The sequence below is a fragment of the Bacillus sp. EA-CB0995 genome (genome assembly GCF_055814245.1).
On record NZ_CP169269.1, the window covers coordinates 4,290,172 to 4,405,514 of the forward strand.

Here is a 115,343-nt window from a genome sequence, read left to right on the forward strand (position 1 = left end):
CCTTTTGCTTCGTCACGATTGCTTTATGGGCAATCGTCCCTTCCTTTATAGGGTCCCCGACGCTAATTTTTAAATCAATTCGTTTACTTGGCCGATAGTATATATATTCTTTTGTATTAGAAACAGCAATTGAAATTTCATCTGAAAATACTTCACCAATAACATCTAGTAGTAAGCCTAAGGTTATATCTTCCATACTATTAACACCTCATTCACTATTATACTACTATTATTAACACCAAACTGTACTGATTCTGATGGAAAGAATAATAAAGTCCCTATATCAGGTGTTTTGGTAGATTGCTTTTTCCTCATAGTTATTTTTTTATTTTAACCATTGTTAGCAACAATTGATTAAAATAACAATTTCTTTTATTGATAAAGTGAAACTTTAATCAGTTGGGGTTTTCTTCATCCCCCACTGATTATTAGTTGAACCAATCGGGCTTTTACGGGCAGTTGATCTCCCATCTAACTTCTTTGCTTTCGCTGAATTTTGAGGTGGGAGTCTTACTGCCCGTTAATGCGGGATAAGTCCCTAATCAAAAAAGAAGTTCAACAGTGGTGACACTTGCAAACAGTACAAAAAATATAGAAGTTATGTGTTCAAATATTTTTTTCATGTAAAGTTCGTTCCTACGGTCAATGTAATATGGATAAATATCCTGGAGGATTGGTTTCTGCAATGAGATCGTATGAAAAAGAAGGGGTGCATGATTAACATGCCCCCTTCTTTTGATATTTACACCTCACCCCATTACATAATGCTGCTTCACTGTAATAGGGATCAGGTATTTATTTTTAAACCCCATTTACCTATGATACGCTTCACCGCGATGGATCTAAATGAAGATTTATTGTATAAGTTAATACAACCATAGATTTTTCATCCACACCGATTGATGGGTGGTGAGAGCACTAATTTTCTTATGAATGCTTATACACTCAAAAGGGTACCTATGCAAAAGGCACCCTTTAATTTGCTTAAAAAGCATTTTTTAAAGTTCTTTCTTGCAATACCAGTGGTTTTAGAAACTCAACTAAATATACATTCCCTATTTATCTTAATTAGAATAAGAAAAAACTATGGACGAGTGAGCTTTCTACCGCTCCTATGCCGCGGCAGACTCATCCTTACGATCTTTTTTGCTAATCGTCAGGTAGCCGACAAGAACAACAATAATAATCGTTAAGACAAGACTGACCGTACCCTCGCCCAGCCCAAGACCACCGCGGTTGTGAGACGCCGAGATCCAGTCCGAAAACGAGGCACCTACTGGACGAGTCATGATGTAGGCGAACCAGAAGGCAAATATCTCATTTAGACCAAACAACCAATATCCTAGAGCTGGAATGGCAAGCAAGACAGCAAACAGCACCCCCGAGGAAAAGTAACCTAAGTGCATTGTTGACGCGGTCATGTCACCTGCAGAAGTACCGAGGGCGAACGTACTCAGTACGGTGCACCAGTAAAAAATCTCGCGGCGAGTAGTGTAAATACTGTGGATAGACAGAGTCTTCTCGAACGCGTTCCAGATGACGAAGATAACTGCCAGTGTCGCTGCAAAAAACACGGTTGATACAAGGTATGGGACTCCCAACACAACATGCACAGCATCAGCAGCCATCGTACCAAAAATACTGACCATCACAATAACGAGCCAGTAGATCCATGGCACATATCTTCGTACCAAGAATTGAAGTACCAATGAGGTCGCTAAACCAAATCCCCCAAGAGCAACTGCAATGATTGGATTCATATGATTGACTAGGTAATCAGAAAACACCTCTCCCATTCCAGTAGTCAGCACCTTGGTGATCCAAAAATAGACTGTAACTTCCGGAACTTTCGACAAGATCGGCTTTGCGCGATGCATAACGGCCGATAAGGACTTATTCATATGCTCGTTTTTCCCTCCAATGATTCTTTCCTTCACAAAAAAACAATCTGGATGCAAAAGAAATTATTTTTAAAGTCTATTATTTTTTCTGAATTGGGCTTTTTGTATAATCCGGTCTGTTAGCCGTTCAACAAACGGATTTGTGGAAATAATCATTTGTACAGCCACCACTGTATCAGAACATAAAAATATGTTACAAGGAAACACCCTTCACTGCATGAAAGGAGAATGAGAATTATATTAAAAATTCATTAAATAAAGTTCATTTACTCAAAAAAATATAATTTACTGTTACTTGTGGCATGGTTCATGCGTAACGCATCTAAATGAGGTTTAACCTTTTTTTGCTAGAATGAATTTACTAGAAATTCAATAAAGAACAATACTGATAAAAATGCTATTACCCTTTCGAAATATTCCCAACATTCATAACCCCTTATCTTTTCAGGGTTTGCAAAAATAAGTGGTAACCAGCAACTGGCCAAGCTCAAAATTATTTGGGTTTTAACTGGCACTGCTTATCGGCAGTATAGGAATAATCTCTCTTGTAAACCTTCTAAGACTTCTTCTGGCACTTCCCTGACCTTGATATCCCCACCTAGGAAAAGTAGCCAATTTGTTATTTCGGTCAATTCTTCTGAATTATTAACATTGATAAAAGTCTTTAGAATGGCTGTGGTTTGGTAAGGATTCGTATAGGAAATTGAAACTTTTAAAGGATGGTATTTTTTGAACTGGGCAATCGCCTTTGGACCAAGTTCAACGACAAGGTTGATTACTTCTTCCTGCTTACTTAGTTTTTCTAAAATCTTTTTCTTACTTAATCTTTTTTTCGTAGGGTATGGTTTGACATTGGTGAGATTGTCGACAGGAAAAATCTGTCTCTTTTCTTCCTTTAAGTCAAAGCCTTCAATCAGCCAAAGGCTTTTTTCACGATAAAGGTGCAAGAGATAAATTGGATAAGACTTTATTACCTTCTCTTCTTTGATGGTAATCAATAAATAGCTATCCAAAAGAAGGATTTGGATAAGCTTTTCTAACATAGGATGGGGGAGGTCTGACAGATCAAGCAGGTCGGGATTATTGGGGTTGGTCCCTTCAAAAAGCAAGATTTGATTTAAAAGAACAAGGTCCTCTTGCTGGTTTTCTGAGATGAGGCCTAGTAATTTTTCAGCTAAAGAATGACGACTCTTTAGATAGGGGAGTTGTTGATTTCTTGTAGCCATAAAGGCAATAAAAAGAGCTTTGATCTCATTATCGGTAAAGCGAACAGTGGGCAGGACAGAGTTGTTCATGACAAAATACCCCCCATCCCTTCCAACTTCAGCGACAAGTGGCATCCCCATGGCTTCAATTTCTCTGATATCTCTAATAGCTGTCGAACGAGAGATGTTAAATTCTCGCATGATTTCAGAAATTGTAAAGTGGGCGCGGTTGTTAATATACCGCATGATGATATTAATCCGCTCAACTTTTTTCATCGGGGCCTCCTAAACAGTATCATTTTTTGACATGATTTAAGGCTATTATAAACTTATCAAGTGAAAAGACAAATCATTTGATTAATTTTAAAAAAGGAAGGTTTTGAACATGGCAGATTATACACTAGAAGAAAAAGACAGCTTTACTGTTTTAGGTATTGGAACTGAGCTTAAGAGCGATTACACAGACTTTGCTGGCATAAACAAGGAAAAGTTAGACTTTTGGCGGGCTGTCAAACAAGATGGAAGGCTTGACACTTTAAAAGCTATAGCCACAAATGACTACATTTTTGCCGTGAACGAAGCGGTGAATAACAAGATGATGTATTATGCTGGCGTCATGACAGAGGCATTGGTACCAGAAGAATCAAGAGTTATCCAATTTCCTAAAGGGGCATACCTAGTTGTTAAAGGGGAAGGGGAAACGGCCGATGAGTTGAGTAATAAGCTTACTGGCATTGCCTTTGGTCAAGTCTTGCCAGAAGCAAAGAATATTGCCTATGTTGGCGGACCAAATGCAACGGTTGAGATGGGGCAGCGAAACGGCTTAGTATTTGGTGAAATGTGGATTCCTGTTGTTAGGAAATAAAGAGATCAAAGGAGAGATGGAAATGTCCTATATCGTTGATTTTAAAAATGTGTCTACGGTTGGTTTAGAGTCTTCACCTGTAGCAGAAGCGCTTGCTGGTTTACGTGCTCATGAAGCCCGTTACTTTATGAACAAATACAAGCATGAATTTACGGTTGTACCAGCTAGCGAAAGCCAGGAGACCCTTGATTATGTGAACCGAATTTTGAAAGAAGAACGTGATATTGAGTTTGCGGCCAAACCTTTAGAAACGTCGCGCTTTCAAGTGGAAAATATCAAATTTGCCTACGTCTTTTATGAGGATGGTCTTGGGGTCAACGTCATGTATACGGTTGATGACCCTAAGAAGCGTGCCGTTGGTTTTAAACTTTCTGAGGGGATGGAGGTACCAAAGGAGTTAGAAGCGAAGTTTAAGTTTGCTAGGCAGAAGTCTAAACTAGCTGGAACAATTCGAGGTTCGTTTTTTGTAATTAAAGGAGAATATTAAAGTAAGCAAAAGCGCAAGTGGAGGAATTCAGCCATTTTTGGTAGTTGGTCATTCTTTTTCTTCATTTGGATAAGAAAATCCGGATTGAGCAAAAAAATTAAATTCATCGCAAGAGCAAAAACAACCATTCATGCAACAAATGTTCATCTAGGCATTCAAAATAACAAAACAGCACCTCTCCATCAAATTAGAGGGTGCTGTTACTTTTTTCGCAAAAACATCATTTATTTATGATACGGCTCAGCGTGATTAATCTAAGTGAGGCTCATTAAATTAAGGTTTTTATCGGAGTAAACGTCTGTTCTTCTATTTTGGTATACCACTATTTATGAATCGCAGTTAGTTATTTATTCCTCAACATCTCAGCAAGTTCATATAGTAGGTTGTGCTGCTGAATGCGATAGTGACGTCCTTCCTTTTGCAAATACCCTTTGTCGCAAAATTGTGCAAGCACATGTAATAAATGTCGATAGGAGACGCCTAAAAAATCACAAACAGTTACGTGTTTCTCCTTATAGACCTCTTCATCCGAGGTTTGCAAAATAAAATCCGCAAGCCGGTTTTCAAGCGGGAAGGCGAGACTATACGAATACTTTGCAGCCATTTGTGTTGCTTTTACACTTAAAAATTTGGTTAGTTCACGTAGAAATTTTGCATCTTCTAACATTTGTGTGCGACAGCGATGAAAAGGAAGCGCAAAGCAAATGGTCTTAGTGGAGGTTTGGATCCCTTTTGTATAGTACACCTCATTTAATAATTCCATTTCCCCAATATAATCATTCGCATTGATAAAATTAATTAAGGAAACTTTCCCATTTTGATGCGTTACATAAATTTTTGCTTTTCCTTCAATGACATAAAATAAAAAATCCGGTCGCATGCCTTCTTGAATAATCCATTCATCGCGTTTATATTCATGCACTTCTATAAACTCTTCAATCGGAAAAGAAAATAAATGCGCAATGGAGTACTCATTCAAATATCTTTTCCTTTTCTCATTTTTATAAATTTCCATAATCCACCTCAAAAATGTGAGATATCTCATATTATTGTACGTATCTCCATGTTATCATGCAAACAATGAGGGGGATACAGAATGGACACACAGCGCTGGATGAGTAGACAGTTTTTTAGTTTTTATATGACATGGGGCATTTTTCTACCCTATTGGACAGGATGGATGATTCATACAAAAGGGCTTACGCTTTCACAAACTAGTTTGATTATGAGCTTAGGTTTGGTTGCAAGAGGCCTTTCTACATTAATTGCGTTTCCTTATTTATCGAGGAAATTTAGTAGTAAAATCTTATTGAATGGGATGGCAATCGGCACACTAATTGCTATTCTGTGTTGTATTCCAGCGAGTTCCTTGGTTAGCTTACTTGTGGTAACGTTACTTTTGAATTTTGTTTACCCAGCGCTGATGCCTGCTTTAGATAGCGCAGCTGGCGTACTTGCGCAAAGTAATCAATTAAGACATTATGGGAAGAGCCGCTCGTGGGGATCCATTGGGTTTGTCGTGGCAGGTATGATCTTAACCATCTTTACAGGGGCGTTTGGGGATGAAGTGATTTTATGGGCACTGTTACTCGGCACATTGGTATTCGTGTGTCTTAGTTTTATGCGTGCACCCGTTGTTTTATCTAAAAAACCGCAAGCGGATCAAACAAAAAAAGGCGGTATGCTGGAATTATTTCGCATCAAACACTTTGGTTTGGTGCTCGTCATTGTGATTTTACTGCAAGCGGCACACGCTTCTTATTACAGCTATGGCTATATTTTTTTACAAGATATTCACGCACCCAAATATTTAATTGGGGTAATTATTAACATTGCCGTGATCGCAGAAATCATTTTCTTCTCAATCGCAGATCAGAGCTTTCATAAATTTTCAGTAGGCTCCTTACTGACACTAGCGGCACTTGGTTCATCCGTACGTTGGATATTGGTATTTGCCTTTCCAAATGTTATTGTTTTCTGTATCGCGCAAACATTGCATGCATGCTCATTTGCAATGGGGCATTATGCCTTTATGAAATATTTAATCAAAAATATTCCACATGCGCAGATTCCAAAAGCACAAGGCATGTATTCAGCACTGGCACTTAGCTGGAGTACTGCGGTGTTCACGATGTTCGGCGGCTATTTATACGAAATCGAGCCAAGATACGCCTTTATCGGGATGATTGTTTGTACCATACCGTCGATGCTGCTTGCACTTGTTTATCGAAACTTGGAACATAAAAAGAAAGCAGCAGTTTTTATTTAGTTTGTTTATTTAAGACCATACGAAGCTAAATCGATCTTATATGCCGCACAAATCTTCGGATATTCAAGCAGCGGCATATTTTCGTTTTTCCTAATGCTTAAGATCGTCGTAGAGCATTAGGTAATACTGAGTTATTATAAAGCAGGCTTGTCCATTTTGGACAAGCCTATTAATTTATCCTCAATTTTATCCCGCATTAACGGGCAGTAAGCCCCTCACCTCAAGATGCAGAATAGAGCTCGTTCCGGGGTTTATAAGGGGAGGTTTTCCGATTATGCAAAGCAAAATTACCCATTTTCATATTTTTCGAGTCAATAGGCGGAATCTCTCCGTCTATTTATCAGATCGGGTGCTTAACCTGTTCCCCAAACCGATAAGAGATATAAAAAGTCCCTCCAATAAATTTCTTAATGGAGGGATTCATCTAAGATAGTTAATTTCACCGGTGGTTAGCTCAACTTAATGACTACGGGATCTGTCCCCACTTAGTGATGAAACCCATTATCACATTTCGTATCATGTGGCATAGGCCCGTCCAGGGAATCCAGAAAGGCAACGGCCTGTTTGAGGTTCCTCAAAAATAAATGCGCGAGATCCATGGAAAATCCATTTCGAACCACAACGCGCATAATCGTCACCGCTTCCATATCTGGAGGCAATGGATAGGCGGGTACTTGCCAGCCGAACACACGCAATTGTCGAGATAAATCATAAAGATTCCAGTTTAATGTGTAACCATCTTTCAGTCGCCAAGCGAAAACCGGAATATCCGAACCATCGGACAAAAGTTCGAACGGTTCCATCTTCTGAATCGCCTTGCTAAGAAAAAGAGCGACTTTCTGAGAAGCCCTTTGGACATCATAGTACCCACTTTTTCCCAAACGCAGGTAATTGTAATATTGCAGGAGCACTTGTGCGCCAGGACGAGAGAAATTCAGGGCAAAAGTCGGCATGTTCCCACCCAAATAGGAGACGTGGAAGATTAGATCCTCAGGGAGATCTTCAGCTTCCCGCCAAATTATCCAACCCAACCCAGGGTAGACTAATCCATATTTATGTCCGGATACATTGATGGACTTCACCCTCGGTAATTGAAAATCCCAGACTAAATCTGGTTGAAGAAACGGTGCTATAAATCCCCCGAAGCCGCATCCACATGCATGGGAATGTCGAGGCCCGTCCTCTCCTGTAAATCGTCCAACGCTCTCGCAATGGCGGCAACCGGTTCGTAAAGCCCGGTATAAGTCTCACCGAGAATCGGTACCACACCAATCGTATTTTCATCCACGGCAGCGAGGACCCCCTGAGGATCCAATCGGGGATGCTCTGGGCTAACCTTCACATAGCGTGGTTCAACCTCCCAATAGTTCGCGAATTTTTCCCAAACGACTTGAACAGCAGAACTAAACACAATATTGGGCCGATCCACCGGCTTCCCTTCGCTTTTGCGTGCGTTTTGCCAGCGTCTCTTTAACGCAAGCCCCCCGAGCATACATGCTTCCGACGATCCAGTTGTTGAAACGCCCATAGTCGTAAGGGGGTGGGCGAATGCCAGAGGTTGGCTAAAATGCGGACACACCGCTCCTCAATTTCGGCTGTCTGTGGATATTCATCCTTGTCAATCATGTTCTTGTCAAATGATTTGGCATATAAGTGCTCTGCGGCAGGCTCCATCCATGTGCTAACGAATGTTGCAAGATTCAAGCGGGCATTGCCATCAAGAGCAATTTCATCATGGACGATTTGATACGCTGTTTCTGGTAACATGCCTTCATCAGGCATGTGAAAGCGCGGAACGACTAATTCTCCTTCGCGGGCAAACAGAGGATTTACAGAAAATTCGTGAGGCAGCTCCATTTGCACGTGACGCGGTAGATATTGTGGATTATCTGGCATGATCTCTTTTCCTTCGTATGCATCGTTTTGAACTTCTGCTTTTCGATCCTGTGGCATACAAGTCCCCCTTAATTAATTGTTTAACAAACATATTATTTACAAAAAAGCATTTGTTAAATCAAGGGGACAATTCTAATAAAAGGTGCTGCCACCATTCGAATTAAAGGAGTATATTAACGTAAGCCATTCAAATAACAAAACAGCACCTCTCCAGCAAATTAGAGGGTGCTGTTGTTTCTTCGCTAAAACCTCATTTACTTATGATAAGGTTCAGCGTAATCAATCCTAAATAAAAATCAGGCCTTATCGATTTTTCGATAAGACCTATTGCTCACTGCCACACCTTTAATTTTCTTTTCTAACAAGCCTTACAACATTCTCCACATGCGCTGTATGCGGGAACATGTCAACTGGCTGTACATACTCCACGTCATAACTCTTCATTAATGTTTTAACATCACGTGCCAACGATGAAGGGTTACAAGAAACATACACAACTTTTTTAGGGCTTACTTTTAAAATTGTTTCAAGTAATTTATCGTCACAACCTGTACGCGGAGGATCAACAACAATTACATCTGGACGCCATCCTTCTTTCACCCATTTTGGTAACCATTGTTCCGCTTTTCCAGCTTCGTACTTTGTATTTGTAAAACCGTGACGCTTCGCATTTTTCTTCGCATCTTCAATCGCTTCTGGAATGACATCCATTCCGCGTACTTCTGCTGCATCGTTTGCAAGCCAAAGCCCAATTGTACCAACGCCGCAATAGGCATCTACGATTTTTTCTTTTCCTGTTAAAGCAGCCGCTTTTTTCGCTTCGTTATATAAAACAACTGTTTGCTCAGGATTCAACTGGAAGAATGCGCGTGCCGATAATTCAAATGATAAATCACCAAGCGTTTCTTGAATGATTTCTTTTCCAGCTAAGCGGAATGTTTTATCACCAAAAATAACAGATGTTTTACGCCAGTTCACATTTTGCATAATCGATTTTACAGTTGGCATCTGTTTTTGTACTTCTGCGATAAATTGATCTTTATTTGGTAATTCTTCTTTTGTTGTAATTAATGTGACTTGTACTTCCCCTGTTTGAACCGCAGCACGTGTCACAATTGTACGTACAAGACCTTTTTGTTTTTTCTCATTGTAAATAGAAATGTTCAGTTTTTCTAATATACGTCTTACAACTTTTGTTGCTTCGTTTGTTGCTTTATGCTGAATCATACAATGAGAAATATCAATTAATTGATGTGAGTTTTGTTTGTATAAGCCTGTAATGACTTTTTCGTCTTTACGCCCTACTTGCAATTGACTTTTATTGCGATAATGCCACGGATCTCCCATACCAAGTGTCGGACGAATGATAGCTTCCATACTTCCGTTCATATACTTTTCAAATGCTTGTACAACAATATCACGCTTTTGATTCAACTGCTCTTGATAATCTAAATGTTGCAGCTGACAACCGCCACATTCATCGTATACAGGACATGGCGGCTTCACACGATGCGGTGAAGCTTTACGAATTTTTTCACTTTTGCTTCTGCAAAACCACGTTGAATTTTCGTTGCTTCTGCAACAACTTCCTCTCCAGGTAATGCTCCCGGAATGAAGACAACTTGTCTCTTAAAATAACCTACGCCCTCTCCGTTAATTCCGAGACGTTTAATTGTCACAGGAAACGTTTGACCAACTTCCAACTTACTCTCATGTTGTTTTTGTATCATTGTTACACCTCTACTCTATACTTTTCCATAAATATAATGATGCATAACTGCAATATGGTTCACATTCTTGTTTCATTCGTTCTAAAAATACGTCACCTGGCTTTTGCTCTAACTGAAACAACTGTTGAAGCGCGCGTTGAATTCCGATATCTGCTTTTGGAAACATATTTGGGCGTCCAAGCCCGAACAGTAAGAAATTTTGTACGGTCCATGCTCCAATACCTCGAAGCGGCAATAGTTGTTCTCTAACCTCTTCGTCAGTTTTTCCCTCTAACTCTTCTAAGTTTAACTTACCGTCCATAATATGTTTCGCAAGTCCAATGATATATTCTGCCTTCCGCTGACTAAATTTTTGATTTCTCAATTCTTCTACTGTAATATTTGCTACTTGTTCAGGTTTTGGAAAAAAGAAAACACCGTGTTTCTCTGTTCCGTATGTTTTTACAAATTGTTCTGTAAGCTTTGTAGCAAATTTCAAATGAACTTGTTGATGAATAATGCAGCGAAGAAGACAAGAAAAATAATCAAACTCTAAAATAATGGGTGTATATGCAAACGTTTCAAAAAGTGGACGTAATGACGTGTTTGTAAAATGATTTTGAATCTCATGGAAAGGTTGATTCCATTGGAAAATAGAAGAAATACGCTTCATAACTTTATCTCGTTTATCTGTTTGACTAGAGATCCAAAAATGTGGCTGTTCCATTGTTCCCTTTCCTTGTATACGTACAACAAGTTGCTCTCCATCTATGCTAAGCGGAACATGAATTGTTTTATCTTCTAGATTAACGACATTTAATGGATCAAAAGATAATCGCTTTAACACTTCTTCAAAACGATACGGGTATTCTAACGTAACTTGTTCGCTCCACATACGTTCCCCATCCTTTTTACACATCATTATAGCATGAGAAAACCGCAAGCATACATGCTTACGGTTGATTGCCTTTTACTAAATCATCTAAGCTTTTAAAATGATACCCCTTCTCGCGTAAATCATCAATGATTTTCGCCAATGCTTCTGTATTATCTTTGGAAACAGAGTGCAATAAAATAATAGCTCCAGGGTGAATCATATTCATAACATTATTATGAGCATATTGCCATCCTCTTTGCTGATCTACTTTCCAATCCAGAAAAGCAAGTGACCAAAATACATTATAATAGCCCTGTTCTTTTGCAAGTGCTAATGTACGCTCACTAAAAATCCCGCGTGGCGGTCTTACATATAGTACTTCTTTTTGGCCAGTTACCTTCTTAATTTCATCTTTTACAATTTGCAGTTCTTCACGAAGCTTCGTGTCATTTACTGTTGTAAAATCCGGATGACTTTGTGAGTGGTTTCCAATAATATGTCCTTCATCTGCCATTCTTTTCAATAAATCTGGTTGGCTCTTTATATAATGTCCTGTTACAAAGAACGTTGCTGGTACCTTCTTTTCTTTTAACACATCAAGAATCTTTCCTGTAAAGCCATTTTCATACCCATTATCAAACGTTAAGTAAATATCTTTTTTCTTTGTATCCCCTAAATAAAATCCTCCATTTTTCTGCAGCAGCTCTGTAAATTTCTGACCAGCATCCGGAGGAGTTTCATTCTTCGCACGTGGAATCCCCCAATGATTTGGTGTATTCACATAAGCAAACACAGAAGCTGGAACAAGTACCATCATAATTGAAAAGATAATACTGATGTATAACCAATTACGCTTCATTTATAAGCTCCTTTTCATATATAATCGTACTTGTAGTTTCTGTGTCTCTAATTTGTTTCATGCTGAACACGTTTTTCCATTTATACCAATACAAAGAAAGAGCATCTCCACTATTGGAAATGCTCTTTCTCCTCATTCATCTTATTTAAATACTGGTTCTTTAAACGTTGCTAATTTCTCTAAAGATGTTTTATCAACATCAGCATGTAAGCTATTACCGTGAGAATCCATCGTTACAACTGCTTTGAATCCTTCTATACGTAAATGCCACATTGCTTCTGGAATACCAAATTGTAAGAAATCAACATTTTCTACTTCTTTAATACACTCTGCGTAGTACTGTGCTGCACCGCCAATTGCATTTAAATATACGCCGCCATGCTCATTTAATGCCGCCAATGTTTTCGCACCCATACCACCTTTACCAATAACAGCACGAATACCAAACTTCTTCATAATATCGCCTTGGTAAGGTTCTTCACGAATACTTGTTGTTGGTCCTGCCGCTTTAATTTTCCAATTGTCGTTTTCATCTTTTATAACAACTGGTCCGCAGTGATAAATAACTTGTCCATTTAAATCAACTGGGCAATCGTTATCCATTAAATGTTTATGAATCGCATCACGACCTGTGTACATCATACCGTTAATCGTTACAACATCACCGACGCGAAGTTCACGAATTTGCTCTTCTGTAATTGGAGCTTGCAGGACGATTTCACGTTGCGTATTTGCATCTTCCTTCGCTTCCTCGTGCTTTAACGTATCTTCACCTTCTTGATATAACCAGTCAATGATTTCACCTGATTCTGGATGAATCATTACACCTAAGCGGCGATATGCCCAGCAGTTATACGCAACAGAAACATAAAAACTAGCTGGAAGACGGTTGTATACGCCAACCTTGCAACCAAGCAATGTCGTTTCGCCGCCAAAGCCCATTGTTCCAATGCCAAGCTTATTCGCATTTTCAATAATATATTCTTCAAGCTGCTTCAATTCTGGGATTGGATTTTCATCATCTAATGTACGGAATAATTGGTTTTTCGCAAGCTCATAACCAGACGTACGATCTCCTCCGATACCAACACCAATTACACCAGCACTACATCCTTGCCCTTGTGCTTGGTATACCGCATGAAGAAGACATTTACGAATTCCTTCTAAATCACGACCAGCTCGTCCTAATCCTTCTAGTTCACAAGGTAAACTATATTGAATATTTTTATTTTCACAGCCGCCGCCTTTTAAAATAAGACGCGCATCAATATAATCTTTTTCCCATTGCTCAAACTTAATAACAGGTGTTCCTGGTCCTAAGTTATTTCCGCTATTATCGCCAAACAGAGAATCAACAGAGTTTGGACGAAGCTTCCCGTCTTTTGTTGCCTGTTCAATTGCTTGGTAGATCGCTTCTTTAATGTGTAATTGATTTACACCAACTGGTGTATAAACTTTAAAAGTTGGCATCCCTGTGTCTTGGCAAATTGGCGAAATATTGTCATCTGCCATTTTAATGTTATTTGTAATTGTTCCAAGCGCCATCGCTGAACGAGTCCCTGCATTTTCTCGTTCTTTCGCTCGTTGAATTGCACGGCGAACATCTTTCGGTAAATTCGTCGACGTTTCAACAATTAGTTGATACATGCTTTCTTGAAGCTTTTTCATTATTACTTCCCCCTCAATTGTGAACGCTACCAAAACGCTTTAAAAAATTTCACATTTTGATTATACCTCTTTTTTTGTGTTGCTTCTAACAAAAAAGAATCAGCAATTTGCTGATTCTTACTCACCTTTTTTAAATTGCTCGCATTTAAATTCAATATCATCTAACATTTCAAGAAGACGGTCCACATCTTCTAGTTCTACATCTTCTGGTTCAATTGTATCAATAACTTCTAAAAACATATTTAGACGTTCTTTCAAATATACTAATTGTGAATCTTTATCATAAGTAGCATTTCCCATAGGTGCTCTCTCCTTTTTATTCGAGTTATCCTAATTAACTCTTACTAGACATAAATGTTCAAAATAACACACTTATACAACTCGATTGTTTCGACTCATACTCATTTTACTTGTTGAATCTTTATTTTATTATACAGCAAAAATGATTATCACGGTCATAAAATTTTTTCGTCAATTTGATTAAAATAGTTTATCCTGCTATTCGCGAACAGTAATCCTCATCCCTCAAAATTCAGCATAAAGCACAGAAATTAGGTATGGAAAAACTGCTGGCATATGCCCGATTGGTGAGAGCTTTCCATCAATGGGGATGAAAAAACTCCCCACTGATGGAAGTTTCACTTTATTAAAAAGCAATCTTCTTCTATCATAGAGAATGGACAAATTGTTATTTCAATAGTCAAAGGAGTATTTCATAATGAATACATCACAAAAAATGAAGCCGATTACTCCTTCTTATGATCCATGGGAAGCGTATATGGACCTTGAAGAGTATGGCAAATTATTATTAACAAACGTTGAGTTTACAACTACAACGTTATGCAATATGCGCTGTGAACATTGTGCTGTTGGTTATACATTACAGCCAAAAGATCCGAATCCACTTCCGCTTGATTTGTTATTACAACGATTAGATGAAGTTCCCCATCTACGTTCTTTAAGTATTACAGGCGGCGAACCAATGCTTTCAAAAAAATCCGTTGATAACTATGTAACACCGCTCTTAAAATATGCTCACGAACGAGGCGTTCGTACACAGATTAACTCTAACCTAACTATAGATTTAGCTCGTTATGAACAAATTATTCCTTACTTAGATGTTCTTCATATTTCCCATAACTGGGGAACTATTGATGATTTTGTTGAGGGCGGATTTGCCATGATGGAACGCAAACCATCATATGAACAACGTGCCAAACTATTTGAACGTATGATTTCAAATAGTAAAGCATTATCAGAAGCGGGTGTTCTTGTTTCTGCTGAAACAATGCTAAATAAACGTACCCTTCCACACATTGAACATATTCACCGTCAAATTGTTGAAGAGATGGGCTGCAAACGTCATGAGGTACATCCGATGTATCCAAGTGATTTTGCGAGCAATCTTGAAATTTTAACGAAAGATGAAATTCGCAGTGCAATTTCACATCTTCTTGATATTCGTGATGAAAATGTATGGATGTTATTTGGAACATTGCCCTTCTATGCATGTAGCAATGACGAACGTGATTTAGAAGTATTCAAAAAGCTACATACAAGTAAAAACGTCACAGTACGCAATGACCCAGACGGTCGTTCTCGCTTAAATGTAAATATTTTTGACGGTAATATTATCGTTACAGATTTCGGTGACATTCCATTGCTTGGAAACGTCCAAACGAACACATTGCAAGAAGCTTATGACAAGTGGAGCTCTTCACAAACAGCAAAAGAATTAAGCTGTCATTGTCCAGCTGTAAAATGCCTTGGACCAAATATTCTTGTGAAAAATAGTTATTATTCAACAGAAGACTTCTTAACAAAACAAGCAAATCTCTCTATATAAGTGAAAAAAAGCCAGCGCAATATGCACTGGCTTTTTTTCCTTTATTCACCGGCAGTAAGACCCCACCTCAAGATTCAGAGAGAAACAAAGAAGATAGGTGGGGAATAACTGCCCGTAAAAGCCCGATTGGTGAGAGCTTTCCATCAGTGAAAGATGAAGAACCCCCACTGATGGAAGTTTCACTTTATTTTGGGGTAGGAGACGAAATAAACTTAAATGAAATATGATCTTGAATTGGTATGGAAGCTCCAATTCCTTGTGATGTTATATTTTTTATCATAAGTTTTCGCTGATTTCCTTTTAAGACAAGATATACTTCTCCAAATGTTACTTTTCCTTTTTCATTAACTGCTGGCGTATATGCATATAAGTATCCAAGTTGTTTCGGACTAATATTGTATACTCGTTCATGCTCGGTTCCATAGCCAATAATTGTTTTAAACGAAAGAGGTAAGCGTACTTTTTCCATTGCTTTTAGTAGCATCATCTTCTTTACATCTTCCGCATCTTTAATGTAAGAAGTGAGTCCACCTTCCACAATTTTTTGTGCTTCTTGCTTATAACGAAGTGAATAAAACCCCTGTCCACCACGATTATCATGGAAATTCCGATTCACTTGTCGATATTCCCAATTCATCGTTGTTTCAGTTGATTCATAATTTAAAGGCCATTGTCCTAAATAAATTTTAGCCCGGTATCCAACTGCAAGCGGCGCATTAGAAATAGACGTTTCATTAAACATTCGAATTAGGTCCGGATTTTCAATTACTATTGGCGATGTTTCAAGCAATGTTTTTGCTAGTTCGCTCGGTTGTAAGCGCGGCAAATCTTGTGTTGGATTTGGATACGTATTTTCTTTTGAAATGTTTAAAACAGACGGTGGAATTTTCACATTCAGTTCTGTCTTTGCAAAGCTACTACAAGGAAATAAAAAGATAAACGAGAACATGATGATGAGACAAATACTGGACACTCGTTTCATCCGTAAAGCTCCTTCCTAATGGGACTATACGGTTATATTCTTTTCCGCACTCCTCGTTGTTATCCAAACTTTTTATCAAAAAATAGGAAAAAAAACCCACTTCAAGATCTAAAAGTGATAAGTGATAGAAGTTTTTATAATAAATAAAAACCGATACCCATAATGAGATACGCTGCAAGTAATGTTAAACCTTCAAACCAATTCGTATCGCCATCATTTGATATAGCAATTGTCAAAAATACAGCTGTAATCATTGCCACTAATTCCGGGAAAGTGAATATAAGAGGCATTTCCACTGCAAAAAACATAGAACTAATGACAAGTACAGGCGCAACAAACATTGCAATTTGTAATGTTGATCCAACTGCAATTTCAACTGCAATATTAACCTTATTTTTGTAGGCCATGAGAATAGCCGATGCATGCTCTGCTGCATTTCCAACAATGGCCACAATAATAACCCCAATAAATAATTCACTCCAGCCAAATGCTTTTGCAACTGTTTCAAACGTATGTACAAGCGCCTCTGATACATAGCCAACCGCTACTGTTGCAAGTGCTAAAATAAGCAACGCTCTTCCTTTTGACCATTCTGGCTCTTCGTCATGTTGTTCTATTATTTCTTCTTTAGGCTGATATACTCCTCGATGCGTGACAAGTTTAAAATACAATGCAGCTAAATATAAAATAATCATAATGATTGAAACGCCAATACTAAGTTGGAATGTTTTTCCCATGTTCATTTTCATTGAAAATATTTCTGGAATAACAAATGCAACAACAACCGCAAAAATTAATAGGGCTGAATTATGTCTTGCATCATATACATTAAAGCTTTGACGTTTATACTTTAGACCACCTACAAAAAATGAAAGGCCGCCCACTAGCAATAGGTTACCGAGAACAGAACCTGTTAACGAAGCGAGCACTACTTCTATTAACCCAGCCTGCAATGCAAAAATAGAAATAATAAGCTCAACTGCATTACCAAATGTTGCATTTAACAAGCCACCGATACGCGGTCCTGACAAAATCGCCAAACTTTCTGTCGCTCTCCCCATAAAACCAGCAAGCCCAATAATCGTAATACAATATACGGCAAACATAATTGTTTGTGGCCAGTGCATGACGTTACCAAGAATGGAAAACGGCACACCAATAACTACAACGAATAAAAAGATTTTATTAAACATCCTTTTCATCCTTCCAATTTTCATCAATTACCCTTTGTTTTATCATTATTCTTCTAACTTACCCAACTTTCATGAAAATTACGTTTAAAAAAGGTCATTGAAGAAAAAGTAAGAGCAAGCAAAGAATTTTTCATCACGTAAAAACCTGTTAATTCAACTAATAATAAGTGCGAGACAATAGAAAGGGGCATAAACAAATGCATATAAAAGAAAAAATAGCAAATATCATTCAAAATCAAAAAACAGGTGTACTGGCAACACTTCGTGACAACAAACCACATAGCTGCTTTATGATATTTTTTCATGAAGATTTCGTATTGTACGCTGCAACGGATCGTCATTCAAAAAAGATAACAGATATAGAACAAAATCCAAACGTTCATATCTTACTTGGGAAAGAAGGAAAGAACTGGGATGAAGAGTATATTGAGGTAGAAGGAATCGCTTCTATTGAAGAAGACAATACATTAAAAAATAAATTCTGGACAAACAGCTTGAAACGTTGGTTACTTGGTCCTGAAGATCCAAATTACGTTTTAATAAAAATTAATCCTGAAACAATTTATTACATTGATAGTGTTGGTACAACGCAACCAGAATTTTTACGCCTATAGCAAAAAGAAACGAGATCTCACGAAATATGAGGTCTCGTTTTGTCGAAAAGTTCTTTTCCAAAAAAATTGAAAAAGCTGGAACTTTCTAAAGATTCTGTTATATAATAGCATTAACTTAAATAAACTGTATTAAAACAGATTGAAAGGGGAAATAAAACATGATGAAAAGAGAAGAACGGAAAAACATGATTGAATTTATTGAAAAGAAAAAAGGGATTGAACGCGAAGAACTTATGTATATGACAGATGACGAGGTAGAACATATTTATAACGTGACGTACTTCTTATATGAGGAGATTGCAGAATAATAAAAAAGACCATTCCCTAACAGGAATGGTCTTTTTTTATGTAAAATAATAGATGATCGGAGGAATTCATATGAGCTCATGGTTATTATTCGCATTACTATCAGCAATCACGGCAGCACTTGTATCTATCTTTGGAAAAATAGGACTAGAAGGAATTGATTCGAACGTTGCAACGACAATCCGTTCAATCATTATGGCCTTATTTATGATCGGCGTTATTATCATCCAAGGAAAATTCCAAAATATCGGAGAAGTATTAGTAAATAAGAAAGCATTATTATTTATCACACTTAGCGGTGTAGCAGGGGCTTCTTCTTGGCTCTTTTACTTTCTCGCCTTAAAAACAGGAAAGGTTTCACAAGTAGCGCCTGTTGATAAATTAAGCGTGGTCTTTTCGATTATCCTCGCTATGATTATTCTTGGTGAAAAATTAAATTTCATGACTGGTATCGGTGTTCTCTTTATTACAACAGGCGTTCTTTTTATTGCTTTTAGTTAATGAAGTGAAACTTCCATCAGTGACGCTTTTCTCACTGATGGTGAGTTGAACCAATCGGGCGCATGCCAGCAGTTATCCCCCACCTTTCTTCTTCGCTTTTCTCTGCATCTTGAGGTGGGGGTCTTACTGCCCGCGAATAGCGGGATAAAAAAACCGCTATATACATTAGCGGTTTTTCTTAGCTTTTGTATTCTTATATATGTATAAACAATCAAGGCGATGACAATTGAAATAATAAAAATCCAAAATCCATATCGATGTAAATTGTACTCTACCTCTCTCCACTTTTCTCCTAATTTCCATCCAAGCCCAATAAATACACTCACCCAAATCAAAGCACCGCCATACGCATATAAGCAAAACTTACCCCATTTTAAGTTGGACATTCCTGCAAAATATGCAGTTAGATGTCTGACACCAGGTAAAAAATAGCCAATCATTAGTAAAAAAGGACCATACTTCCCAAATAAAATATGAGTCCTCTCAATTTGTGCTTCTTTAATTCCCACTTTAGAACCATATTTTTTTAGTACAGGAAGTCCTAGCTTTAAACCGAGCATATAACTTAATGTAATCCCAAGTATAGACCCAGCCATACTGCTCATGAAAGCCTCTGTACCTGACATATATCCCCTTGAAATATTATATCCGACAAATGTAAGTAAAAATTCATCTGGTATCGGTAATCCAACGATTCCTCCAGCAAGTGCAATAATAATTCCATAATAACCATAGTGTGCGATTAATTCACCAATATGTTGTTCCATTCGCACGACACATCCAATACGTTATCGTTATTCCACATTGTACCCTCTCTATCAATGAAGCAAACATGGCATACATATTCACTATACATTGTTTTTATAACGAACTCTACATGTAATGTTACAACTTAATGTAGAATATTATATTCGCATTAAGTTATTAGGAACATCTAATGTTGTTTCACAACTGAAAGGAAATTGAAAAAGAACTGAAACTTTTCGCATTAAAATTCAATCATACTTAAAAAATGAAAGGAAAATGAAATTTTCCAAAAGAAAATCTTTGTTAAAATAAAAAGTATAAATACAAAAAAATGTTGACACATAGAGGAAAATGTATTTTTTCAAGATATAGTGGGGGAAAAAAATGAGACTAGAAAAACAATTAATAAAAAAGATATATTATGAAACATTCCTAATGGAGAATGAAACACATCCACCTCTTCAAGTACTTGGAGAAGCTTATTTAAACGAACAAAAAAATGAATTTTCCGATGGATCTTATATTCGTTTTGCACAAGGTGAATTTTATTATCACTATCAAGATTTTGAATCAGCTATTTTTAAATGGGAGAAAGTCAATAATGAATTAGCACCATGGGCACAAAAAAATATTGCGGATGCTTACTTCGAACTTAACCAATTATCAGTTGCTGAAAATGTTTATACCTCCATTACTACTGATAACAAAATACTTATGACTGAAATTGCACTGCAATTACTTTCTCTTTACATCGAGCAAAATAAACTTGATTCAGCTTTCGCTGTTATTAAAGAAGCGGTTTCTTTAAATCCCGATTATCCAAACGTCACAACAATTGCACGTACCTTTTATGAAGAACAGCAAGATTTTGGCAGTGCAGTAGAGCTTGCTGTGAATGAGTTAATTCGAACAGAATCTTTTCCATGGTTTGAAGTTCTAAAAGAATATATTGATAAAGGGCTTACTAAAGCCATTTCACCAGATTATTTTTATGAAGTATTAGTTACATTAAATAATGTAGACCAAGTACAATTTACGCAAATTGTTTCATCGCTTTGGCACAGCTATAAAAATGAACAAACTTATTTATTATGGCTTAAAACAATAAATGAATTTTTCTTACATATCGAAATACATTCGTCCGATATATGGGACAAAATTTCTTCTCTTTACGAAGAAACGTACTTTGAATTAATTCAAGGTCAATATATGCTGAGACACTTACACGATATCATTCCGAATCTTTTAACAAATTGGTTAAAGGTAGCCAATCCGTCTCAGTCTGTATTTCCATCTTCAGCAGTATTGGCATGGGATGAGATTTTCCCTTCCCAAATAGATTCAGCAGATGTAAAACATGCAGAAAATACCCTATCATATTCTACCAATTACACAGATGGATTAGAGTATAGCTTACATCTTTTTGAATCTATTACACAGTGGGCACAAAGAAATGATTTAGAAATAGGCCATCGATTTAGATGGTTAGTTGGCGAGCTTACAGATTTAAAAACAAATCGCCTTTTAATCACAGGAACTTCAGGAAACGGAAAATCTTCATTTATTAACTCTATACTGGGAGAAAATATATTAGAAGACTCCAGCTCAAATGTAATTGTCTTTAAAAATGATGCTCATACAGAAATTAACGCCGTAACAGATTCAGCAATTACAACGACTGAGAATTTCTCTGATTTCCATAACATGTTGTCTATGCACCGCCAAACATATAGAGATAGAGCATGTGTTGAATTTAAATTACCATGCAGATTTTTAAGTAAAAATAAACTTACATTCGTTGTTACACCTAGCTTTAGCAGGAACAACGATAGCAGAAATGAAACACTTGAATATTTACATTCAGTAGACGAATTATTATTCGTATTGAATGCGGATTCACCTTTTACTGACAAAGAACGTGACATTCTATTAGGTATTCAAGAACATGCACCAAATCTACAAATTCATTTCTTATTAAATAAAATTGATAATATTTACAGTGAAGCAGAAGCAAAAAGAGTTATACATGATACGCAAGCGAGAATAAACACATATTTCCCGTATGCGAGAGTTTTCCCTTATTCTTCGTTATATACAAATAGTCAACAAGTGAACGATTTAACTGAGTTTATTCATTTTAACTTTAACCATAAAAATATCGATGCAGAACGTACTGAAAAGCTATTATTTTTCATTCGAAAAACAATTACACATCTTTTGGATAAACGAATCGAGATGGAAAACAACCTAGTGGATTCTATTAGTTGGAATGAAGATATTTTAGTTAGACTAAATGGTTTTATTAATAACCTTACTGCTTTTGAGAAGGAAAAAATTCAGTTTATTACAGAATCATATCGTAAAATGAAAAACGAAATTACTCATGATCTTACAGAACATATTCCGAAACTATTGCAAAGTTGTTCTGATTTAATTAGCGAAGAGAGTGATTTTGGACACATTGATATTGAACTAAATACAGCGATGAACGAAAGGGTTCAAAAATATCTAGAACAAACTGTATTACCTAATCTTGCTCTCTCTATGAAAAATTGGATTGAAGCTTCTAATAACGAGTTCCTTCAAAGTCAAACGTACTTAGAAGAAATCAGTGAAGGACTTAATTCTTTATGTGGAGAAAATCGAATACAGTTAGAATGTGACTTTAAGGTGCTCGATGATTGGCGCAGAGATACTGATAGAATGACAACTAGAATACAAATGGAAGAAGTGAATATCTTACGCCGCTTTACACCAGCACAATTTTTACTGAAAAGTGCCGGTAAATTATTTGGAGTTCTTCCTAAAAACAGAGCAATGCTATATAACAAATACACACAGTATATAGAAAATGAAGATTATACCGATGTAACAGCTTCTATTATGAAGAAATTTTTCTTGCAGTTTGAGCTATTTGAAAACGCACTAGAGCGAGATATTACTATGTTCTTTAGAAATCCATTTGGTGCGTTGAAACAAGCTGTAGAAAGCACTCATTTAGAAATACAAGAAAAACAAAATACACTGCATAAAATGAAATCGAATCCTGAAGTTTATCATGATCCTATAACGCTCTTTGAATTGAGATTATGTCAGTATGAAATAATCTTAAATATAGGTGAGGATAATTCCTATCCAGATTCAACTTTAGAAACAGAAATAGATGAACTATCCACCTTTTAACTTTCTCATATTGTAGTAAATAAGAACCAAAAAAGCAGCCAATATTGGCTGCTTTTTATACTAAACTTTATGTGAATATAAAAAAGGATTAATCTTCTTTAATCCTTTTTTACATCCCAAATCACATCATCAACCTTTGCTTCCACACGAATTTGCTGAATAAATTGTTGTCTTTCGTTTTCGTTACGAATCAGTTTATGTATATACCGCCGCTCACTCAACAAATTCCGATAATGCTCTTCTGTATAAATTACATCTCGGCATTTTACATCTTCATATATGACTTTGAACCAATCATGCCCTTTTAACTTTTCAATATGACGAGCAAATCTTCTTTGCTTTCGCTTCTCTCGTCCTTCTATGCTTTCTAACGCTTGTTCTACAATTTCCTCTGCTATACCTTCTCCTACAACTTTTACAATTCCAACTGTTCCGCGAGCGATAACCTTTGTAGCATCTGCTGCCGCCTCTCCTAGTGCAATTGCTCCTCGTACAACCCCAGCGAGAATGTGACCAATAATATCTTCCATATCCATTCTCCTTCTAATCTACTATGTGCATCCGTTCAAAAGGATAATATATTGCAACCAAACTTCCTAATACATCATCTTTATCAATAAGTCCTAGCCCGTTACGACTATCTCGGCTCACTAATCGATTATCCCCCATCACAAAGATTTTATTTTTTGGAATTATCATCGGACCAAAATCCTCAGTTAAATTTATCATAAGTTGTTTTGCTTGCTTCTTATTTTTTTCCAAATATGATTCCTTTTGCAATTGACTATTTATATACAACTGATCATTTTTCATTTCAATTGTATCTCCAGGTAAACCGATAATACGCTTCACATAAAAATTATCTGTTTTTATCACAATTACATCACCATGGTTATAGCTATCAACTTTCCTTGCTAACTTATTTATAATGACTTTATCTCCTTCATAAAGTGTAGGCTGCATTGAAGCTCCTTGCACCGTCGTCGGAAAAAATACAAATACTTTCATAAAAAAAGCAATCATGCATGCAATCGCAAATACTTCAATCCATTCCCGAAAGCGGCTTTTCTGTCTCATGCTTATCTCCTTTATCCCTCTATGTACATATATTATAAAATATTTTTGTAAATATATTCTATATTATCAGTAAATTATCCACGCCATTTATAGAATGGAATCTAACATTCTATATATAAAAAATGAAAGAAGAACTGCTCAAGAGCAGTTCTTCCTTCATTTTCTATACATGTGGCAATTATTCCTACGTCAACTTCGTAATAATCTCCTTATGCTGATGATATTTTCTTAAACGTTCATCGTTAGCACCTGATTAGTTCAACAATTACATTCCAACATAAATAATACACATTTGCGCTCCAACATATGTTGCCCAAACCCAAAGAGGATCATATTTTATATTTCTTCCCCCGATATCAGTAATTCCAATAATAAAGTCGGAAATGACAAACAGCAAACCACCAAGCGCTGGAATCCACCATATTCCACCGTAAGAATATGCAAGTCCAAATGCAAAGCACGCCATTCCACCAACCCAAAGCCCGTATACAAGTGCTCCTATTGTAAATAGCTTATCTCGCTTATTATTTCTAATAAAAAAGAACCAACCGATAATTAAAAATAACCCATATCCTACTAAGCCAAACCATAATCCTGTCCATGCAATACCTGTTTCTAAAAAAGCTGTAACATACAAGCAATGTGCAATAGCAAATGTGACCATCCCACCAATTAAACGGTTACCAAATGGAATTAAGCCTGCCATAAATAAATCGCCAATTGTTGACAAAATCATACCTATTGCAACCCATTGCCGATAAGGTGTCGCAGGGTCTTGCACCCACATCCATATTGCAGCTCCAGTTAATGAAAAGCTTAGGAGTAAACGTACAAATAAAGGTAATGGTTCGTTTTTCTTTGTTTGTTTTGATTGCCTTATTGCATAAATTGTACCGAATAGAAACAAAGTTACTTGCCCAATCAGCAGTACGTACATTTCATTCATATTTTTCTCCTTGATGAATTAATATTTCTATGTTATTCGATATAAAAATGTCATTTTCCTTCCTTCTGTCTACAAGTTTCAACAAAAAATAAGTGTTTTTCTGTTACTCCATCACTTTTTGAAAAAGATCCATTTCATATTTCCTGGCCTTACATATAGAAAAGAGGCTCTTAATGAGCCTCTTCACGCTGATTTTGTATTTGCTCCGTTTTTTCACTATAGGTGTACGATTCACCACAATGATTCCCGTTGCTACACATGCCAATCCAAACAATACGAAAGAATGAATCGCTTCACCTAAAATTAAGCTTGATAATATTACACCAAACACTGGAATGAAGAACATGTACATCGATACTTTTCCAACTTTGTTGTATTTCATCACTGTATTCCAAATACAAAATCCCGCTGCTGATAAGAAAGATAAGTATAGTAGCATAAGCAACGTTTGCATATGGAATGTAAATGGTGTGAACCCAACTTGTAAAATCCCAATGAATAATAAACCTAAAGAACCAATAATCATTTGATATGCAGTCATATAGCCTACATCCATGGTTTTACTGCCTTCTTTCGCCAATATGTTACCGTATGAGTACAGCATTGCTGCACCTAATAATAACAATTCACCAATACCAAAGTGAAAATCCATATTTCCTTTTGGAATATTTACAAGGATTACACCGCAAAACCCGATTGATACCCCAACGATTTTTCTCATATTTAATGAATCATCTTTATATAGAAAATGTGCTAATAAAATTTGAAAGAATGAAGATGTTCCAGAGATAACTGCTCCTTCAATCCCAGTGCTATAACTCAAGCCAATATAAAAACAAATATATTGTAAAAACGTTTGAAACAAACCAATCTGAACAAGTTGCTTCGCTGTACCTTTTTGGAAAGATACATTTTTTCCTAATACTTTTAAAAAGAATAAGAGCATTACTCCCGCTAAGAGAAATCGGTAACCTGCAAATAAAATTTGTTCACCTACTTCATGAGGTTGAATGTCTAACTGTACATAACTTAATTTAATAAATGGAAACGCACTGCCCCATAGAAAAGTTGCACTTAATGCCGCTACAAATACGCCGAGCGGATGTGTAAAAATTTTTTCTGTCTTCACGTGATGTCCTCCTTTCCGTACTTTTTACGAACAATATTCATATATAACAAAGCGAACTCAAAAACACAAGTATTTTCACTTCTAATCAGTGAATAAAAAATCTTTCTCTATGTGGAAACATATGTTACAATTTAGAATAATAATAAAGTGAATAACTACACAGAATGTGTTTTCTAAGAAATGCTGCTATCCGTATGGATGGCAGCTTTCGTCGTTTTATAAGGGTTTCGATGATGATTATTTTTCTCAATAGAAAGGAGTAAAAAGCTATGAATTCACAAGTAAAAGTATTATCAAAACAAACAACAACGCCAACTTCTCCATCCTGGTTGGAAACATTCCAAAAACATTATGAACTCATTTTTGCGATTACATCTGGAATTTTTATTTTGGCAGGTTGGTTACTAACAAAGAATGATATTACAACAGCTGCAACCATATTTTACGTATTAGCTTATGTAATTGGAGGTTATGCCAAAGCAAAAGAAGGGATTGAAGACACAATTGCAGAAAAAGAGCTGAACGTCGAAATGCTCATGATTTTTGCGGCTATCGGCTCAGCCATTATCGGCTACTGGACAGAAGGTGCCATATTAATTTTTATCTTCGCTTTAAGCGGAGCTATGGAAGCTTACACGCTGGATAAAAGTCAAAAAGAAATTTCAGCACTGCTCGACTTACAACCTGAAGAAGCACTGCGCATCTCTCGCGGAGTAGAAGAACGTATTTCAGTCCAGCAGCTGCATGATTGGTGACATCATTTTAATTAAGCCAGGTGAACGTATTCCTGCTGACGGTGTAATTCACACTGGCGAAACAAATATTGATGAAGCTGCCATTTCAGGTGAACCAATTCCAAATGAAAAGAGACCAGGCGACGAAGTATTCGCGGGAACGGTTAACTTGCGCGGTGCCATTGAAGTGGAAATCACAAAACATAGCGATCAAACATTGTTCCAAAAAATTATTCGTCTCGTGCAAAATGCACAAAGTGAAAAATCTCCTTCACAACTTTTTATTGAAAAATTTGAAGGAACATATGTGAAAGGAGTACTTCTTGTTGTAGGGCTCATGATGTTTGTTCCTCACTATGCTCTTGACTGGAGCTGGAATGAAACATTTTACCGTGCAATGATTCTACTCGTTGTTGCTTCTCCCTGTGCGCTCGTTGCAGCCATTACACCAGCTACGTTATCGGCGATTTCAAACGGTGCAAGGCATGGCATCTTATTTAAAGGCGGTGTTCATTTAGAAAGACTCGCTTCATTAAAAGCCATTGCCTTCGATAAAACAGGTACATTAACACAAGGAAAACCAACAGTAACAGATGTATATACGCGTGATGGAGTATCTGAAAAAGAGTTATTGTACATTACAGCATCTATTGAAAGTCATTCTACACATCCTCTAGCAGAATCAATTGTTAAATATGCAAAACACGCATATGATATTACATTAACAAAACCAGAAAACGTAGAAGATGTAACCGGATTTGGCTTGAAAGGAATACTGCAAAACAAAGCTTATAAAATCGGGAAAGCTGATTTTATCGATGCAGAAGCAACATTATTCCATAACGGCGTTTCAACACATTTAGAACAAGAAGGAAAAACTGTTGTATATATAGGCGATGAGAAAGGTATTCTTGGTATTATCGCCTTGAAAGATACATTGCGCCAAGAAACAATTGCAGCAATTCACGAGCTTCAAAGCCTTGGTATCGAAGCGATTATGATTACAGGCGATAATGAACAAACGGCAAAAACCATCGCTGCTGAAAGTAATATTAAAGAGTATTATGCATCTTGCTTACCAGAAACAAAAGTGGAAGCAATAAAAGAATTGAAAAAGAAATATGGTACAGTGGCAATGGTCGGTGATGGCATTAATGATGCTCCTGCATTAGCCACAGCAAGTATTGGAGTTGCGATGGGAGAAGGAACTGATGTTGCTTTAGAAACTGCAGATGTTGTCTTGATGAAAAATGAACTTTCTCGCTTAGCACAAGCAATTCGCTTATCAAAACGAATGAATCGTATTGTAAAGCAAAACGTTACCTTTTCGTTGACAGTAATTATGCTGCTCATCTGTTCAAACTTCCTACAATTTTTAGCACTCCCATTAGGTGTCATCGGTCATGAAGGAAGTACCATTCTTGTTATTTTAAATGGGTTACGATTATTAAAAGCAAATAATTAAAAGGGTTCCGATATGGAACCCCTTTTTTAATGATAACCGTTATGTCCGTTTGCACTGCTGCTCGTTTTATGTTTTGGCTGTGAGCTGCTGTGTTGTTTACGTTGGTTTTTATCGTTTTTGCTATTGCCAGTTTTATTTTGACCCATGAATAATCCCCCTATTCCCTTTTAGTATGGAACAGAAGGTTACTTTTGATTACGGGAATTATTGTCACTCGTTCGATAATAATTCAAAAGTGCGTTAATTTCTCCACCAAGCAAAATCACCCAGCCAGTTAAATAAAACCATAATATTAAAATAATAATAGCACCGAGGCTACCGTATGTATTAGAATAATTTCCAAAGTTATCAACATAGAATGCAAATGAATACGATGCCACAATCCATCCGATTGTAGCAAATAATGCTCCTGTTATCACTTCTCTTCTTTTTACATGACGATTTGGGGCAAATTTATACAAAAAGCAAAATAAACCAAATAATACGAGAAAACTTAATAGTAATCGAACAATACTCCAAACAAACGAAAATTCATGAGATAAGCCTAGAACTTTAAAAATCGCTGATCCAATTAATTGTCCAAATACAGGTAAAATTAAAGCAAAAACAATCATAAAAATCATTGCTAATGTTAATACAACTGACAATGCTCTTGTTGTTATATATGAACGTGTTTCATTAATATCATAGGCACGGTTAAATGCCTTCATCACAGCATTTACACCATTCGAAGCAAAATATAACATTGCAAGTAAACCAAACGATAATAACCCACCATTTTGTTCACTTACTATTGTATCTACATTTGTTTCAATTAAACTCAGTACATCTTCAGGAGCATAATTCTGTAAAAAGGCTAATACATCTTCCGTCTGAATTGGAATATATCCAAGAAGCGTTATTAAAAAAACAAGTGCTGGAAAAATAGAAAGCAAGAAGAAATAGGCAAGCTGTGCTGATAAGCCTGCCACATCATCTCGCATTGTTCGATCATATAAGTCTTTCCCAAATGTGAAAACATGATGAGTTCTTGCTTTTTGTAAAAATGTTTTCATCTTTTTTAAACACTTTTCTTTTCTTCTTGATTTTGTTCTAGTTCAATAAACGCTTCTGACTTCTTCTCTTCTACAATAGATTCCTTCGTACCGCTATCTTCTGCTACAATCAGTTCTTCTTCCGTCTTTAACTCTTCTGTTGGTACAACCGCTTGAATTTCAATTGTTTCTGGTTTCTCTTTCGCATTATTCTTCTTCTTGTTAAAAATATCTTTCGTCTCTTTTAATGTTTCAACAACAGCTGGCGTTAATTTTTTAATTTCTGCCACTTTTGCTTTTACAACATTAAAGTCAGCAATTTCGCGCCCTTTATCTGTAACTGTTTGCATCTTTTCTTTTAGCTTTGCATTTTCACCAATTTCAATCATTTTTGTTTTCGCTTTTCCTGCCGTATACTTCACTTTCTCACGATTTTCTTTCTTTAACATAGAAACCGCCACACCTGCTGCCACACCGATTGCAATGTTTCTTACAAGATTTCCCTTCTTTTCCATATTCCTTCACCCTTTCATCTATTTTGTTAGAAAGTTATCTCACTCTAACGGACAATGAATCCTAAAGGTGATAGCCTTGAGGTACCTCCCCATAAGAGCTCGATTGGTTTAACTAACCATAAGTAGCGATGCTCACCAATGGAAGTTTCACATTATACTTTCTGAACTAACATCCTTATATTCCTTGCTCATTTCGAATGAACGCTAACAATTTTGCACATCCTTCTGTTACAAGGTCATATACTTCTTGAAAGTTCCCTGTAAAATATGGATCCGGAACATCTGTCCAGCCACCGTCTGGAACAAAATCGGATAGTCTGCCAATATAGCCGCCTGCTTTTCCTAAAGCCTTTAAGTCGTCTAAGTTTTTATTGTCCATTGCAATTATGTAATCAAACTTTGTTAAGTCTTCTTTTTCTACTTGACGTGCTTTAATTCCTTCAAAGGACACTTCATTTTCTGTTAAAATTTTTTGTGTTCCATGGTGAGGCGGGTGACCGATATGCCAATCTCCAGTTCCAGCCGAATCAACAGTAATCGTTTGTTCTAATCTTTCTTTTTTTACAAGTTCACGAAAAATTGCTTCTGCCATCGGCGAACGACAAATATTTCCTAAACAAACAAATAAAACTCGAACCATATTTGTTTCTTCCCTTCATGATGCATTTGTTATATTTAGTATAAACAATCAACAATTACTTATAAAGGAAATAGGTACTAATTTAATACGAGTTCAAACTTCCGTTAACGAAAATGATAAAAAATGTTAAGATAAGTCTATGTTACTTTAAAAGGGGGCACTTTCGTGGATTTATCTGTAAAAACACAAGAAAACGTTGAATATATGGTAGAAGCAATTAAAGAAAAATTACGCATGGTAAACGCCGGAGCAATGAGAGCTTCAAATTTCAATGAAGATATGTATGAAGATTTACGTGACATTTATGAACACGTTATGAAACGCGAAACATTTAGCATCAGTGAGATGCAAGCTATTACAGAAGAATTAGGCTCATTAATTAAAAAATAAAATAAAAAGGCAATGAGGAGCATCCTCATTGCCTTTTTTATCCCGCATTAACGGGCAGTAAGACCCCCACCTCAAGATTTAGAGAGAAGCGAGGAAGATAGGTGGGGGACAACTGTCCGTAAAAGCCCGATTGGTTCAACTAACCATCAGTGGGGGGATGAAAAAACCCCACTGATGGAAGTTTCACTTTATCTCGCTATTCGCGGGCAGTAGGCCTCCCACTTATGGAAGTTTCACTTCATATCAGTCATTATCCTTGCATTTCCTTTTTAATTCTATCCGTTAAGTCTGCCATACGCTTACGGCTTTCTTCACGCTCACGTTTGTTTTGCTCTTCAATTTGTTTTGTTTCTTGAACACCTTTAGAGATAATGTTCCAAGTCTCTTCAAGAGTTTCCATCTTAATACTTGAAGAACCCGCCAATTTTGCTACTTCTACACTTTGCGTCGCGATATTTTGTGCATTTCTCTTCAATAGCTCGTTTGTGCGGCGGTCAAGTTCTGCCATTGAATCAGCAACAAGCTTTTGACGTTTTGCATTTACGGCTTGAATAATACCATTTTTAAAAATAGGAATTGTCGTAATAAACGCTGTATTAATTTTCCCTATTAACTTGTTGTTACCACGTTGAATCATACGAATTTGCGGTGCTGTTAATAGTGCAACCATACGCGCTTTTTCTAAATCGTCAATGCGTTGCTCTAAAATCTCTACAGAGTTTTTTAATGATTCCAGCTCGATTCCTGCAAGTTGATCATTGTTACGAACGCGCTCTTCATACATTGGAACTAATTCTGTTTGCAGACGCTCAAGTAGCATTTCACCCGCAACAACGTATTTCTCTAAATCTAAATAGTATTTTAAGTTTTGATCATACAAACCATCTAACGTACCGATTGAGCGCTTCATTTCATCTTGATATTTCGTGATTTCCACGTATACTTTATCCATTTCGCGTCCCATCGTTTGATACTTATTAAAGATTTGTTCAATCATTTGATTTCCTTTTTTAAATAAGCGAGAGAAAAAACCGCCTTTTTCTTCAACGAAATCCTTACTGTCAAACTTGTCCATAATTTTCCCAAGCTGTTTTAATAGCTCACCGGAATCTTCTACCTTAGATAATGTCATCGTCTGTAAAATTTGATCAGCAAATCGAGAAATTTCTACAGATGGCTCTTTTCCTAGCTCAATTAATTCCAATTGATCTTTTATATCCACCGCATTATAGATGCGCTGTACTTCAGGATCTTGTCTTAACTGCAGGCGAATATCTTGTGATGTTTGCTCGTTTAATTCTGTTGTTTTTGAATCTAATACAATCGGATTCATATATGGATCTTCCTTCCTTTATAAAAATGGACGAAATAGCCCTTTTAAAGTATTTGATAAATTTTTATAGGCCGATGGGCCGTGAAACTCTACATCAAAACTCACTTCTTCTAACCAATGTGAGTCAAAAGCTCCCGCTTCAATGTACTGCTCAATATCATTACGTCCTGTCGGATTAAAATGTAAAACATCTACACCAATGTGATTTAAAAAGAGCATTAATACCGCATCGGAACGCGTAAGCTCTCCACTTTTTTCATTGTTAAATATGACTATTTTTGGTACTTCTTGCGAATAGTCAAATTTCTCAAGCTGTTCAAGTATGTTCGGCGGAATTTGTGAAAGCTGCGCAAACACATATAAAGCAGCATCTTGCTCTGTCTCTGTTCCCATTCTCTTGTAAAGCTTACTTTCACATGTATGAATAATCGCTTCAGCAATGCCGTATTGTAATCCTTCTGGCAAGCGTTTATGCGGCCACCAATGACTTTGAATGATTTTCTGTGCATTAAGCTTTCCAGAACGATCTAATGCGTCGCGATAATGAAATTGAAAATTGGCTTTCTGTTCTTTCGTAAACGGAAATTGATTTATTAATATACTGTTTTCATACGATGTTAACATTTTCAATCTTTGAAAATATTCTTTCTCATTTTTAGAAACACCGGACACTTTTGCGAATAACGATGGAATATAAATATGTTGATTTTCTACAAAGAATGTTGGTCTTATAAATGCCTTCTCTTTCGTAAGGATAAACAGTTCATCATATGTTGTCTTTAATGTACGCGCAACTGGCGTATATGCTCGAAATTGCCACGGTTTATATAAGAGTGAATTATCATGATGAAGCACTTGCTCAATTTCTTTCGACGCTTGATATGCAACTGTTGCAACGCGCTCCCGCTTTTTATCTGGAAATGGTTCAAGTGAAATCCGGCTCGGATGCGAAATTACAAATGTTCGACTTTCTTCATCGACCTGTTCAAATCCATCTTTTCCTTCTGGATGATAATACAATACATCACATCCGAGCATAATAAGAAAGTATAAAAAGTAAATTTGACTTTCTGACGCATCACCATACCATATAATTTGGGGCATTTGTACTTTGTAATCCTTTTGTGAAAACCATTTTGAAACGTAATTTTCACTTAGCTTAATCATATCAATTAAGAAACGGCGGAAACCTTCTGTTTTTAATGATTGATTGTGCTGTTTTTCGTACAGCTTTAAAATTGAAATAAAAGTTGTATGTATGTAGTGTTGTATATCTGGATGGTCAACTTCAGGCAACAAACGTTTTCCCGATAAATGGGCAACGAGACGATTTACAGTTAAACCGTTTGGTGCTTGTTGATGTAATGAAAAAACTTCTTGAATATCACGAAGCTTCTCTGAAGGAATGACTTTATTTAAATTTTGTTCATGAAGCACAGTGATATTCTCATTTTGACTATAATCAAATAACTGGTTATAGTATCCATCCACATCATTCGGTACACCAAGAATGCGGCATCCGACATAGCTAAAATGTATATCATTCTCTGTCAATTCATAATGTGGGCGCTTTGCTAAACCCATTTCAAATTGTTTAAATGCTTCTTCCCCGTCCAATAGCTGTGGGTGAAATATAAAACGTGAAAACACACTCGTTCACCTCCAAACGAAACGTTTATAAAAAATGGGCGCCCATGTAAAGAGCAAGCCCATTTAGTCTATTAACCTATTAATCTTCTTTCTTAGAAGCCGCCACCTCTTCACGAGTTTGGCGAGATGTTTTCATATTATGCACAATAAATGTAGCACCAAATGCAACAACTAAAATCGTAAAGAACATCCAATGCGGCATTTCAATATGAAATACAGAAAGGAACATTTTTACAGCAATAATTGCAATTAATATATATGCTGTCGTTTCAAGCTCTGGAATACGTTCTAGTAATCTTAAAAATACACCTGCAATACCGCGCATCATTAAAATACCAAGCATTCCGCCAAGAAGCAGAATCCATACTTCATTTGAAACACCAAATGCCGCAAGAACGCTATCTACAGAGAACGCGATATCCATTAGTTCGACCATTACAACTGTTCCCCAGAACATGCCAAACATTCTAAATAGAATGCTATCTTGCTTCATACCATGAGCTTCTTCGTCTTCTTCATTTCCTTTAGATTTATCAATGAAGTGTTTCAAAGAAAGCCATGCAAGGTAAAGAGCTCCAAGTACTTTTACCCATGCTAATTTAATTAAGTACATACCAATTCCGATGGCAAGAAAACGAAATACATACGCACCAATAAGTCCGTAAAATAAAGCTTTTTTACGCTTTTCTGCTGGAAGGTGTTTTACCATAACCGCTAATACAAGTGCGTTATCAGCAGATAACAATCCTTCCAAAACAACAAGCGTACCAATTAATCCCCAAGATACTGGATCTGTTAATACTTTTACCCACATATCCCAATCAAAGAACTGTGCATACGTATTAAGGATTCCATGTAAAATCTCCATATCGTTGTTGACTCCTATTCTCTTTATAAATTTCTAAAAAGCGGAAAAGAAGGAAACGAAAGTCGCTTCCTTCTTACGCATCCAAGCCGTACGCTCTTACAAGCGCACCTAGTCCACCTTGGAAGCCGCTTCCGACAGCATTAAACTTCCACTGTCCATTATGACGGTATAATTCACAAAAGACAACTGCTGTTTCAATGGAGAAATCTTCCCCTAAATCATAGCGAATCACTTCTTCATTTGTTTCTTCGTTGGCTAAACGAACAAAAGCATTGGCAACTTGTCCAAAGTTTTGACGGCGCCCCTCCGCATCATAAATCGTTACTGTAATGGCAATACGATGTACATCAGCCGGTACCTTACTTAGGTCAACAACTAATTGCTCATCATCACCTTCACCTTCTCCAGTTCGATTATCACCTGTATGTGTAACAGAACCACAAGGAGATTGTAAATTATTATAAAAGATAAAGTCTGTTTCCTTCGTACATTTACCATCTTGATTTAATAAGAAAGCCGATGCATCTAAATCATAATCAGATCCGCCGTCATATTGTTTAATATCCCAGCCAAGACCAATAATTGCTTTCGTAAGGCCTGGGCTTGTCTTACCTAAATCAATTTTTTGGCCTTTTTGTAACTGAATGACCATATCTATTCACCTCTATTTACACAGATTCTTTACTCTACATCTAAACCAAAGTTTTTACATAAAGCTGCTAATCCGCCTTGGAAGCCGCTTCCAATCGCATTGAACTTCCAGTCATTGTTATGGCGATATAATTCACCTACTACAACCGCTGTTTCAATTGAGAAGTCTTCACCTAAATCATAGCGAATTAGCTCTGTATTCTTCTCTTCATCTAAAATGCGTACAAAGGAGTTAGATACTTGTCCAAAATTTTGATGACGACCTTCTCCATCATAAATTGTAATCGTAAAACAAATGCGTTCAATATGCGCAGGAACATTTTTCAAATCTACCTTAATTGTTTCATCGTCTCCTGCACCGTCTCCTGTACGGTTATCCCCTAAATGCTGTACAGAACCATTCGCTCCAGTTGGATTGTTGTAGAAAACAAAATCTTCTCCTCCGCCAACTTTACCGTTTGCACCAACTAAGAAAATACTTACGTCTAAATCAAAATCAGCTTGTCCATCATATTTATTTGTATCCCAGCCAAGACCAACAATTACTTTTGAAAGACCTGGATTTGTTTTCGTTAAATCTACTTTTTGTCCTTTTTGTAATGAAATAGCTGCCATATATAGCGCCTCCTTAGAGATTATTGATAACGTGTTACAATTTCGCTTAAGTTTTTAGCTTGTGCTCCGTCTCCAATTGCAGAGAATTTCCATTCACCGTTATCACGATATATTTCACCAGTAATTAGCGTCGTCTTTCCGCCGTAGTTATCCGTTAAATTATAACGTACCAACTCTTCATGTGTTTGTGGATTTTGAATACGAATATACGCATTGCGAATCATTCCAAAGTCTTGACGACGATTCACACAATCATAAATATTTACAACAAATATTAAGCGGTTCACTCTAGATGGAACTTTTGAGAGTTCCACAAAGATCGTTTCATCGTCGCCCGCTCCTTCACCTGTTAAATTATCACCTGAATGAACAATACTTCCGCAAGAAGATAATTTATTTCCAAAATAAATAAGGTCATGTTTATTTAAAAAGCGATCATTTTCAAGCATAATTACAGATGCATCACAGTCAATATTTGGCTTACTTCCAAACAATGAAGATAAAAATCCACCTGATTTTTCCATCGGATCCCAACCTAAGCCAACTTGTAACTTTGTTAAACCAGGTTGTCCTTTCGTTAAGTCGATCTTCTGTCCTTTTTCTAAAATAATAGGCATGAAGTCTCTTCCTTTCTACAAATCACTTTCCACCTAGGAAAATATTGTATTCTTTCTTTATATTGTAGCATTTTTCATAGATTGAGAAAAAGAATAATTTATCAATTATACGAAAACACCCATTTGATTTCATCGTACTGATGTAAGAAACAGGAATTTATTGAACAATCTATGCACAATTTTTTTATTTAAACTTTCACATTGTAAGCGCTTTCTGTTATACTGATTATAGGTAGGATAGCACCGGTGGCTATCAAAGCATATGGCGAAGGCGGGGCCAATGCTGCGGGTGGGATAAAAGAGTTATCCTTCTCATTTATTATACAAACCTAATTTTCTAACAGCTCAAAATGTTGATTGACAAAGCTATGGTAGCAGCTATATACCTTATAAAAATTTAAAAAGAGTGAAATCCTTTTGTGTTTGGATTTCACTCTTTTTTCTTTTAAATTAAAATAAATCATTTGAACTACTTAATACGCCTTCCCCCAATACACCATATGCTTCGCGTCTTTCTCACAGCACACACATTGTTTCGCTAATTCCTCTTGTTCAAATGGCATACAACGTGATGTAACACCTACTTCTTCTTTCAACTTTTCTTCACAAGCAAGACTTCCGCACCACATCGCTTTAATAAACCCTTGTTTTTCTTCTGCTACTTGTTTCATTTCTTCAAAAGTAGTAGCTATATATGTTTTTTCTTCACGAAATACTTTTGCTTTTTCAAAAAGAGACTGCTGAATGTCATCAAGTAATGTTGTAATACGTTCTTCTAATTCGTTTATAGATACAAATTCTTTCTCTTTTGTATCACGGCGTACAAGGACAACTTGATTTTTTTCAATATCTTTCGGCCCTACTTCTAAGCGAATTGGTACTCCCTTCATCTCATATTCATTAAACTTCCAGCCTGGTGTTTTGTTGCTTGCATCCATTTTCACACGCGCTACTTTTTGAATACGGGTTTGAAGTTCAGCTGCTTTTTCTAATACCCCTTCTTTATGCTGCGCAATTGGTATAATCATCACTTGCGTTGGCGCAATTTTTGGTGGTAATACAAGCCCATTATTATCACTGTGTACCATAATAAGTGCACCAATCATTCTCGTTGTTACACCCCAAGATGTTTGATGTGCATACTGCCATTTCCCATTCCGATCTAAAAATTTAATATCAAATGCTTCTGTGAAGTTAGTGCCAAAATTATGTGATGTACCTGTTTGCAGTGCCTTACCATCATGCATTAAACTTTCGATTGTATAAGTCGCTTTAGCTCCTGCAAACTTTTCCTTCTCTGTTTTTTGTCCTTTTATAACTGGAATAGCTAAATGCTCTTCACAAAACGAAGCATATATATTTAAAATATTAAGCGTTTCTTGCTGTGATTCTTCCGCTGTTTCATGAATTGTATGACCTTCTTGCCATAAAAATTCAGTTGTGCGTAAGAACGGACGCGTTGTTTTTTCCCAACGTACAACTGAACACCATTGGTTATATAACTTTGGTAAATCATTATACGACTGAACAATTTTCGAGAAGTGCTCACAGAATAACGTTTCTGATGTTGGACGAACACAAAGACGCTCTGCTAATTCTTCACTTCCTCCATGTGTAACCCACGCTACTTCTGGTGCAAAACCTTCCACATGATCTTTCTCTTTTTGAAGTAAACTTTCTGGAATAAACATTGGCATATACACATTTTCATGCCCTGTTTCTTTTAATTTTCCGTCCATCACTTTTTGAATATTTTCCCAGATTGCATAACCATATGGACGTAAAATCATACATCCTTTTACACTTGAATAATCAACAAGCTCAGCTTTCTTTACAATATCGGTATACCACTGTGCGAAATCTTCTTCCATTTTTGTAATGGCTTGTACTTGTTCTTTTACCATCTACTTTTCCTCCTTCAAAAAAATAAAAAAAGCCCGTGTCCCTATAATAGGGACCGAGCTTTTGCCGGCGTTACCACCCTGATTCATATACAACATGTATATGCTCTCTTGTTTGATAACGGGAATTTCCCGCTGCATATGCAGAACTCAAAGGTAGGTTCCATATTATCTTTTAAGAATCTCTCAGCCACTGGATTCTCTCTCTGCAAAAAGATTGAACATGTACTAATCCTTTTTCATCGTCATAACGATATAAATTTGTTGATTATCATAATACACACTTTATTGTAAAGCAATATAAAATTTTCTGATTCTTGTATATTCTTTTCATTTTATTTTGTTTTATACTTGTATTATATATATTTATCTCGAAAAAATTTTACGACTTGGTGAAGTAACATCCCAGTAATTGTTCCGATTAGGATAAAGAAACATAGAAAACCATATGCCATGCCTTCCCATCCACCAATGAAAAACAATGTGAATAAAAAACAAGCAAAACAAATTATAATCACAATAAGTCCAAAGGCAATGTCAAACGAACGATTCGGAAAGCTTTTCCGTAACATAAACGAAATAAAAAAAACAACAACCGTTGTGATAATACTGATTATCCAAAAGATCTCCACCTTTTCCACCCCCTTCTCCTCCTAAATATATTATATGTTATAAAGTCTGAAAATTTTAAAAATACTTTTTAAAAAGATAAGTTTTTATCACAAAGTACTAATAGTAATATATATAAATAGGATATAGAAATTTGTGGAGGTATTTTCTATGAACAAACCTGCAACAAAACATGTTATTGTTTTATCTTTTGATTGTTTATCAGCTTTAGATTTTCCTATATTACAAACACTTCCTCACTTTCGTTCTTTACTAAAACATGGTGCGTACGCTGAAAAAGTTGAGAGTATTTATCCATCTGTTACATATCCAAGTCATGCAACGATTGTGACAGGAAATTACCCTGCAAAACATGGTGTTGTAAACAATACACTGCTGCAACCTGGAAAAGAATCGCCCGACTGGCACTGGTACCGCCGTTCTATTAAAGGAACGACCCTTTATGATGAAGCACGAAAAGCAAACTTAAAAACAGCTGCACTGCTATGGCCTGTCACAGGAAAAGCAAAAATTGATTACAACATGCCAGAAATTTTCCCAAATCGGCCATGGCAAAATCAAGTACTCGTCTCCCTATTCAGCGGGAGTCCATTGTATCAACTAGAGTTAAATCAGCGTTTTGGTCATATTCGGAACGGTTTGTCACAACCAGAGTTAGATGATTTTGTTCTCGCTTCTGCGGTACACACAATTCAAACGAAAAAGCCAAATCTTATGTTTGTTCATTTCACTGACTTAGATACACAGCGCCATTATCATGGATTTTCTTCTGAAGAAACAGTAGCAGCTATTCATCGCCACGACAAACGTTTAGGTGCAATTGTTGAAGCGTTAAAAGAAAGCGGTATGTACGAAGAAACAACCATCATTGCACTCGGGGATCATAGCGCATTAGATGAGCATAAAGCTATTCAATTAAATGTCTTATTGCGTGAGAAAGGATTCCTTACTGTGAACAAAAAAGGAGAAGTAACAAATTGGAAAGCTTATTGCCAAAGCTGTGATGGTTCAGCATATATATACGTAAAAGATAAAAATGATACAGACACAATCGGGAGTTTGCACCGTTTACTGCAAGAAATCATGCAAAATGAACAAAACGGAATTGAATTTCTATTAACCGATGAGGAAGCAAAAGATCTCGGGGCTGACGGAAATTGCCTCTTTATGCTTGAAGCACGAGAAGGGTATTACTTTTTAGAAAATCATACCGGAGACTTTATAAGAGAGATTACAAGCAAAGATGTAACCTCTAGCAAAAAGTATACGTTTGGTACCCATGGCTATTCTCCATCAAAACCAAATTACGAAACAATTTTCATGGCAGCCGGTAAGGGTATTCGTCAAGGAGCAATTATTCCACGTATGCGACTTATTGATGAAGGTCCTACGATTGCAAGACTGCTTGGATTACATCTCGGTGAAACAGATGGCACTGTTATAGAAGAGTTATTGCAATTGTAAAGTTGCGTAAAAAATATGTAAATATTCAGTTAGTTTCTCTTTTTTACAAACGCCTTTTTGTACAATAACAATAGATTAGTTGGGGGAGGAACATATATGAAAAAAATGTCCAGGCAAGAAAAAGCTGGATATTATATGACTGGGCAAACTCAGTGTATTCACTTGTTATTACAACTGCTGTATTTCCAATCTACTTTAAAGCAGCCGCTAAAGAAGCTGGGCTTGCAGGTACAACATCAACTGCATATTGGGCGTATGCAAATTCCTTTGCGACACTTCTTGTGTCTATACTCGCTCCAATTCTTGGTACGATTGCTGATTATAGAGGATTTAAGAAACGTTTCTTCACATTCTTTTTCCTATTAGGCATTATTTTTACAAGTATGTTGGCAGTGGTACCAACTTCGCAGTGGATTCTCTTACTTTGCTGTTATATGCTCGCTTTAATTGGATTTGCAGGAGCAAATATTTTTTACGATGCTTTTTTAATAGATGTGACAACAGAGGAACGAATGAACCGTGTTTCAACACGCGGCTTTGCCCTTGGCTATATCGGAAGTACAATTCCATTTATCGGCTGCATGGCTCTTATTATTCTTTCACAAAAAGGTACAATTCCATTATCAGTCGGCACGGCAAGCCAAATTTCGTTCGCGATTACAGCACTTTGGTGGGGACTCTTTACTATCCCTATGTTAAAAAATGTTGAACAGCATTATTATATCGAACGCGATCCAAATCCTGTTACTACAAGCTTTAAACGTCTTATTTATACATTTAAAAATATCCGTCAATACCGAACAGTTTTTTTCTTCCTCCTTGCCTACTTCTTCTACATTGATGGAGTCGATACAATCATCACAATGTCAACAGCATATGGAACAGACCTTGGAATTAGTGCAACAAATCTATTAATTATTCTATTCGTTACACAAATCGTCGCCTGTCCGTTTGCATTGTTATATGGAAAGTTATCTGAAACATTTACCGGAAAGAAAATGCTATATGTCGGTATTATTATTTATATTATTATTTGTACGTATGCCTATTTCCTAAAAACAACGCTAGATTTCTGGATTTTAGCGATGCTCGTTGCTACTTCACAAGGTGGTATTCAAGCATTAAGCCGCTCCTATTTTGCTAAGCTTATTCCAAAAGAATCCGCAAATGAGTTTTTTGGATTTTATAACATATTCGGCAAATTTGCTGCGATTATGGGCCCCGTGCTCGTCGGTGTCACAACACAGTTAACAGGCAAAACAAACGCTGGTGTGTTAAGTATTATCATATTATTTATTATTGGTGGATTTCTTCTAACACGCGTACCAGAAGCATCTTCTGCTTCTGTAACACCACCTTCTCCAAAATCAGAAACATTATAAAGTGAAACTTCCATTCGAAGGTGCTTTTCCTTCGAATGGTTAGTTGAACCAATCGAGCCTTTATGGGCAGTTCCCCCCACCTAGCTTCCTCGCTTTTCTCTGCATCTTGAGGTGGGGGCTTACTGCCCGTTAAAACGGGGTAATAAAAAAACTCTCCCAGCTTATACTAGTGGGAGAGTTTTTTTATAATTGATTTACTTTCTGCATTTCTTGTTTTTGTATGTCCAGGATTTATAAAAAAAGAAGTTCCTTTTTTCTGAAAAATACATATAAATTCAAGATGGATAATAAATACCCAAAAAGGATTTTATATTTCCTTAATTTATTCCTTTTCATCTACATTAATCATTTATTACAACAGCTTTCACGTCTAAAATAAGATGTTTCAACAAAGGAAAGTATAAGTATCTTTATAATGATTTTCCAATATAATCAATGTGTTAATAAAAGTAACTCTGTGTTATTTTTGCTTTTCTACTAACTAATACAGCTTCAAACAATGGACACAATTGCTACATGCCAAGTGTAATTTATTACCCATTCAAAATTCTGTTTATTCAATCTTTCTAAAAATAAAAAAATATTAAACTCATAAATATACAAGTTATAATGAGGGCGTCGAGAGATAATCTATTACCTCCGGAGAAAATATCAAACCTAGTTCTGGTGCAAAAATTCTAAAGACCTTGCAAGTAATCTTCTAAAATTGGACATACTGATACGATTACTCTAAGAAAGGTGTGTGATCAGAAGGGGAATTTATTCAACACAAAAATGGAAGCGCTATCATTCGAATCTTATTTTGTTAACATTGGTCATTCTAATAACTTAGATTCAACTGCAATTAAAAATAATAAATTATGGGGGTGCTTATATGAACATGAATGTAGCATCTATTAAAGAAAAAAAGGTTGTTAAATACAAAAGTTGTTTTGATGTGGTTGGGCCGGTAATGATAGGTCCTTCAAGTTCACATACTGCAGGTGCTTTAGCTATTGGAACAGTTGCCAATAAATTATTTCAAGGTCTTCCAAAAAAAGTTGTGGTAAGGTATTATGAATCATTTGCTGAAACCCATAAAGGACACGGAACTGATTTTGCAATTATTGCTGGGATATTAGGATTTGCTGCCGATGACAGCAAAGTGCCAGATGCTATTAAAATGGCAGAATCTAAAGGGATTGACATTACCTTTATTGAAAAAGCAGGTGATAGTCCTGCTGGTCATCCAAATACGGCAGATGTATATGTAGAGGATGAAAGTCGAAGTATTAGAACGATGGGTATTTCGGTCGGCGGCGGATTAATTGAAGTCAAACATGTTGAAATTGACGGATTTAGCTTAGATCTGCAGGGGCCATTGCCAGTTATTATTGCGATTTCCGAAAGAGCTGACTTTGAATTTGTCTTACGCAAGATCTTTAAACAATATGATGTGGAAATTAACAACTTTCATAGTTTAGAAGAAAATGGAAAATATTTATATGCATTCGCTTTGGATTCGCTATTGCCTGGTGATGCTCAGAAGGAATTGGGAAGTTTAAGCAGTATGGCTAATATCATTATTCTTTAGTTAGATTAAGGGGTGAAAAAATATGTATATGACCATAAAAGAAATTGTAGATGCAGCTAATAAAAGGCAAAAGCCAATTTATGAATTAGCAATCGAACAGGAAATCGAACAAACTAAAACTTCTTATGAAGAAGTTTGGATTAAAATGGAAAAGAATTTAGCGACTATGGAAAATTCCGTAAATAAAGGTATCGAGGGCGACGGGGTATTTTCTCCGACCGGTTTAACCGGAGGTGATGCTGTTAAAATAAAAAAATATCGAGAAAATGGAAAAACTCTTTCTGGAGATTTGATGGTGTTAGGGATTCAAAGTGCTATCGGTGTTAATGAAGTAAATGCTTCATTAGGGGCTATTTGTGCAACTCCAACAGCAGGTGCGAGTGGGACGATTCCGGGAGTCCTATTTAGTATTAAAGATACGTTGCAGTTAAGTCATGAAGATATGGTCCATTTTCTATTCACTTCATCTTTATTTGGAATGATAGTCGCAAATAATGCTTGTATTTCCGGAGCGTACGGAGGATGTCAAGCTGAAGTAGGCAGTGCCTCAGCAATGGCGGCTGCAGCAGCGGTCGAAGCTGCCGGAGGAACGCCACAGCAATCTTCTGAAGCTTTCTCAACCGCATTACAAAATTTACTCGGTTTAGTTTGTGATCCGGTCGCTGGTTTGGTAGAAATTCCTTGTGTAAAGAGAAACGCCATTGGAACGGCAAATGCTTTAGCAGCAGCGGACATCGCATTAGCCGGCGTAAACAATATCATCAATGCTGACGAAGTTATTGAAGCGATGTATAGAGTTGGAAGACAGATGCCTCGCGAATTAAGAGAGACCGGTTTAGGCGGAATTGCAGCCACACCTACAGGGATTGCCATTAAAAGTAAAATTTTTGGAGAGAAACAATTAAATAAATAAACAGTTATTGGAAACATTGTGAAATAGTTAACAATTCTATTCTCTATTGTTCTCCTAAGGATGTCTGTATATTAAGAGCCATTATTACTAAAATATACTACTATACAATTAAAAGTATGCTAATATACAATTGAAATGCTTTGTAAACGCTAACAAATCCATCAGGTTGGACACACGATGTGGCGCACCTTGTAAGTGTAAGCAATTCGTTTTTCAAGAATGGTCTATATTCCTAGGCCTTAAAAAGAGACGTAAGAATAGGATACAAGGAGGAATTATTATATGAATGGGAATACTGCAAAAAAAATAGAATTTCAAGCTGAAAATACTGCAGTAAAAAATGAGAAATATCCAGACCCTAAAAAGTGGCATAAACAGGATACTACCTGGGCATTGAGCCTTTTTGGAACAGCAATTGGAGCAGGAGTACTCTTTTTACCTATTAATGCAGGTTCAGGTGGTTTATTATCATTACTGTTAATTACCATACTTGCATATCCTGTTATGTATTACTCACATAGGGCGCTTGCTAAAATGATATACGCTTCCAATTCTGCTGAAGAGGGGATTACAGGTACAATAAGAGAGTATTTCGGAAATAAGGCAAGTAAAATTTTTAACATAGTATATTTCGTCTCAATTTATACTATTGTGCTGATGTATTCGGTTGCACTTACAAATACTGCAAGTAGCTTTATCGTGAATCAATTGCACATGCAGGAGCCTCCAAGGGCCATTTTATCGCTTGTATTAGTACTCGGTCTTATAGCTATATTAAATTTTGGTCAAGATATCACTGTAAAGATAATGAGCATGCTAGTATATCCTTTCATAGCTTCTCTACTTTTTATCGCAATATCTTTGATTCCACAGTGGAATACGTCAATGCTTAGTTTTTCAAGTGTTTCTACTGCTTCAACAGGCACAGGATATTTTGGAACGATATTGATGATACTACCAATCATAGTATTCTCGTTCAATCATTCGCCTATGATTTCATCATTTGTTATGAAACAGAGAGCAACCTATGGAATAGAAGCTACTGATGCCAAATGTGCTCAAATACAAAAAGCTTGTTATATCATGACATTCGCTGTTGTTATGTTCTTTGTTTGGAGCAGTACATTGAGTTTAACTCCAGCTGATCTTATAAAAGCAAAAGAAGAGAACTTATCAATTCTATCATATCTTGCTAATGAGCTTAATTCGCCTGTCATCACTATTGCAGCTCCTATCATTGCTTTTATGGCTATAACAAAGTCCTTCCTTGGCCATTATATAGGAGCATATGAGGTAATGCGTGACATGATTATCAAGGTCGGTAAAACACGCGGAAAAAATATGGGAGAAAAAACAGTTAAGACAATAATCCTTACTTTTGTCGTATTAACATGCTGGTATGTTGCTTATGCAAATCCAAGTATTCTTGGAATCATTGATGCCCTTAGTGGTCCGTTAGTTGCTGCTATCTTATGTCTATTACCAATGTATGCGATCCATAAAGTACCAGTACTAGCTAAATACAAAGGGAAAGCGAGCAATGTATTTGTCATTATTATAGGTGTACTTACTGTCCTAGCAAGTATTAGATCACTATTCTAATTCACTATTGTTGGTTCTGGTGCAAAAATAGTGGGATATGAAAAAAGAACGAAAGATACCTAGCGGAATTGAATTTTATGTTGTTAAACCAAAGAGATCATGGATAAGATATATCTGTTTTTGGACAGACTTCTCACCTTGGGAAGTTTGTCCTTTTTTGATTATATGCATAACTTCTATTCCAGCAATCACTTTTTTAGCTGTTTGCAATGATTTTAATCCAAGCATATTGGGGTGCCACTCCATGTCCATCAAGCTAATATTTTGAAGTATCCCCAAAACGAAAATTTTATATCACTACAACAGTTATTTATGAGAATTTAGTGCATTTTTTTCGTTTTGGGGAACAACCAATTTCTTAAGTTGATGGGTATGTAAGGTGACCCCTATTTAAGAAAACATCTTGTCAATCCAATTATAAATCGCATACAATTTTCCTATTTTGAACGCCACCTTAAATAAAACAACGCCTGCCCCTACTAAAGCAAATGCAATCATTTTCCCTTTATTTTTTACTTTCGGCTTTTTTTCCATTCTATATTCCCTCTTTATATCTTTTTATCTTTATTAAGTGATACAAATTCCCTTATTAATCAAACGTTTGTTTAATACATTTCACAAGGCTTTGCCACAACTAATCAAACGTTTGTTTAAATTTCAAAATAAGAAATGCGCCCTTTCAGACGCATTTCCATATTAACTTCAATCGCCACCACAACTTCCGCCATCTCCACCATCTCCACCAAAAGAACTATCGCAATCTCCTGAACTCTCACTAGGTCCTGCGAAAAAAATGGTGTAGCAGTATACGTTGTACTATCCGTTGCATCAGACTTATATTGTTTTCGTGCCCGCTTTCTTTCACTAGATACAATTACTTTTACAATAATCCAAAATAGTATAATAAAAAGCGCAGCACCTACTAATATTTCCATTTTAAATCCCCCTTTCACTATTCAACCATTTGTAGAATACGATTTATATTCTCCAAAGAAATGAAACGAGATTCTCGTACTATTTCTTTTCCACCGTGAAATAGTAAAACAGTTGGTGCAGTAAACACTAAATATTGCCCTGAAATTTCCCTCATATCCTCTAATGAAACAACAATTCTTTCCACATTCGAATGATGTTCAAGTAATCGTGTTATTTTTTCGAGCATAACGTCGCATACACCGCAATCTTCAGTTTTAATAAATAGTAGTAATAATGGCTGTTGTTCAATATATGCTGTTAGTTCTTCTATATTTGAGAATTGTTTCATACAAATCCCTCTTTCTTACATGAATTTTTGAAATATCTTTTTACGATATATGCCAAATACTGATGTTTCTTTTAATTTACGCCTTTCTAGCATTTGCTGAAAACGAAGCTATTTTGCAGTTAATTCTTCTTGTAATTGCCTTCTTTCTGCTTCATCGTGACAGCAAGCAATCAGATCTTCAATTTTTAACGCATCTTTTTGTAACTCCATTTCTTCAGGAATCATGCCAGCATTTTTTAAAATTTTATAACTTATGCGAAGCTCTTCTGGTATCATTGACAAATCCTTTAATTCAAGAGGCTTTCCTTTGTCATGTATCAGCATTTATATAGATATGTTAAAAACTTCATGTGCCGTGGCTTCATTATCATCATACGGAAATATATGTAATTCCGTCAATAATACAAGCTATTTTTATATGATTCATACACGCAAAATGGATTTATAAAGTGAAACTTTCATCAAGTAGGATTTCTTCATCCCCCGCCTATTTTCTTCACTTTCTCTGCATCTTGAGGTTGGGCTCTTACTGCTCAAAAGTAGCGAGATAAATGTAAAACGGTCGTTTTTTCTAATATTTGAAACTCTAATTATCTTAACTGGAACAAAGAAAACGGCGCTCTTGCACAAAAGAGGCACCGTTTTTACATTTTCTATTAATCTTTTTTTAATTTCCTAGCAATCCCATTTCCAAGAGACTGCAATCCTTGTACGAGGATAATTAAAATTAGAACGGTCGCATACATCACTTCTGGTTCATAACGCAAATGCCCAAAGCGATATGCTAAATCACCAAGTCCACCTGCTCCAACAAGTCCTGCCATTGCAGTTGCACCAATTAATCCGATCGTCGCAATCGTTAAACCTAGAACTAAAGATGGCCTTGCTTCCCTAACCATCACATACCAAATTATTTTTCGAGTCGAGATTCCCATCGCTTTATAGGCTTCTAATACCCCTCGATCAACTTCAAGTAATGCTGTTTCCATAAGGCGTGCAATATAAGGTGCTGTAAATACGACAAGTGGTACAATTACTCCTTTTACTCCAATTGTTGTCCCAACAATGAATTTTGTAAAAGGTAAAATAAAAAATAGTAGAATAATAAACGGAATAGACCGAATGATATTAATCACTGTATTAAGAATCGGATATATGATTTTATTCTCTAGTTGCCCGCCGGGACGTGTTAACACAAGTGCTACACCAAGCGGAAGCGCAATGATAATTGAAATAAAAAGAGCAATGCTTGTCATTTGAAATGTTTGAATCGTTGCTTCCCATATTACTTCACTCCATTCACCCAAAAAGGACTTGCTGGTCATGTTCTTTTCCGCCCCCTTCTACAATAATTCCCTGTTCTTGTAAAAATGATAATGCCCTATGTACTTCTGTTGTTTCTCCTTTCATATGAACAACTAATTTTCCATACGCCTCATGCTTCAGCTGGGTGATGTTCCCCGATAGAATATTGGGATACACATTAAAGCGCTTTGTCGCAACAGCAAGTGCTGGCTCACCAGATGAATTTCCAATAAACGATAACGTAACGATTTCACCATTCTTTTGTAATTCAACCTGTAATACGTTAGGGATTTTTGAAGCAAATGAACTGTTTACAAACTTTTTAGTTGTGTCATGCTGCGGATTCGTAAATATATCTCTTACCTTACCGCTTTCTACAATACTACCGTTTTCCATTACTGCTACGCGATCACAAATGCGCTGAATAACATTCATTTCATGCGTAATCAGTAAAATCGTAATCCCAATCTTCTCATTAATTTCTAAAAGCAAATCTAAAATAGATTCTGTTGTTTCCGGATCTAATGCACTTGTTGCTTCATCACTTAGTAATACTTCTGGTTCATGAGATAAAGCGCGGGCAATCGCAACCCGTTGTTTTTGTCCCCCTGAAAGCTCATTCGGATACGCATCTTTTTTTCAAACAATCCAACAATGCGCAAATATTTTTCTGTCCTATGTTGAATCTCAGCTTTTGTAATTCCTGTAAGTCGAAGTGGAAGTGCTATATTTTCATATACAGTTGCTGTTTTTAATAAATTAAACCCTTGAAAAATCATGCCAATTTTTTGCCTTGCCTGTGCAAGCTCATTTGAAGGTAAAGATGTTAAATCTTTTCCATTTATAAGAACATGACCAGTCGTCGGTCTTTCTAATAAATTGACGCAGCGGATTAACGTACTTTTCCCAGCACCGCTATATCCAATAACTCCAAATATTTCTCCTTTTTTCACAGTAAGCGATGTATCTTTAAGTGCTTCTACTTTCCCTTTTTCTGTTTCAAATATTTTAGATACATTCTGTAATTCGATCATACACTTCATCTCCTACCACGATGGCAATACAGCTCCATCAAATTTTTTCTCAATAAATTCTTTCACTTCTGGTGATTGGTAAGCTTTCTTAAACTGCTTTACGACTGCATCATCTTTATTATCTGAACGAACAACAACCCAGTTTACATATGGCGAATCTTTTCCTTCACGGAAAATAGAATCTTTTGCTGGATGTAGCTTTGCACCCATTGCAAAATTTGTATTAATGGCAGCTGCTTTTACTTCACTTAACTGTGTTGGCAACTGAGATGCTTCTAGTTCAACAATTTTTAAGTTTTTAGGATTCTCCACTACATCTTTCGCTGTTGCCTTCTCTGTTGCTTTCGGATCAACTTTTAATACACCCGCTTTCTCAAACAATTTCAAAGCGCGTAATTCATTTGTCGGATCATTTGGTACAGCAATTGCATCCCCTTCTTTTAAATCTTTCACATCTTTCACTTGCTTTGAGTAGATTCCCATTGGAAACGTTACTGTTGAAAATACTTCTGTTAACTTCATTTTGCGTTCTTCTTTAAATACATCTAAATATGATTTCGTTTGAAAGCTATTTAGATCAATGTCTTTTTCATCTAACGATACATTGGGCATTACATAATCATTGAACACTTTAATCTCCACTTGTAAATGATCTTTTGCAGCTACTTCTTTTACTTTCTCCAAGATTTGTTCATGCGGCCCGCCGGTTACGCCAACAGTAATTTTCTTCTCATCTAATGCCTTAGCATCTTTTGTTGAATTTAAGCTGCATGCCCCTAGTAACAATACAGCTCCGCTTACAATACTTAACAATAATTTCTTCATCTCAGTTCCTCCTTAGTTTCTATCTTTTTGACAAAATAAAAACACCTCTCTAAAGTTAAGAGAGGTGTCCTATATATAAAAGTAGCTTCCTCTCTTATCTTCCAAAACGATAATCGTTTTGCTGGAATTAGCACCTGAACTTACCGTTTCGTAAGTTTGGTTGCCGGGCTTCATCGGGCCAGTCCCTCCGCCTCTCTGGATAAGAGTATCGGTATAAAGTTGTCAAAAACTATGTACCTTATACTAAATCTTGTAAAACATTTTGTCAACATACTTTTCTGAATTTTTTTTATTATCGAACTATAAAGTGAAACTTCCCCCAGTGGGGGCTTACCGCCCAAAAATAGCGGGATAAAGGAGCTATACGCTCCTTTGATATCCCTTATTTTATCTCTTTACACCACCCCTGCACATGCCATACTTGCGTCACCCATTCTTCATAAAAATCTGGCTCATGAGAAACAAGTAAAACCGTTCCTTCATATTGCATAAGGGCTTCCTTAAGTGCTTCTTTTGCTCGAACATCTAAATGGTTAGTTGGTTCATCTAAAACGAGTATATTACTTTCTGTTAACATCAATTCACATAAACGTACTTTTGTTTGTTCTCCACCACTTAATGAGCAAAGCCGCTGCCCAATATGTTCTTCTGTTAAACCGCACCTTGCTAGGGCCTGCCGAATTTCTTTTTGAGTCATATCAGGTCGCAATGACCATATTTCCTCAATTGGTGTTTGTTCTGAAGCAAATTCTTCTTGTGCAAAATAAGCTGGATTTACTCGCTCTCCTATTTTCACAATACCACTTAAAGGCTGCAAATGTCCCAATAGTGTTTTTAACATTGTTGTTTTCCCAATACCGTTATAGCCGACGATGGCAATTTTTTCACCACGCTTTACCTGTAAATCAATTGGCGGGAATAAGGGCGCTGTGTAGCCAATTTGCATATCCTTTGCCTCTAAAATCCGGCTCACAGGATCACAGTAAACATGAAACATAAAACGTGGCTGCAGTGCAGAAGTTGGTTTTCCGATTTTGTTTATTTTTTCTAATACTTTTTCGCGGCTTTTTGCCTGTCTTGCTTTACGAATTTTATTCTTTTGAATAAAGTCCTTTAACTTTCCAATTTCTCTTTGCTGCCTATCATATGCCACTTGTAATTGCTGTTTATTTTGTTCATGGTTTTTTATAAATGTTTGATAATTACCTATATAACGTTTCATTCCTTTATGTTCTAAATGATAAATTACATTGGTAATTTCATTTAAAAACCTTTCATCATGCGAAACCACAATGTAAGCATGTTCGTAATTTTTCAAATACCCCATAAGCCATTCAATATGAACGTTATCGAGATAGTTTGTTGGTTCATCAAGTAATAAAACATGCGGTTCTTCTAATAATAATTTTCCTAATAATAGTTTTGTTCGTTGGCCGCCGCTTAGTTTTTCCACCTCACGCTCCATGCCAAGTGCTAAAATCCCTAATCCCGCAGCAACTTCCTCTATTTTTGCATCAATATGATAAAAATCAGAATGCTCTAGTATACTTTGTAACTCTCCGTATTGTACTAACAATTGTTCAAGGTTATCTCCTGCTGTTGCCATTTTCTCCGCTACTTGCCGCATATTATGCTCGATATCATACAAATGTACAAAGGCACTTTGTAAATATTTCATAATGGTTGTTCCAGCTTGTAAATCAATATGTTGCTGTAAAAAACCAATATTTACATGAGGAAACCATTCAACCTTTCCTGCATCAGGAAGTAACTCTCCTGCTAATATACGCAGTAATGTGGATTTCCCTGCTCCGTTGCTCCCTACAAGGCCAACACGCTCACCTCGAAGTAAGCGAACACAAATATTTTGAAAGATTATTTTATCCCCGTACATATGGGTAACATTTTCAACTGATAGCATACTCATTTTACTCTCTCCTTTTCGCTTCACGTACAAAGCCAAACGGGAGAACAGCGTGATAAAGTGAAACTTCCATCAGTGGGGGTTTTCTTCATCCCCCACTGATGGTTAGTTGAACCAATCGGGCTTTTACGGGCAGTTATCCCCCCACCTATCTTCTTCGATTCTCTCTCAATCTTGAGGTGGGGGATCTTACTGCCCGTTAATGCGGGATAAAAACAATATTCAATTAGCTGAACATAAAAATGGGTAAGGCGAACACACCTTACCCATTACAATTTATTATCGTAAGAAAGGAATAAGGTTCTTTATCTACTGTCTTCCGGTCGGCTTTTAATCAAAAATTGGGCATACTTCTCCCTTATCAAGCCAAAACCATTTGAAGAACAGTTGATAAAGTCATCTTATCCTTTCACTCCTTTTGAAATCATTATTTTCTCATAATAATAGTATAAACAAAGCTCTTATATCATATTCTTCCTTTTTCTTTTTGTTCCTGCACTCAAAAGAAAAAACTCTTAACAAATTAGATTTGTTAAGAGTTTTTTTCGTCTATTTCCTCATATAAGGAGCCAATATTTTTAATATCTCTGTTTTATCTTCTTTTAGTTCTTCAGAGGTTAACATGTCCATTGTTCTAGGGCGCGGCAAGTTCACCTTGACTTCTCCAACAATTGTTGATGGTTGCTGTGACATAATGAAGACACGATCTGATAACAAAATAGCTTCATCTAAATCATGTGTGACCATAATAATAGTTTGCTTTCCTTTTTGCCACGATTCTAGCAGCCAGCTATGAACTTCCATTTTTGTAAATGCATCTAATTTCCCAAAGGGCTCATCAAGCAGCATAATTGGTTTATCACATAAATACGTACGTAAAAAACTAACACGTTGCCGCATTCCACCAGATAAAGCATCTGGGTAATGATTTGCATATTCATCAAGTCCAAATTGCCTTAGCGCATCCATACCAGCTTCTAAACGTTTTCTTTTTGGCTGTCCTTCAATTTCTAAAGGTAACACAATATTATGAAGAGCAGAACGCCACGGAAGCAGAAGATCTTGCTGCGGCATATAGCTAACAATCTCCCGATTCATAACGGATTGATTTTCGTAAAGTACATCTCCCTCATTTGCTCCTTCAATTCCAGCAATAATGTTTAATAAGGTACTTTTTCCGCAACCACTTGGTCCAACAAAGGAAACAAACTCTCCATCCTGAATTGAGACGTTCATATGCTCTAGCACTGTTTTCCCATCAAATGTTTTCGTAACGTCTTTTACTAGTAATCCGCTCATTTTTCGCTTGGAAGGAATTCGTTTGTAAAGGCCGCTTTCACATCAATTTTCTTTTTAATGACTTTATTGTCATATAAGAAATTCATATAATTGCTCCATACTTCTTCCTTCTGTACTCCCCACGCTTTCGCATCATCTTGATATTTCGTACTTAACCATTTTTGACTTTCTTGTACTAACTCTTTATTGATGTCAGGTACATTTTTAATTAAAATATCCGCTGCTTCTTTCGGTTCCTTAATTGCAAAGTTATAACCATCTGTTGTTGCTTTCATAAATTTCTTTACAAAGTCTTTATCTTGTTTTGCATGTTTTTCACTTGTAATAATAACAGGACTATAATAATCTAATGCCGGATCTAAATCTTTTAACATAATTGTATTCAATTCAATACCTTGTCTCTTTGCTTCAATTCCATCCCAGCCATAATAGATCCACTCAAAATCAGCATCGCGGCCAATAGATTTGAAGAAATCGGTTTGTCCAAGTACAACATTCTGTACTTTACTATAGTCTGCTTGATGCTTATCCATAATTGTTTTTAATGTCGCTTCTTCTGCCGGTGCACCCCAGCCGCCATATCTTTTCCCTTCAAAATCCTTTGGTGATGTTATGTTATCTTTTTTTAGAGACGCAAACGCAGATGTATTATGTTGAATAATTGCACCAATTGATACAACTGGAATGTCTTCTACACGTGCTGTTGTTACGTTTTCTTGATAGCTTACACCAAAATCAGCTTTTCCTGATGCAACCATTTGTTCAACAGAAGTATTATCACCCGGCTGAATAATTTCTACATCTAATCCTTGTTTTTTATAGTAATCTTTCGTCTTTGCTACATATAAACCAGTATGGTTTGTATTTGGAAACCAGTCCAATACCACTGTTACTTTCTTCTCTTTACTCTCTGTCTTCTTGTCTGCTGAGCAACCTGCAAATGAAAATAGTAAAGAAGCTGCTAATAGCATTTTTAACCCTTTTTTCATTTTCCCTCATCCTTCCTGTAAATCCATGGTGCTGTTAGTCTTGCCATCAATTCAACAATAAAATACAACAATAACGTCATACCAACAATAACAACGGCTATTGCAAATACACGTGCTGTTAAAAAAGATTTTGTTGCCCTTGTCAGCATAACACCTAACCCTTCACTTGCACCAAGCCATTCTCCAATAATAGCGCCCATTACGCTATATGTAACTGCAATTTTTAATCCTGAAAAAATATGGCAATACTGCTGGAAATTTCACTTTTTGATATACTTGCCACTTGCTTGCTCGCATCGTTTGAAGTAATTTCAGCATCGGTTTATCTACCGTTTGAAAACCTTCTAAAATGCTAAGCGCAATTGGAAAGAAGCATACAAGAATAACAACCATTACTTTTGGCAGCATTCCATAGCCAAACCAAATAATAAATAAAGGTGCTAGCACGACAATCGGAATCGTTTGTGAAATCACCAATAGTGGATGAATTAAGACACGGAACAACGGAATGACGTCCATAATAATTGCAATGCTCGTTCCAATTACAATCGCAAAAAATAATCCGATTAAAACTTCTTCCAGCGTCTGCACCGTATTTGGAAGTAATAAATCTTTCATTTCTATAAGTTCACTTACAATCGCGGAAGGCTTCGGTAAAATCCACGGTTCAATATGAAATACTGACACAGCCCCTTCCCATATTGCAACGAGAAAAAGAAGCCAGACCATTGTAATCGTTACGTTAGATCGTTTCTGTTTTTTCATGCTCTTCACGATACTTCCACACTTTTTCATCAATCGTTACACCTGTGCTTGGACGATAATGAATTTTAATAGAAGTAATGACTTCTTCAGCCCCATCATCTATACAAGCTTGCTGCGCACGTTTGATAATATCAAGAAGCTCATCTAATTCCCCTTCCATCGTTGTTTCCATCGCACCAACTTCATAGCGTACACCAGATTGCTGAACAACCTCAATCGCTTTATCTACAACTGAATATACATCTTTCATCTTTGCTTGTGGTACAACTGAAAATGAAATCGTAACTTGCTGTGACATACTAAATTCCTCCTTATATTAAATAAGTTTCACGAAAAAAGAAAAGGCTTTCCTGTCATGAAGCCAGGAAAGCCTTATATTCAAGTTACCATAGAATAACAACTGCTACGATTCTTGATACAACTCCCTACGCTGGCATTATCCAGATCAGGTTAAGGGTCGATGCATTGTTACATCCTCTCAGCCGCACGGGCTCCCCTGTTCCAATTCGTTTTCATTGTAGCACGTATTATTTTTATGAACAAACAAAAATAAATTTTTCCATCTAATGATACTGTCCTCAAGTTCATCTTCATATATTCTATTGTACTTACAAATTGATATGGAAAGGTGGAACTTGTATGGGCATTCGCTTTATAAAGATTTCTTCTATTTATTTTGTCATCGGCGTCTGTATGGGGATGTATATGTCAATGTCTCTTAATTTTGCATTAAGAAGTGTACACGTTCACTTGCTGCTTCTCGGCTGGGCTTCAATGATGGCAGCTGGCATTTTATATCATATCTTTCAAGAAGCTGGTCATTCTAAACTAGGAAAAATTCACTTTTGGCTGCTTAATATTGGACTGCCAATTATGATGATTGCACTAGCTCTTGAGATTTATGGAAATCACGCAGCTATTCCGTTTGTTGCCGGCGGTAGTATTCTTGTTGTTCTCGCTATTATTATCTTTTCTATTAATATTTTTACACATGTAAAAGAAAATTCATAATGACGTTCTTTATGAATTGAACCTTCCATCATCGGAAATCTTACTGCTCTTTATACAAAATACATGAAAAAAAGCAGAAGCGGTTAACGCTCCTGCTTTTTTCATGATATTTCAGCCTTTAAATTCTCCAATAAGCTCTCGCAGCTCATAGGCAAGCGTATTTAAACAACTTGCTAATTCTGCTACTTCTTGAACAAACATTTCTTGCTCTTTCATACTTTCTTCCACTGTCTATTCAAAACATATAATGACGAATCTAAATCTTTATTTTTTGAGATAAGGTAGGGATAGAAGTAAGAATGTAATTACATCAATAAAGCTTAGTCTAATACATTTTTTTAATGGAACAGTGAGAGAAGTTCACAAGGGTAGTCAATAACCAAATATCCACATGCAACCCATTTCTAAAGTTGATGGGCATGTGACGAGAGCTCAAAATGTATTCATTCATATTCACAGATGATATCCTTTTAGTTGGATTTTTACGCTGAATCAGCAAGAAATTGTTGTTCTTTGAGCATTAATTTGATATTTTATGGAAAGATATACTAGTAAGTATACGATTTGAACGTTCTATTTTTTAGAGTATAACAGGAGGAGAATGAATATGTCGGAAATTGAAGTAGGCGAAATTTTTACCCTTAGCGATGAGAGTAATGAGGAGCAGGAAGTTGAAGTGCTCGGAACGATGAATGTCGAAGGAGCAGAATACATTGCTGTTGGCTTTGTAGAAGACATTCAAACGGAAACAGAGGAAGACATTGATATCTTCTTTTTAAAAGTAGAAGAAGATAGTGAATTCTCATACATTGAGAGTGACGAGGAATTTGAAAAAGTATCTGCTGCGTTTGAGAAAATTATGGACGAGCAAGAATAATATTGGTTGGACACAAGAGGGGGATGCATATCTGCCCTCTGTTTTTGTATATAGGGGTACCGCCCCATTGCCATCAAGTCAAGAAATTCATTGTTTCCCAAAACAATAAATAAACTGGATTCCCATAGGTAACTAGGAAGAGAGAAAATTTTCGTTTTGGGGATTCTTCAAAATCTTAGCTTGATAGGTATGCGGCAGGACCCCTTACAGAAAAATAGCAAAAAAAAGAGACCAATGTATGAAAAAAGCATTGGTCTAAACCAATCCTATCAGTCCGGTAGCTGGCTAGCTTAGTCCATTTCAACCTGAGCCCCTATAGTTTTGCGACCCTATGTTTCCATAAGTTTGCCTTTCTCGATGAACGAGTTGAACGATATGGGAATTTTATGAGAATTACACAATTCTCTGTCCACAGATTACAACATCTAAATCAAATTGCCTATTCATTTGCACATATAAATATAAATTTCACAATGACTCTTTTGTAAAATAATTGTAACAAAAAGGAGTGAATCATGTTTTTGATATGCTATATAATAAAAATGGATATTTTCAGAGATTTATTTTATTATTCATTATTTAATTTTTGAATCATTAAACAAATTAAGTTATTTGATAATAACGATTGATTATTATCTCGGAGGTACTATACTATGTTCTGGCTACAGTTTATCATCTTATTACTCTGCATTTTCATCGGTGCGCGCCTTGGAGGTATTGGCCTTGGAGTAATGGGAGGTGTTGGTATGACAATCTTTGTCTTCTTCTTCCACTTACAACCAACCTCCCCGCCAATCGATGTTATGCTTATGATTTTAGCAGTTATTACAGCCGCTGGGGCACTACAGGCCGCTGGGGGGATGGACTATCTTGTTCATATTGCAGAAAAAGCGCTTCGCAAAAACCCGAAACGTATTACGTTCTTTGCCCCAATTGTCACTTATTTATTTACGTTTTGTGCAGGTACAGGCCACGTTGCCTATTCAGTCCTTCCTGTCATTGCTGAAGTATCGCGTGAATCAGGAATTCGACCAGAGCGTCCACTGTCAATTGCTGTTATTGCATCGCAGCAAGCGATTACAGCAAGTCCAATTTCAGCAGCAACCGTTGCACTTCTCGCTATGCTTGCTGACTATCAGATTACACTATTAGATATTTTAAAAATTAGTATTCCATCTACCTTTATCGCTTGTATGTTAGCTGCTTTCGTCGCAAGCAAAATGGGAAAAGAGCTAAACGAAGATGAAGAATACTTAAAACGATTACAAGAAGGCATGATTCCAAAACTAGAAGAAAAGAAAGAATTTATTGTCCCGAAAGGTGCAAAACTGTCTGTTATCCTCTTTTTATTTGCAACAGTTCTAGTTGTTCTTCTTGGATCTTTTGAAGCGTTACGTCCTAGCTGGATGATAGACGGAAAACTTGTACGTCTTTCTATGCCAAACACCATTGAAATGGTGATGCTAACAATCGCTGCACTTATTATTATTTTTTGTAAACCAAATGTAGAAAGTATCGTGTCTGGTAACGTCTTTAAAGCAGGAGCAACAGCAGTTGTTGCGATTTTCGGCATCGCATGGATGGGAGATACGTTCTTTAACGGTAACTTACAAATGATTCAAGGTTCTATTCAAGGTCTCGTAACGAGTGCACCGTGGTTATTCGCAATTGCACTATTCGTGCTATCAATCTTGCTATATAGTCAAGCTGCAACGGTACGTGCGTTAATACCACTTGGATTAACACTTGGCATTTCACCCGCACTATTAATTGCGATGTTCCCAGCTGTAAACGGATATTTCTTTATTCCAAACTACGGAACAATCGTTGCAGCAATTAATTTTGACCGTACAGGTACAACGCGTATCGGTAAATATGTGTTAAATCATAGCTTTATGATCCCGGGTCTTGTTGCAACAATTACATCAATCGGAATTGGAATGTTTCTCGTTTCACTGATGTTTTAATGAAGAAAGAGCTAGCCTTTACAAGGGCTAGCTCTTTTTAATCAAACGTTTGTTTAAATATTTATCCCGCGTTAACGGGCAGTAAGACCCCCACTGATGGAAATTTCACCCTATTCAATGATTTCGATACTATATCCTTTCTTCCGCATTCCCATTAGCACTTGCTCAATATGCTCATTATCTTTCGTCTCAAGAGAAAGGTGCAGCTGCGCATAACCTGGGAATACTTTCGTTCCAATTCTCTCTAAATGAATATGAAGAACATTCGCTTCAAAATCGGTTACAATCTGTAATACTTGTTGTAGTTGCCCTGGCTTATCTTTAATCGTCGTTGAAATATGGACAAATCGGCCTGCTTCAACCATCCCGTGTTCAATAATACGAGAAATAAAATTAACATCAACATTACCACCACTTAATACAGAGACAATCTTTTTCCCTTGCTCAGGCACTTTTCCATATAACATGGCAGCTAATGAAGTAGCACCCGATCCTTCTACAAGTAATTTATTACGCTCTAATAACATAAGCATTGCCCGAGCAATCTCCATTTCATCCACACAGAAAATATCATCTACATAACGTTGCACAAGCTGAAAAGTGAGATCCCCTGGTTTTTTCACCGCAATTCCATCGGCCATCGTTGGTGTTGATTGTACCGTCACCCTTTGTTTTTCCTGCAAGGATTGCTTCATACTAGGACACGCTAGCGCCTGTACACCATATATTTTCACCGATGGCTTTTGTTCTTTAATTGCCATCGCAACGCCCGCAATTAAACCACCACCGCCAATAGGACAAATGACCGCATCAACATCATCAAGCTGATGCAATATTTCTAACCCAACTGTTCCTTGTCCAGCAATAATATCCTCGTCATCAAATGGATGGACAAATGTCGCTCCAGTTCGTTCTTTTAAATCAAGTGCATAAGCTAAAGCTTCATCAAAAACATTTCCTTGCAATTCTATATTAGCTCCGTAACGCTTTGTTGCAAGTACCTTACTGAGCGGCGCTCCTTTTGGCATAACAATTGTACAAGGAATGCCGAGCATATTACTAGAATAAGCAACACCTTGCGCATGATTACCAGCCGATGCCGCCACAACTCCTTTTTGTAATTCTTCTTTGCTAAGCGAAGTCATTTTATTATAAGAGCCACGTACTTTAAAGGAACCTGTCTTTTGGAGATTTTCTAGTTTTAAATACACTTCATTATGAGATAACTCGCTAAATGTACTGGAATAATCTAATGGTGTTGTATGTACAATGCCTTTCATTTTTTCATGAGCAGCTATAATATTTTGTAACGTAATCATGTCGTCGCCTCCGAAGCAGTATATTCATACACTTTAGTTTCAAACGGCACAATTTGTTTTATACGAAAAAAGAATATTGCTTTAAAATAGAGTTTGATCCAAAACACCTCACAAACCCGTATTTTACGGTAAATGAGAAGAATCCATTTTGAAAAAAAGATTGATTAAAATGGATTCTTCTTTAGCATATTTAAGTTTCGGTTTTATAAAAAAGTTTGATCATTTTTCACCTTAGATCTTCCACAATAGCGCCCGATTGTGGAAGATCTTAATTACTATGTCTTTTTGAACAAACCTACTTCTTTACTTTTTATAAGAACATCCGTTCACAGAGGGAAGTTAGCAGTTATAATGATGTCTGGGTAATAATAAGTAAGTTACCGTTGCTTATAAAAAAAGCAAGGCCCGATTGGCCCTGCTTGTTATTTGACTATTACTTTTCCATCCATTCCTTTCTGGAAATGGTACCGACATATCAGTTCATATGTACCGGAATCTTGAGGTTTCACGGTAATGGTTCTTTCTTTTCCCGGCTGGACTTCGGCGTCAATTCTGAGCTTTTCCACTGTGAAGGTGTGCTCTTTCTTACCTTGGTTTTTCAATATCAACGTTGTCGTTCTTCCAATCGGAATAGTGATGACATTCGGATTAAAGTAATCATCATTCAACTCGACCTCAATCACTTTCACTGACTCCATAGGCTGTGTTACGACGCCGGATTCGGCAAATACACTGAGTGAGCCCGGAGTTGTCACAACCACAATCATCGCAAGCAAAACGACCAATCCAGTTAACCACTTTTTCACAGACATTCGCAACCCTTCCTTTCCTAAGCACTATTGTTTTCCAATTCATAAAATATTATCACTATAAATAGGGTTCCAACATGCTTCAAATAGTAGCTCTTTTATCTGAAACAGTGACAAAGAAAAAAATCGACTCTAATAACGATCTTCTGGAATCTATTCTTCTTCAATTAACCTGCACCATTAGTTTAAGTGTAATACTTCATATTCAAACAAAATATTTTCATCAGCTTCAACAATCTGGCCCGATTGTTGAATAAAAAAATCCTGCATTTCATGCAGGATTTTTGATCAAACTTTTTTACAAACAGTACATCTTTTTTATAAACGGTACGACTTTCTTATAACCAGTACAACTTTATTTCAAACCGACAAAGAACCATTTCTTCATGTTAGAAATGATTCCTTTCATATATGAACTGATTATTTTTTTACTAACTCCGCTAATTTTTTCGTACTATTATAAGGAGAATCCGCTAAGCTAATTGCAGAAATAACGGACACCCCATCCGCACCCGCTTCAATGACAGAAGCAGCATTTTCAATTGTAATTCCACCAATGCCGACAATTGGAACTTCAACGCCACTTTCGCGGAAGAAACGTAATCCTTCCGTTCCTTGTACTGCTTTTGCATCTTTTTTCGTATTTGTTGGAAAAATCGGCCCTACCCCTAAATAATCGGCACCATTTTCAATCGCAAAACGTGCTTCTTCTATTGTATGAGCGGATACACCAATTATTTTATCACCCATTTTTTCACGTACTGTCTTAATGCCCTCATCATCTTGTCCAACATGAACGCCATCTGCATCTAATTCTAGTGCTAATTCCACATCATCATTTACGATAAATGGAACATTATACTCTTTACACAAAGAATGAAGCTGCTTTGCAAATGCATATCGTTCTTCCCCTGTTAATGCTCCTTCACCTTTTTCACGATATTGAAAGATTGTAATTCCACCATCAAGTGCTTCTTTCATGACTTGTAATGGATCTTTACGACAATTGTTACTCCCCATAATAAAATATACTTGTAATAACTCGGACATATACTGTTTATCGATGCGCGCCATTTCTCTCATCCTTTCTTAACGAATTTCTTCGACATTCCCATATTGTTCAACGTCTTTTGCAGTAACATTTGCTAACTGATTAAGAAATTCAATTTGGAAACTTCCTGGCCCTTGTGCAGCTGCTTGGTTTGCCGCAATTTCTGCTGCTACACCGTAAAACGTTACTGCTGCGACTGCTGCTTTTACATAGTCTTTTTCGACTGCTGCAAATGCTCCAATCACAGATGTTAATAAACAGCCTGTTCCTGTTACTTTTGTTAAAATAGGATGACCATTACGAAGAATAAATGTTCTTTCTCCATCTGTTATAACGTCTTCTTTTCCAGTAATAACAGCAATGGTATCTAACTGCTCTGCTGCTTGTTTCGCAATTGAAACAACATCACCGTTTCCTTCCCCTGCATCAACACCTTTAATCTCCCACTTCTCATCAATAACATTTGCAATTTCCGCCGCATTGCCGCGGATGATTGCTAGTTTTGCTTCACTCGGGATATATCTTGCAACTTCTGTTCGGTACGAAGTTGCACCAGCACCAACAGGATCAAACAAAATCGGTACATTATGTGCATTTGCTGATTTCCCAGCAATGAGCATCGCTTCTACTTCTTCCGGGCGAAGTGTTCCCATATTTAAAACAAGCGCTCCAGCAATACTTGCCATTTCAGCTACTTCTTCTTTCGCATATGCCATTACAGGCGATGCACCTAATGCAAGTAAGCCATTAGCTGTAAAATTTGTCACAACAACATTTGTAATATTATGAACGAGCGGATTTCTTTCTCGTACTGTTTCAATTACTTGTGCAATTTCTTCGATTTTCATATTTATCAATCTCCTTTTTTATAATGGGAGATATAGCTAAAAAAGACACTTTACGTATGCAAAGTGTCTTAATATGCGTTTTCACACTCTCCCTACGCTGGCATTATCCAACAGGTTCAAATGGTCAACGACAGATTAGCCGTACTCTCAGTTTGCATCCGCAAACTCCCATGTGTTTTATTATTCATCTAATTCAGAGTCTACTCTTATTCTATCAAAATCACAAGTTACATTTTGTTATAAAAACTCATCCCCCCTTAACTAATCAAAGATGGAGAGTATTTCATTACTAACAACGCATTCGAATCTTCAGAATAACTGAATCCAAAAAGGATGTATGCTATAGTTAACTTACGGAAATTGAAAGGATGTTTGAAATATGGCAAAAAGTGTTGTAATTGCTGAAAAACCTTCTGTTGCACGTGATATTGCACGTGTATTGAAGTGTGATAAAAAAGGAAATGGTTATATTGAAGGCAATAAGTATATCGTTACTTGGGCTTTAGGGCATCTCGTTACATTAGCAGATCCAGAAAGCTATGATGTGAAATATAAAAAATGGAATCTAGAAGATCTTCCAATGCTGCCTGAACGCTTAAAATTAACAGTGATCAAGCAGACTGGCAAACAGTTTAATGCTGTTAAAAGTCAACTGACTAGAAATGATGTTAATGAAATCATCGTGGCTACAGATGCAGGAAGAGAAGGAGAGTTAGTCGCTCGTTGGATTATTGATAAAGTTAAAATGAATAAACCTATTAAACGTCTATGGATTTCATCTGTTACCGATAAAGCAATTAAAGATGGCTTTGCAAATTTGAAGCCTGGTAAAGCATATGACAATTTATACGCTTCAGCTGTCGCACGTTCTGAAGCCGACTGGTATATCGGTCTTAACGCAACACGCGCATTAACTACACGATTCAATGCGCAACTAAATTGCGGTCGTGTCCAAACACCTACTGTGGCAATCATTGCAGGGCGTGAAGACGAAATTAAAAACTTCAAAGCGCAAACATACTACGGTGTCGAAGCCCAAACAACAGACAAGTTAAAATTGACTTGGCAAGATGCAAAAGGCAATAGCCGTAGCTTCGATAAAGAAAAAATCGATACGATTGTGAAAAAACTAGGCAAACAAAATGCCACTGTCGTGGAAATTGAGAAAAAACCTAAAAAATCATTTGCTCCTGGTCTTTATGACTTAACAGAACTACAACGTGATGCGAATAAAATCTTTGGTTATTCTGCAAAAGAAACGTTAAATATTATGCAGAAGCTATATGAGCAGCACAAGGTATTAACATACCCTCGTACAGATTCACGCTATATCTCATCCGACATCGTAGGGACACTTCCAGAACGTTTGAAAGCGTGTGGAGTAGGAGAATATCGTTCTTTAGCTAATAAGGTCTTAAATAAACCAATAAAAGCTTCTAAATCGTTTGTTGATGATAGTAAAGTAAGTGATCACCATGCGATCATTCCAACAGAAAGTTATGTAAACTTCTCCGCCTTCTCAGATAAAGAACGCAAAATTTATGATTTAGTTGTAAAACGTTTCTTAGCAGTTTTATTCCCAGCTTTCGAATACGAACAACTAACGTTACGCGCAAAAATTAGTGATGAAAACTTCGTCGCACGCGGCAAAACAATTCTTAATTCTGGTTGGAAAGAAGTATACGAACATCGCTTTGAAGATGACGAGACAGTAGACGATTTAAAAGAACAAATCTTACCTCGCATTGAAAAAGGTGATACATTAAACGTAAAACTAATTGCACAAACATCAGGTCAAACAAAACCACCTGCACGCTTTAATGAAGCAACATTACTTTCGGCAATGGAAAATCCGACAAAGTATATGAGCACGCAAAATAAACAACTTGCAGACACATTAAAATCAACCGGTGGACTAGGTACGGTTGCTACACGTGCTGATATTATTGATAAATTATTCAATTCGTTCTTAATCGAAAAGCGCGGCAAAGACATTCATATTACATCAAAAGGCCGTCAGTTACTTGACTTAGTACCAGAAGAATTAAAATCTCCTACACTAACTGCTGAGTGGGAGCAAAAGCTTGAGGCAATTGCGAAGGGAAAATTGAAAAAAGACGTATTCATTTCAGAAATGAAAAACTATACAAAAGAAATTGTTTCTGAAATTAAATCGAGCGATAAAAAATATAAACACGACAACATTTCCACAAAAACTTGCCCTGACTGCGGTAAACCGATGCTAGAAGTAAACGGTAAAAAAGGAAAAATGCTTGTGTGCCAAGACCGTGAATGCGGTCATCGTAAAAATGTATCCCGCACTACAAACGCACGCTGTCCTCAGTGTAAAAAGAAACTAGAACTTCGTGGTGAAGGAGCGGGTCAAATCTTCGCGTGTAAATGCGGCTATCGCGAGAAACTTTCTACATTCCAAGAAAGACGCAAAAAAGAATCAGGCAACAAAGCCGATAAACGCTCTGTACAAAAATACTTAAAACAACAACAAAAACAAGAAGAACCTCTAAATAATGCGTTCGCAGAAGCATTAAAAAAATTGAAATTTGATAAATAACACACCTAAAGGAGTTGACTTAAAAGGGATGTAGATGCCTTTTAAGTCAACTCCTTCTCACATGTCCACTAATATATCGACCGTTCTTTAGAATATATCGGCGCTTCGACACGATATAAAGACCCTTCGACGATGTTCGACATACTGAATTTATATCTTAATAAACAAAAGGTTCCCACCATAACTGGCAGGAACCTTTTTCTATTAGTGAATTAACTTACTTCCTTTTGCGTTTTCTACAAACTTACTGCTCGACTTATTAATTGGCTTTTTCAAGAGCAATGCAATAATAAGCATAACAACGACCCATATACACAATGCGAGAAGATCTTTCCATACAATATCCCACAGCATACCGCCAACTGTCTCGCGAATCAGACTAATCGCATACGTAAACGGTAAAAACGGATAAAGAGCTTGGAAGAATTTCGGCGTCATCTGAATTGGGAATGTTCCACCTGAACCGGCAACTTGTAGTACGAGTAAAATGACCGCAAATGACTTCCCGATGTTTCCAAATACAGAAACGAGCGAGTAAACAATACAGACAAATACCGCACTAATCAACATACTAAATAGAACAAACCAGAATTTATCTACTACATAAGTACCGAGCAAGAACATATCACCCATTGCTACGATAAACGCCTGTGCAAGGCCAACTGTTAAGAACGTTAAAAAACGCCCAAAGTAAATGTGATAACTTCTATACTCCGCACCTTCCTCATGTACTTCTACTGTTAACAATGAAACCATAAGTAATGCCCCTACCCATAACGCTAACACTGTATAGAACGGTGACATCGCTGAACCATAGTTCGGTATTGGATATAATTTATTCTCTTTTAAGTTTACTGGGTTTGCGAAATAATCACTTTGTTTTTCTACATCATGCTTTAACAAACGAATGACGTCATTTATATCTTCTTGTGATTTAAAGTCGCGAATTTTATTAGCAATGTCTGTAATTTTCTTCTGTGCATCAGGAAGTTCAGCTTTTATCTTTTCAACTTCATCTTTGCCAAGAGTTAAACCTTTCGATGCATCTTCTAATACTTTTTTCACATCAGGAAGACTTTTATTTGCTTCACTTAAGATTTTTGATGTATCTTTTGACATTTGTTTCGTACGTTCAATAGCATCGTTGAAACTTGGAACAATTTCGGAATCATACTTTCCTAAAATGTCACCTAATGTCGCTGAAGCACTTTTAGATGCAGCATTTATACCATCAACTACATCCTTTGCAGGTTTCTGACCTTTATTCATTGCATCTAATGCTAAATTTGCCCCGTTGATTCCTTTTTGGAAATCGCCTTTTACTTTGTTCAATTGATTAATTGTATTTGGTATATTTGTTGTTTTATTTAAATCTCCAGCAATTTTATCTACATCATTTAATACAGGAATAATCCCATCTATCAATTGAATCCCAGTTGTTAAACTTGCTTTTAAAGAATTCAATCCGTTTTTCGCTGGGTCTAAATTTACGCCTGGTTGTTTTAATTGATCCAAATCAGGCCATGTTCCTAAAATACTGTCGATAATAGCAATTCCATCTTTAGCCGCTTGATCTAGTGCATTAATCGCATCTTGTGATGGCTGTTGCCCTTGATCTATAGCCTTAATCATATTATCAATCTTCTTACTTGTATTATCTAATACCGTTTTTAAACCTTTCAGTCGGTCAATATTATCATTGAAGATTGTTGTATTAAATGTTTCATTAAGAGTTTGTAATAACGAAATGATTGAATCCACTTGTTTACTTCTAAAATCAATTTGATTTTTAATGATTTGAAGATTTTGTTTTGTCGTTTCAGGATCAACAACATTATTTTGTTTCATAGCATCTGCCAGTTGTTGTGTAGATACTAATACTTGTCGAGTAGATGCTAAAAAGCTTTTTACAGTTTTTGATGATTCGGTTAATGTTTGTTCATTAATATTTGCTAAATCTAAATTCCCTGCTGGATTTTTCAAGAACTCCGTAATTTGTACAGCACCATCTGCAGACTGTTTTAGAAATGTTAGATTGTTTTTTATTGCTTCTGGTGCAGCTTCTAACGTTTTCGTATTCTGTGCAAAAAAGGCATCTAAATCCTTCGTCATTTCTTGTCCATCTCGAATGACATTCTCAACCGTCGGCAATGTTGCTTGTGCTGTTTTCACAAGTTTTTGTGCTGTATCAGCATCCGTTAATGCTGTATCAACCAAATTGTTAATCTCCGGAAACTGCGCTTCTAATTTAAAAACAAGTTCTGTTACTTTTTCAATACTTGGCAAATTCGTTTCTAAATCAATCCCAAGTTCATTAAAAATTTTAAAAATCTCACCGTTTGCTGTTTTTACGAAGTTTTTACCTATTTCCTGTACAACACCTGATGCACCTGATGATGTAATCTTTGGTGCAATCGCATTGACTTTTTCATTCACATAATATTGAAGCTCTGGTTTTTGCGGATTATCACTTAATACCGTTGCAATTTTTTCGGAGAAATCTTTTGGGATGGTAATACTCGCGTAATAATCACCATGCTTTACACCATCTATGGCCTGCTTCTCATCAACGAACTTCCAACCAAGGTTTTTGTCCTTTTTTAAAGAATCAACAACCTCTTTCCCTATATTAATATCTTTTCCGCGTAAAGTTGTACCAGTGTCTTCATTAGATACTGCAATAGGAACATCTTTCGTATTTCCATAAGGATCCCACGAGGCTTTAATATTAAACCACGCATATAGCGATGGTAAAATGGTAAGCCCCAATATTATAACAATTGCAGCCCAATGTTTTGCTACATTCCGTATGTCTGTCGTATAAATACGCCATATTTGTTTCATATTTTTAATCACCTAATCATATATTTTTTCTTTTTCCCAAATTCATACATACATTTTGCCATTATATCACTGTTTACAAAGAATTTTAAATTAAAATAATCTATACTTTCCTAATAAAGTGAAACTTCCATCAGTGGGTGTTTTCTTCATCCTCCACTGATGTTTACGGGCAGTTATCCCCCATCTATCCTCTTCGCTTTTCTCTGAATCTTGAGGTGGTGGTCTTACTGCCCGCGAATAGCGGGATAAAGTGAAACTTCCATCAGTGACGCTTTTCTCACTGATGGTTAGTTGAACCAATCGGGCTTTTACGGGCAGTTTTCTTCCCAGCTCTTCTCCATCCTTTACTGCCCGTTAATGCGGGGTAAAGTGAAACTTCCATCAGTGACGCTTTTCTCACTGATGGTTAGTTGAACCAATCGGGCTTTTACGGGCAGTTTTCTTCCCAGCTCTTCTCCATCCTTTACTGCCCGTTAATGCGGGGTAAAGTGAAACTTCCATCAGTGACGCTTTTCTCACTGATGGTTAGTTGAACCAATCGGGCTTTTACGGGCAGTTTTCTTCCCAGCTCTTCTCCATCCTTTACTGCCCGTTAATGCGGGGTAAACTGTATACGTCATTATATAATGAATACATGTCGATATCTACACTAAATGACCAATTTGGTTTTATGTTCAATAATAAAAATTATGTATGAAATGTAATAAAAAAGCAACCAATCCGTATTTTACACGGCGGTTGCCTTTCTCATTACATATTAATTTGAACTTCAACACCAAAATGATCCGATATTACATTTCGGTTCACATCATTAAAAATCACTCGAGAAGAAACAACCTGCACAGGCTGATTACTTAAAATGAGATCGATGCGTAAATTCTTCTTGTTGTCATCCCAACCAGCAATCTTTCCTTGCACAGTTGTTCCTTCGTCTTTTCCTCCTGCTAATTCATACGTGTCGTATAGACCATTTTTCATGAGATAGTTATACCCCTCATTCTGTATGCGTGCATTGTTGTTGAAGTCACCCATTAAGAACGACAACTCATTATTATCTACATGACTCAATAAATGATCTACTTGCTTCTTAAACGGCTCTTCTTCATCAATCCACCAGCCAAGATGACAAGAATAAATTGTCACCGGCTGATTATTATAGGAAACTGTTGCACTTACAATTTTTCGTGTTTTCCAGTATGTTGTATCTGTACTGTCTGATATGAAAAACGAATCGCTCTTTGTAATGGAATGCTTTGTCAAAATTGCCAAGCCTTCTTCATACACCTCATACCCAATATGAGCAAAGTCCCATACAACATCATATTTTGCGGCTCCTAGCTCTTCTAACTCCGCTTGTAATAAGCGTACAAAATTATCTTCTTTCATGTTACCGCATACATTTCTTGCCGTAATCGACTGACTTACCTCTTGCAGCGCAATAACGTCATAGTCATTTTCTTGAATTGTTTTTGCTAAATAATGAATCTTTGCAAGTTGCTCTTCTTCTTGCCATGAATGACAATTTAAAGTTAATAATTTCATTTGTTATGCACCTAAAATGTCTTGAATGTCTGACTTTAATACGTCAGCTTTTGGACCGTAAACAGCTTGTACACCTTTATCTTTTACTATTAACCCAAGTGCCCCGTTTTTCTTCCACTTTGCTTCTGGTGCAACGACATCTAAATCTTTTACTGTTACACGTAAACGTGTCATACAAGCATCTACATCCGCAATATTACCTTTTCCGCCTAATAGCTCAATAACCGCCGTTGCTAATGAACCTTCTTTTACATTTGCTGCTACTTCTTCAGTCTCATCTTCATTATCAATATAGTTACCCGCACGTCCTGGTGTTGGTATGTTAAACTTTTTAATTAAGAAGTTGAAGATTGTAAAGTTTAATCCAAAGAATATAACTGATACAACAACAAAGTTGATAAGATCTCCTATTAATCCTGCCTTTATAATCATTGGTGTACGAGTTAATAACTCAATAAAACCAAACGCATGAATACGTAGGTGAATTACATCTGCTAATGCGAATGCCAAACCTGTTGTAATTGCATACACAACATATAATACTGGTGCGATGAACATGAACATAAACTCAATTGGCTCTGTTACCCCTGTTAAGAATACAGCTAATGCTGCAGATAAGAACATTGGTTTATATTTATGACGCTTTTCTTTGTCTACGTTGCGGTACATCGCAAATGCGATACCGATTAATGATGCTGTGGAACCGATAACTTGTCCTACCTTAAAACGTGCTGGAACCACATTATTTAATAAATCATGATATGCTTTCGTATCACCATTAGCTAGTAAGTTATTTAAGTCTGTAATCCATGCAAGCCATAATGGGTCTTGACCAGCTACTACTTGTCCTGCCTTGGTACCTGTTAATATTGTGTACGTGCCGCCAAGCTCTGTATAGTTCATTGGAATCGTTAACATATGATGCAATCCAAATGGTAATAATAAACGTTCTAGTGTTCCATATACAAATGGTGCCACAACTGGCGCGCTATCCTTTGAAGCTGCAATCCAACGCCCAAATTCATTTAATCCGCTTTGAATGAACGGCCATACTAACGATAAAATAATAGCAGTGATTGTAGAACCAACAATTACTACGAATGGTACAAAACGTTTTCCATTAAAGAACGCTAATGCTTGTGGTAATTTATTATAGTTATAATATTTATTGTATAGAGTAGCTCCTAAAAAACCTGAAATAATACCTACGAATACTCCCATGTTAAGTGCCGGTGCACCAAGAACAGAAGTAAAGTAATCTTTAACAAGTAAATTTCCCGCTAAAAAGGAAGAAACTTTCGCTTTTGAATCCGCTAACATTACAGCGTTTACACCAAAAATTGCTCCTGTAATTCGGTTTGTTAATATGAATGCTAGCAAGGCTGCGAACGCACCGCCTGCACGATCCTTCGCCCAAGATCCCCCAATTGCTACAGCGAATAAAATATTTAAGTTTCCAATAATTCCCCAACCGATATCTTCCATAACTCTAGCAATCATGTGCACTGCAGATATATCACCCGCAGACATACCGATTAGTTTACCAATGGAAATCATTAAACCAGCAGCTGGCATAACTGCAACTACTACTAGCAAAGCTTTCCCAAACTTTTGCCAAAAATCAAAAGATGCAAGCTTCTTCATTTCTTTGTTCCTCCTTTTTCCAAATTACAATCCCTCATGTATAAATAATAATTGCTTATCCCCTTACGAAAACATTTTTTACGCAATCGTTTTCATAAATTTAATTTTAATAAAAACGTTTTCATATTACAATAACAATTTTATAGAAAATACAAATTTTTATGAGAAAAGATGCTGTATGAGCATCTTTCCTCCATTAAGAAATATAATACACCCTTGTTTCATAAGGCTTTAAAGTTATAGTTGTAACTACATCATGTTCTTCTACTTCGTAGTTATTTAAAAGCAAACGTTTGCATTCTAGGTTGAATGCAAACTCATCATATACAGCTTCACTCTTTGATAAATTGCTAATTACAATAACTTTTTTATTATTTAACGTACGCGTATACGCATAAATTTGTGGGTCATCTTCTAAAAGTAAATCGTACGTTCCATAAGTAAACACTTCATGCTCTTTTTTCAATGCAATCATCTTTTTATAGAAATTTAAAATGGAATTTGAATCTGCTTGCTGCACCTCTACATTAATTTCTTTATAATTTGGATTCATTCCAAACCAAGGCGTGCTTGTTGTAAAACCGGCATTTTCTACACTATTCCATTGCATCGGTGTCCGTGAATTATCACGACAAGATGCCCAAATAATCTCCATAATTTCTTGGTGAGGTATACCCTCTTCAATCTTTTGACGATATAAGTTCTTAATTGCTACATCATCATAATCTTCAATATGTGGGAACTGGACATTTGTCATTCCAATTTCTTGGCCTTGGTAAATAAACGGCGTACCATGCATAAAGAAATACATTGCACCTAAAGCTGTTGCACTTTCGCGCCAATACTGTTTATCATCCCCCCAAGTAGAAACAATACGAGGTTTATCATGATTTTCAATATACAGCGCATTCCAACCTTTATTTTCCAATCCTTTTTGCCACTTCGTTAAAACTTTTTTAAGCCCTGTAACATCAAGTTCTTTTTTCTTTTCTGCATCCCATAAGCTTAAATGCTCAAATTGGAATACCATATTAAACTTTCCTTGTTCTTCTCCAACCCAAAGCTCAGCATCTTCAATTTTCACACCATTTGCTTCGCCAACAGTCATAATATCATAATTTGAAAACGTTTTCGTTTTTAACTCTTCTAAAAGCGGCTGAATACCATCAACATTCATATGTTTATCAAAAGAAGGCACATACTTTACTCCTTTTGGATTTGGCATGTCTTTAAACCCTTCTTCTTTTTTAATATGACTAATCGCATCAACACGGAAGCCGTCAATTCCTTTATCAAGCCACCAATTGACAGTATCATATAACGCCGCACGTACCTCTTCATTTTCCCAGTTTAAATCTGGTTGCCTACGTGAAAACAGGTGTAAATAATATTGATCTGTTGCTTCATCATATTCCCAAACAGAGCCGTTAAAAATACTTTCCCAGTTATTTGGCTCTTTCCCATTTTTTCCGTCATGCCAAATATACCAATCACGTTTCGGATTATCTTTAGAAGAACGCGATTCAATAAACCACGGATGTTCATCACTTGTATGATTAATAACTAAATCTATAATGAGCCGCATTCCACGCTTATGAACCTCGTCTAATAACTGATCAAAATCAGCCATTGTACCGAATTCATCCATAATAGCTTGATAATCACTAATGTCGTAACCATTATCGTCATTTGGTGATTTATACATTGGGCAAATCCAAATCACATCAATACCCAGTTCTTTTAAATAATCTAATTTTGAAATAATGCCTTGCAGATCTCCAATACCATCGCCATTTGAATCCATAAAGCTGCGCGGATAAATTTGATAAGCTACCGCTTCTTTCCACCACGTTTTATTCATAATTCCTTCTCTCCTTTTGCATGGATTAATGCAAACGTTTTCGTAACACTATCATAACAAAATACAAAGAATTTGTAACGATAATTTTTTACATTCTTATTAAAACATCCAATTAAAAAACAATATTCATCGTTAACCTATATGTATGATTAGTCTTAAACAAAGTGAAACTTTTACTAGTGATTTATAAACTCCTCTACACGAGATTCCGTTTGTTAGTACAGTAATATACAAATTTTTTATATTTGATAACATAAAAAAGCCCTTTATAAATATATAAAGAGCTTTAATAATATAAAATCTGAAAAGGAAAATTAACATAATAATCCATTTTTTATATATTGTAATATTAACCTTGTACTTCCCTATCATCTATTATTTTGTTTTTACACAGAGATTTCTTCAAAATAAATGGGATCATGTATTGTAATTTTTTTATCTAGGACCGTGACAATACAATCATTTTTTAGTTGCTTTAACACTCCACTAACCGTTTCACGTGATGTCCCAGATATTTTAGAAATTTCAATCGTTGTAAGAGGGCATGAAATTATAATTTCTTCTCCCTCTTGTTCTCCTAAATCATTCATCAAATAACATAATGTTTGAATGACACGATCTTGCGCATTTGGAATTGTGATATTTTGGATACGTCTTTCATTTACCTTCAATATAGAAGATAACTCCTGAACAATATACATGAGCTGTTTTCGATCTGATTTCACCATGTCCTCAAAAATAGAAGTGGGGATATAGTACACATCAACATCTGTCATTGCTATAGCTGTATAATTATATGACTTATCTGTAAACATTCCACTGCAAGGAAAGATAGAGAACCGCTTTATGTAATCTTCATATAATAAATTTCCGCTTTGATTGACTCGCTCCAATTTTACAAATCCATCTAGCATAAGATATATTCTTTCTCTTGAATCACCTTCTAAAAATAAAAATTGCCCTTTTTTGTAGGTTCGCCAATAGACAAGCTCTGCTAGGCTTTTTAATTTCTTATCTGATAGATCAGCAAATAATTCAAATTGCTTTAAGTCTTCAACTATATTTCGTCTTTGCATGAAACGTTCTCTCTCTTTCTATAAAGTGAAACTTCTATCAGTTAGGGATTCTTCATCGTCCACCTATTTTTTCGCTTCTCTTTGAATCTTGAGGTGAGGGTTCCCACGAATAATGGGATAAATTATAAAGTAACATAAAGAAAGCGCCTTCAAAAATTATTCTATCATAATAAAACACTGAATTTTCCCTTTATGAATGAATACTTTATGAACTTCCTCTATATTTGTACATAAAAAGAATGAAGCATGTCACTTCATTCTTTTTATGTACAAATATTTATAGATCTTACTTGGAAATGATGGTACCAGCATTCTCTTCTAATGCTTCATATACTTTTTCTAATGAAGTAATAATCGTTTTTCGTTTTGGGTTTGTATTAACAAAATGAATAGCTGCTTGAATTTTTGGAAGCATGCTGCCTGCTGCAAATTGGTTATCTTGTATATATTGTTCTAGTTCGTCAACTGTAACATTCTCTAATTTCTTTTGATTTGGTTTATTAAAGTTTATATATACATGATCAACAGCAGTTAAAATAACAAGAATATCAGCATCTACTAATTCAGCTAATTTTTGAGCTGCAAAATCTTTATCTATAACAGCCTCAGTTCCTTTTAATCCATCGTCCGAATCTATAACTGGAATTCCGCCTCCTCCAACAGCAATGACAATATCCCCGTCCTCCACTAATGCATTAATTACTTTATGTTCATGAATACTCACTGGTTTTGGTGATGGTACAACTCGCCGCCATCCACGCCCGGAATCTTCTTTAAATGTAGCTCTTGTTGTCTCCATTAATTTTCGTGCTTCTTCTTCCGTATAAAAGGGACCAATTGGTTTTGTTGGATTTTTGAACGCCTCATCCTTTTCATCTACTACAACCCGAGTTATAACCGTTACTACATCTTTTTCTATATTGCGCTTTTTCAAAGCCTTTTCAATTGCATTTTCCATCCAATATCCAATCATCCCTTGACTCATTGCACCGCAAGTATCTAATGGCATTGCGGGGGTTTTTTCCGTTTCCGCTGCTTTTTGCTGCAATAAGATGTTACCTACTTGCGGACCATTCCCATGTGCTATAACAACATCTACATTATTTTCCATAATTTTAACTAATTGTTCTGCCGTTCTTTCCAAAGCTTCCTGTTGTGCTTGTGCAGTAGCATCCCCAGATTGTATTGCGTTTCCTCCCAATGCAACAACGATTTTTTTCTTTTCATCTTTCAACCCTCCAATTCCTTTTCAAAAGAGTTTTTAAAGAGTAATACTACCTGTAGCCAATTGATAAATTGCAAACAGTGCTAAAGCTCCAATGACTATCGAGGAGACAAGCTCGACACGAGTAAATATTTGTTTTGGACTTGTTTGCTTTTGAACTTTGTAAAAGATAAAAATTCCTGGTGCATACAGTATCATAGTCAGCAATAAATAATCTAAACCTGCTGCATAAACTAACCAAATCGCATACATACTCGCAACTAAACCAATTACGATATTTTTTGTTCGATCGTTCTGTTCAGACTGCAAACTATACTTAAATTGATAGAATGCTGAAAAAGCATAAGGAATTAAAATTGCAGAGGAAGCGAGAGAAAATGCAAAATGATAAGCTTGATCTGAAACAACAAATGTCAACAAGAAAACTTGAATCAGACCATTTGTTAACCATAATGAATTAACAGGAGCTTTATTTTTATTTTCCTTCGCAAACCATTTTGGAAATACGCCGTCTTTAGCAGCCAAATAAGGAATTTCAGATGCTAGTAACGTCCATCCTAACCAAGCACCTAATACAGAAATAATTAAACCTAAATTAATAAAGATAGCTCCCCATTTTCCGACAATGCTTTCAAATACATATGCCATTGCTGGACTTTTCAAATTTGCAACATCAGCCTGCTTCATAATCCCTAAAGATAATAGTGTCAGGAGAATGTAAATAATGAGAGTCCCTATTAATCCAATAACAGTTGCTTTCCCGACATCACTTCGACTTTTTGCACGACTCGATAAGACTACAGCTCCTTCTACTCCAATAAATACCCAAAGCGTTACAAGCATTGTACTCTTAACTTGACTTCCTACATCCGCCCAAGAAAAAGTAGCACTTTGTCCCCAGAATCCATCTAAGAAAATATCAATATGAAAAGCAAATATCCCTACAACAATAAATACAAAGACAGGTACTAACTTTGCTATTGTCGTTACTAAATTTACAAGTGCTGCTGATTGTACACCGCGTAAAATCAACATATGAACACACCATAGTAATATACTTGCTCCAATAATTGATGCTACATTTTGCCCCCCTTCAAAAACTGGAAAAAAATAACCTAGTGAAGCAAATAATAACGTACCGTAAGCTACATTTCCGAGCCAAGCGGATAGCCAGTATCCCCAAGCACTATTAAACCCCATAAAATTACCAAATCCAGCTTTTGCATAACTAAAAATTCCACCATCTAGATCTGGCCTTTTAACTGTTAAGTTTTGAAACGCTAATCCAAGTGAAACCATTCCGATACCTGTTATAATCCAACCAATAATAATTGCACCTGCACCTGCACCCTTTGCCATATCACTTGCTAGGTTAAATGCTCCGCCTCCGATCATGGAGCCTACCACAAGAGCGGTCAAAGTAAACAGTCCTAATTTCTTTTCTTCACCCATTACACTCACCTCTCTTTTATCAGATAGGAATAAACAACAGTAGTGAATGATTGTATATAAAGTGAAACTTCCATCAGTGGGGATTTGTCCATCCCTCACTGGCAGAAAGCTCTCACCAATAGCTGGATAAAGAAGGAGGAATCTCCTCCTTCTTTATTCCATATCTCCTAAAGTAGCTGCCATAACCGCTTTAATTGTATGCATTCTATTTTCCGCTTGATCAAATACTTTTGAATGCTTACTGCGGAATACTTCATCACTTACTTCCATTTCTTTTATGCCGTATTTTTCATATATTTCCTCTCCATACATTGTTTCCGCGTCATGAAACGCAGGTAAACAATGTAAGAAAATCATATTTTCATTCCCGGTCTTTTCAATCATTTTCATATTTACTTGATATGGTTTAAGAAGTTCAATACGTTCAGCAAATTTATCTTCTTCTCCCATAGATACCCATACATCTGTATAGATAACATCTGCACCTGCAACAGCTTCTTCCACGTTGCTCGTTACGATTACCCGGTCACTATATTTTTTAGCAGTATCAATGATTTCCTGTGCTGGGAATAATGATTCTGGAGTACAAATGCGTACTTCCATTCCTACCATCGAACCGCCAACTAACAAGCTATTCGCCACATTGTTACGTCCATCTCCGACGTAGACGAGCTTAACATCCTTTAATTTTCCGAGGTGTTCTTTTATTGTTAACAAATCTGCAAGTGTTTGTGTTGGATGCCACATGTCTGTTAAGCCATTCCATACTGGTACACCTGAATTGTTTGCTAGAGATTCTACTGTTGCATGTGCAAATCCACGGAACTCAATACCGTCAAACATACGTCCTAAAACTCTCGCTGTATCTTCAACAGATTCTTTTTTCCAAGCTGAATATCATTTTTACCTAGGTATTCAGGATTTGCGCCTAAATCCGTGCACGCTACCGTAAATGCACAACGTGTACGAGTTGAAGTTTTTTCAAATAAAAGGGCAACATTTTTGCCTTCTAAATAATGATGTGGGATACCATGTTTCTTTTTCTCTTTTAATTCTGCCGCTAAATCAATAAGATATAACAATTCTTCTTCTGTAAAATCTTTTTCAGCAAGAAAACTTCTTCCTTTTAAGTTTGGTTTTGTCATCATCATCATCATCATTCATCCCTACTTTCTCCTGTATTTATCCTAGATATCTTTTCGAACAATCGGCATACTCATGCAACGTGGACCCCCACGGCCGCGAGACAATTCCGAGCTTAATACTTCAACAACCTCTACACCATGTTCACGTAATAAAGCATTTGATACATAGTTGCGATCATATGTAACAACTACTCCCGGTGCAATTGCTAATGTATTAGATCCATCGTTCCATTGTTCACGAGCAGAAGCAATCGCATCTCCTCCTCCGCAAGGAATAAGAACCAATTCACTCAAACCTAATACTTCTTTTAAAGCCTGAGTTAAAGAAGTACGATGTGTGATTTTGAGAACTTCTTCACTCTCTCCTTTTTCCAAAATATAAATATTCATATTTCCTTTTGGACCTTGAATAGCTGGATGAATTGTAAATTTATCATAATCAACCATTGTAAATACTGTATCTAAATGCATAAATGCACGACATTTTGGAATCTCTATTGCTAGTACTTTCTTAATCTTATTTTGACGACTAAATAAATTTTTCGCCAAGCGTTCAATCGCTTTAGCCGATGATCTAGCAGATACGCCAATCGCAATTGTTTCTTCATTTAAGATAAGCTCGTCGCCGCCTTCAATTGGAAACTTATAATCACGATCTAACCAAACTGGTACATTGTGACTCGCAAAGCGTGGATGATGTTTAATGATATATTCCATAAACAATGATTCACGTCTCCGTGCTGGTTCTCTCATTTTGTTAATTGTTAAACCGCCACCTATACTAGCTGCTGGGTCACGAGTAAAATATAAATTTGGCATTGGATCTAAATAAAATGGGTAATGATCTTCCATTAATTCATACAGGTGGGTTTTTTTACTAGTTTCAATTTCGTTTTTACGTACGCCCCCCATAATTTTCTCAATCATTTCTTCATTTGAAAAGGAAAGTAAATATTCTTTTAAAGTCTGATATGCACCATTTACGTCAGCCTGTCCTTCTTTTAAAATACGATCAACAAATTCTTCACGAAGTTTTTTATCAACTAACGCCTCAGCTGCTAGTTTTTCTAAATAAAGAACTTCAACACCCCGATTGCGTAATGTTTGCGCAAAATAATCATGTTCTTTTTGAATAATTGGTAAATATGGAATATCGTCAAATAATAATTGTTGCAAATAATCTGGCGTTAAGTTTTCCACTTCTTTACCAGGACGTTTTAGTAAAACCGTTTGTAATTCTCCAATTTCTGAAGTAACATGTATCGGATGCTTCATTTGTTGTACCTCCTTTTAAATTCATTTGATGTCTTACAATTACATAATAAACAGAATGCACATATCGCTTTGTGAAAACGCCAACAATACTAGGTGAAATATTTCACAAATTATTTTGTAAAAAGTATAGCTAATCGTATTTTTATAAGATACTTCATCTCATAATTAAATAACTAGCTTTATATTATGTATATTAAATGTATAATAGCGTCCTATTTTATGTTAAAAATTTTTATTTCATATTAGCGGAAAGTAATTGTTCTACCTCAAAATTCAGCAAACACAAAGAAGTTAAATTAGGAAAATCCCGATTGATGAGAACTCATAATTAATAACAATAAAACCGCTCCATTAATTAAAATTTTACTGTTTCATTTTATAAAAATAAAAAAGACTGTTCTAATTTGCATTAGAAACAGCCTTCTCATTTACATAATCAAATTCAATCTACCTTTTAGAATCTCCCTATCTGCTTTTGATCGAGAAATTACAAGACATGTATCATTCCCACATATACATCCTATTTTTTCTTTCCAGTCTAAAGAATCAAATAAAACACCGATAATATGAGCATTTCCAGGCAGAGTTTTTATAATAATCAGTTGTTCTATATAATCGATTTTTACAACAACCTCTCTTATTTTTTTCTTTAGCTGTATATCTGCTCGCTGGTTCTCTTCTGTAAAAATCTTATATATTACCAGCCCTTTTGAAGAGGCTACCTTTACTAAATTTAATTCATGAATATCTCGAGAAATAGTTGCTTGTGTAACAAATACATCACGGTGCTCTAACAACTCTACCAATTTTTCTTGTGTATCTATTTCATTCTCTCTCACCAATTGTTTAATTAGTTGTTGTCTTTTCTCTTTTTTCATGAAAGACACTCCTTCTAATATTATAGCTTTATTATATCTTGCTATAATTTCCTTCTGAAAGAGACAAAGATAAATGTTGCGGAAACGTTCATATTTTTACTTTTTATAACAATTTTTTCTATAATTTATAAAAAAGAGAGCCAATTATATTGGCTCCCATTGAAATCGCTGCTGCTAATCCAAGCCCTACTATTTTTTTTATATCAATTAATCTCCTTTTAACTTTTCTATTCAACTTTATTTCAAAAAAATATTTTTATAGTTTTCGTTTTCTTTAACTACAGCAGTAACCTGTTCTTTTTTGATGGCCTTCCTGCCTAATTTCATTCTATCCAACAAAAAGCGCAATCACTATCGAGTTACATTCCAATAACATTGCACTTCTGTAAGCAAGATATGACCATCATAATGTCTTTCGTTTTCCTCAAAGCATTCCACCGCTTACAAAAAAATAAAAAGGAAGAATGATACATCGCTCTTCCTTCTATATGTTGTTATCTATATTTTTTATCATAAATAGATATATCAATTTTTAAAATAAATAATTAAATTTTGAAGTAAATACTTATTTCTCTCAATGACACTGTGTAATATACGACCAGTTATAATCCCCTTAAATTTTTAACGAAAAATAAAGGAATATGACAATTTATGACTAATTACCAAGAACAAGGTATTTTTATACACCTGGATTTCATTGGAGGGAGATGCATGATACAGGTTCAAAATCTGACAAAATCTTTTGGTTCTTTAAGCGTGCTCAAAAACGTCAATTTACACGTGCAAGAAAAAGAAGTTGTCGTCTTAATTGGTGCAAGCGGTTCAGGGAAAAGTACATTACTGCGTTGCTTAAATTTCTTAGAGCTGTATGATGATGGAGAAATTTCGATACAGGGTGAACAAATCCATCCAAAACGTACAAATCTAAACAAAGTTCGAGAAGATGTCGGCATGGTTTTTCAACATTTTAATTTATTTCCTCATATGACCTCACTAGAAAACATCATTGAAGCTCCTATTCACGTCAAGAAGTTAGACAAAACAAAAGCAACAAGCATTGCCTACGAATTGTTAGGAAAAGTCGGATTGCAAGATAAGGCTAACGTAACACCCGATCTTTTATCAGGTGGCCAAAAACAACGAGTTGCTATTGCAAGAGCACTCGCAATGAATCCGAAAATTATGCTATTTGACGAACCTACCTCAGCTCTCGATCCTGAACTCGTCGGAGAAGTACTACAAGTTATGAAAGACCTCGCAAAAGAAGGTATGACGATGATTATCGTCACGCATGAAATGGGATTTGCCCGTGATGTAGCTGACCGCATCATTTTTATGGATGACGGACAAATCGTAGAGGATGCACCTCCAGAACAGTTTTTCACCGCTCCGTCAAATAAACGCGCACAGCAATTTTTACGAAACATTATATAAACATTGGAGGAGTCTTTATGAAACGACATATGCTTAAAGTAATAGCAGCGATTGCATTATGTGCTTCTTTAGTATTAAGTGCCTGTAGTAAAGAAAGTAGCACTACATCAGCAGATGGAAAGCAAGAATTTCGCTATGCAATGAGTGGTTTATATAAGCCGTTTAACTATAAAGAAAACGGCAAGCTTGTCGGCTTTGACGTCGAAATTGGTGAGGCACTTGCTAAAAAAATGAATATGAAGGCTGTTCCTGTAACAAATCCTTGGGAAACACTCATACAAGGTCTGCAAGCAAAAAAATATGATGTAATTCTAGGAAGTATGGCCATTACAGAAGATCGTCTCAAAGCAGTTAATTTTACGAATCCATATTATCGCTCTGGGGCACAAATTTTCGTTACAAAAAATAACACATCAATCTCCTCCGCTGAAGATTTAAAAGGGAAAAAAGTAGGTGTCGTAAAAGCAAGTACATTCAAAACACTTGTTGCCAAGCAGACAGATCAAATTACAGAATACGATAGCGACATTACAGCTCTTATGGATTTAGAACCAGGACGAATTGATGCTGTTGTCACAGATCAAATGGTAGGTCTTCGTATGATGAAAGAAGGAAAATCAAATATAAAAGATGCTGGTAAACCATTATCTCTTGATGAAATGGCCATTGCAGTTCGCAAAGATGATAAAGAATTAATGGAAAAATTAAATAAAGCATTAGATGAAATCATTCAAGATGGTACGTATGAAAAAATCAGTAAAAAGTGGTTTGGTCGTAACATTCTAGGTGAGAAAGCAGAATAGATTTTTTGTGCATAAGTAGTGCCCCGCACCTTTCATTGGGGCATTGCTATCATATTCGTAAAATGAAAATCAACTCATATAGAGGTGATACTAATGATCGATATTTTCATATCTACATATCCAACGTTCCTAAAAGCAATTGTTCTGACACTACAATTAACAATAACTTCCTTATTACTTGGATGCCTAGTTGGACTATTATTTGCTTTTTTTCGTATTTCAAATAGTAAACTCTTAAATGGAATTGCGCATGTATACATTGCTATTATTCGTGGTATACCGTTAGTTGTACAAATTATGATTCTCTATTTTGGAATTACATCTGTTATTGTATTATCACCTTTTTGGGCTGGCGCTATTGCCCTTGCTATTCATAACGGTGCCTATATTACTGAAATTTTCAGAGGATCCATTCAGTCTGTGGACCGCGGCCAACTCGAAGCAGCCCGCTCTTTAGGAATGACATATCCATTAGCAATGCGACGTATTATTTTGCCTCAAGCATTTCGTTTATCTATTCCGCCACTTGGTAATCAGTTCATTATCGGCTTAAAAGATTCTTCTCTCGTTGCCTATGTAGGAATGTCTGAGCTATGGGGATCCGGGCTTTCTGAAGCTGCTGCAAACTTTCAGCAACTTGAAACATATATTGTCGTCAGCATCTATTACCTTGCACTCGTTCTTCTATTTACGTACTTCGTTCATCTTCTTGAAAAACGATTAGCACGGAAAAATATGAATCACACACAACCCGCTAAACAAAAAGAAATCCCTATGTAAAAAGCACGAACTCTTCATGAGTTCGTGCTTTTATCATTATTATATAAACATAGTTGATTCTAATAACAACATATATTTTAGCCGTTTTTTACATTTTTTACTTCTTTTACTTCTTTTATATTTTCCTCACGAAATTCAATATTCGCAGGATCTAATCCATTCCCTAAAGAGCCATATAAATGCGCTTTATGCGGATCAATTAACTCGCTACCTTGGTGGTACACACGCGGTGTATTCCAAAGTGTAGCTAATGCTTTCCCCATCGGCATTTCATGATAGCGCTCTGGCCACATTTCTTTAATTTTCTCTTTTACTAATGGATAGTATTTTGAGCTCATACCTGGGAACAAGTGGTGTTCTGTATGATATGAGAAATTAAAATGTAATACGTCTACCCAGCGCGGCACTGTTACTGATAAACAGTTAGCAAGTGGATCATTTACAGGAACAATCGGGTTCAAACGGTGATTTGTTGCGATATATCCCATTACAATAGCGTTTGCAATTAATAATGGAATAACATAAGCAAAAAACCATTTTGCAGGACCCATAATAAACAATAAACTAATCCACACTGTCCATGGTAAAAGAAGCTGGAACCATACAGATTTTTTATTCTCTGGTTTAAATTCCTTTATAAAAAGAGCGAACATACGAGACGAATGCACTGTAAATTGAAGCGTTAACGATAGAAAGCTAAAGAAAGAACGAACATGCAACGGCATGCGATATACCCAACGTAAAAATTTGCTTTTCTTAAACTTCTCCATCGTTGGCCACGCATCCGGATCATTCTCCTCATGCTGTGTATGCACATGGTGAGTCAAATTGTGCCACTTTCTCCACAACTTTGGTCCAGTTGATAGTGGCAGAAACGCAATTGCTCCAAGAAAATCTCGCAGCCAAGCTTTTCTTACTACTGTACCATGTAAAATTTCATGTCCAAGAAATCCCATAGATGCAAAACATAATCCTAGAACGATTGCAATTCCAAGATTAGCCCACACGTTCAAATCTAATAAACCAATTGTCAAAAATCCCGCTATCGTAATAAGTAAATAGGCTAGTCCACCAAACAAACGAGTTGGGACTGGTTTAAATGCCTTCTTTGGCAAATGCGGTGATACACGTGCTGCATACCATCCAAACGTATGAAGATCCTTCATTCTTTTGCCCCCTTTTCATGCCGCGCTTACGCACCCTGCATACATCGATTGTCGTTTCCAGATTGATATTACTATTATTATAAAATTTTCTTTCCCAAAGAAAATTATGCTCACTTAATCTTACAATTATTATTCATTGAAAAATATTTCTCTTTTTACTCTTTATCAACCTTTCCACTAGATGAATCATATCAGTAGACTTTCTATATTGTCAACAACTTTTATGACCTAGTAATAAAAGTTGGTTATATTTTCATAATCACTTCCTATGTTACTAAAGAAAAAATGCTTATTTACCAACATTTACACTCCATACCAATTCTTCATCACCTTGTTACCAAACACTTAATTTTGTGAAGGATACTATACTTAACCCTATTTGTCCTGTGTTATGTCAAGAAAATTAAAACAAAGAATCATATACAGAATCTCTGTTAATTTATTATTTTAAAATAATTTATTTTTGACACATGAAATTTTGGTTATTGGAAAAATTAAGTAAAAGAAAATGATTAGAATACGAGGTGCATTCATATGGAACATGAACAACTTCCAAGATTTCCAGAACCATATTGGCGGGATTCTACTAGCTTTCCTACTTTCCCAAAGCTAACTGAGAACATAAAAACAGAGGTTGCCATCGTCGGAGCAGGTATCACTGGCATTACAACAGCGTACTTACTTGCCAAAGAAGGAATCAAAGTTGCATTAATTGATGCCGGAAATATTTTAAACGGAACAACTGGACATACAACTGCAAAGATTACAACCCAACACGATCTTATTTACGATGAACTAATTAGCAATTTTGGGGAAGAGAAAGCCAGATTATATTACGAAGCAAACGATAAAGCACGGCAATTTATAAAAGATACCGTACAACAGCACAATATCCAATGTGATTTCACAGAAGAAGATGCTTATCTCTATACGAATTCAACCGACAATCTACACAAGTTAACGAAAGAATTAGAAGCATACAAAAAGCTTAATATCCCTGGCGAATACATAGAAAGTATCCCGCTTCCAATTCCTATCAAAGCGGCACTTGTTATAAAGAATCAAGCACAGTTTCATCCGCTTCGCTATTTAGCAGCGCTTGTCGAACAATTCATTGAAGCCGGCGGTGTTATATACGAAAACACAACTGCAGTTGATGTGGAAAAAGGATCTTATCTGCAAGTCATTACAAGAGACGGACATCGAATCACCTGTGGTTATGTCGTTTCTTGTTCGCACTTTCCGTTTTATGATGCGAACAGCTTTTTCTTTGCAAGAATGTATGCAGAGCGCTCTTATGTCCTCGGTGTAAAAACAAAACAAGAATATCCAGGAGGAATGTATATAAGTATTGATAATCCGAAGCGTTCCCTTCGCTACACAACAATGGGTGATGAAAAATTGGTGTTAATTGGTGGTGAAAGCCACAAAACAGGACAAGGCATTAACATGATGAAACATTACGAAGCACTGCAAGCATTTGGCGAAGAAACCTTTGGCATAGAAGAAATTCCATATAGATGGGCAACGCAAGACTTAATTACACTCGATAAAGTTCCTTATATCGGACACATCAATGAAAATAATCCTAACATTTTTGTCGCAACAGGCTACCGTAAGTGGGGGATGACAAATGGAACTGCGGCAGCTTTATTACTAAAAGCGTCCATTATGAAAGTCGATAGCCCATATAAAGAACTTTACGCACCATCACGATTCCATACAAATCCAGATATAAAAACGTTCGTCATTCAAAATCTCGACGTAGCAAAACATTTAATTGAAGGAAAACTGGAATTTGCGCTTCGTAAACCAGAAGATCTCGTAAATGGAGAAGGATCTGTCGTAAGAGTAAATGGGAAACGTGCTGGTGCTTATAAAGACGATGACGGCAAACTTCACATTGTCGATACAACTTGTACACATTTAGGCTGCGAAGTGGAATGGAATAGTGGTGATTGCACGTGGGATTGCCCTTGTCATGGTTCGCGGTTTTCGATTCAGGGAGACGTGATTGAGGGGCCGGCTGATAAGGCGTTAAAGAGAATTGAAGATATGTAGTACTGTTAATGTACAACCTTTACCAAGGAAGAGCACCAATATTATCGGTGCTCTTTCCAGCTTTGATGTAGCATATCCCGAAACAGTATATTCAACTGCTCAATATCTATAACTGCCTTCTTTTCTAAACTCTTCACATACTCCTCGTAATACGTAATCTGTCCTTCTAAAAATTCATTCAATGTCGCAATTCTTGGTCCAACATCCAGCTCGATACCTGCTTTTTTCTTCTCAAGCAATTCCTCAATTTCTTTCAAAAGGTCTGCATCCAAGGCTAATCCATTCACTAATCTTTCAAACTCAATAGGCGGCAATGTCCCTTTCTCTTCTAACCATCTGCAAGCTAATATCGGACGTAATACATAAAAGTATTTCTTTAGCTTTACTTCTTCCCCTTGCAAAAACGTGCGATAGTTTTTAGATGCCATATGTAAATAATGATAGATCGTTGCTTTTAGATCAAAATGATTGCTCATTTCCTGCAAACGCTCCGGAAGATTTGATTTCTTAACGTATACAATTGGCGAAAGAATCCACTCTAACAAAGCTGGATTCGATTTAGAAAATAACTGTAATGCTTTACGGAGTTCCCAGCCACTTATATCAAGGGCATCGCTGATTGGATACTCAATAACATCCCGCTTTTGCTCAATTGATAAGTACCAGTCCATTCGATGTACGTATACAAAACGGACATCATAGTCACTATCTTTTGATGGAAATCCCCACGCCCTGCTTCCGGATTCAACAGCGAAGAGAATCTTTACGTCATTTTCGCTTTCAATTCGTTGTAGCTCTAATTGAATTTTTTCTCTCATATTTATCACTCTCATTTTTCTATCATTTCCTCGGAAATTCGACACCGAATCCAAAACACCTGCCTTTAGTATGGCATCTGCGATAACATACATATACAAATTCCCTATGTATGTAGTAAATATCAATGAAGAAGATTCTTCATTTCTCAACTATACCTTCAAACACCACTCCTAAAAAACACTATTACATGTCATTTCCTCGTTAAGCAGGATAAGATCTCAAAAAAATAACCCCTTGGAAGCCAAGGGGTTATTTTTGCTCTTGTGCTATTTTCTCTGCAATCCGTTCAAACTCAGCTTGAATTTCATCTTTAAACGAATCCACTTTGTCAAAATCCATCGCTGTAATATAAATTTTCTCTAATTTGTCACGTACAGTTTTTGCTTTCGCTAAATAGGACATCGCTTCATTCATTTTTTCTCTATAGCGCCTTGATACATCTTGAATTTCTACTGCATATTTCTCATCTGTTCCCGGTGCAATAATGAGCTCATACATATCAATGATTTCATCACTCTCACGGGTTGGAAAATATTCATGAGGTGCTGTACTATCAAAAATTGCAAAGCCAAGCTCTCTTACAATAACCATATCAAGACTATTTGGATCAAAGCCGCAATGATATATCTCAACATCGAAGCCCTTCTCTTCAGCTGCCGCTGCTAATTTTTTTAACATCGTCGATTTCCCAGAACCAGGACGCCCTTTTATAAAATAACGCTTCGGTACATCTTCCGTTAAATTTGGAACAAAATCAACTGCTCCTTTTGGCGTTGCGGCTCCTAAAAAACGATGCTTCACATTTGCTTGTTTCGTACACGTTTTATCACTAAAAAATTGCTGTATGAGCTGTTCTGTCAGCTCATTTGCTTTTTCAAAATCAATATGATCAATATAAAACTTCTCCCACTCATCATGAATCTCTAGCGCCGTCTTAAAACACGCATAAGCTGACTGAAACGCATTGCTCGCTTCTGATGTATAACGCATAATCTCATCTTTATGCGCCCCAAGTTGAGTAGAATCCCAAGCTACACCTAAGTTTACATACTCTTCTACAACGCCTGGCGCTTTCGGTTCAATAACATGCGGCGCTGTTCCATCAACAATTCCAACTTGTAATGACGGAATAATCACACCATCAATCGAATTATTGTCAGACGAACAATGTAAAAATTCAATATCATACCCTTTCTTCACCCACTCACGACCAATCAGCTTCATAAGCGAAGATTTTCCTGTTCCAGGTCCACCTTTTAAAATAAACAACCGGTCTAATCCCGTTAAGTTCTCTTCAAATAAACTGTAAAATCCCCTTGCTGTATTACCGCCAGCATAATAATTTTTTATATTTCCTGTCACTGCCTTTCACTCCTTTGTAAGCAGTTTCACTACATAAGCTACAATATGCAAACAGGAAAGAATAGGTGAATACCCATCTCCAATTCAAAAAAGAGAAACTCATAACAGTTCCTCTTCATCTTGAATCATAGTAATTGCATCAATACAGATCGGAGGCATTTCATAAAATTCACCCGTCACTGCATCTTCAACAATGTAGCTTTTTTGATTTTTACGGATTTCTATATCATGTAATGTTACTATCGATTCATACGTTAGTTTCATAGTATTTACCTTTTTTATTTACATTTTTATTCCTACCATGGCCAGTTGCACCACCAACATCCTGTCGTTTTTACTTTTTCTAACTTGCGAATTTTCATATTTACACCTCCTTTTAATGATATGCTTACTCTACAATATTTCCACTTGCATATACTCTCGGATACATTAAATAACTTCCAACATCATCTATTATCGTAAGTGAAATATAAGTGCCAAAACAAATGCATTTGATTGAAAATTCTTTATTTTTTCCAGAAAGATAATACATCACAGGTAATAACAAGAGCATAATAATATAAAACCACAGTCCCATAAAACTTATATGTTTTGTGCCACTTTTTATAACATAGACTGGAAAAATATAATTATATAGAAAATCATATAATATAAAAATCGAATAAAATAATGATATAAACCATTTCATAGCTTGTTTCTCTTCATTTTTAAAATTGGAACATATTATTAATTTTCACATATCTTACGACACTAGCCGTACGTACTCTAAGAAGTGTATGTTATTAATTTAAATATGCAGCTACACAGTTATCGTAACCAACATAATATTTCGTCATTTATCGACATTTTCCTCTATTTATAAATGAAATATTTTCTAAATAAAACAGATTGTCCCCTCTTTAACAATACTTTTACACTTTATTTACTCATAATTATGTATAAAAAAGCTCTTCTTTCACCGTTTGAAAGAAGAGCTTTTTTATACATATATTTATCCCGCATTAACGGGTAGTAAGTAGTAAGACCCCCACTGATGAAAGTTTCACTTTATTTTACCTCTACTGCTGGCAGCATAACTTTTACCTTTGTTCCGATACCAAGTTTGCTTTCAAATACAATCTCACCTTGATGTTCTTCAATAATTTTGTATGTAACCATTAATCCTAAGCCTGTTCCATTTTCTTTTGTCGTATAGAAGGCCTCACCTATTTGATCTATTTTTTCTTGATCGATTCCGCATCCTTCATCAGTAACACTCACTACAATTTGATTATCATGAACTACATTTGCTTCCACAATAATATTACCGCCATTTGGCATAGACTCTATCGCATTTTTAATAAGGTTAAGAAATACTTGTTTCATTTGTTTCTCATCACATTGTATAGACGGTAATGTTTTATCAATCATTGTCGAAATGGTAATGCCGTATTGCAAAATCGGCTGTTCTACAATATAAATCACATAAGATAAAATATCTTTTATATTATGTAATTTATATTCTCTCTTTTTCGGCTTTCCAAGAACCATTAATTCACTAACAATCGTATTCATACGCTCAATTTCTTGCACCATAATGTTATAATACGTGGCATCTTCAGGATGTTTTTCTCTCTGCAATTGTGTAAATCCTTTTAATGCTGTTAATGGATTACGGATCTCATGTGCAATCGTAGTCGCCATTCTTCCCACGACTGCTAGTTTTTCAGCTTGCTGCGCTTCTTCAAATATTTTTGTAATAGTACTTACATACGATTTGAAACGTGTTAACAAAATAAAGGATATGATTGCGAGAATCGCACATAATACGATTGGAATAATAACCGTTGATATATGTAAGATAACCCCTAAAAGGGCATATTTCCCAATCATACCGAGCGAGACTAACCAAAAATATCGTTTATTCACAAAAAGGGGCGAAAACAGAACAAGAAACTGTTCTACCGCATTCCCACTTGCAAATTTTTGTGGGGACCCTAGATAAATCATTATACTATTAAGTAAATCAATAAAGGTATATCCGAAAAATATGATGTATTTTACAGCATACGGATTTTTCTTTTTTATTAAGTAAATTCCAATCGGCAATAACAGTAACATGAAAATATGCATTCCAAATCCTAATCCACCTTCTGGAAAACCGATTGGTCGATTATCTATTTTCATTGCCGGATAAATAAAATAATATATGATATCATAAGAGAAAAAAATAATATAAAACAAACTTAAAAAAAGCTTTAATGCTTTAATTTCCTCTTGTATGAGCATATGAGCTTTGTCCACGCTAAAACTCCTTTATACATAGCATCAATTTTATATACTACTTGTTATTTTATAAGAAAAAAACAAATTTATGAAACTATTCTTCCTAACATAGATTGTTATTCATTAAACAAATTTTGTTTTCTTAAATACCTTATTGATTCCCTCAACATAAGAGTGACAACGCATTAATAAAATATAAGCCCACCAATACTACAGTAGAGATAATCATTGTCATCAAAGCATTCGGGTGTTGAGATACAGCAATAATTACACTGTACTTTATAACGTTAAAATCCCAAAATACCTTTTACTCATAAAAAGAGGAACAAAGAAAGTTAACACAACTTCTACAAAGTTTCCACTTCCCAATTCAGCATCATCTCTCAAATACATCCACACGTTACAGAAAATGTATCCAAATAAATATTCTATTAAATATACATATTTCACAACATGTAGGATTTCTTTCTTTACACAATATATGCCAAGTGATAATAAAAGTAAAATAAACATACACAAACTTATATTAAAAAGGACATTCCTTATATTAAGATTAATTAATGTAAAATGCTATTCTTGCAAAATAATATAAACAAAATTAAACACCCCTAAAAATAACTTGGCACTTTTCATTTCTTCTTCAAATAATATAGTATTTGGATTCACCTTAAACTCCTTTACATGCTTATATAATTGAGAATAAAAAATGTTTCCAATGTTTTATTATATCGATAAAAAAATAACCTACAATCCTATTTTAAAAATAAAAAGGAAGACTCTTATCTAATTCGTTGCATCCACAATTAGAAACAGTCCTCTCTCTTCCACTACTTTTAAATAAATTTTTCATTCTCTTCATACATAAGTTTACCTGAAGCAGGATAATCTTTCTGAATCCTATTTAATCAAGCCTTTTTTCTTCTATGACTAAAATCATGTATTTTAGTTTTAATAATTGATTCATATTTTCTAAGTATACTAGTCCTAGTCCTCATCTTTCACATCTATATCTTCAGGGATTGGTTCACTTAATATTTCTTCTACTAACTTTTTATATTTTTCCATTTGTTCTAAGTGCGTATTAAATTGCTCTTTATTCAGCAAGTACTGTTCTCCATCATGGACAGCACGAATGCGTTTTTGTTGAATTAAGCTTTCAATATACGATTCTGGCATACTTAAAAATTCAGCTGCTTCTTTTATTGTTAAATACAATCTTTTCAGTCCTTCCCTATATAAACGAAGTAAATGAAATTACTCCTTTTTATTAATCAATTCGCCTTCCGTTCGTATAAACTTTACCACACCCAATGCATATTTGGGAGATAACAATGCAGATATATGTTCAAATTGTATTCTATATAAATAAAAGATTAGGGAAACCAATCCCTAATCTTTTATTATGGATGAATTTTATTTATCCCGCATTAACGGGCAGTAAGACCCCCACCTCAAGATTCAGAGAAAGCGAAGAAGCTAGGTGGAGGATAACTACCCGTAAAAGCCCGATTCGATTGGTTCAACTAACCATCAGTGGGGGATGAAGCCCCCACTGATGGAAGTTTCACTTTATTTTTGGCCGTACGTCTCAAACTTCTTCGCTAATACAGCCATTTCTTCCTCTGGCAATAGTTTCGGTTCTCCAATACATTTCGTTTGATAATAAATTTGCGCACAAAATTCTATCTCTTCTGCGACTGTAAACGCCATTTTAATATTATGTCCCCCTGCAATTAGTCCATGATTCGCAAGTAAAACAGCGCGGCGATCTATCATTTCTTCATAAGCTGCTTCTGCCAATTCTTTCGTACCGAATGTTGCATACGGTGCACAGCGCACATTTGGACCTGCAAAAGCTACTAAATAAGAAACAGCTGGAAGCTCCCAACCTAATGATGCGATTGTCTTTGCATATGGAGAATGCGTGTGCACAAGTGCATTCAAGTCGTCTCTTTTTTGATAATAAATGAGATGCATATCAAGTTCACTAGATGGTCTTCTTGTTCCATCAATAACATCTCCATTTAAATTCAGTACAACCACATCTTCAGGCGTTGTCTCAAAATACTCTAATCCGCTTGGACTCATCGCAACTAGGCCTTGTTCACGATTAAAAATACTAATATTACCGCCTGTCCCCTTTGTTAGTCCGCTTGTGATTAATTTCTTTCCATACTCTACAATTTCTTCTCTCTCTTTTTGTAGTAACATATACATCCTCCTCAACGGGACACTTGTTATGGCTAGTTTGCTATAATAACCGGTATTCCATATTTTTCATAGCTTGTAATACATTCTTGCTGCATCGGTGTAAGTGGTACGAGTTCATCTGTAATAATTTTTGTAATGCACTGTTTATCACAGACTTCAAAGAAAGCAACCTTTCCAAGCTTCGTATGATCCACTAGAACGATGATTTCACTTGCCTTATTCAGCATCGCCTGCTTCGCTTCCCCTTCATCTATTGCCGTATCTGTTAAACCTTCATGGAAGCTTAGCCCTTTACTTGAAATAAAAACTTTATCAATATAAATTGATTGAAGATATTGCTGTAAGGATGCCCCCATGATAGACAATGATTTTCCTCGTAAAAAGCCGCCAAGCAAAATCACTACAATATGAGGCGCATCTGCCAGCTCTATTGCAATGCTCAAGTTATTTGTTACAACTGTAAGGCGTTTACGGTCTTTAATGAACTTACTTACCTCAAGCGCAGTTGTACTTGCATCAAAAGCTATTACATCACCATCTTCAATGAGCTTTGCGGCTTCTTTCGCAATAGCCATCTTTTCTTGCTTATTACTGTTTAACCGCTCTTCCATGGAAGCTTCATATACACGCTTCGTTTTCAGCTTTACACCGCCGTAGACCCGGATAACCTTACCATCCTTTTCTAGCCTCTCTAAATCCCTTCGTATCGTCATTAATGACACTTGAAAGACATCACTTAAATACGAAACATCTGCGTATTCCGTCTTCTCAAGCATCTCAATAATTTTATTTCTTCTATCTGCTGGTGAATTAGACATGATAATCGATCCTCTTTTATTTATTTTCTTATATGTCTAATATGCAAAGTTTATTATTGCTGAAATAACTTTTTTAAGTTTTCCGCAAACGGTGGACGTACAATGCCCTTCTCTGTAATGATTGCTGTAATATTCTCATGCGACGTTACATCAAATGCCGGGTTATACACCTTGCTATCTTGCGGTGCTGAATATTGTCCAAAGCGGTTAATAACTTCAGAAGCATCGCGCTCTTCAATCGGAATCTCTTTGCCTGTTGGTGTTTTCAAATCAATTGTTGGTGTCGGCGCTGCTACATAAAATGGAATGTTATAATACTTTGCTAAAATGGAGACTCCTAACGTTCCAATCTTATTCGCTACATCACCGTTTGCTGCCACGCGGTCACATCCGACAATTACTGCATCAATTTTCCCTTGTGACATTACCATCGCTGCCATATTATCGGTGATGACTGTTACATCGATGCCAGCTCGCTGCAGCTCTAACGCTGTTAGTGTAGACCCTTGTAATCTCGGACGCGTCTCATCAGAATAAATTTTTAAATCCCAACCTTTTTCCTTCGCTAAATACATCGGTGCTGTTGCAGTTCCGTATTTTGTTGTCGCCAAAGCACCTGCATTACAATGCGTTAACACACCCATACCATCTTGAAATAACGTAAGCGCATGTTCACCAATTTGACGGTTAATTTCCTCGTCTTCCTTATGAATCATCTTTGCTTCTTCTAACAATCTATTTTTCAAATCTTTAATAGATAAATGAACATTTTCTTTTGCGGCGTTCTCCATTCTCTCAAGCGCCCAAAATAAATTTACAGCTGTCGGTCTTGAAGTCGCTAAATAAGCACATACTTTTTCAACTTCATTTATAAACAGCTCTATTGAATTTTCCGGTACTTCTTTTACTCCTAAATACACACCGTAAGCTGCTGAAACCCCAATCGCTGGTGCACCGCGCACCTTCATCACTTGAATCGCATCCCATACGCTCTCTGCTGTTGTAAAAGATTCATAGACAACCTCATTTGGCAATAAAGTTTGGTCTAATAAAACTAAAGCTTCATCTTTCCATTGAATCGGTATTAATTGCTCAGACATAATCTTCTCTCCTTACTTTGTGTTAAGTGACAGTGCTTGTGTTTTTAACGTTTGTAAAAAATCATTGCCTGTTTTGTGCGTACTTGCCTGTAAAATAAACAACTTCGCAGCTTGCAAACAAATGCGTTCTGCTCTAGCACGAGCTTCTTCATCTGCAATAGATATGATATCCTTTACTTTTGCTAAACCAACAATGCGGCGAATTAATTCAAGACCAGTAATAGCCGCTGTATCTTCTAGCACAGACTGTAAATACCAACGACTAAATCCTTCTTCTTTTGCCATAATGTCTGTAACATGCGCATTCCAAGTTTCTAAGAATTTTACTGAAAACAGATCAATTACATCCGTAATCGTAGACTCCAACCAGTCCATATAAGCATCTTTTTCTATCCCAGAAACCATTGTCGCATCCGCATTTGCCCATGCAAATATTAAGTTTGCCACAACATTCCCGATGTCATATCCCATCGGTCCATAAAACGCGAATTCCGGATCAATCACCTTTGTAGAATCTTTTCTTACAAATACAGAACCAGTATGCAAATCTCCATGCAGCAAAGCTTGTGCATTTGTCATAAACGAAAACTTCAGCTTCGCCACTTCCATGCGAAGTGCGTCATCACTATATATATGCTCTCGAATCCAGCCTTCATTTAAAGAAAACAGCTCATTTCTTTTGTTATGATCTGTAAACGGCTCAGAGTACACAAGATCTTCTGTAATCTCACATAACTCCGGATTTATATAATTCTTCACTAACTCCTTTTTCTCTTTATGATTCATTACCACATCTGATGTTAATAGCAATGTGTTGACCATAAAGGTCGTTAAATCATCTGCAAGCTTTGGAAAGATTTGATGATTCATAAGCGCAGTACGAAGAATCGTATGATCTGACAAATCTTCCATCACACAGCAATTCATTACATCATCATACAAATACACATTCGGCACGAGCTTTGGCGCCAGCTTCCCCTCTAGCTGGAGCACATCTGACTCAATGCGAATACGATTCGTAGATAATTTAAACTCATCAGAAATACGCGCCGTATCTCCTGCTTGCTTCACAATAACAGAAGTTCCCTTCTCTTCATCCCAAACACGGAACACATAATTTAAATTGCCATCCCCAATTTCCTTGCACCGCAAACGCTGTGCGTCCTCGAACATCGATAACTTCTCCATCACATACGGTATTACATCACTAGATTCCATTAAAAAATACTTCGTGAACTTAGACATGGTTTCTCCCTCCACACTAAATGTAAGCGTTTTCTAAAAACCGTAAAAATAATAGATTGATAGTATTTTATTCAACCTACGATATGTTCTTTTTGTATCATATTTTGTTCGAAACGAACATCTAGTTTTTATTATAGCTTGTTAAGGAGGGGAGTCAACATTTTCCTATATAAAACAAAAAGCTCTTTATGTATCCAAAAGCTTCTTGTTCATTTTTTTAATATAAGAAGCAGGCAATCCATCTTGTAACAGCTGCTTCATCATTTTCATATAAGGGTTAATATGCTTAAAATATTTCTTATAGGATGCGCATAAATAATTTAACGCTGGTTCATTTTGATTTGAAACTAAAAATCTATTTTTAGGACATTCTCCATGACAAGCGAATCGAACCTCGCAATCTCTGCACACTTTTGGAAGAGTATCTCGCTTCTTTTTGCCAAAGGCAAGCAGTGATGGCAAATTCATTATATTTGCTAAACCATCTGTAATATTTCCCAATCGATATTCGGGATAAACGTAATGATCACAGGAAAACATCTCACCATTATGTTCCATAGCTACCGTCCGGCCACACTCTTCCCCAAAAATACAGATCGGTGACGGGATTCCTATCCAGGAAGCTAATGCCCATTCAAAATTCATGACATAAACCGATCCTACATCATGCTGAACCCACTCATTAAATATTTGAATAAGGAACTCTCCATACATTTCTGATTCTACTGTCCAAGGAGTTACTTCTTGCTCCGTTTCTTCCATTAACAAAGAAGGAGGAGTTGCATGGCGCAGGGAAAACTTTGCAGCCTCTTCATTCACTTCTCTTTCTACAATCGGGATAAACTGTATATATTGAATGTCTTGCTGCTTAAAAAAATGATAGATTTCTAAAGGTTTATAAGCGGAATATCTCGTAACGCAAGTCAGTATGTTAAATGCTACGCCATGTTTCTTTAACATAGCAATTGCCTTCATTACGAATTCAAATGTAGGTTTCCCTCCACGGTCAATCCGGTACATGTCATGAATATGCTCAGGTCCGTCTAAGCTCAGACCAACTAAAAAATGATGAGCTGAAAAGAATTCACACCAACTATCATTTAATAATGTTCCATTCGTTTGAATTGTATTTGTAATTTGTTTACCATCTGCATATTTTTTTTGAAGAGCTACAGCCTTGCGAAAGAAATCTAAGCCCATTAATGTTGGCTCCCCTCCTTGCCAAGCAAAGACAATTTCTTGTGTGTCCTGGGAAGCGATATACTGTTTAATATATGATTCTAAAATTTCATCAGACATTCGGAAGGAATGATCCTTAGGAAAATAAGCTTCCTTTTCAGTGTAATAGCAATACTTACAATCTAGATTACACATCGGGCCCGTCGGCTTAGCCAAAATATGAAAACTGGTGTGCTTACCCATTTTATTACCTCTTTTCTCTAGAGGGATAATATCAACCTTTACAAGTCATTTACAGATAAATAATCGTTCCGTTTAGATTAATGTAAATGGAATCTCTTTTTTCAAAGACTGGCTATATTTTTGATCATCTTGAAATTTAATAACCGCTCTCTCTATTTGCCCACTAAACGGAAATTCTGGCACTGGATAGTTAGTGCTCACGGCTGTTAATCGATCCCGGCCTATATCTAATCCCTCAGTAGAAATAAGAAATGGTAATGTGCGAGGCATATAAAGTGTGCCAACCTGTTGACCGTTGATATAAAGAATACCCGTTCCTTCATTTAACATCCCTTTTTTAAATTCAAATCGTATAGTTGAATACCCAACAGGTACTTCAACAGAAGATTGCATTTTATAGACAGTGCCAACATAATTATATTCATAAAATAAATAGTTATCTTTTATATATAATGTATAACCACTTGAATGATTACCATGAGCAATCAATACACCTTCTGTTGTATGAGTTGAACGAAAGATTGGAACTGTAATGGAATAAGAAGAAAATGTTATTTGAGGAGCAGCACTTGTTGGCAAATGAGCCATACCGGGATAGAAAATGAACGTTGTTCTCCCCTCCTGCAAGCCTTCATACCCTTTTCTAAATGGATTGTCACTTAAGGGTAAAACACCATACTTCGTAGCTTCCTCCCACCATATTGCTTGAAGCTCTTTCAATTTTTCTGGATACTTTTTTGCTAGATTGTACTTTTGCGAAAAATCTTGATTTACATTGTATAATTCCCAATGATCTTCCTTATAAGGTATACCTGTTTCATGATAGGTAACGGCAACCCAGCCATCTTGCCAAATAGCCCGGTGTCCGATCATTTCAAAATACTGTGTTTTTCGCTTTGATGGAACATGCGGTTCTGTAAATGTATCCAGCATGCTCAAACCATGAAGCGGCATCTGCGGAACACCTTCATATACTTGAGGAGCCGCAATGCCTAGAAGGTCTAATATAGTCGGAGTAATATCAATAGCATGATAAAATTGGGAACGAATTGATCCAGGGTCTGGAATACTGTGAGGGCATTGGATGATGAGCGGGACATGTGTCCCCCCAAAAAAAGTATTTTGCTTATAATATTTAAAAGGTGTATTACAAACTTGTGCCCATCCCTTAGGATAATTCGGGCTTGTGGAAGGTCCTCCTATTTCATCTATATGAGCAAACATAGCATCCACACTTTCCTGGATTCCGTTAAAGTATGCCGAATCATTAATGGAACCATTCCAATTTCCTTCCTGACTGCCTCCGTTATCAGAAAGTAAAACAATTATAGTATGATCTAGCTTGTTTTTTGATTTTAGGAAATAGAGTAGCCTGCCAATTTGCTGATCTGTGTGTGTTAGAAACCCAGCATACGTCTGTTGGAATTTGATAAACAATTCTTTTTCTTTCGTTGTTAGTTCAACCCATGGCTTAATTCCTGGATTGCGTTCAACGAGTTCTGTATAAGGCGGAATAACTCCCATTTCCTTTTGTCGCTCGAATCGCTCTTTCCTTATCTCATCCCATCCTTTATCGTAAACTCCCTCATATTTTTCTATAAATTCCCTTGGTACTTGATGAGGCTCGTGCTGTGCCCCGAAGGCTAAGTACAGAAAGAACGGCCGATCCGGAGTAACAGAAATATGATCAGTCAAAAATTCTAGGGTTTTATCAACTAGATCCTCTGATAAATGATAATTAGATGTATCCGGCTTCTGTACACGATGATTGTCGTATACTAAATCCGGTGCATACTGATCCGTCTTAGCTAATAAAAAACCATAATATCGTTGAAAGCCTTTTGAGAGTGGCCAATTTTCAAAAGGTCCGCTTGATGCTGCTTCATGCCCAGGAACCAAGTGCCACTTTCCAACCATATATGTAGCCATCCCATTCAGCTTTAAGATTTCAGCTAAAGTGGCAGCAGCATCTGAAATTCTCCCTCGTTTATTAGGGTATTGAGGTCCCCAATCTAGTTCAGTTATGAATCCCACCCCCACAGAATGGCAGTTACGGCCTGTTAAAAGACAAGCGCGAGTAGGAGAACACAAAGGAGTTACATTAAAATTATTGTAACGCAGGCCATTTTCAGCTAATGAATCAATATTAGGTGTTTCAATCTCTGAACCAAAGCAACCTAAAGCTGAGTAACCCACATCATCTAGAACAATATATATTACATTGAGCGCAGATTTTTTATTGGAACTTTCAAGTCCTGTCCTCAATCCCATTACCATCTTTCCTTTCATACTGACAAGGTTTGTAAACAATGGATTATATATTAAGTAATTTATTAAGGGGACACTTTTATCATGAATACTCTAGTTAAAAAGAAGCTACAAAAATGATGAATTATATCATCCTTGTAAAAAAGTTCTCTCTGTCAGACATCATCAAAAAACATTTATCATACAAAAAGAAGTTTCACTTTATCGATTTAACATCACCTTCTAATACGCTAATCGATATATCAAAAACCGCTCATTTAAATTTCGTTCATACAATCCCGGCAGTATAACTTCCTCTTTCAATTCAAACGACGTTTGGTTATCTAAAAAATAAATATAATCTTCTGATGGATAATACAAAACCAGCTCTACTTCCCGTTCTACTTTTTCCACCGAGAGTAATATGTTATTGACCACGTTCATAAACACTTGCACTGAAAACGGATTAAAAAAATAAAATTTATTATCAAATGGATCAATCTCGTACTCTTGCGCCAAGCAACAATGAAAATAAATTTTATCTTTACTTTTTTTAGTCTTCCTCAAATAGCTATCTCGATTTTCCAGTGCTTCTTGATAGAAAGTCTCGTTCATTTCTACCCCTACTACAGATGCATGATAGAAATGATGAATATAAAAATTTAATCGCCCTTTCCCACATCCAAAATCAACAACTCGATCACTACTTTTCAGTTCATACTTATTAAACAACTGTTCTAATGCAAGATATGGTGTCGGTTCATAACGATGATAATGCAAAGACTCGTAGAATCCCTTTTGTTCTCCTACTGTTTTTATGTTTAATACTGCATCATAATATTGTTCGTTCATTTGTTGCTCCTTCTCTCTAAAAAAAGAATCCTAATAAAATTAGGATTCTACTTATCATTCTTTTTTAATCAAGCCACACATCATATTCACAAATTATATCAGACAAAACATGTGTGGTATTGTAAAAACTGAAGAACATACATAGAAGGACCCTTGCTCGTTGAAATGATTTTTTAAAATCATTTCAACTCCTTTCCATGCCGAGAACATTCATGTGAATGCTATTTGCCTTCACATAAATTAAATATGATCTACACGATTTAAAAATAAATCTAGCTCATCTTCTGTTTTAAATTTGAAAGCATATCCATAATTTGTTCGCGTTTTTCCGTTTTTTATTTTCTTCGGAAATTTTTTTAATGCAGTGCTATGATAGTCATTCTCGTTTTTAAAACTTGAATGATTTTCAACAGTATTTGGGTCCATAACAATCGTTATGTCTTTATTAGGTAGTAAGTATACGACTTCTTTACTATTAACATTTTCAAATTCTGCAGCCTTAGTAGTTTTATTTATTAAATGAAAATTATTTTTTAGAAAAACCTTATATAATTTCTCTATTACTTTACTTAGCTTCGTTGCCTCTTCATTAATTACTGCACTTTCGGGACCTTGTAAGGTAACAAGCTCCCTCCAAAACTTCTCAATTGTATGCGGACCCACACCATTTAGTTTCATATGTAATGTATCCATTGGTGTTGTTATTTTCAAAAGAGAATCTATACCAATCCGTGAAAGCTCTTCTAATAGATAGCTACATCCATTTACAGGCAGTTCTATAATAGGTGTTTCTGTAAGCTCACCTGTTACGAAAAGTGTTTCATTTTTAAATTGAAGGCGAACATGCGAAGTACCTGGTGGGGCTTTAATGGCTGTTGCTACTACTTCTGATTGTTGTATGTTAATAGCTTTAGAAAGAGGCTTATCAGTTTGTACTCGCCCTTTCTCCTCCCTAATCACTTCAAGCTGTTGTTGAATTTCTGACCACATATCATCAATCTTTTGTAACGCTTGATCTAAATATGGCTTAATCAAACCATCTATATCCTTTCCTTCTAATGGATTCGTTTCTGGAGCATCCTTAATAGGTAACTTGTAAATAGGAGGTTCAAAATTGTAGTTCACATATATTTGCATATACCAGACACTAATCTCAAATAGAAACTTGTGAGCTTGCAAGGCATCGTGAATTTCTACCTCTTTTACATCATGCGTTGCTTTATTGCCTTTCTTTCTAATCCATTCTAATTTCATATAAATATCTTCTTCAATCGCATTTTGACGGTATAATTTATGTATTCTCTCTGCGTGCTTAAGTGGATAGATATTCTCAAGCTCTTCTTCTTTACTAATAATCTTCACCAGCTCTTCACTATATAAACGAGCCTGCATCATTGACGCATGAGGTTGATCCAACAGCTGACTTTCAATACGGTAAGCAAGTTCAGCTAAATCACTTGAAAATTGACCAACAAATTCAAATAAAGAATGATTAAGCATCATCATATCTCCTTAATAACTGTATATTTATTAAATCTTATATTTTTCCAATGACATATAATCCAATTTTATCATATACAAAAGTTTCGAACCTGTACCATATGAAAAAGCTACCCTAAAAGGACAATCATTTTTGACCTTTTCAGGGTAGCTTTCGTATCTGAATTTAAGGACTAAAAACCTCAAATTTCAAATAGAAACAATATTATTTCAAAACTTCCAACACCGTTTGCTTCAATATTTGCACGCCATCTACTATACAAGCGTGATCAAACGTCATATGAGGATGATGTAATCCCGGCTTTAAATTTGCACCTAATCCTAGCATGGCAGCTTTTAAGTGCGGCTTTTTGACCGTATAATAATGAAAATCATCACTTCCTGCTGTGCGAAGCGATGCGGTGCAGCCCTCTGCGCCATACGTTTGCAGAATTCCCTTACGAAGGAACTGTTCTGCTTCATCTGATACTACTGCTCCAGGTACATAATCGACCCATTCATAAGAAATCTTTACACCCATCGATTCAGCTGATTGAATAACCTGTTCTATTTTTTCTTTAACTCTTCTAACAGCGGATTGCTTTCTGCCCTTACATCTAAGGCAAAATGACCGTTCCCTGGAATGATATTTAAACTTTCACCGCCCGCTTGGCATCTCGTCATTTTAACGGAATAGGAATGTTGTGGTGAAAGCCATATATTTTTTAATCCAATATTAATCATCGAAATCACATCAATTGCGTTCACACCTTGATGCGGACGCGCACCATGAGCATCAGTTCCATATATATGGGCTTCTAAAAAGTCAGCCGCTCCATGCCGAATGGATGGCGCTGCTTGTTTCAATGATAATTCCTCTATTGGTCGTAAATGAATACCAAATAGGAAATCAGCATCATCCACAACACCTTTCTCCACCATCTTCAGAGCACCGCTTCCTTTTTCTTCTGCAGGCTGAAAAATAAATCGAACCGTACCTGTTTGCCACTCCGCATTTTTTAACTGTAAAATAAGCCCCATCACAATCGTCATATGACCATCATGACCACATGAATGATTTGCTTTGAACTCCCCATCTACTTCTTGCCACAATGCATCCATATCAGCTCGAATGGCGACAACTGGTTTCCCGCTTCCCATTTCTGCAATTACTCCGGGACAATCATCAAATGTTTTATAAGAAATTCCTTCTGCCTCTAAAAATTTTGTAATATAAGTAGTCGTATTATGTTCATGCCAACTCACTTCAGGATGCTCATGTAAATATTGAAAAATTTTATTTAAACGATTCTGCAAATCTTCTCTTTTCAACTTGATGCTCTCCCTTCTATACGCAAAACAATTCTCTTAAGGCTGTTTTGAAATGACATTCATTCCACACTAAACAGCCTTTTGTTTTTCAAAAACATATTGAATATTCATTCAAATGTCAAGTGATTGCTCTCTCGGTATGATGAATGAACTTTCCCTTTTCACCATATGCTGAACTGAATTTTACTGTATCCACCCTCTCCACTCTTTATGCGATAACCAGTTTTAATATCACTAAACTTTCCAAGACAGAAAGAATGGCACTAAGAAACTACATCAGAGACGTAGTATGAATAGAATAAATAGGAAGCTTTAATTCATAAAGGGCACGAGGGCGTCCTTGTTGATAGGGCATCTCCTCACCACAAATATTTGCATATCCTTGATCGACCAATTTCTTCAAAATACGCTCTGTTGTGCGTCTTGTTACTTGTAAATACTCCGAAAGATCCGCTGCTGTAAATTGAAGTGATGAACGAGACTGACTAAATTGAATGATTTTCGATAAATTTGCCGGACTAAGCTTTGTTTCCTTCGCTATCTTTAGTAGTTCTTGATCATCATTTTTAAGGCTCTGCATTTTCTTTTCTTTTGGAAAAGGACCGAACAGTTCTTTTTCATCCGTTAATATATAGCAACAGCTTTCCATTTGATTGTTTGTCGCAAAGTTTTGCGCAATTTTAGCGTTTTGTTCCGCTTCTTTTACTGTTCTCCCGTAACCAAATCCGAGCGCTATAGGATCTTTCGAATTGCTTAAAAAGTTTTGAAGGGAACTTCTTTTTATAAGTGCCTCAATATCACCACGCGTCGTATATAAAATGTATGAGGTTTCATCTACTTGACGAAATGAACCGTGAATTTCACGAGCAAACGTATCGAGATGCTCCGTTGGCATATGGTGTGATGCTGGAAATGCTATCACACATGCTGCAACAGTCGCTGAATAACTTTTCGCTAATTGTGCTTTTGCTTTTGCATCTTTTAATCCTTGTATAAGAGCTTTTGTCGGATCAAGCATTCGCTGTGAAGGCACACCGAGTTCAATAAGTTTGTCATAGACAGCATGAACACTCGTTAATGCTAAATCAACCAATCCTGACTGGTATCGAGAGTAATGAAAATCAACAATCTCTTTTATTTCAAACATATTCGGTAACATATCTTGATAATCCATAACATGAGGAACCCCTGTAATCCCGATATCAGTGAAAACATTTGTAACGAAAGATGAATTCACTAAATCAATTGAAATTCGCTCCGGTCGAATGTTTTTATGATGTAAAATGAAAAGTAAAGAAGACGCAAGCGCCATTTCGTTTTGCTGCAAATAAATACTTGGAATTCGTAATTGTTCTCGCATTTCTTTTGAAATATAATAAGGTATAACACCGGAGAAGAAGATCACATCACACGGCTTTAAATGCCGAATAATTTCTGAAGATTCTTTCGGATGAGAATAAACATAAGGTTCAATCTCTATATCTTCGACTTGGTGGGCAACAGCCACAAGGTTCTGAATAGACTCTTGTGTACCAATAACCGCAATTTTTATCATCATTTGTTCAAACTCCTTATAACTATTTAACGACTATTTAACGACAACTATATCAAATGCACAAGAGCATTGTAAACAGAAAGGGGTCTTCTCAATGAAAATCACAGCAATTCATCTTTATGCAATTCGTTTACCGCTTCGCAATCCATTTATCGTAAGCTATGGCACTTATCCTGATATGCCTTCTATTATTGTAAAACTCGAAACTGATGAAGGCATTATTGGTTACGGAGAAGGAGTAGCTGACGAGCATGTTACATGTGAAACATGGGAAAGCACTTTTCATATTTTAAAACATACATTAGCTCCTGCCTTGCTAGGTAAAAATCCAATGAATATCGAAAAAATACATGACATCATGAATCAAACTATTTACGGGGTACCTACTGCCAAAGCTGCGATTGATATAGCTTGCTTTGATGTAATGGGGAAAAAACTCGGACAGCCTGTGTATCAATTGATTGGCGGACGCTATCATGAAGAATTCCCAATTACCCATGTTTTAAGCATCGATTCCCCAGAAAACATGGCGGAAGAAGCTGCCTCCATGATAAATAAAGGTTACCAATCTTTTAAAATGAAAGTCGGAACAGATGTCAAAAAAGATGTTGAAAGAATTGAAGCTGTACGTGAGCGAGTCGGAAATGATGTCGCAATTCGTGTGGATGTGAACCAAGGCTGGAAAAACAGTGCGACGACGTTAACTGCATTACGTTCACTTAAGCATTTGGACATTGATTGGATTGAACAGCCTGTTATAGCCGATGATATTGACGCAATGGCTCACATTCGGTCAAAAACAGACCTTTCTCTTATGATTGACGAGGGATTAAAAGGCTCGCGTGAAATGCGCCAAATTATTCAAAAACAAGCAGCAGATAAAGTAAACATTAAATTAATGAAATGCGGCGGAATCTATCCAGCTGTCAAACTAGCCCATCAAGCAGAAATGGCTGGAATCGAATGTCAAATTGGTTCAATGGTCGAATCATCCGTTGCCTCTTCCGCAGGATTCCATGTCGCTTTTTCTAAAAAAATCATTACAAGTGTTGAACTAACAGGACCATTAAAATTCACAAAAGATATCGGGAACCTCTCCTATGATGTCCCTTTTATTCGCTTAACAGAAAAGCCTGGATTAGGCGTTGACATCGATGAAGATGTACTCAATGAGTTAACTGCTTTTCAAGATATTATTCGCTAAAGGAGGCCCAAGCATGAACATTCTTTATGAAGGAACGTTAAAACAAAACGAGCAATCATTCAAAGTTGCACCATTATCTTTGCATCACATCGAGCAAATTTTATCCGTACAAGATGATGTAATTGAAACACTAGAAAACAAACAAAACTTGCAGCCTCTTATATTAGAAGAATTTCAAAATATATTAACAGGAAATGGCTTCATAATCGGTGCATTCATAGATGAACAACTCATTGCATTCCGTGCACTCTTAGTTCCACCGATTGATGAAGAACATTTAGGCTTTGATATTGGCTTACAAGGTGAAGAATTAGAACGTGTCATCTATCAAGAAGTCTCAAACGTTCATCCAACTTATCAGGGAAACGGACTGCAAAAAATATTAGCGAAAGTCATTATGGAGCAATTAAAACAGGTAGATCACAAATATGAGTATGTTTGCTGTACCGTTGCACCGTTTAATATCCCTAGTTTAAAAGACAAATTTGCTCAAGGGATGGAAATTGCTGCGCTGAAAGAAAAATATAGTGATCGATTGCGGTATGTGTTTATGAAAGAGTTACAGAGTGAGAGAACAAAAGAATGGACGAATATAGAAAAACTCCTAATGAGTGATATTGCTGGACAGAAGAAGTTGCTGGCGGAAGGTTATCGTGGGTATGAGATGGAGTTTCGTGGTGGGGAGTATTTGGTGCGGTTTGGGAAGTAAAATAACAATAGCGCATTTTCTAATATTATTTATTATACGAAGAAATAAAAAGGTGAGATACTACTATCTGTAGTGTGTCACCTTTTTTCAATGAAACATCCTTCTTAGAAAATGGTAGGGAGAACTTGATAATTTTCTCCTTCCACTTTTAATTGCATACTCGCCTTCTCTATAATTTCGAGCAGTTCCTTAAGCAATATTGATAAAATAATTCATCGGACCAACCCATGCGATGCTTTAGCTCAGTTAAATACGCTAATAGAATAAAGGGACCATCTGAATTGAACTCAAAAGAAACCCCTCTTTCTTCCAGATCATTTGCTAATGGAGTGATCATTTCAATATTTCCACTACGATAAATCGCCTCACCAGCAGTAGAAACTTCCTTCGCAAATTTTAATAGACCTCTTTCATGCAATTTCGATTTTTGTGGCTCATAAATGCCATACGCACAATTGAATAATACATCGATGTCCTTCAACGTAAGTGTTTCTTTTCCAATAAATAAATTTTGTGTTTCTTTTTCGAACACTCGAGTAATTGGAATGTCCCGCTGTTTTTCTTTCAAAGCATGCAAAATACTCATGTAATACCATGATTGGTCACGTTTTCCACGATTAAAACGCGACCATACTTGATTGCCTTCTCTTTCTACGTCCTCTTGAATGGACCGTAAGTTATGTAATTTATCTGCGATAATTAAAGTAATCTCTTCATCCGAACGGTATGGGAGGGATAGAATAGTATGACTTTTTCGTTCTTCCCATGACAACGATTTATCTGGTTCTGAAGCCGCCCTAACCAACTTCAACACTTGGTCGCCAAAATGTTCGCACAACTCAGCCTCGGTTGTATTTGTATCTTCTAAAGTATCATGCAATAATCCTGCGGCAATCACTTCATCACGCTGCTTTGCTTTCTGTAAAATGAGCGCTACTCCAAATGGATGTATAATGTACGGAATGTTCGTGCCCTTGCGCATTTGGCCTTCGTGCTTAATAGCAGCAAACTGCATCGCTTTCTCAATTAATCTGCTCATGTCACTCATCTCCTTTCCATTTATTTATATTCATAACATAAACACCGCTCAGAATAAAATCTTCCGAGCGGTGTTTACTTCTCTAACCACTTAAGTCATTTGATTTTACGAAATCCTTCTTTTACAGTTAGCGTTTCGTTAAATTGTACACGACCTTCGTCCCCCGTCTTCTTCCATAATTATTATCAGATGAAGTTTTCGCCAAAATCAAAAGCGCCCCCTTTGTAAAGGAGGCACTTTTGATTTACTTATTAACCTCTAACAAGTCCCTCTGCTCCAGCTTTTTCCTTTTTGTCCTTTTGCGCAACCTTATAACGATCTCCACCTACAAATAAGGAAACAAGCAATCCGATGATACCAGCTATCATTGCCAATATAAAGCCATGGTGCAACGCGTTTTCTAATGCTCCTCTCATGAATTCTACTAGCTGAGGAGGAAGCTGTGTATGATTTTGCATCAAGATTTCTGGTTTTGCTAATTTTTCAATTTGATTAGCCGGTATTTGAGAAGATGACGCAAAATCTATCATCTTTTCTTTTAAATCATTGTTCACAATGGTTGCTGTAATTGCAGCCCCCATCACACCACCAATACTTCTCCAAAACCCAACAACTGATGAAGCAATCCCCATATATTTCATATCGACGGATTGGGCTACAGCATTTTGCGCGACACTCATAAGCGGCCCAAGAACAATTAATCCCATTGTGATCATCACAAGAGTTACTGTCAATTTCGCAGTATCATGTGTAATGTTACTAAGCATGTAAGCTTCAAATATTCCAACTGCCATCGAAATGACCATGATAGTACGGAAAGGAACTTTCGTACAAAGGAAACCTCCTAAAATCGCACCAATCATAATTGGAAACATCATCGGTGTTAATACACCATTTGAATTTTCATTCCCAATAATAGCTACTGAAAGAATTGGAAGATACGTAATCGCAGAGAACATGATTGCTCCCTGACAAAATACAACAATACTTGTACCTAGCACCATTTTATTTTTAAATATGGAAAGAGGTAAAATCGGTTCACTAGCCTTCCTCTCCACTAATATGAACAACACAATTGATATAGCCGCTGCACTGAACATTCCAATAATTTGAGCGGAATCCCAAGCATAATCCTTTCCGCCCCATTCTAAACCGAGAAGAAGGAGAACGGTTGAAGCAATTAATAAAATCGTTCCAAGATAATCAACTTTTGGTTTATGTTCTGACTTAGATTCTTTTAAAGAAAACAATAAAGTAATAATCGATAAAATGCCAAAAGGAACATTTACATAAAAGCACCATCTCCACCCTAACCAAGAGGCTTCAGAAATCCAAGTACCGATTTGTGGTCCAAGAACTGAGGATATACCAAATATCCCGGCAAACACACCAGACATTTTTGCTGCTTGTTTAGGATCTGTAGAAATTGAATAAATGATTGTGAATGAAATCGGAAAAATAGCCCCTGAACCTATCCCTTGAATAACACGATACGCAATCAACTGATCTATATTTTGAGCAGTTCCGCATAATGCTGAACCAATCAAAAATAAACTGATCCCGAGTAAATAAAACAATTTTCTTCCAAACAAATCGCTCATTTTCCCAAACACAAGCATCGTACTTGTTGCCGCAAGCATATAAGCCGTAAAAACCCAGCTCATTTTATCGAATCCACCAATATCCTTAATGACTTGACTAATGCTCGCAGAAACAATGGTGTTATCCAGAGATGACATAAAAAGCCCTAACGCCATAGCTACGATCACAAAAGGCATCCTTTTATTCTTTTCCATCGCGCTCTCTCCCCGTTTTTTCAATCGTATCCACTCAAATAGAATAACACTTTTCCATTAAATAACAATAAAATTCAGAAGTGATTTTTTGACAAAAATCTACTTCATTTGTCACCCAAAACAGCTACTGACTATAATTATGCTTTGAAATTTACTTTATGTGGATGAATTGTCGCGAAAGCTATTTTAAACAGATTGAGTCTATATTTCTGTAGATATGAAGAGAAGCCCACTTCCGGGAAGGAAGTGGACTCCTTTTATTGAAGTATTAGTGTTGCTATGCACTCCACATGTCTGGAGTGTATGCGGCAATACAATGGGATGTTTGTGAGTTCAGTTATAAGAGAAGAAGCAATTATAAACTAAAACTGTAGTGCAATAGTAATCGCTCCAACGATGTCACTGCTAAACAGTCATTTTCCAGCCTGATAATGCCAACCAGTTTTCCAGTTCCTTATAATCAGGCATTATTTTCCCAACAAGGCGCCAAAAGGATCGATCATGATTTAGATGAACCATATGGCACATTTCATGAACGACTACATAGTCGATCACCTGCTGAGGTGCCATTGCTAGCTTCCAATTAAACGTTAACTGTAGATTTGAATCACAAGTGCCCCACGTACGATTACTATCTGTAATACGAATGGACCGTGGTTTTGTTTTAAAGTTACTTTGATACGATTTAATACTCTTCTCTACTAATGCCTTACACTGCTTATAGTAAAATCGTTTTAAAGCTTGTTGTATTTTCTCATTCTTAAGCTCTTTCACATAAATATGTAGCTTATCTCCCTCAAACACTGCGTTATCTTGCTCAATACTTGCATCTTGAGAAATCTGTATCGGATATGTGTTCCCTAAATATAGAAAGCCCTCTCCTTGATCATAAGCCTTTTCCTGTGGTCCAAGCACTCGCTCCTGCATTTCCTTACGTGTTTTCTGAATCCAATCCCATTTCTCCTCTAACAACTGGACTAAGTATTCAACAGGCGTTCCTTTCGGAGCTTGTACTTCAACATTTCCGTACGAATCTACATAAAGACGTACAGATTTTTTCTTCTTATAATTTATATGAAAATTAATTGTCTCACCTGAATATGTATGTATCATTTCATCACCTAAAGTATTCGTTCATGTTATTTTTACAAATAAAAAAGAGTAGGCTACAAACGTCCTACTCTATCTATTATATCATTTACTGTTTCAACATAAATGTTACAACGCTTATTCCTTATCCTCTATACTTTATAGCTAATCCCTTTACGAAATTCCTTGCGTATCTATCACCGCACTCTTTGTAATTCTTATGGCCTTTTTTTCTTAATAGAGCGCCTAACTCTCCTTTTGTCACCTTAACTCCTACGCTGTCTAATATATCAAGCACATCCTCACTCGTTAATGAAAGTGCTATTTTCATTTTCTTTAGAAGAAGGTTATTGGCACTCTCTTTACTTTGTAAAGACATCGCTTGTCCAGCTGGTTGCCCTGGTTTCGGATCTTGCTTTCCTCTTTTTAAGGTAATAAATCCATTTAAAAATGACTCTAACATCATCATATCGCATGTTAATACGTAATCATCTTCGACTACATCAGCATTTTCAGCTTCATGCTGGGGACTTTTCTTTACTTTTGTAAGCATATCAACTACTTCTTCTTTCGTTACTTCAATGCCACCAAGTTTAAATATCTCTACCATATCTATATCTTTTATATCCATAGCATATCTTACTCTTTTTAATATATCATTATTGCTCATTGCCATTGTTAGTCCTCCTAAAATGTTGATTATTTATACGGCTGTTAAAGTTTATCCTCTAACATGCTTTAAACTATCATGTTTAATATAACCTTTTAGTTAATGTCCGCTAAATTAATACTTTAACATTTTAAAGATAGGTTTTATAGTCTTACCCGAACTTTTCTCCATCATTGTATCTATAGATCTCTTACGTGTTTGTTGTATGCCTATAAAAAGATTTCCCTCATAACATTAACTAAAAGAAAAAACAGTGCTTTGATTTCTCAAATACACTGTTCTTTTCCAGCTCTACGCTTATTTTAAACTCAACCAAGCTACACACTCCACATGTACAGAGTGTATGTGGCAACACAAGGGTGCTGGTAGGTTTATTACATTCTTAAGACCTTCTTCTTTCAGAAAACAGACCTTACCAAAACAAAAGTTGCCGGCTGCAAAGGAACTCGAAACTGAACAAAATAAATACACATAAGTTGATGTAATTCATTTCCCTCTAACTTTTGAGGGTTACATCATTTCACTGTCCCCTGCCTCATCAACACTCTTTTCAAATTTATCAAGCAATGCACGCACTTCATCTGTTGATTTCGTGCTCATCAATTGATTTCTTAATTCAGCAGCTCCATGGAATCCTTTTACATAAATTTTGAAAAAGCGATGAAGCCCTGTGATTGAACGTGGTAGTACTTCCGCATATTGATCTTGAAGATCAAGCTGTAGTCTTAAAAGATCAAGGTGTTCTTTACTGGTATGCTCTTTTGGCTCTTTTTCAAAAGCAAAAGGATTTTTAAAAATACCTCGCCCGATCATAACGCCATCAATACCATATTTTTCAGCAAGCTGCAGCCCGATTTGACGGTCAGGAATGTCTCCATTGATTGTTAGCAGCGTATTTGGTGCAATACGGTCACGTAATTTTTTGATTTCCGGAATTAGCTCCCAATGCGCATCTACTTGGCTCATTTCTTCTCTTGTACGTAAATGAATAGAAAGGTTCGCAATATCCTGTTTTAAAATATGCGTTAACCACTCCTCCCACTCATTTAGCTCCTTAAAGCCAAGTCGTGTTTTCACGCTGACAGGCAGTCCGCCCGCTTTTGCTGCTTGAATAAGTTCTGCCGCAACGTCTGGACGCAGAATAAGGCCACTACCTTTTCCTCTCGATGCCACATTCGGCACAGGGCAGCCCATATTAATATCGATACCTTTAAATCCTTGCTCTGCCATACCAATACTCATTTGACGGAAATATTCGGGATTATCCCCCAAATATGTGCCACCATTGGCTGTTCATCTTCTGTAAAAATCAAACGGCCACGCACACTTTTCATACCCTCTGGATGACAATAGCTATCCGAGTTTGTAAACTCTGTGAAAAATACATCCGGTCGACCGGCTTCACTTACTACGTGACGAAAAACAACATCTGTCACATCTTCCATTGGTGCAAGTACAAAAAATGGTCGTGGTAAATCACGCCAAAAATTATCTATCATTTCAAACTCAAATCCTCTCACTATGGATAAAACTTCAAACTCTCGGTCAAAAAATATAAAGTGAAACTTTAATCAGTGGGGGTTTTCTTCATCCCCCACTGATTATTAGTTGAACCAATCGGGTTTTTACGGGCAGTTTATCTCCCACCTAACTTCTTTAGAAAAGCGGAAGCGGCTCGCTCAGAATCGCAGGACGTTGGAGCCCCCGACAGAGAGGCGCTTTTTGCCTCGTCCGAGGGGGCGAAACGACCGGAGATTCTAGCCGCTAGAGCTGGACAATGCTTTCACCGAATTTTGAGGTGGGGGTATTACTGCCCGCGAATAGCGGGATAAAGCCAAATGTTCCACTTCTTTTACACTTATATCATGCTTAATAACTTATTATCAAACACAAGTACATTTGGACATTTATAATTTGTGAAAATTGACAATGTTTATTTCAACTAAAATCGGTCCTGAATGGTATTTTTATAAACAAAAAAGCAGATGGTATAGATTTTTTCTATATCAACTGCTTTTCTATTATACCAACTCCAACCACGCCACACACTCCACATGCGTAGTATGCGGGAACATATCCACAGGCTGAACCTCCTGCGTTTTATATCCACCTTCTTCAAGAACCTTCAAATCACGAGCAAGTGTCGCCGGGTTACATGATACGTATACGACACGCTTTGGCTTCATGTCGATGATTGTATTTAGTAGTGCTTCATCACAGCCTTTACGCGGTGGGTCGACTACGATTGTTTCAGCGATGATACCTTGTTTGTACCAGTTCGGAATGACTACTTCTGCTTCTCCTACGCCAAATTCAACGTTTGTCATGTTGTTTAGTTCTGCGTTTCGGTTTGCGTCTTCGATTGCTTCTGGTACGATTTCAACACCGTATACTTTTTTCGCTTTTTGCGCTAGGAATAAGGAAATTGTTCCAATGCCGCAATACGCATCGATAACGGTTTCGTTTCCATCTAATTTTGCATACTCCAGCGCTTTGTCGTACAGTACTTTCGTTTGCGTTGGGTTTACTTGATAGAATGAACGTGCTGAAATGGCAAATTTAATATCGCCGATGAAATCATAAATATATTCTGATCCGTACAGGACTGTCGTTGTGTCGCCAAAAATGACGTTCGTACGTTTGTTGTTTACGTTTTGAACGATAGATTTTACGTTTGGAAACTTCGCTGTAATTTCTTCGATGATTGCATTTTTGTTCGAAAGCTCTGCGGTGCGTGTAATAAAAACAAGCATGATTTCGCCTGTTACTTGTCCGTAGCGAGCCATTACGTGACGAAGCGTTCCTTTATGACGTTCTTCATTGTACGCCGTAATGCCGTGCTTCTCA

At 36.4% G+C, this 115,343-nt stretch carries 95 protein-coding genes, 13 pseudogenes, 4 riboswitches and 1 other annotated feature (2 of these 113 only partly in view); of the genes and pseudogenes, 28 read left to right on the top strand and 80 right to left on the bottom strand.

Translation table 11 applies throughout. The annotated features are described in order from the left end of the window. From ACEWFJ_RS22035 to ACEWFJ_RS22045, 3 genes are all read right to left on the bottom strand, one after another. Positions 1–196, bottom strand: the beginning of a protein-coding gene (locus tag ACEWFJ_RS22035) for a LytTR family DNA-binding domain-containing protein (protein WP_473689911.1). 449 nt of this gene lie to the left of the window's left edge; only the first 196 of its 645 coding nucleotides appear in the window; the start codon lies at positions 194–196; its stop codon lies off the left edge, out of view. A gap of 916 nt (positions 197–1,112) precedes the next feature. After that, on the bottom strand, positions 1,113–1,901 hold the full coding sequence (locus ACEWFJ_RS22040) for a COG4705 family protein (RefSeq protein ID WP_473689913.1): 789 nt from the start codon (positions 1,899–1,901) through the stop codon (positions 1,113–1,115). Between the two features lie 518 nt (positions 1,902–2,419). After that, positions 2,420–3,382, bottom strand: a complete 963-nt coding sequence (locus ACEWFJ_RS22045) for a helix-turn-helix transcriptional regulator (RefSeq protein WP_429707766.1) — start codon at positions 3,380–3,382, stop codon at positions 2,420–2,422. Positions 3,383–3,491: 109 nt separating this feature from the next. Between ACEWFJ_RS22045 and ACEWFJ_RS22050 the strand changes: the two genes are divergently transcribed. Together ACEWFJ_RS22050 and ACEWFJ_RS22055 are read left to right on the top strand one after the other, a co-directional pair. Beyond that, on the top strand, positions 3,492–3,971 hold the full coding sequence (locus ACEWFJ_RS22050) for a GyrI-like domain-containing protein (RefSeq protein ID WP_473689914.1): 480 nt from the start codon (positions 3,492–3,494) through the stop codon (positions 3,969–3,971). A 22-nt stretch (positions 3,972–3,993) separates the two neighbouring features. Next, on the top strand, positions 3,994–4,458 hold the full coding sequence (locus ACEWFJ_RS22055) for a phage tail protein (RefSeq protein ID WP_473689915.1): 465 nt from the start codon (positions 3,994–3,996) through the stop codon (positions 4,456–4,458). 343 nt (positions 4,459–4,801) lie between these two features. Here ACEWFJ_RS22055 and yeiL read toward each other — a convergent pair whose 3' ends face one another. Beyond that, positions 4,802–5,473 carry a transcriptional regulator YeiL gene (yeiL, locus tag ACEWFJ_RS22060; RefSeq protein WP_098311044.1) on the bottom strand — a complete coding sequence of 224 codons (672 nt, stop codon included), beginning with the start codon at positions 5,471–5,473 and terminating at the stop codon, positions 4,802–4,804. Positions 5,474–5,554: 81 nt separating this feature from the next. Here yeiL and ACEWFJ_RS22065 point away from each other — a divergent pair, with 81 nt between their 5' ends. Further along, positions 5,555–6,727, top strand: a complete 1,173-nt coding sequence (locus ACEWFJ_RS22065; RefSeq protein ID WP_473689917.1) for an MFS transporter — start codon at positions 5,555–5,557, stop codon at positions 6,725–6,727. A 485-nt stretch (positions 6,728–7,212) separates the two neighbouring features. Here ACEWFJ_RS22065 and gad read toward each other — a convergent pair. The 6 genes and pseudogenes from gad to ACEWFJ_RS22095 form a co-directional block, all read right to left on the bottom strand. Continuing rightward, positions 7,213–8,680 (bottom strand): annotated as a pseudogene (gene gad, locus ACEWFJ_RS22070) (glutamate decarboxylase). A gap of 288 nt (positions 8,681–8,968) precedes the next feature. Continuing rightward, positions 8,969–10,353 (bottom strand): annotated as a pseudogene (gene rlmD / locus ACEWFJ_RS22075) (23S rRNA (uracil(1939)-C(5))-methyltransferase RlmD). 10 nt (positions 10,354–10,363) lie between these two features. Then, a complete protein-coding gene (locus ACEWFJ_RS22080; protein WP_473689918.1) occupies positions 10,364–11,227 on the bottom strand; it encodes a DNA-3-methyladenine glycosylase family protein in 864 nt (287 codons plus the stop codon). A 58-nt stretch (positions 11,228–11,285) separates the two neighbouring features. Further along, the gene (gene pdaA, locus ACEWFJ_RS22085; protein ID WP_098310891.1) at positions 11,286–12,068 is read right to left on the bottom strand and encodes a delta-lactam-biosynthetic de-N-acetylase; all 783 of its coding nucleotides are present in this window, start codon (positions 12,066–12,068) and stop codon (positions 11,286–11,288) included. 141 nt (positions 12,069–12,209) lie between these two features. After that, the gene (locus tag ACEWFJ_RS22090) at positions 12,210–13,736 is read right to left on the bottom strand and encodes a fumarate hydratase (RefSeq protein WP_473689919.1); all 1,527 of its coding nucleotides are present in this window, start codon (positions 13,734–13,736) and stop codon (positions 12,210–12,212) included. A 117-nt stretch (positions 13,737–13,853) separates the two neighbouring features. Beyond that, complete coding sequence (locus tag ACEWFJ_RS22095) at positions 13,854–14,036, bottom strand: SE1561 family protein (RefSeq protein WP_098310889.1); 183 nt, start codon at positions 14,034–14,036, stop codon at positions 13,854–13,856. A gap of 418 nt (positions 14,037–14,454) precedes the next feature. Between ACEWFJ_RS22095 and yfkAB the strand changes: the two genes are divergently transcribed. Beyond that, complete coding sequence (yfkAB, locus tag ACEWFJ_RS22100; RefSeq protein ID WP_473689921.1) at positions 14,455–15,582, top strand: radical SAM/CxCxxxxC motif protein YfkAB; 1,128 nt, start codon at positions 14,455–14,457, stop codon at positions 15,580–15,582. A gap of 184 nt (positions 15,583–15,766) precedes the next feature. Here the strand turns inward: yfkAB and ACEWFJ_RS22105 are convergent, their stop codons facing one another. After that, positions 15,767–16,564, bottom strand: a complete 798-nt coding sequence (locus ACEWFJ_RS22105) for a YfkD family protein (RefSeq protein ID WP_473689922.1) — start codon at positions 16,562–16,564, stop codon at positions 15,767–15,769. A gap of 134 nt (positions 16,565–16,698) precedes the next feature. Beyond that, positions 16,699–17,757: a calcium/proton exchanger gene (gene cax / locus ACEWFJ_RS22110; protein ID WP_473689923.1), complete on the bottom strand. Its 1,059-nt coding sequence runs from the start codon at positions 17,755–17,757 to the stop codon at positions 16,699–16,701. Between the two features lie 197 nt (positions 17,758–17,954). Here cax and ACEWFJ_RS22115 point away from each other — a divergent pair, with 197 nt between their 5' ends. From ACEWFJ_RS22115 to ACEWFJ_RS22125, 3 genes are all read left to right on the top strand, one after another. Next, a complete protein-coding gene (locus ACEWFJ_RS22115; RefSeq protein WP_098310886.1) occupies positions 17,955–18,371 on the top strand; it encodes a pyridoxamine 5'-phosphate oxidase family protein in 417 nt (138 codons plus the stop codon). A gap of 161 nt (positions 18,372–18,532) precedes the next feature. Beyond that, a complete protein-coding gene (locus ACEWFJ_RS22120) occupies positions 18,533–18,679 on the top strand; it encodes a BH0509 family protein (RefSeq protein ID WP_028411195.1) in 147 nt (48 codons plus the stop codon). A gap of 70 nt (positions 18,680–18,749) precedes the next feature. Beyond that, the gene (locus ACEWFJ_RS22125) at positions 18,750–19,178 is read left to right on the top strand and encodes an EamA family transporter (RefSeq protein ID WP_473689924.1); all 429 of its coding nucleotides are present in this window, start codon (positions 18,750–18,752) and stop codon (positions 19,176–19,178) included. A 176-nt stretch (positions 19,179–19,354) separates the two neighbouring features. Here the strand turns inward: ACEWFJ_RS22125 and ACEWFJ_RS22130 are convergent. Then, a pseudogene (locus ACEWFJ_RS22130) lies at positions 19,355–19,945 on the bottom strand (DedA family protein); the annotation flags it as partial. 364 nt (positions 19,946–20,309) lie between these two features. On the opposite strand from ACEWFJ_RS22130, the gene ACEWFJ_RS22135 reads away from it, so the two are divergent. After that, on the top strand, positions 20,310–23,108 hold the full coding sequence (locus ACEWFJ_RS22135; protein WP_473689926.1) for a dynamin family protein: 2,799 nt from the start codon (positions 20,310–20,312) through the stop codon (positions 23,106–23,108). 98 nt (positions 23,109–23,206) lie between these two features. Here the strand turns inward: ACEWFJ_RS22135 and ACEWFJ_RS22140 are convergent, their stop codons facing one another. The 4 genes and pseudogenes from ACEWFJ_RS22140 to ACEWFJ_RS22155 all read right to left on the bottom strand — a co-directional run. Then, positions 23,207–23,638 (bottom strand): hypothetical protein, encoded by a 432-nt coding sequence (locus ACEWFJ_RS22140; protein ID WP_473689928.1) that lies wholly within the window; start codon positions 23,636–23,638, stop codon positions 23,207–23,209. 13 nt (positions 23,639–23,651) lie between these two features. Next, positions 23,652–24,185, bottom strand: coding sequence for a signal peptidase I (gene lepB / locus ACEWFJ_RS22145; protein WP_253628496.1), 534 nt, complete (start codon positions 24,183–24,185; stop codon positions 23,652–23,654). 265 nt (positions 24,186–24,450) lie between these two features. Next, the gene (locus tag ACEWFJ_RS22150) at positions 24,451–25,131 is read right to left on the bottom strand and encodes a lysoplasmalogenase (protein ID WP_473689930.1); all 681 of its coding nucleotides are present in this window, start codon (positions 25,129–25,131) and stop codon (positions 24,451–24,453) included. Positions 25,132–25,324: 193 nt separating this feature from the next. Next, positions 25,325–26,260, bottom strand: a pseudogene (locus ACEWFJ_RS22155) (DMT family transporter); the annotation flags it as partial. 269 nt (positions 26,261–26,529) lie between these two features. Here ACEWFJ_RS22155 and ACEWFJ_RS22160 point away from each other — a divergent pair. Together ACEWFJ_RS22160 and ACEWFJ_RS22165 are read left to right on the top strand one after the other, a co-directional pair. Further along, positions 26,530–27,015, top strand: a complete 486-nt coding sequence (locus ACEWFJ_RS22160) for a hypothetical protein (protein WP_473689931.1) — start codon at positions 26,530–26,532, stop codon at positions 27,013–27,015. Further along, positions 27,005–28,459, top strand: coding sequence for a heavy metal translocating P-type ATPase (locus ACEWFJ_RS22165; protein ID WP_473689932.1), 1,455 nt, complete (start codon positions 27,005–27,007; stop codon positions 28,457–28,459). The genes ACEWFJ_RS22160 and ACEWFJ_RS22165 overlap by 11 nt, the downstream gene beginning before the upstream one ends. 185 nt (positions 28,460–28,644) lie before the next feature. On the opposite strand, the gene ACEWFJ_RS22170 is transcribed toward ACEWFJ_RS22165, so the two are convergent. The 3 genes from ACEWFJ_RS22170 to ACEWFJ_RS22180 all read right to left on the bottom strand — a co-directional run bounded on the left by ACEWFJ_RS22170 (position 28,645) and on the right by ACEWFJ_RS22180 (position 30,648). Then, positions 28,645–29,514, bottom strand: a complete 870-nt coding sequence (locus ACEWFJ_RS22170; protein ID WP_473689934.1) for a YihY/virulence factor BrkB family protein — start codon at positions 29,512–29,514, stop codon at positions 28,645–28,647. Positions 29,515–29,519: 5 nt separating this feature from the next. Next, positions 29,520–30,008 (bottom strand): DUF4075 domain-containing protein, encoded by a 489-nt coding sequence (locus ACEWFJ_RS22175; protein ID WP_473689936.1) that lies wholly within the window; start codon positions 30,006–30,008, stop codon positions 29,520–29,522. Between the two features lie 175 nt (positions 30,009–30,183). Continuing rightward, positions 30,184–30,648: a low molecular weight protein-tyrosine-phosphatase gene (locus ACEWFJ_RS22180; protein ID WP_473689938.1), complete on the bottom strand. Its 465-nt coding sequence runs from the start codon at positions 30,646–30,648 to the stop codon at positions 30,184–30,186. Positions 30,649–30,813: 165 nt separating this feature from the next. Between ACEWFJ_RS22180 and ACEWFJ_RS22185 the strand changes: the two genes are divergently transcribed. Then, a complete protein-coding gene (locus ACEWFJ_RS22185) occupies positions 30,814–31,038 on the top strand; it encodes a DUF1128 domain-containing protein (protein WP_098311126.1) in 225 nt (74 codons plus the stop codon). Between the two features lie 250 nt (positions 31,039–31,288). Here ACEWFJ_RS22185 and ACEWFJ_RS22190 read toward each other — a convergent pair whose 3' ends face one another. The 8 genes from ACEWFJ_RS22190 to ACEWFJ_RS22225 all read right to left on the bottom strand — a co-directional run bounded on the left by ACEWFJ_RS22190 (position 31,289) and on the right by ACEWFJ_RS22225 (position 39,305). Then, on the bottom strand, positions 31,289–32,371 hold the full coding sequence (locus ACEWFJ_RS22190; RefSeq protein WP_098311127.1) for a toxic anion resistance protein: 1,083 nt from the start codon (positions 32,369–32,371) through the stop codon (positions 31,289–31,291). An 18-nt stretch (positions 32,372–32,389) separates the two neighbouring features. Beyond that, positions 32,390–34,021: a YceG family protein gene (locus ACEWFJ_RS22195; RefSeq protein ID WP_473689940.1), complete on the bottom strand. Its 1,632-nt coding sequence runs from the start codon at positions 34,019–34,021 to the stop codon at positions 32,390–32,392. Positions 34,022–34,100: 79 nt separating this feature from the next. Next, the gene (locus ACEWFJ_RS22200) at positions 34,101–34,889 is read right to left on the bottom strand and encodes a TerC family protein (RefSeq protein WP_429707805.1); all 789 of its coding nucleotides are present in this window, start codon (positions 34,887–34,889) and stop codon (positions 34,101–34,103) included. Positions 34,890–34,962: 73 nt separating this feature from the next. Then, positions 34,963–35,541 (bottom strand): TerD family protein, encoded by a 579-nt coding sequence (locus ACEWFJ_RS22205; protein ID WP_473689941.1) that lies wholly within the window; start codon positions 35,539–35,541, stop codon positions 34,963–34,965. Positions 35,542–35,570: 29 nt separating this feature from the next. Next, the gene (locus ACEWFJ_RS22210) at positions 35,571–36,155 is read right to left on the bottom strand and encodes a TerD family protein (protein WP_473689942.1); all 585 of its coding nucleotides are present in this window, start codon (positions 36,153–36,155) and stop codon (positions 35,571–35,573) included. Positions 36,156–36,175: 20 nt separating this feature from the next. Then, a complete protein-coding gene (locus tag ACEWFJ_RS22215; protein ID WP_473689943.1) occupies positions 36,176–36,772 on the bottom strand; it encodes a TerD family protein in 597 nt (198 codons plus the stop codon). A gap of 473 nt (positions 36,773–37,245) precedes the next feature. After that, complete coding sequence (proS, locus tag ACEWFJ_RS22220; RefSeq protein ID WP_473689944.1) at positions 37,246–38,676, bottom strand: proline--tRNA ligase; 1,431 nt, start codon at positions 38,674–38,676, stop codon at positions 37,246–37,248. A gap of 45 nt (positions 38,677–38,721) precedes the next feature. Next, positions 38,722–38,925: a binding site (T-box leader), on the bottom strand. A gap of 104 nt (positions 38,926–39,029) precedes the next feature. After that, positions 39,030–39,305 carry a YesK-like family protein gene (locus ACEWFJ_RS22225; RefSeq protein WP_473689945.1) on the bottom strand — a complete coding sequence of 92 codons (276 nt, stop codon included), beginning with the start codon at positions 39,303–39,305 and terminating at the stop codon, positions 39,030–39,032. A gap of 148 nt (positions 39,306–39,453) precedes the next feature. On the opposite strand from ACEWFJ_RS22225, the gene ACEWFJ_RS22230 reads away from it, so the two are divergent. The 5 genes and pseudogenes from ACEWFJ_RS22230 to ACEWFJ_RS22250 all read left to right on the top strand — a co-directional run bounded on the left by ACEWFJ_RS22230 (position 39,454) and on the right by ACEWFJ_RS22250 (position 46,237). Continuing rightward, a complete protein-coding gene (locus ACEWFJ_RS22230) occupies positions 39,454–40,767 on the top strand; it encodes an alkaline phosphatase family protein (protein ID WP_473689946.1) in 1,314 nt (437 codons plus the stop codon). A 96-nt stretch (positions 40,768–40,863) separates the two neighbouring features. Beyond that, positions 40,864–42,149: pseudogene (locus ACEWFJ_RS22235) on the top strand (MFS transporter). An 874-nt stretch (positions 42,150–43,023) separates the two neighbouring features. Next, positions 43,024–43,722 (top strand): L-serine ammonia-lyase, iron-sulfur-dependent subunit beta, encoded by a 699-nt coding sequence (gene sdaAB / locus ACEWFJ_RS22240; RefSeq protein WP_473689947.1) that lies wholly within the window; start codon positions 43,024–43,026, stop codon positions 43,720–43,722. Positions 43,723–43,744: 22 nt separating this feature from the next. Next, the gene (gene sdaAA / locus ACEWFJ_RS22245) at positions 43,745–44,635 is read left to right on the top strand and encodes an L-serine ammonia-lyase, iron-sulfur-dependent, subunit alpha (protein ID WP_473689948.1); all 891 of its coding nucleotides are present in this window, start codon (positions 43,745–43,747) and stop codon (positions 44,633–44,635) included. A gap of 282 nt (positions 44,636–44,917) precedes the next feature. Next, entirely contained in the window at positions 44,918–46,237 is a 1,320-nt protein-coding gene (locus ACEWFJ_RS22250; RefSeq protein WP_473689949.1) for an amino acid permease, read from the top strand. Between the two features lie 75 nt (positions 46,238–46,312). On the opposite strand, the pseudogene ACEWFJ_RS22255 reads toward ACEWFJ_RS22250, so the two are convergent. The 13 genes and pseudogenes from ACEWFJ_RS22255 to ACEWFJ_RS22315 form a co-directional block, all read right to left on the bottom strand. Next, positions 46,313–46,468: pseudogene (locus tag ACEWFJ_RS22255) on the bottom strand (IS6 family transposase); the annotation flags it as partial. A 159-nt stretch (positions 46,469–46,627) separates the two neighbouring features. Then, positions 46,628–46,771, bottom strand: coding sequence for a histidine kinase (locus ACEWFJ_RS22260; protein ID WP_473689950.1), 144 nt, complete (start codon positions 46,769–46,771; stop codon positions 46,628–46,630). A 116-nt stretch (positions 46,772–46,887) separates the two neighbouring features. Continuing rightward, a complete protein-coding gene (locus ACEWFJ_RS22265) occupies positions 46,888–47,172 on the bottom strand; it encodes a hypothetical protein (RefSeq protein ID WP_473689951.1) in 285 nt (94 codons plus the stop codon). 17 nt (positions 47,173–47,189) lie between these two features. Then, positions 47,190–47,501, bottom strand: coding sequence for a thioredoxin family protein (locus tag ACEWFJ_RS22270; protein ID WP_473689952.1), 312 nt, complete (start codon positions 47,499–47,501; stop codon positions 47,190–47,192). A gap of 15 nt (positions 47,502–47,516) precedes the next feature. Beyond that, a pseudogene (locus ACEWFJ_RS22275) lies at positions 47,517–47,819 on the bottom strand (DnaJ family domain-containing protein); the annotation flags it as partial. Positions 47,820–48,157: 338 nt separating this feature from the next. After that, entirely contained in the window at positions 48,158–48,826 is a 669-nt protein-coding gene (locus ACEWFJ_RS22280; RefSeq protein ID WP_098309113.1) for a methionine ABC transporter permease, read from the bottom strand. Then, positions 48,801–49,840, bottom strand: a pseudogene (locus tag ACEWFJ_RS22285) (methionine ABC transporter ATP-binding protein). The gene ACEWFJ_RS22280 and the pseudogene ACEWFJ_RS22285 overlap by 26 nt, the downstream one beginning before the upstream one ends. Positions 49,841–49,852: 12 nt before the next feature. Next, positions 49,853–50,665 carry a MetQ/NlpA family ABC transporter substrate-binding protein gene (locus ACEWFJ_RS22290; protein ID WP_473689953.1) on the bottom strand — a complete coding sequence of 271 codons (813 nt, stop codon included), beginning with the start codon at positions 50,663–50,665 and terminating at the stop codon, positions 49,853–49,855. Between the two features lie 91 nt (positions 50,666–50,756). Continuing rightward, positions 50,757–50,871: riboswitch (SAM riboswitch) on the bottom strand. 176 nt (positions 50,872–51,047) lie between these two features. Then, positions 51,048–52,592, bottom strand: a complete 1,545-nt coding sequence (locus ACEWFJ_RS22295; protein ID WP_473689954.1) for an ABC-F family ATP-binding cassette domain-containing protein — start codon at positions 52,590–52,592, stop codon at positions 51,048–51,050. A 546-nt stretch (positions 52,593–53,138) separates the two neighbouring features. Beyond that, a complete protein-coding gene (locus ACEWFJ_RS22300) occupies positions 53,139–53,888 on the bottom strand; it encodes an ABC transporter ATP-binding protein (protein ID WP_098309117.1) in 750 nt (249 codons plus the stop codon). Further along, positions 53,885–54,877, bottom strand: a complete 993-nt coding sequence (locus tag ACEWFJ_RS22305; protein ID WP_473689955.1) for an ABC transporter substrate-binding protein — start codon at positions 54,875–54,877, stop codon at positions 53,885–53,887. Before ACEWFJ_RS22305 ends, ACEWFJ_RS22300 begins: the two co-directional genes overlap by 4 nt. Continuing rightward, a pseudogene (locus ACEWFJ_RS22310) lies at positions 54,874–55,642 on the bottom strand (ABC transporter permease). The gene ACEWFJ_RS22305 and the pseudogene ACEWFJ_RS22310 overlap by 4 nt, the downstream one beginning before the upstream one ends. After that, complete coding sequence (locus ACEWFJ_RS22315) at positions 55,620–55,940, bottom strand: MTH1187 family thiamine-binding protein (protein WP_098309120.1); 321 nt, start codon at positions 55,938–55,940, stop codon at positions 55,620–55,622. The pseudogene ACEWFJ_RS22310 and the gene ACEWFJ_RS22315 overlap by 23 nt, the downstream one beginning before the upstream one ends. A gap of 107 nt (positions 55,941–56,047) precedes the next feature. Next, positions 56,048–56,150, bottom strand: a riboswitch (TPP riboswitch). A gap of 131 nt (positions 56,151–56,281) precedes the next feature. Between ACEWFJ_RS22315 and ACEWFJ_RS22320 the strand changes: the two genes are divergently transcribed. Then, positions 56,282–56,653, top strand: a complete 372-nt coding sequence (locus tag ACEWFJ_RS22320) for a cytochrome-c oxidase (RefSeq protein ID WP_098309121.1) — start codon at positions 56,282–56,284, stop codon at positions 56,651–56,653. Positions 56,654–56,764: 111 nt separating this feature from the next. Here ACEWFJ_RS22320 and ACEWFJ_RS22325 read toward each other — a convergent pair whose 3' ends face one another. Continuing rightward, complete coding sequence (locus tag ACEWFJ_RS22325; RefSeq protein ID WP_473692654.1) at positions 56,765–56,869, bottom strand: methyl-accepting chemotaxis protein; 105 nt, start codon at positions 56,867–56,869, stop codon at positions 56,765–56,767. Positions 56,870–57,260: 391 nt separating this feature from the next. Here ACEWFJ_RS22325 and ACEWFJ_RS22330 point away from each other — a divergent pair, with 391 nt between their 5' ends. Together ACEWFJ_RS22330 and ACEWFJ_RS22335 are read left to right on the top strand one after the other, a co-directional pair. Further along, a complete protein-coding gene (locus ACEWFJ_RS22330; RefSeq protein WP_098309122.1) occupies positions 57,261–57,530 on the top strand; it encodes a DUF1292 domain-containing protein in 270 nt (89 codons plus the stop codon). Between the two features lie 273 nt (positions 57,531–57,803). After that, positions 57,804–57,890, bottom strand: a riboswitch (cyclic di-GMP riboswitch). A gap of 293 nt (positions 57,891–58,183) precedes the next feature. After that, entirely contained in the window at positions 58,184–59,497 is a 1,314-nt protein-coding gene (locus tag ACEWFJ_RS22335; RefSeq protein WP_098309123.1) for an anaerobic C4-dicarboxylate transporter family protein, read from the top strand. 110 nt (positions 59,498–59,607) lie between these two features. On the opposite strand, the gene ilvA is transcribed toward ACEWFJ_RS22335, so the two are convergent. Both ilvA and ACEWFJ_RS22345 read right to left on the bottom strand, forming a co-directional pair. Next, positions 59,608–60,816, bottom strand: coding sequence for a threonine ammonia-lyase (ilvA, locus tag ACEWFJ_RS22340; RefSeq protein ID WP_473689956.1), 1,209 nt, complete (start codon positions 60,814–60,816; stop codon positions 59,608–59,610). A 422-nt stretch (positions 60,817–61,238) separates the two neighbouring features. Then, positions 61,239–61,628: a cupredoxin domain-containing protein gene (locus ACEWFJ_RS22345; RefSeq protein WP_473689957.1), complete on the bottom strand. Its 390-nt coding sequence runs from the start codon at positions 61,626–61,628 to the stop codon at positions 61,239–61,241. A gap of 74 nt (positions 61,629–61,702) precedes the next feature. On the opposite strand from ACEWFJ_RS22345, the gene ACEWFJ_RS22350 reads away from it, so the two are divergent. Further along, a complete protein-coding gene (locus ACEWFJ_RS22350; protein WP_473689958.1) occupies positions 61,703–61,882 on the top strand; it encodes a hypothetical protein in 180 nt (59 codons plus the stop codon). A 163-nt stretch (positions 61,883–62,045) separates the two neighbouring features. Here ACEWFJ_RS22350 and thiE read toward each other — a convergent pair whose 3' ends face one another. Beyond that, positions 62,046–62,699: a thiamine phosphate synthase gene (gene thiE, locus ACEWFJ_RS22355; protein ID WP_473689959.1), complete on the bottom strand. Its 654-nt coding sequence runs from the start codon at positions 62,697–62,699 to the stop codon at positions 62,046–62,048. A 15-nt stretch (positions 62,700–62,714) separates the two neighbouring features. Next, complete coding sequence (gene thiM / locus ACEWFJ_RS22360; protein ID WP_473689960.1) at positions 62,715–63,524, bottom strand: hydroxyethylthiazole kinase; 810 nt, start codon at positions 63,522–63,524, stop codon at positions 62,715–62,717. Between the two features lie 72 nt (positions 63,525–63,596). Next, positions 63,597–63,706: riboswitch (TPP riboswitch) on the bottom strand. 197 nt (positions 63,707–63,903) lie between these two features. Here thiM and ACEWFJ_RS22365 point away from each other — a divergent pair. Continuing rightward, on the top strand, positions 63,904–66,096 hold the full coding sequence (locus tag ACEWFJ_RS22365; RefSeq protein WP_473689961.1) for a DNA topoisomerase III: 2,193 nt from the start codon (positions 63,904–63,906) through the stop codon (positions 66,094–66,096). A gap of 204 nt (positions 66,097–66,300) precedes the next feature. On the opposite strand, the gene ACEWFJ_RS22370 is transcribed toward ACEWFJ_RS22365, so the two are convergent. The 10 genes and pseudogenes from ACEWFJ_RS22370 to argR form a co-directional block, all read right to left on the bottom strand. Further along, entirely contained in the window at positions 66,301–68,940 is a 2,640-nt protein-coding gene (locus tag ACEWFJ_RS22370; RefSeq protein WP_473689962.1) for a YhgE/Pip domain-containing protein, read from the bottom strand. A gap of 750 nt (positions 68,941–69,690) precedes the next feature. Further along, positions 69,691–70,482 (bottom strand): endonuclease/exonuclease/phosphatase family protein, encoded by a 792-nt coding sequence (locus tag ACEWFJ_RS22375; protein WP_473689963.1) that lies wholly within the window; start codon positions 70,480–70,482, stop codon positions 69,691–69,693. Between the two features lie 3 nt (positions 70,483–70,485). Next, complete coding sequence (locus ACEWFJ_RS22380; protein ID WP_473689964.1) at positions 70,486–72,126, bottom strand: PTS transporter subunit IIBC; 1,641 nt, start codon at positions 72,124–72,126, stop codon at positions 70,486–70,488. Between the two features lie 196 nt (positions 72,127–72,322). Continuing rightward, on the bottom strand, positions 72,323–73,987 hold the full coding sequence (locus ACEWFJ_RS22385; protein ID WP_473689965.1) for a glycoside hydrolase family 13 protein: 1,665 nt from the start codon (positions 73,985–73,987) through the stop codon (positions 72,323–72,325). A 386-nt stretch (positions 73,988–74,373) separates the two neighbouring features. Continuing rightward, entirely contained in the window at positions 74,374–75,063 is a 690-nt protein-coding gene (locus tag ACEWFJ_RS22390; RefSeq protein WP_098309133.1) for a Crp/Fnr family transcriptional regulator, read from the bottom strand. Between the two features lie 286 nt (positions 75,064–75,349). Continuing rightward, entirely contained in the window at positions 75,350–76,297 is a 948-nt protein-coding gene (gene arcC, locus ACEWFJ_RS22395) for a carbamate kinase (RefSeq protein ID WP_473689966.1), read from the bottom strand. 27 nt (positions 76,298–76,324) lie between these two features. Next, positions 76,325–77,740, bottom strand: a complete 1,416-nt coding sequence (gene arcD, locus ACEWFJ_RS22400; protein ID WP_473689967.1) for an arginine-ornithine antiporter — start codon at positions 77,738–77,740, stop codon at positions 76,325–76,327. A 153-nt stretch (positions 77,741–77,893) separates the two neighbouring features. Next, positions 77,894–78,891: pseudogene (argF, locus tag ACEWFJ_RS22405) on the bottom strand (ornithine carbamoyltransferase). A gap of 36 nt (positions 78,892–78,927) precedes the next feature. Beyond that, a complete protein-coding gene (arcA, locus tag ACEWFJ_RS22410) occupies positions 78,928–80,160 on the bottom strand; it encodes an arginine deiminase (RefSeq protein WP_473689968.1) in 1,233 nt (410 codons plus the stop codon). 428 nt (positions 80,161–80,588) lie between these two features. Further along, on the bottom strand, positions 80,589–81,038 hold the full coding sequence (gene argR, locus ACEWFJ_RS22415; protein ID WP_473689969.1) for an arginine repressor: 450 nt from the start codon (positions 81,036–81,038) through the stop codon (positions 80,589–80,591). A 389-nt stretch (positions 81,039–81,427) separates the two neighbouring features. Between argR and ACEWFJ_RS22420 the strand changes: the two are divergent. The 4 genes and pseudogenes from ACEWFJ_RS22420 to ACEWFJ_RS22435 all read left to right on the top strand — a co-directional run. Beyond that, positions 81,428–81,493 (top strand): annotated as a pseudogene (locus ACEWFJ_RS22420) (BBE domain-containing protein); the annotation flags it as partial. A 256-nt stretch (positions 81,494–81,749) separates the two neighbouring features. Beyond that, positions 81,750–82,472 carry an amino acid ABC transporter ATP-binding protein gene (locus ACEWFJ_RS22425; protein ID WP_098309138.1) on the top strand — a complete coding sequence of 241 codons (723 nt, stop codon included), beginning with the start codon at positions 81,750–81,752 and terminating at the stop codon, positions 82,470–82,472. A 17-nt stretch (positions 82,473–82,489) separates the two neighbouring features. Beyond that, on the top strand, positions 82,490–83,275 hold the full coding sequence (locus tag ACEWFJ_RS22430; protein ID WP_473689970.1) for an ABC transporter substrate-binding protein: 786 nt from the start codon (positions 82,490–82,492) through the stop codon (positions 83,273–83,275). A 93-nt stretch (positions 83,276–83,368) separates the two neighbouring features. Further along, positions 83,369–84,055 carry an amino acid ABC transporter permease gene (locus tag ACEWFJ_RS22435; RefSeq protein WP_473689971.1) on the top strand — a complete coding sequence of 229 codons (687 nt, stop codon included), beginning with the start codon at positions 83,369–83,371 and terminating at the stop codon, positions 84,053–84,055. A 77-nt stretch (positions 84,056–84,132) separates the two neighbouring features. Here ACEWFJ_RS22435 and desB read toward each other — a convergent pair whose 3' ends face one another. Further along, a complete protein-coding gene (gene desB, locus ACEWFJ_RS22440; RefSeq protein WP_473689972.1) occupies positions 84,133–85,221 on the bottom strand; it encodes a Delta(10) desaturase DesB in 1,089 nt (362 codons plus the stop codon). A gap of 534 nt (positions 85,222–85,755) precedes the next feature. Here desB and ACEWFJ_RS22445 point away from each other — a divergent pair. Continuing rightward, entirely contained in the window at positions 85,756–87,282 is a 1,527-nt protein-coding gene (locus ACEWFJ_RS22445) for an FAD-dependent oxidoreductase (RefSeq protein ID WP_473689973.1), read from the top strand. 41 nt (positions 87,283–87,323) lie between these two features. On the opposite strand, the gene ACEWFJ_RS22450 is transcribed toward ACEWFJ_RS22445, so the two are convergent. From ACEWFJ_RS22450 to ACEWFJ_RS22530, 17 genes and pseudogenes are all read right to left on the bottom strand, one after another. Next, the gene (locus ACEWFJ_RS22450) at positions 87,324–88,100 is read right to left on the bottom strand and encodes a nucleotidyltransferase domain-containing protein (protein WP_473689974.1); all 777 of its coding nucleotides are present in this window, start codon (positions 88,098–88,100) and stop codon (positions 87,324–87,326) included. 250 nt (positions 88,101–88,350) lie between these two features. Next, positions 88,351–89,463: a PRK06851 family protein gene (locus ACEWFJ_RS22455; RefSeq protein WP_429707880.1), complete on the bottom strand. Its 1,113-nt coding sequence runs from the start codon at positions 89,461–89,463 to the stop codon at positions 88,351–88,353. Positions 89,464–89,562: 99 nt separating this feature from the next. Next, on the bottom strand, positions 89,563–89,727 hold the full coding sequence (locus ACEWFJ_RS22460; RefSeq protein WP_473689975.1) for a hypothetical protein: 165 nt from the start codon (positions 89,725–89,727) through the stop codon (positions 89,563–89,565). Between the two features lie 124 nt (positions 89,728–89,851). Next, positions 89,852–90,190 (bottom strand): hypothetical protein, encoded by a 339-nt coding sequence (locus ACEWFJ_RS22465; protein ID WP_473692649.1) that lies wholly within the window; start codon positions 90,188–90,190, stop codon positions 89,852–89,854. 320 nt (positions 90,191–90,510) lie between these two features. Continuing rightward, positions 90,511–91,746, bottom strand: a complete 1,236-nt coding sequence (locus tag ACEWFJ_RS22470; protein ID WP_473689976.1) for an ATP-binding protein — start codon at positions 91,744–91,746, stop codon at positions 90,511–90,513. Between the two features lie 261 nt (positions 91,747–92,007). After that, on the bottom strand, positions 92,008–92,286 hold the full coding sequence (locus tag ACEWFJ_RS22475) for a hypothetical protein (protein WP_473692651.1): 279 nt from the start codon (positions 92,284–92,286) through the stop codon (positions 92,008–92,010). 426 nt (positions 92,287–92,712) lie between these two features. Further along, the gene (locus tag ACEWFJ_RS22480) at positions 92,713–92,943 is read right to left on the bottom strand and encodes an excisionase family DNA-binding protein (protein ID WP_154713092.1); all 231 of its coding nucleotides are present in this window, start codon (positions 92,941–92,943) and stop codon (positions 92,713–92,715) included. A gap of 354 nt (positions 92,944–93,297) precedes the next feature. Next, on the bottom strand, positions 93,298–93,939 hold the full coding sequence (locus ACEWFJ_RS22485) for an L-fuculose-phosphate aldolase (RefSeq protein ID WP_473689977.1): 642 nt from the start codon (positions 93,937–93,939) through the stop codon (positions 93,298–93,300). A 32-nt stretch (positions 93,940–93,971) separates the two neighbouring features. Further along, the gene (locus tag ACEWFJ_RS22490) at positions 93,972–94,757 is read right to left on the bottom strand and encodes a DeoR/GlpR family DNA-binding transcription regulator (protein ID WP_473689978.1); all 786 of its coding nucleotides are present in this window, start codon (positions 94,755–94,757) and stop codon (positions 93,972–93,974) included. 53 nt (positions 94,758–94,810) lie between these two features. Beyond that, on the bottom strand, positions 94,811–95,857 hold the full coding sequence (gene mtnA, locus ACEWFJ_RS22495; RefSeq protein WP_473689979.1) for an S-methyl-5-thioribose-1-phosphate isomerase: 1,047 nt from the start codon (positions 95,855–95,857) through the stop codon (positions 94,811–94,813). A gap of 12 nt (positions 95,858–95,869) precedes the next feature. Beyond that, positions 95,870–97,102 carry an S-methyl-5-thioribose kinase gene (gene mtnK, locus ACEWFJ_RS22500; protein WP_473689980.1) on the bottom strand — a complete coding sequence of 411 codons (1,233 nt, stop codon included), beginning with the start codon at positions 97,100–97,102 and terminating at the stop codon, positions 95,870–95,872. Positions 97,103–97,288: 186 nt separating this feature from the next. Next, on the bottom strand, positions 97,289–98,524 hold the full coding sequence (locus ACEWFJ_RS22505; protein ID WP_473689981.1) for an anaerobic sulfatase maturase: 1,236 nt from the start codon (positions 98,522–98,524) through the stop codon (positions 97,289–97,291). A 72-nt stretch (positions 98,525–98,596) separates the two neighbouring features. After that, a complete protein-coding gene (locus ACEWFJ_RS22510; RefSeq protein WP_473689982.1) occupies positions 98,597–100,795 on the bottom strand; it encodes a sulfatase-like hydrolase/transferase in 2,199 nt (732 codons plus the stop codon). 219 nt (positions 100,796–101,014) lie between these two features. Then, a complete protein-coding gene (locus ACEWFJ_RS22515; protein WP_473689983.1) occupies positions 101,015–101,623 on the bottom strand; it encodes an SAM-dependent methyltransferase in 609 nt (202 codons plus the stop codon). Positions 101,624–101,863: 240 nt separating this feature from the next. Next, positions 101,864–103,123: a DUF4145 domain-containing protein gene (locus tag ACEWFJ_RS22520; protein ID WP_473689984.1), complete on the bottom strand. Its 1,260-nt coding sequence runs from the start codon at positions 103,121–103,123 to the stop codon at positions 101,864–101,866. A 205-nt stretch (positions 103,124–103,328) separates the two neighbouring features. Next, positions 103,329–104,434 (bottom strand): annotated as a pseudogene (locus ACEWFJ_RS22525) (M20 peptidase aminoacylase family protein). Positions 104,435–104,705: 271 nt separating this feature from the next. Continuing rightward, positions 104,706–105,992 carry a transcriptional regulator gene (locus ACEWFJ_RS22530; RefSeq protein WP_473689985.1) on the bottom strand — a complete coding sequence of 429 codons (1,287 nt, stop codon included), beginning with the start codon at positions 105,990–105,992 and terminating at the stop codon, positions 104,706–104,708. Between the two features lie 91 nt (positions 105,993–106,083). Between ACEWFJ_RS22530 and ACEWFJ_RS22535 the strand changes: the two genes are divergently transcribed. Both ACEWFJ_RS22535 and ACEWFJ_RS22540 read left to right on the top strand, forming a co-directional pair. Further along, positions 106,084–107,193, top strand: a complete 1,110-nt coding sequence (locus ACEWFJ_RS22535) for a mandelate racemase/muconate lactonizing enzyme family protein (protein WP_473689986.1) — start codon at positions 106,084–106,086, stop codon at positions 107,191–107,193. 13 nt (positions 107,194–107,206) lie between these two features. Further along, entirely contained in the window at positions 107,207–107,902 is a 696-nt protein-coding gene (locus ACEWFJ_RS22540; protein WP_473689987.1) for an N-acetyltransferase, read from the top strand. 169 nt (positions 107,903–108,071) lie between these two features. Here ACEWFJ_RS22540 and ACEWFJ_RS22545 read toward each other — a convergent pair whose 3' ends face one another. From ACEWFJ_RS22545 to rlmD (ACEWFJ_RS22570), 6 genes and pseudogenes are all read right to left on the bottom strand, one after another. Beyond that, complete coding sequence (locus ACEWFJ_RS22545; protein WP_473689988.1) at positions 108,072–108,941, bottom strand: HD domain-containing protein; 870 nt, start codon at positions 108,939–108,941, stop codon at positions 108,072–108,074. Between the two features lie 251 nt (positions 108,942–109,192). Next, positions 109,193–110,737: a DHA2 family efflux MFS transporter permease subunit gene (locus ACEWFJ_RS22550; RefSeq protein WP_473689989.1), complete on the bottom strand. Its 1,545-nt coding sequence runs from the start codon at positions 110,735–110,737 to the stop codon at positions 109,193–109,195. 405 nt (positions 110,738–111,142) lie between these two features. Continuing rightward, positions 111,143–111,850, bottom strand: coding sequence for a M48 family metallopeptidase (locus tag ACEWFJ_RS22555; protein ID WP_473689990.1), 708 nt, complete (start codon positions 111,848–111,850; stop codon positions 111,143–111,145). 121 nt (positions 111,851–111,971) lie between these two features. Then, a complete protein-coding gene (locus ACEWFJ_RS22560) occupies positions 111,972–112,502 on the bottom strand; it encodes a YehS family protein (RefSeq protein WP_473689991.1) in 531 nt (176 codons plus the stop codon). A gap of 504 nt (positions 112,503–113,006) precedes the next feature. Beyond that, a pseudogene (locus ACEWFJ_RS22565) lies at positions 113,007–113,995 on the bottom strand (tRNA dihydrouridine synthase). A gap of 522 nt (positions 113,996–114,517) precedes the next feature. Further along, positions 114,518–115,343, bottom strand: partial view of a 23S rRNA (uracil(1939)-C(5))-methyltransferase RlmD gene (gene rlmD / locus ACEWFJ_RS22570; RefSeq protein ID WP_473689992.1) — the 3' portion only. 551 nt of this gene lie beyond the right edge of the window; the window shows 826 of its 1,377 coding nt (coding positions 552–1,377); the start codon falls outside the window, past its right edge; it ends in the stop codon at positions 114,518–114,520.

What these genes read in the sequence shown, in the direction of transcription:
- ACEWFJ_RS22040 (WP_473689913.1), bottom strand. Translation starts at nt 1,901, where the DNA reads ATGAATAAGTCCTTATCGGCCGTTATGCATCGCGCAAAGCCGATCTTG.
- ACEWFJ_RS22045 (WP_429707766.1), bottom strand. Translation starts at nt 3,382, where the DNA reads ATGAAAAAAGTTGAGCGGATTAATATCATCATGCGGTATATTAACAAC.
- ACEWFJ_RS22050 (WP_473689914.1), top strand. Translation starts at nt 3,492, where the DNA reads ATGGCAGATTATACACTAGAAGAAAAAGACAGCTTTACTGTTTTAGGT.
- ACEWFJ_RS22055 (WP_473689915.1), top strand. Translation starts at nt 3,994, where the DNA reads ATGTCCTATATCGTTGATTTTAAAAATGTGTCTACGGTTGGTTTAGAG.
- yeiL (WP_098311044.1), bottom strand. Translation starts at nt 5,473, where the DNA reads ATGGAAATTTATAAAAATGAGAAAAGGAAAAGATATTTGAATGAGTAC.
- ACEWFJ_RS22065 (WP_473689917.1), top strand. Translation starts at nt 5,555, where the DNA reads ATGGACACACAGCGCTGGATGAGTAGACAGTTTTTTAGTTTTTATATG.
- ACEWFJ_RS22080 (WP_473689918.1), bottom strand. Translation starts at nt 11,227, where the DNA reads ATGTGGAGCGAACAAGTTACGTTAGAATACCCGTATCGTTTTGAAGAA.
- pdaA (WP_098310891.1), bottom strand. Translation starts at nt 12,068, where the DNA reads ATGAAGCGTAATTGGTTATACATCAGTATTATCTTTTCAATTATGATG.
- ACEWFJ_RS22090 (WP_473689919.1), bottom strand. Translation starts at nt 13,736, where the DNA reads ATGAAAAAGCTTCAAGAAAGCATGTATCAACTAATTGTTGAAACGTCG.
- ACEWFJ_RS22095 (WP_098310889.1), bottom strand. Translation starts at nt 14,036, where the DNA reads ATGGGAAATGCTACTTATGATAAAGATTCACAATTAGTATATTTGAAA.
- yfkAB (WP_473689921.1), top strand. Translation starts at nt 14,455, where the DNA reads ATGAATACATCACAAAAAATGAAGCCGATTACTCCTTCTTATGATCCA.
- ACEWFJ_RS22105 (WP_473689922.1), bottom strand. Translation starts at nt 16,564, where the DNA reads ATGAAACGAGTGTCCAGTATTTGTCTCATCATCATGTTCTCGTTTATC.
- cax (WP_473689923.1), bottom strand. Translation starts at nt 17,757, where the DNA reads ATGTTTAATAAAATCTTTTTATTCGTTGTAGTTATTGGTGTGCCGTTT.
- ACEWFJ_RS22115 (WP_098310886.1), top strand. Translation starts at nt 17,955, where the DNA reads ATGCATATAAAAGAAAAAATAGCAAATATCATTCAAAATCAAAAAACA.
- ACEWFJ_RS22120 (WP_028411195.1), top strand. Translation starts at nt 18,533, where the DNA reads ATGAAAAGAGAAGAACGGAAAAACATGATTGAATTTATTGAAAAGAAA.
- ACEWFJ_RS22125 (WP_473689924.1), top strand. Translation starts at nt 18,750, where the DNA reads ATGAGCTCATGGTTATTATTCGCATTACTATCAGCAATCACGGCAGCA.
- ACEWFJ_RS22135 (WP_473689926.1), top strand. Translation starts at nt 20,310, where the DNA reads ATGAGACTAGAAAAACAATTAATAAAAAAGATATATTATGAAACATTC.
- ACEWFJ_RS22140 (WP_473689928.1), bottom strand. Translation starts at nt 23,638, where the DNA reads ATGGAAGATATTATTGGTCACATTCTCGCTGGGGTTGTACGAGGAGCA.
- lepB (WP_253628496.1), bottom strand. Translation starts at nt 24,185, where the DNA reads ATGAGACAGAAAAGCCGCTTTCGGGAATGGATTGAAGTATTTGCGATT.
- ACEWFJ_RS22150 (WP_473689930.1), bottom strand. Translation starts at nt 25,131, where the DNA reads ATGAATGAAATGTACGTACTGCTGATTGGGCAAGTAACTTTGTTTCTA.
- ACEWFJ_RS22160 (WP_473689931.1), top strand. Translation starts at nt 26,530, where the DNA reads ATGAATTCACAAGTAAAAGTATTATCAAAACAAACAACAACGCCAACT.
- ACEWFJ_RS22165 (WP_473689932.1), top strand. Translation starts at nt 27,005, where the DNA reads ATGATTGGTGACATCATTTTAATTAAGCCAGGTGAACGTATTCCTGCT.
- ACEWFJ_RS22170 (WP_473689934.1), bottom strand. Translation starts at nt 29,514, where the DNA reads ATGAAAACATTTTTACAAAAAGCAAGAACTCATCATGTTTTCACATTT.
- ACEWFJ_RS22175 (WP_473689936.1), bottom strand. Translation starts at nt 30,008, where the DNA reads ATGGAAAAGAAGGGAAATCTTGTAAGAAACATTGCAATCGGTGTGGCA.
- ACEWFJ_RS22180 (WP_473689938.1), bottom strand. Translation starts at nt 30,648, where the DNA reads ATGGTTCGAGTTTTATTTGTTTGTTTAGGAAATATTTGTCGTTCGCCG.
- ACEWFJ_RS22190 (WP_098311127.1), bottom strand. Translation starts at nt 32,371, where the DNA reads ATGAATCCGATTGTATTAGATTCAAAAACAACAGAATTAAACGAGCAA.
- ACEWFJ_RS22200 (WP_429707805.1), bottom strand. Translation starts at nt 34,889, where the DNA reads ATGGAGATTTTACATGGAATCCTTAATACGTATGCACAGTTCTTTGAT.
- ACEWFJ_RS22205 (WP_473689941.1), bottom strand. Translation starts at nt 35,541, where the DNA reads ATGGTCATTCAGTTACAAAAAGGCCAAAAAATTGATTTAGGTAAGACA.
- ACEWFJ_RS22210 (WP_473689942.1), bottom strand. Translation starts at nt 36,155, where the DNA reads ATGGCAGCTATTTCATTACAAAAAGGACAAAAAGTAGATTTAACGAAA.
- ACEWFJ_RS22215 (WP_473689943.1), bottom strand. Translation starts at nt 36,772, where the DNA reads ATGCCTATTATTTTAGAAAAAGGACAGAAGATCGACTTAACGAAAGGA.
- proS (WP_473689944.1), bottom strand. Translation starts at nt 38,676, where the DNA reads ATGGTAAAAGAACAAGTACAAGCCATTACAAAAATGGAAGAAGATTTC.
- ACEWFJ_RS22230 (WP_473689946.1), top strand. Translation starts at nt 39,454, where the DNA reads ATGAACAAACCTGCAACAAAACATGTTATTGTTTTATCTTTTGATTGT.
- sdaAB (WP_473689947.1), top strand. Translation starts at nt 43,024, where the DNA reads ATGAACATGAATGTAGCATCTATTAAAGAAAAAAAGGTTGTTAAATAC.
- sdaAA (WP_473689948.1), top strand. Translation starts at nt 43,745, where the DNA reads ATGTATATGACCATAAAAGAAATTGTAGATGCAGCTAATAAAAGGCAA.
- ACEWFJ_RS22250 (WP_473689949.1), top strand. Translation starts at nt 44,918, where the DNA reads ATGAATGGGAATACTGCAAAAAAAATAGAATTTCAAGCTGAAAATACT.
- ACEWFJ_RS22260 (WP_473689950.1), bottom strand. Translation starts at nt 46,771, where the DNA reads ATGGAAAAAAAGCCGAAAGTAAAAAATAAAGGGAAAATGATTGCATTT.
- ACEWFJ_RS22265 (WP_473689951.1), bottom strand. Translation starts at nt 47,172, where the DNA reads ATGGAAATATTAGTAGGTGCTGCGCTTTTTATTATACTATTTTGGATT.
- ACEWFJ_RS22270 (WP_473689952.1), bottom strand. Translation starts at nt 47,501, where the DNA reads ATGAAACAATTCTCAAATATAGAAGAACTAACAGCATATATTGAACAA.
- ACEWFJ_RS22280 (WP_098309113.1), bottom strand. Translation starts at nt 48,826, where the DNA reads ATGACCAGCAAGTCCTTTTTGGGTGAATGGAGTGAAGTAATATGGGAA.
- ACEWFJ_RS22290 (WP_473689953.1), bottom strand. Translation starts at nt 50,665, where the DNA reads ATGAAGAAATTATTGTTAAGTATTGTAAGCGGAGCTGTATTGTTACTA.
- ACEWFJ_RS22295 (WP_473689954.1), bottom strand. Translation starts at nt 52,592, where the DNA reads ATGAGTATGCTATCAGTTGAAAATGTTACCCATATGTACGGGGATAAA.
- ACEWFJ_RS22300 (WP_098309117.1), bottom strand. Translation starts at nt 53,888, where the DNA reads ATGAGCGGATTACTAGTAAAAGACGTTACGAAAACATTTGATGGGAAA.
- ACEWFJ_RS22305 (WP_473689955.1), bottom strand. Translation starts at nt 54,877, where the DNA reads ATGAAAAAAGGGTTAAAAATGCTATTAGCAGCTTCTTTACTATTTTCA.
- ACEWFJ_RS22315 (WP_098309120.1), bottom strand. Translation starts at nt 55,940, where the DNA reads ATGTCACAGCAAGTTACGATTTCATTTTCAGTTGTACCACAAGCAAAG.
- ACEWFJ_RS22320 (WP_098309121.1), top strand. Translation starts at nt 56,282, where the DNA reads ATGGGCATTCGCTTTATAAAGATTTCTTCTATTTATTTTGTCATCGGC.
- ACEWFJ_RS22325 (WP_473692654.1), bottom strand. Translation starts at nt 56,869, where the DNA reads ATGAAAGAGCAAGAAATGTTTGTTCAAGAAGTAGCAGAATTAGCAAGT.
- ACEWFJ_RS22330 (WP_098309122.1), top strand. Translation starts at nt 57,261, where the DNA reads ATGTCGGAAATTGAAGTAGGCGAAATTTTTACCCTTAGCGATGAGAGT.
- ACEWFJ_RS22335 (WP_098309123.1), top strand. Translation starts at nt 58,184, where the DNA reads ATGTTCTGGCTACAGTTTATCATCTTATTACTCTGCATTTTCATCGGT.
- ilvA (WP_473689956.1), bottom strand. Translation starts at nt 60,816, where the DNA reads ATGATTACGTTACAAAATATTATAGCTGCTCATGAAAAAATGAAAGGC.
- ACEWFJ_RS22345 (WP_473689957.1), bottom strand. Translation starts at nt 61,628, where the DNA reads ATGTCTGTGAAAAAGTGGTTAACTGGATTGGTCGTTTTGCTTGCGATG.
- ACEWFJ_RS22350 (WP_473689958.1), top strand. Translation starts at nt 61,703, where the DNA reads ATGCTTCAAATAGTAGCTCTTTTATCTGAAACAGTGACAAAGAAAAAA.
- thiE (WP_473689959.1), bottom strand. Translation starts at nt 62,699, where the DNA reads ATGGCGCGCATCGATAAACAGTATATGTCCGAGTTATTACAAGTATAT.
- thiM (WP_473689960.1), bottom strand. Translation starts at nt 63,524, where the DNA reads ATGAAAATCGAAGAAATTGCACAAGTAATTGAAACAGTACGAGAAAGA.
- ACEWFJ_RS22365 (WP_473689961.1), top strand. Translation starts at nt 63,904, where the DNA reads ATGGCAAAAAGTGTTGTAATTGCTGAAAAACCTTCTGTTGCACGTGAT.
- ACEWFJ_RS22370 (WP_473689962.1), bottom strand. Translation starts at nt 68,940, where the DNA reads ATGAAACAAATATGGCGTATTTATACGACAGACATACGGAATGTAGCA.
- ACEWFJ_RS22375 (WP_473689963.1), bottom strand. Translation starts at nt 70,482, where the DNA reads ATGAAATTATTAACTTTAAATTGTCATTCATGGCAAGAAGAAGAGCAA.
- ACEWFJ_RS22380 (WP_473689964.1), bottom strand. Translation starts at nt 72,126, where the DNA reads ATGAAGAAGCTTGCATCTTTTGATTTTTGGCAAAAGTTTGGGAAAGCT.
- ACEWFJ_RS22385 (WP_473689965.1), bottom strand. Translation starts at nt 73,987, where the DNA reads ATGAATAAAACGTGGTGGAAAGAAGCGGTAGCTTATCAAATTTATCCG.
- ACEWFJ_RS22390 (WP_098309133.1), bottom strand. Translation starts at nt 75,063, where the DNA reads ATGCAAAGACGAAATATAGTTGAAGACTTAAAGCAATTTGAATTATTT.
- arcD (WP_473689967.1), bottom strand. Translation starts at nt 77,740, where the DNA reads ATGGGTGAAGAAAAGAAATTAGGACTGTTTACTTTGACCGCTCTTGTG.
- arcA (WP_473689968.1), bottom strand. Translation starts at nt 80,160, where the DNA reads ATGAAGCATCCGATACATGTTACTTCAGAAATTGGAGAATTACAAACG.
- argR (WP_473689969.1), bottom strand. Translation starts at nt 81,038, where the DNA reads ATGAAAAAAGAGAAAAGACAACAACTAATTAAACAATTGGTGAGAGAG.
- ACEWFJ_RS22425 (WP_098309138.1), top strand. Translation starts at nt 81,750, where the DNA reads ATGATACAGGTTCAAAATCTGACAAAATCTTTTGGTTCTTTAAGCGTG.
- ACEWFJ_RS22430 (WP_473689970.1), top strand. Translation starts at nt 82,490, where the DNA reads ATGAAACGACATATGCTTAAAGTAATAGCAGCGATTGCATTATGTGCT.
- ACEWFJ_RS22435 (WP_473689971.1), top strand. Translation starts at nt 83,369, where the DNA reads ATGATCGATATTTTCATATCTACATATCCAACGTTCCTAAAAGCAATT.
- desB (WP_473689972.1), bottom strand. Translation starts at nt 85,221, where the DNA reads ATGAAGGATCTTCATACGTTTGGATGGTATGCAGCACGTGTATCACCG.
- ACEWFJ_RS22445 (WP_473689973.1), top strand. Translation starts at nt 85,756, where the DNA reads ATGGAACATGAACAACTTCCAAGATTTCCAGAACCATATTGGCGGGAT.
- ACEWFJ_RS22450 (WP_473689974.1), bottom strand. Translation starts at nt 88,100, where the DNA reads ATGAGAGAAAAAATTCAATTAGAGCTACAACGAATTGAAAGCGAAAAT.
- ACEWFJ_RS22460 (WP_473689975.1), bottom strand. Translation starts at nt 89,727, where the DNA reads ATGAAACTAACGTATGAATCGATAGTAACATTACATGATATAGAAATC.
- ACEWFJ_RS22485 (WP_473689977.1), bottom strand. Translation starts at nt 93,939, where the DNA reads ATGTTACTACAAAAAGAGAGAGAAGAAATTGTAGAGTATGGAAAGAAA.
- ACEWFJ_RS22490 (WP_473689978.1), bottom strand. Translation starts at nt 94,757, where the DNA reads ATGTCTAATTCACCAGCAGATAGAAGAAATAAAATTATTGAGATGCTT.
- mtnA (WP_473689979.1), bottom strand. Translation starts at nt 95,857, where the DNA reads ATGTCTGAGCAATTAATACCGATTCAATGGAAAGATGAAGCTTTAGTT.
- mtnK (WP_473689980.1), bottom strand. Translation starts at nt 97,102, where the DNA reads ATGTCTAAGTTCACGAAGTATTTTTTAATGGAATCTAGTGATGTAATA.
- ACEWFJ_RS22505 (WP_473689981.1), bottom strand. Translation starts at nt 98,524, where the DNA reads ATGGGTAAGCACACCAGTTTTCATATTTTGGCTAAGCCGACGGGCCCG.
- ACEWFJ_RS22510 (WP_473689982.1), bottom strand. Translation starts at nt 100,795, where the DNA reads ATGGGATTGAGGACAGGACTTGAAAGTTCCAATAAAAAATCTGCGCTC.
- ACEWFJ_RS22515 (WP_473689983.1), bottom strand. Translation starts at nt 101,623, where the DNA reads ATGAACGAACAATATTATGATGCAGTATTAAACATAAAAACAGTAGGA.
- ACEWFJ_RS22520 (WP_473689984.1), bottom strand. Translation starts at nt 103,123, where the DNA reads ATGCTTAATCATTCTTTATTTGAATTTGTTGGTCAATTTTCAAGTGAT.
- ACEWFJ_RS22530 (WP_473689985.1), bottom strand. Translation starts at nt 105,992, where the DNA reads ATGATGATAAAAATTGCGGTTATTGGTACACAAGAGTCTATTCAGAAC.
- ACEWFJ_RS22535 (WP_473689986.1), top strand. Translation starts at nt 106,084, where the DNA reads ATGAAAATCACAGCAATTCATCTTTATGCAATTCGTTTACCGCTTCGC.
- ACEWFJ_RS22540 (WP_473689987.1), top strand. Translation starts at nt 107,207, where the DNA reads ATGAACATTCTTTATGAAGGAACGTTAAAACAAAACGAGCAATCATTC.
- ACEWFJ_RS22545 (WP_473689988.1), bottom strand. Translation starts at nt 108,941, where the DNA reads ATGAGCAGATTAATTGAGAAAGCGATGCAGTTTGCTGCTATTAAGCAC.
- ACEWFJ_RS22550 (WP_473689989.1), bottom strand. Translation starts at nt 110,737, where the DNA reads ATGGAAAAGAATAAAAGGATGCCTTTTGTGATCGTAGCTATGGCGTTA.
- ACEWFJ_RS22555 (WP_473689990.1), bottom strand. Translation starts at nt 111,850, where the DNA reads ATGATACATACATATTCAGGTGAGACAATTAATTTTCATATAAATTAT.
- ACEWFJ_RS22560 (WP_473689991.1), bottom strand. Translation starts at nt 112,502, where the DNA reads ATGGCAATGAGCAATAATGATATATTAAAAAGAGTAAGATATGCTATG.